103 protein-coding genes (1 of these 103 running past the window's edge) are annotated in these 115,343 nt (G+C 39.7%); 47 read left to right on the forward strand and 56 right to left on the reverse strand.

The features are described 5' to 3' along the window. The 12 genes from G7B20_RS05580 to G7B20_RS05635 form a co-directional block, all read right to left on the reverse strand. A partial coding sequence (locus G7B20_RS05580) for a DUF11 domain-containing protein (protein ID WP_164109125.1) occupies positions 1-4,573 on the reverse strand: 4,573 nt, incomplete at its 3' end. A gap of 21 nt (positions 4,574-4,594) precedes the next feature. Continuing rightward, complete coding sequence (locus G7B20_RS05585; protein ID WP_164109127.1) at positions 4,595-5,188, reverse strand: hypothetical protein; 594 nt, start codon at positions 5,186-5,188, stop codon at positions 4,595-4,597. 651 nt (positions 5,189-5,839) lie between these two features. Continuing rightward, on the reverse strand, positions 5,840-6,424 hold the full coding sequence (hisIE, locus tag G7B20_RS05590) for a bifunctional phosphoribosyl-AMP cyclohydrolase/phosphoribosyl-ATP diphosphatase HisIE (RefSeq protein WP_164109129.1): 585 nt from the start codon (positions 6,422-6,424) through the stop codon (positions 5,840-5,842). A 21-nt stretch (positions 6,425-6,445) separates the two neighbouring features. Next, a complete protein-coding gene (hisF, locus tag G7B20_RS05595; protein ID WP_164109131.1) occupies positions 6,446-7,198 on the reverse strand; it encodes an imidazole glycerol phosphate synthase subunit HisF in 753 nt (250 codons plus the stop codon). A gap of 1 nt (position 7,199) precedes the next feature. After that, positions 7,200-7,952, reverse strand: a complete 753-nt coding sequence (locus tag G7B20_RS05600) for a HisA/HisF-related TIM barrel protein (RefSeq protein ID WP_164109133.1) — start codon at positions 7,950-7,952, stop codon at positions 7,200-7,202. Positions 7,953-8,050: 98 nt separating this feature from the next. Continuing rightward, entirely contained in the window at positions 8,051-8,641 is a 591-nt protein-coding gene (hisH, locus tag G7B20_RS05605) for an imidazole glycerol phosphate synthase subunit HisH (RefSeq protein ID WP_164109135.1), read from the reverse strand. 154 nt (positions 8,642-8,795) lie between these two features. Then, entirely contained in the window at positions 8,796-9,935 is a 1,140-nt protein-coding gene (gene hisB / locus G7B20_RS05610) for a bifunctional histidinol-phosphatase/imidazoleglycerol-phosphate dehydratase HisB (protein WP_164109137.1), read from the reverse strand. A 5-nt stretch (positions 9,936-9,940) separates the two neighbouring features. Then, complete coding sequence (hisC, locus tag G7B20_RS05615; RefSeq protein ID WP_164109139.1) at positions 9,941-10,993, reverse strand: histidinol-phosphate transaminase; 1,053 nt, start codon at positions 10,991-10,993, stop codon at positions 9,941-9,943. Positions 10,994-11,047: 54 nt separating this feature from the next. Next, positions 11,048-11,959 carry a ribonuclease Z gene (locus G7B20_RS05620; protein ID WP_164109141.1) on the reverse strand — a complete coding sequence of 304 codons (912 nt, stop codon included), beginning with the start codon at positions 11,957-11,959 and terminating at the stop codon, positions 11,048-11,050. A gap of 3 nt (positions 11,960-11,962) precedes the next feature. Beyond that, a complete protein-coding gene (locus tag G7B20_RS05625; protein WP_164109143.1) occupies positions 11,963-12,337 on the reverse strand; it encodes an STAS domain-containing protein in 375 nt (124 codons plus the stop codon). A 133-nt stretch (positions 12,338-12,470) separates the two neighbouring features. Beyond that, on the reverse strand, positions 12,471-13,415 hold the full coding sequence (locus G7B20_RS05630) for a phosphoribosylaminoimidazolesuccinocarboxamide synthase (protein WP_164109145.1): 945 nt from the start codon (positions 13,413-13,415) through the stop codon (positions 12,471-12,473). Between the two features lie 36 nt (positions 13,416-13,451). After that, positions 13,452-14,432 carry a PhoH family protein gene (locus G7B20_RS05635; RefSeq protein ID WP_164109147.1) on the reverse strand — a complete coding sequence of 327 codons (981 nt, stop codon included), beginning with the start codon at positions 14,430-14,432 and terminating at the stop codon, positions 13,452-13,454. Positions 14,433-14,690: 258 nt separating this feature from the next. On the opposite strand from G7B20_RS05635, the gene G7B20_RS05640 reads away from it, so the two are divergent. Next, the gene (locus tag G7B20_RS05640) at positions 14,691-15,473 is read left to right on the forward strand and encodes an S-adenosyl-l-methionine hydroxide adenosyltransferase family protein (RefSeq protein WP_164109149.1); all 783 of its coding nucleotides are present in this window, start codon (positions 14,691-14,693) and stop codon (positions 15,471-15,473) included. Here G7B20_RS05640 and G7B20_RS05645 read toward each other — a convergent pair. Continuing rightward, the gene (locus G7B20_RS05645; RefSeq protein ID WP_164109151.1) at positions 15,470-16,081 is read right to left on the reverse strand and encodes a hypothetical protein; all 612 of its coding nucleotides are present in this window, start codon (positions 16,079-16,081) and stop codon (positions 15,470-15,472) included. The genes G7B20_RS05640 and G7B20_RS05645 overlap by 4 nt on opposite strands. 4 nt (positions 16,082-16,085) lie before the next feature. Then, on the reverse strand, positions 16,086-17,336 hold the full coding sequence (locus tag G7B20_RS05650) for an LVIVD repeat-containing protein (RefSeq protein ID WP_164109153.1): 1,251 nt from the start codon (positions 17,334-17,336) through the stop codon (positions 16,086-16,088). A gap of 131 nt (positions 17,337-17,467) precedes the next feature. Here G7B20_RS05650 and G7B20_RS05655 point away from each other — a divergent pair, with 131 nt between their 5' ends. From G7B20_RS05655 to G7B20_RS05725, 15 genes are all read left to right on the forward strand, one after another. After that, a complete protein-coding gene (locus tag G7B20_RS05655) occupies positions 17,468-18,016 on the forward strand; it encodes a hypothetical protein (RefSeq protein ID WP_164109155.1) in 549 nt (182 codons plus the stop codon). 67 nt (positions 18,017-18,083) lie between these two features. Continuing rightward, a complete protein-coding gene (locus G7B20_RS05660) occupies positions 18,084-19,922 on the forward strand; it encodes an ABC transporter ATP-binding protein (protein ID WP_164109157.1) in 1,839 nt (612 codons plus the stop codon). 268 nt (positions 19,923-20,190) lie between these two features. Beyond that, positions 20,191-20,565, forward strand: a complete 375-nt coding sequence (locus G7B20_RS05665) for a YtxH domain-containing protein (RefSeq protein WP_164109159.1) — start codon at positions 20,191-20,193, stop codon at positions 20,563-20,565. Positions 20,566-20,614: 49 nt separating this feature from the next. After that, a complete protein-coding gene (locus G7B20_RS05670; RefSeq protein ID WP_164109162.1) occupies positions 20,615-21,274 on the forward strand; it encodes a heme exporter protein CcmB in 660 nt (219 codons plus the stop codon). 15 nt (positions 21,275-21,289) lie between these two features. Beyond that, positions 21,290-21,955 (forward strand): cytochrome c biogenesis protein, encoded by a 666-nt coding sequence (ccsA, locus tag G7B20_RS05675; protein ID WP_164109172.1) that lies wholly within the window; start codon positions 21,290-21,292, stop codon positions 21,953-21,955. Between the two features lie 79 nt (positions 21,956-22,034). Next, complete coding sequence (locus G7B20_RS05680; protein ID WP_164109174.1) at positions 22,035-22,241, forward strand: CcmD family protein; 207 nt, start codon at positions 22,035-22,037, stop codon at positions 22,239-22,241. Between the two features lie 29 nt (positions 22,242-22,270). Continuing rightward, on the forward strand, positions 22,271-23,254 hold the full coding sequence (locus G7B20_RS05685) for a DUF6427 family protein (protein ID WP_164109176.1): 984 nt from the start codon (positions 22,271-22,273) through the stop codon (positions 23,252-23,254). Between the two features lie 190 nt (positions 23,255-23,444). After that, positions 23,445-24,773 carry a hypothetical protein gene (locus G7B20_RS05690; RefSeq protein WP_164109178.1) on the forward strand — a complete coding sequence of 443 codons (1,329 nt, stop codon included), beginning with the start codon at positions 23,445-23,447 and terminating at the stop codon, positions 24,771-24,773. After that, entirely contained in the window at positions 24,766-25,389 is a 624-nt protein-coding gene (locus tag G7B20_RS05695; RefSeq protein ID WP_240452812.1) for an LPS export ABC transporter periplasmic protein LptC, read from the forward strand. Before G7B20_RS05690 ends, G7B20_RS05695 begins: the two co-directional genes overlap by 8 nt. A gap of 144 nt (positions 25,390-25,533) precedes the next feature. Then, positions 25,534-27,639: a SurA N-terminal domain-containing protein gene (locus tag G7B20_RS05700; protein WP_164109180.1), complete on the forward strand. Its 2,106-nt coding sequence runs from the start codon at positions 25,534-25,536 to the stop codon at positions 27,637-27,639. 62 nt (positions 27,640-27,701) lie between these two features. Next, positions 27,702-28,220, forward strand: coding sequence for a DUF2480 family protein (locus G7B20_RS05705; RefSeq protein ID WP_164109182.1), 519 nt, complete (start codon positions 27,702-27,704; stop codon positions 28,218-28,220). A gap of 70 nt (positions 28,221-28,290) precedes the next feature. Continuing rightward, positions 28,291-29,043, forward strand: coding sequence for a DUF3108 domain-containing protein (locus G7B20_RS05710; protein WP_317166220.1), 753 nt, complete (start codon positions 28,291-28,293; stop codon positions 29,041-29,043). 8 nt (positions 29,044-29,051) lie between these two features. Next, on the forward strand, positions 29,052-29,615 hold the full coding sequence (locus G7B20_RS05715; RefSeq protein ID WP_164109186.1) for a DUF3109 family protein: 564 nt from the start codon (positions 29,052-29,054) through the stop codon (positions 29,613-29,615). A 59-nt stretch (positions 29,616-29,674) separates the two neighbouring features. Continuing rightward, positions 29,675-30,646 carry a polyprenyl synthetase family protein gene (locus G7B20_RS05720; RefSeq protein WP_164109188.1) on the forward strand — a complete coding sequence of 324 codons (972 nt, stop codon included), beginning with the start codon at positions 29,675-29,677 and terminating at the stop codon, positions 30,644-30,646. Positions 30,647-30,648: 2 nt separating this feature from the next. Continuing rightward, a complete protein-coding gene (locus G7B20_RS05725) occupies positions 30,649-31,701 on the forward strand; it encodes a TerC/Alx family metal homeostasis membrane protein (protein ID WP_164109195.1) in 1,053 nt (350 codons plus the stop codon). Positions 31,702-32,126: 425 nt separating this feature from the next. Here the strand turns inward: G7B20_RS05725 and G7B20_RS05730 are convergent, their stop codons facing one another. The 3 genes from G7B20_RS05730 to tpx all read right to left on the reverse strand — a co-directional run bounded on the left by G7B20_RS05730 (position 32,127) and on the right by tpx (position 34,983). Further along, complete coding sequence (locus G7B20_RS05730) at positions 32,127-33,056, reverse strand: hypothetical protein (RefSeq protein WP_164109198.1); 930 nt, start codon at positions 33,054-33,056, stop codon at positions 32,127-32,129. Between the two features lie 90 nt (positions 33,057-33,146). Then, positions 33,147-34,301 (reverse strand): GDP-mannose 4,6-dehydratase, encoded by a 1,155-nt coding sequence (gmd, locus tag G7B20_RS05735; RefSeq protein WP_164109200.1) that lies wholly within the window; start codon positions 34,299-34,301, stop codon positions 33,147-33,149. Between the two features lie 184 nt (positions 34,302-34,485). Beyond that, a complete protein-coding gene (tpx, locus tag G7B20_RS05740; RefSeq protein WP_164109203.1) occupies positions 34,486-34,983 on the reverse strand; it encodes a thiol peroxidase in 498 nt (165 codons plus the stop codon). A 137-nt stretch (positions 34,984-35,120) separates the two neighbouring features. On the opposite strand from tpx, the gene G7B20_RS05745 reads away from it, so the two are divergent. The 3 genes from G7B20_RS05745 (at position 35,121) to G7B20_RS05755 (ending at position 38,277) form a co-directional block, all read left to right on the forward strand. Further along, on the forward strand, positions 35,121-36,341 hold the full coding sequence (locus G7B20_RS05745) for an OmpP1/FadL family transporter (protein ID WP_164109204.1): 1,221 nt from the start codon (positions 35,121-35,123) through the stop codon (positions 36,339-36,341). Between the two features lie 5 nt (positions 36,342-36,346). Further along, the gene (locus tag G7B20_RS05750; protein ID WP_240465985.1) at positions 36,347-37,681 is read left to right on the forward strand and encodes an SGNH/GDSL hydrolase family protein; all 1,335 of its coding nucleotides are present in this window, start codon (positions 36,347-36,349) and stop codon (positions 37,679-37,681) included. 170 nt (positions 37,682-37,851) lie between these two features. Further along, a complete protein-coding gene (locus G7B20_RS05755) occupies positions 37,852-38,277 on the forward strand; it encodes an OsmC family protein (RefSeq protein ID WP_164109208.1) in 426 nt (141 codons plus the stop codon). A 262-nt stretch (positions 38,278-38,539) separates the two neighbouring features. Here G7B20_RS05755 and G7B20_RS05760 read toward each other — a convergent pair whose 3' ends face one another. Continuing rightward, a complete protein-coding gene (locus tag G7B20_RS05760; RefSeq protein ID WP_164109210.1) occupies positions 38,540-39,586 on the reverse strand; it encodes a DUF2157 domain-containing protein in 1,047 nt (348 codons plus the stop codon). Between the two features lie 130 nt (positions 39,587-39,716). Here G7B20_RS05760 and uvrA point away from each other — a divergent pair, with 130 nt between their 5' ends. Continuing rightward, positions 39,717-42,560, forward strand: a complete 2,844-nt coding sequence (gene uvrA / locus G7B20_RS05765; RefSeq protein ID WP_164109212.1) for an excinuclease ABC subunit UvrA — start codon at positions 39,717-39,719, stop codon at positions 42,558-42,560. A gap of 57 nt (positions 42,561-42,617) precedes the next feature. Here the strand turns inward: uvrA and G7B20_RS05770 are convergent, their stop codons facing one another. The 10 genes from G7B20_RS05770 to G7B20_RS05815 all read right to left on the reverse strand — a co-directional run bounded on the left by G7B20_RS05770 (position 42,618) and on the right by G7B20_RS05815 (position 57,172). Next, entirely contained in the window at positions 42,618-43,913 is a 1,296-nt protein-coding gene (locus G7B20_RS05770; RefSeq protein ID WP_164109214.1) for a bifunctional folylpolyglutamate synthase/dihydrofolate synthase, read from the reverse strand. 9 nt (positions 43,914-43,922) lie between these two features. Then, on the reverse strand, positions 43,923-44,747 hold the full coding sequence (locus G7B20_RS05775; protein ID WP_164109216.1) for an energy transducer TonB: 825 nt from the start codon (positions 44,745-44,747) through the stop codon (positions 43,923-43,925). A 71-nt stretch (positions 44,748-44,818) separates the two neighbouring features. Then, a complete protein-coding gene (locus G7B20_RS05780; protein WP_164109218.1) occupies positions 44,819-45,226 on the reverse strand; it encodes an ExbD/TolR family protein in 408 nt (135 codons plus the stop codon). 10 nt (positions 45,227-45,236) lie between these two features. Further along, positions 45,237-45,938 carry a MotA/TolQ/ExbB proton channel family protein gene (locus tag G7B20_RS05785; RefSeq protein ID WP_164109220.1) on the reverse strand — a complete coding sequence of 234 codons (702 nt, stop codon included), beginning with the start codon at positions 45,936-45,938 and terminating at the stop codon, positions 45,237-45,239. A gap of 37 nt (positions 45,939-45,975) precedes the next feature. Beyond that, the gene (locus G7B20_RS05790; protein ID WP_164109222.1) at positions 45,976-47,106 is read right to left on the reverse strand and encodes a hypothetical protein; all 1,131 of its coding nucleotides are present in this window, start codon (positions 47,104-47,106) and stop codon (positions 45,976-45,978) included. Between the two features lie 45 nt (positions 47,107-47,151). Beyond that, complete coding sequence (locus G7B20_RS05795; protein ID WP_164109224.1) at positions 47,152-48,870, reverse strand: TonB-dependent receptor; 1,719 nt, start codon at positions 48,868-48,870, stop codon at positions 47,152-47,154. Between the two features lie 78 nt (positions 48,871-48,948). Further along, positions 48,949-51,978, reverse strand: coding sequence for a tetratricopeptide repeat protein (locus G7B20_RS05800; RefSeq protein WP_164109226.1), 3,030 nt, complete (start codon positions 51,976-51,978; stop codon positions 48,949-48,951). 281 nt (positions 51,979-52,259) lie between these two features. Continuing rightward, positions 52,260-53,198, reverse strand: a complete 939-nt coding sequence (locus G7B20_RS05805; protein WP_164109228.1) for an aspartate carbamoyltransferase catalytic subunit — start codon at positions 53,196-53,198, stop codon at positions 52,260-52,262. Positions 53,199-53,286: 88 nt separating this feature from the next. Continuing rightward, positions 53,287-53,832, reverse strand: coding sequence for a bifunctional pyr operon transcriptional regulator/uracil phosphoribosyltransferase PyrR (gene pyrR / locus G7B20_RS05810; protein ID WP_164109230.1), 546 nt, complete (start codon positions 53,830-53,832; stop codon positions 53,287-53,289). 304 nt (positions 53,833-54,136) lie between these two features. Continuing rightward, positions 54,137-57,172 carry a DUF2723 domain-containing protein gene (locus tag G7B20_RS05815; RefSeq protein WP_240465986.1) on the reverse strand — a complete coding sequence of 1,012 codons (3,036 nt, stop codon included), beginning with the start codon at positions 57,170-57,172 and terminating at the stop codon, positions 54,137-54,139. 729 nt (positions 57,173-57,901) lie between these two features. Between G7B20_RS05815 and G7B20_RS05820 the strand changes: the two genes are divergently transcribed. After that, on the forward strand, positions 57,902-58,858 hold the full coding sequence (locus G7B20_RS05820) for a ribose-phosphate pyrophosphokinase (RefSeq protein WP_164109233.1): 957 nt from the start codon (positions 57,902-57,904) through the stop codon (positions 58,856-58,858). A 198-nt stretch (positions 58,859-59,056) separates the two neighbouring features. Here the strand turns inward: G7B20_RS05820 and G7B20_RS05825 are convergent, their stop codons facing one another. Together G7B20_RS05825 and G7B20_RS05830 are read right to left on the reverse strand one after the other, a co-directional pair. Continuing rightward, positions 59,057-62,452, reverse strand: coding sequence for a family 16 glycoside hydrolase (locus G7B20_RS05825; protein WP_164109235.1), 3,396 nt, complete (start codon positions 62,450-62,452; stop codon positions 59,057-59,059). Between the two features lie 14 nt (positions 62,453-62,466). Beyond that, on the reverse strand, positions 62,467-63,732 hold the full coding sequence (locus tag G7B20_RS05830; protein WP_164109237.1) for a Gfo/Idh/MocA family oxidoreductase: 1,266 nt from the start codon (positions 63,730-63,732) through the stop codon (positions 62,467-62,469). 195 nt (positions 63,733-63,927) lie between these two features. Here G7B20_RS05830 and G7B20_RS05835 point away from each other — a divergent pair, with 195 nt between their 5' ends. Next, a complete protein-coding gene (locus tag G7B20_RS05835) occupies positions 63,928-64,527 on the forward strand; it encodes a 50S ribosomal protein L25/general stress protein Ctc (protein ID WP_164109239.1) in 600 nt (199 codons plus the stop codon). Between the two features lie 97 nt (positions 64,528-64,624). After that, positions 64,625-65,188, forward strand: coding sequence for an aminoacyl-tRNA hydrolase (gene pth, locus G7B20_RS05840; RefSeq protein ID WP_164109241.1), 564 nt, complete (start codon positions 64,625-64,627; stop codon positions 65,186-65,188). 32 nt (positions 65,189-65,220) lie between these two features. On the opposite strand, the gene G7B20_RS05845 is transcribed toward pth, so the two are convergent. Genes G7B20_RS05845 through G7B20_RS05865 form a run of 5 tightly spaced genes read right to left on the reverse strand, consistent with a single transcriptional unit; the run spans position 65,221 to position 68,275 of the window. Continuing rightward, a complete protein-coding gene (locus tag G7B20_RS05845) occupies positions 65,221-65,493 on the reverse strand; it encodes an energy transducer TonB (protein ID WP_164110113.1) in 273 nt (90 codons plus the stop codon). Then, entirely contained in the window at positions 65,494-67,245 is a 1,752-nt protein-coding gene (locus G7B20_RS05850) for a TonB-dependent receptor plug domain-containing protein (RefSeq protein WP_164109243.1), read from the reverse strand. Between the two features lie 2 nt (positions 67,246-67,247). Next, the gene (locus G7B20_RS05855) at positions 67,248-67,757 is read right to left on the reverse strand and encodes a hypothetical protein (protein ID WP_164109245.1); all 510 of its coding nucleotides are present in this window, start codon (positions 67,755-67,757) and stop codon (positions 67,248-67,250) included. Further along, positions 67,735-67,902 carry a hypothetical protein gene (locus G7B20_RS05860; protein WP_164109247.1) on the reverse strand — a complete coding sequence of 56 codons (168 nt, stop codon included), beginning with the start codon at positions 67,900-67,902 and terminating at the stop codon, positions 67,735-67,737. The genes G7B20_RS05855 and G7B20_RS05860 overlap by 23 nt, the downstream gene beginning before the upstream one ends. Positions 67,903-67,906: 4 nt before the next feature. Further along, complete coding sequence (locus G7B20_RS05865) at positions 67,907-68,275, reverse strand: BlaI/MecI/CopY family transcriptional regulator (RefSeq protein ID WP_240452816.1); 369 nt, start codon at positions 68,273-68,275, stop codon at positions 67,907-67,909. 257 nt (positions 68,276-68,532) lie between these two features. On the opposite strand from G7B20_RS05865, the gene G7B20_RS05870 reads away from it, so the two are divergent. Further along, a complete protein-coding gene (locus tag G7B20_RS05870) occupies positions 68,533-69,819 on the forward strand; it encodes a citrate synthase (protein ID WP_164109249.1) in 1,287 nt (428 codons plus the stop codon). 37 nt (positions 69,820-69,856) lie between these two features. Here G7B20_RS05870 and G7B20_RS05875 read toward each other — a convergent pair whose 3' ends face one another. Then, the gene (locus G7B20_RS05875; protein WP_164110117.1) at positions 69,857-70,270 is read right to left on the reverse strand and encodes an RNA-binding S4 domain-containing protein; all 414 of its coding nucleotides are present in this window, start codon (positions 70,268-70,270) and stop codon (positions 69,857-69,859) included. Positions 70,271-70,498: 228 nt separating this feature from the next. On the opposite strand from G7B20_RS05875, the gene G7B20_RS05880 reads away from it, so the two are divergent. The 5 genes from G7B20_RS05880 to brnQ all read left to right on the forward strand — a co-directional run bounded on the left by G7B20_RS05880 (position 70,499) and on the right by brnQ (position 74,606). Then, positions 70,499-71,314 carry a 2,3,4,5-tetrahydropyridine-2,6-dicarboxylate N-succinyltransferase gene (locus tag G7B20_RS05880; RefSeq protein WP_164109251.1) on the forward strand — a complete coding sequence of 272 codons (816 nt, stop codon included), beginning with the start codon at positions 70,499-70,501 and terminating at the stop codon, positions 71,312-71,314. 3 nt (positions 71,315-71,317) lie between these two features. Next, positions 71,318-71,899 carry an L-threonylcarbamoyladenylate synthase gene (locus tag G7B20_RS05885; protein ID WP_164109254.1) on the forward strand — a complete coding sequence of 194 codons (582 nt, stop codon included), beginning with the start codon at positions 71,318-71,320 and terminating at the stop codon, positions 71,897-71,899. A 75-nt stretch (positions 71,900-71,974) separates the two neighbouring features. Beyond that, positions 71,975-72,376 carry a DUF4920 domain-containing protein gene (locus G7B20_RS05890; RefSeq protein ID WP_164109256.1) on the forward strand — a complete coding sequence of 134 codons (402 nt, stop codon included), beginning with the start codon at positions 71,975-71,977 and terminating at the stop codon, positions 72,374-72,376. 74 nt (positions 72,377-72,450) lie between these two features. Continuing rightward, the gene (gene folP / locus G7B20_RS05895) at positions 72,451-73,296 is read left to right on the forward strand and encodes a dihydropteroate synthase (RefSeq protein ID WP_164109258.1); all 846 of its coding nucleotides are present in this window, start codon (positions 72,451-72,453) and stop codon (positions 73,294-73,296) included. 2 nt (positions 73,297-73,298) lie between these two features. Continuing rightward, positions 73,299-74,606: a branched-chain amino acid transport system II carrier protein gene (brnQ, locus tag G7B20_RS05900; RefSeq protein WP_164109261.1), complete on the forward strand. Its 1,308-nt coding sequence runs from the start codon at positions 73,299-73,301 to the stop codon at positions 74,604-74,606. A gap of 31 nt (positions 74,607-74,637) precedes the next feature. Here brnQ and metG read toward each other — a convergent pair whose 3' ends face one another. Then, positions 74,638-76,707: a methionine--tRNA ligase gene (gene metG / locus G7B20_RS05905; protein WP_164109263.1), complete on the reverse strand. Its 2,070-nt coding sequence runs from the start codon at positions 76,705-76,707 to the stop codon at positions 74,638-74,640. Between the two features lie 167 nt (positions 76,708-76,874). Between metG and G7B20_RS05910 the strand changes: the two genes are divergently transcribed. The 3 genes from G7B20_RS05910 (at position 76,875) to pckA (ending at position 80,035) form a co-directional block, all read left to right on the forward strand. Then, positions 76,875-77,783, forward strand: coding sequence for an LD-carboxypeptidase (locus G7B20_RS05910; RefSeq protein ID WP_164109265.1), 909 nt, complete (start codon positions 76,875-76,877; stop codon positions 77,781-77,783). Beyond that, a complete protein-coding gene (locus tag G7B20_RS05915) occupies positions 77,780-78,181 on the forward strand; it encodes a DoxX family protein (RefSeq protein ID WP_164109267.1) in 402 nt (133 codons plus the stop codon). Before G7B20_RS05910 ends, G7B20_RS05915 begins: the two co-directional genes overlap by 4 nt. A 240-nt stretch (positions 78,182-78,421) precedes the next feature. After that, positions 78,422-80,035, forward strand: coding sequence for a phosphoenolpyruvate carboxykinase (ATP) (gene pckA / locus G7B20_RS05920; protein ID WP_164109269.1), 1,614 nt, complete (start codon positions 78,422-78,424; stop codon positions 80,033-80,035). Positions 80,036-80,071: 36 nt separating this feature from the next. On the opposite strand, the gene G7B20_RS05925 is transcribed toward pckA, so the two are convergent. From G7B20_RS05925 to G7B20_RS06005, 17 genes are all read right to left on the reverse strand, one after another. After that, a complete protein-coding gene (locus G7B20_RS05925; RefSeq protein WP_164109271.1) occupies positions 80,072-80,527 on the reverse strand; it encodes an ABC transporter ATPase in 456 nt (151 codons plus the stop codon). Positions 80,528-80,594: 67 nt separating this feature from the next. Further along, complete coding sequence (locus G7B20_RS05930) at positions 80,595-81,137, reverse strand: DUF420 domain-containing protein (protein WP_164109273.1); 543 nt, start codon at positions 81,135-81,137, stop codon at positions 80,595-80,597. 2 nt (positions 81,138-81,139) lie between these two features. Next, positions 81,140-81,859: an SCO family protein gene (locus G7B20_RS05935; RefSeq protein WP_164109275.1), complete on the reverse strand. Its 720-nt coding sequence runs from the start codon at positions 81,857-81,859 to the stop codon at positions 81,140-81,142. Positions 81,860-81,861: 2 nt separating this feature from the next. Continuing rightward, positions 81,862-82,239 carry a cytochrome C oxidase subunit IV family protein gene (locus G7B20_RS05940; RefSeq protein ID WP_164109276.1) on the reverse strand — a complete coding sequence of 126 codons (378 nt, stop codon included), beginning with the start codon at positions 82,237-82,239 and terminating at the stop codon, positions 81,862-81,864. A gap of 28 nt (positions 82,240-82,267) precedes the next feature. Then, positions 82,268-83,005 carry a cytochrome c oxidase subunit 3 gene (locus G7B20_RS05945; protein ID WP_164109278.1) on the reverse strand — a complete coding sequence of 246 codons (738 nt, stop codon included), beginning with the start codon at positions 83,003-83,005 and terminating at the stop codon, positions 82,268-82,270. A 9-nt stretch (positions 83,006-83,014) separates the two neighbouring features. After that, positions 83,015-83,599: a heme-copper oxidase subunit III gene (locus G7B20_RS05950; protein WP_164109280.1), complete on the reverse strand. Its 585-nt coding sequence runs from the start codon at positions 83,597-83,599 to the stop codon at positions 83,015-83,017. Between the two features lie 2 nt (positions 83,600-83,601). Continuing rightward, on the reverse strand, positions 83,602-84,510 hold the full coding sequence (gene cyoE, locus G7B20_RS05955) for a heme o synthase (protein WP_164109282.1): 909 nt from the start codon (positions 84,508-84,510) through the stop codon (positions 83,602-83,604). Positions 84,511-84,566: 56 nt separating this feature from the next. Beyond that, positions 84,567-85,610 (reverse strand): COX15/CtaA family protein, encoded by a 1,044-nt coding sequence (locus tag G7B20_RS05960; RefSeq protein ID WP_164109284.1) that lies wholly within the window; start codon positions 85,608-85,610, stop codon positions 84,567-84,569. Positions 85,611-85,656: 46 nt separating this feature from the next. Continuing rightward, a complete protein-coding gene (locus G7B20_RS05965) occupies positions 85,657-87,531 on the reverse strand; it encodes a cbb3-type cytochrome c oxidase subunit I (protein ID WP_205600180.1) in 1,875 nt (624 codons plus the stop codon). Between the two features lie 25 nt (positions 87,532-87,556). Beyond that, positions 87,557-88,876, reverse strand: coding sequence for a cytochrome c oxidase subunit II (locus G7B20_RS05970; protein ID WP_164109286.1), 1,320 nt, complete (start codon positions 88,874-88,876; stop codon positions 87,557-87,559). A 40-nt stretch (positions 88,877-88,916) separates the two neighbouring features. After that, positions 88,917-90,152, reverse strand: coding sequence for a quinol:cytochrome C oxidoreductase (locus tag G7B20_RS05975; protein WP_164109288.1), 1,236 nt, complete (start codon positions 90,150-90,152; stop codon positions 88,917-88,919). A 19-nt stretch (positions 90,153-90,171) separates the two neighbouring features. Beyond that, positions 90,172-90,807: a c-type cytochrome gene (locus G7B20_RS05980; RefSeq protein WP_317166221.1), complete on the reverse strand. Its 636-nt coding sequence runs from the start codon at positions 90,805-90,807 to the stop codon at positions 90,172-90,174. Further along, complete coding sequence (locus G7B20_RS05985; RefSeq protein ID WP_079643333.1) at positions 90,800-91,336, reverse strand: DUF3341 domain-containing protein; 537 nt, start codon at positions 91,334-91,336, stop codon at positions 90,800-90,802. The genes G7B20_RS05980 and G7B20_RS05985 overlap by 8 nt, the downstream gene beginning before the upstream one ends. 5 nt (positions 91,337-91,341) lie before the next feature. Beyond that, the gene (nrfD, locus tag G7B20_RS05990) at positions 91,342-92,823 is read right to left on the reverse strand and encodes an NrfD/PsrC family molybdoenzyme membrane anchor subunit (RefSeq protein WP_164109292.1); all 1,482 of its coding nucleotides are present in this window, start codon (positions 92,821-92,823) and stop codon (positions 91,342-91,344) included. Positions 92,824-92,852: 29 nt separating this feature from the next. Beyond that, a complete protein-coding gene (locus G7B20_RS05995; RefSeq protein WP_164109294.1) occupies positions 92,853-95,858 on the reverse strand; it encodes a TAT-variant-translocated molybdopterin oxidoreductase in 3,006 nt (1,001 codons plus the stop codon). A 38-nt stretch (positions 95,859-95,896) separates the two neighbouring features. Next, on the reverse strand, positions 95,897-97,183 hold the full coding sequence (locus G7B20_RS06000; protein WP_164109296.1) for a cytochrome c3 family protein: 1,287 nt from the start codon (positions 97,181-97,183) through the stop codon (positions 95,897-95,899). 465 nt (positions 97,184-97,648) lie between these two features. Continuing rightward, entirely contained in the window at positions 97,649-98,635 is a 987-nt protein-coding gene (locus G7B20_RS06005) for a LacI family DNA-binding transcriptional regulator (protein WP_164109298.1), read from the reverse strand. A 107-nt stretch (positions 98,636-98,742) separates the two neighbouring features. Here G7B20_RS06005 and G7B20_RS06010 point away from each other — a divergent pair, with 107 nt between their 5' ends. Both G7B20_RS06010 and G7B20_RS06015 read left to right on the forward strand, forming a co-directional pair. Next, a complete protein-coding gene (locus tag G7B20_RS06010; RefSeq protein ID WP_164109300.1) occupies positions 98,743-101,004 on the forward strand; it encodes a GH92 family glycosyl hydrolase in 2,262 nt (753 codons plus the stop codon). A 131-nt stretch (positions 101,005-101,135) separates the two neighbouring features. Continuing rightward, complete coding sequence (locus tag G7B20_RS06015) at positions 101,136-101,456, forward strand: DUF493 domain-containing protein (protein ID WP_164109302.1); 321 nt, start codon at positions 101,136-101,138, stop codon at positions 101,454-101,456. A gap of 41 nt (positions 101,457-101,497) precedes the next feature. On the opposite strand, the gene G7B20_RS06020 is transcribed toward G7B20_RS06015, so the two are convergent. Beyond that, positions 101,498-102,328, reverse strand: a complete 831-nt coding sequence (locus tag G7B20_RS06020) for a glycogen/starch synthase (protein WP_164109304.1) — start codon at positions 102,326-102,328, stop codon at positions 101,498-101,500. Between the two features lie 147 nt (positions 102,329-102,475). On the opposite strand from G7B20_RS06020, the gene panC reads away from it, so the two are divergent. The 8 genes from panC (at position 102,476) to G7B20_RS06060 (ending at position 109,774) form a co-directional block, all read left to right on the forward strand. Next, positions 102,476-103,321: a pantoate--beta-alanine ligase gene (panC, locus tag G7B20_RS06025; RefSeq protein ID WP_164109306.1), complete on the forward strand. Its 846-nt coding sequence runs from the start codon at positions 102,476-102,478 to the stop codon at positions 103,319-103,321. 60 nt (positions 103,322-103,381) lie between these two features. Then, positions 103,382-103,732, forward strand: a complete 351-nt coding sequence (gene panD / locus G7B20_RS06030; RefSeq protein WP_164109308.1) for an aspartate 1-decarboxylase — start codon at positions 103,382-103,384, stop codon at positions 103,730-103,732. A 6-nt stretch (positions 103,733-103,738) separates the two neighbouring features. Further along, the gene (locus G7B20_RS06035) at positions 103,739-104,104 is read left to right on the forward strand and encodes a hypothetical protein (RefSeq protein ID WP_240452817.1); all 366 of its coding nucleotides are present in this window, start codon (positions 103,739-103,741) and stop codon (positions 104,102-104,104) included. 361 nt (positions 104,105-104,465) lie between these two features. Then, the gene (locus tag G7B20_RS06040) at positions 104,466-106,706 is read left to right on the forward strand and encodes a TonB-dependent receptor (protein WP_164109310.1); all 2,241 of its coding nucleotides are present in this window, start codon (positions 104,466-104,468) and stop codon (positions 106,704-106,706) included. A gap of 20 nt (positions 106,707-106,726) precedes the next feature. Next, positions 106,727-107,212, forward strand: coding sequence for a TlpA family protein disulfide reductase (locus tag G7B20_RS19585; protein ID WP_164124244.1), 486 nt, complete (start codon positions 106,727-106,729; stop codon positions 107,210-107,212). A 216-nt stretch (positions 107,213-107,428) separates the two neighbouring features. Next, entirely contained in the window at positions 107,429-108,112 is a 684-nt protein-coding gene (locus G7B20_RS06050; protein ID WP_164109314.1) for an FKBP-type peptidyl-prolyl cis-trans isomerase, read from the forward strand. Between the two features lie 82 nt (positions 108,113-108,194). Continuing rightward, a complete protein-coding gene (locus G7B20_RS06055) occupies positions 108,195-108,794 on the forward strand; it encodes an FKBP-type peptidyl-prolyl cis-trans isomerase (RefSeq protein WP_164109316.1) in 600 nt (199 codons plus the stop codon). 332 nt (positions 108,795-109,126) lie between these two features. Then, positions 109,127-109,774: a DUF6266 family protein gene (locus tag G7B20_RS06060; RefSeq protein WP_164109319.1), complete on the forward strand. Its 648-nt coding sequence runs from the start codon at positions 109,127-109,129 to the stop codon at positions 109,772-109,774. A gap of 20 nt (positions 109,775-109,794) precedes the next feature. On the opposite strand, the gene G7B20_RS06065 is transcribed toward G7B20_RS06060, so the two are convergent. After that, positions 109,795-110,847: a gliding motility lipoprotein GldB gene (locus tag G7B20_RS06065; protein WP_240452819.1), complete on the reverse strand. Its 1,053-nt coding sequence runs from the start codon at positions 110,845-110,847 to the stop codon at positions 109,795-109,797. Between the two features lie 50 nt (positions 110,848-110,897). Between G7B20_RS06065 and G7B20_RS06070 the strand changes: the two genes are divergently transcribed. From G7B20_RS06070 to atpD, 5 genes are all read left to right on the forward strand, one after another. Next, on the forward strand, positions 110,898-111,560 hold the full coding sequence (locus G7B20_RS06070; RefSeq protein ID WP_164109321.1) for a porin family protein: 663 nt from the start codon (positions 110,898-110,900) through the stop codon (positions 111,558-111,560). Positions 111,561-111,601: 41 nt separating this feature from the next. Continuing rightward, positions 111,602-113,242 carry an NAD+ synthase gene (locus tag G7B20_RS06075; RefSeq protein ID WP_164109323.1) on the forward strand — a complete coding sequence of 547 codons (1,641 nt, stop codon included), beginning with the start codon at positions 111,602-111,604 and terminating at the stop codon, positions 113,240-113,242. A gap of 144 nt (positions 113,243-113,386) precedes the next feature. Then, a complete protein-coding gene (locus G7B20_RS06080; protein WP_164109325.1) occupies positions 113,387-113,965 on the forward strand; it encodes a DUF4136 domain-containing protein in 579 nt (192 codons plus the stop codon). A gap of 226 nt (positions 113,966-114,191) precedes the next feature. Further along, entirely contained in the window at positions 114,192-114,785 is a 594-nt protein-coding gene (locus G7B20_RS06085; protein ID WP_164109328.1) for a hypothetical protein, read from the forward strand. Positions 114,786-114,921: 136 nt separating this feature from the next. After that, a protein-coding gene (atpD, locus tag G7B20_RS06090; RefSeq protein ID WP_079643312.1) for a F0F1 ATP synthase subunit beta crosses the window boundary here: on the forward strand, positions 114,922-115,343 show its 5' portion. Its footprint extends 1,081 nt past the window's final position; only the first 422 of its 1,503 coding nucleotides appear in the window; its start codon is at positions 114,922-114,924; the stop codon falls past the right edge of the window.

Here is a 115,343-nt window from a genome sequence, read left to right on the forward strand (position 1 = left end):
CAACGTCTCCTGTGTTCTTAACAGTGATCGTATACGTCAGTTCCTCACCCGACTGTGCCTTGTTATCGCCGCTCGCATCAACAACCGTTTTAACTGAACTGTGTGATGGGCTGTTCTCCGTAGGGATATCTACTGGTGGGGTATCTTCGTCACCCACTGTAGCGATGTTACGGATATTTGTCACTCCTGTAAGATCGGCAGTTACAGTAACCTGGAAAGTAACTGATTTAGAACCGCCGAACGGTACATCAATACTCCAGTTGATATCGCTGCCGGTCTGTGTTCCGCCCGCAGTAATACTACCAGCAACCAATGTGGTATTCGCTGGAATAACATCCTTGATAGAACCGTTCATCAGGTCAACATCTCCTGTATTGTTAACTGTAATTGTATAAGTTAAAACTTCGCCAGACTGTGCTTTTCCATCACCACTAGCATCAGCAACTGTTTTATCAAAAGTAAAATCTGGGTTCGAATTCGTTGGGATCTCCACCTCCGGTCTTTGCGGTTCTGGCAATTCATTACCGCTAACCGTAGCCACATTATAGATGTTAGTGATACCAGTTAAGTTTGCAACAACCTTGACAACAAATGTAACCGTAGCATTTGAGTTCGCTGGAATGGTTAGATTATTCCAAGCAATTGTATTATTACTGGATGTGTACACCCCAGCACTTGTATTATTTAGATAAGCTGTGTTGGCTGGTATAATATCGGATATATTTACTGTGATATCTCTATCATAGTTATTAGTAACCTTAATTGAATAAGTTAATTCTTCATTGGACTCAGCCTTACCATTGTTGCTGTTGTCACTTACTGATTTCTCCGTAATCACATTACAATTATTCGTTACAGTGATCACCACTTCGTTTGAATAAACGGTGCAGACACTGTTATTTAGTGTCGAAGTAGATACTCGACGGTAAGAAGTTGTTACAGTCATAGCACCGGGAGTGTATGTAGCTGCTGTAGCCCCATTAATTGGACCCCAACTAGCACCATTGTCAACACTAAGCTCCCATTGATAAGCAAGGGTGCCTGTAGCTGAACCAGTTGTTGCCGAAGTGATGGTTACCGGTACTGTACCATTACATACTGTTTGAGAACCTGCGATTGTTCCTGCTTGAACAATATTAATGGCAACCGTAACCTCTAAACGCTGAACACTCTCACAGCCTCCAACGGTCTGTGATGCATAATATTTCTGACCATCAACCAATATAGTTGTAGGCGAAAGTAGATTACCTCCTGTAGCGGCATCGTACCACTGAAGACCTGTCCCTACTGCCTGTAGGTTCGCTACTGTATGTGGCGCGATCTCACAGAAGGTCTGCGTAGACTGTGTCGTTGTTGGAGCAGCGACTACCGTAATGGCAACCGTAACCTCTAAACGCTGTACGCTCTCACAGCCTCCAACAGTCTGCGATGCATAATATTTCTGGCCGTCAACCAAGGTGGTTGTAGGCGAAAGTAGATTACCTCCTGTAGCGGCATCGTACCACTGAAGACCTGTCCCTACTGCCTGTAGGTTCGCTACTGTATGTGGCGCGATCTCACAGAAGGTCTGCGTAGACTGTGTCGTTGTTGGAGCTGCTACACTCGTAACAGTTATAGTCGACTCACTTGAAACAACCGTACAATTGCCATTGGATACCGTAACACGCACCTTACCTCCGTTATATGCTAAGGAAGATCCGGTAAGTGTTAGCGTATTTCCACTAATAGTAATCTTATCCTGTGTTGTATTTGGTAATGCTACCCATCCTGAGCCAGAGTTATATTCCCAAGCATAAGTAAGATTGGAACCAGTTGCTGTTACTGAAATGGAACCAGCACTTCCTTCACAAAGTATTAAATCTTGAGGTTGTGATGAAATCTCTGGTCCCTCTACGACATTCACTGTAAAAGAAACTCGTTCACCAATACAGGTCGTCGTACCTTGTGCTACCCAATAAGTAATACTTTGAGCAGTTGCTGTCGAAGGATGCAAACTTGATACATCTAGTGGGGTCGTAGCTGTTGCAGATTCATAGAAAAACAATTGGTAACCTGGTATAGAAACAGTAGCCAAAGTACTCAACAAAGGAGCTTCTTCACCAATACAATACGTAGGGTTTGTGACATTAGGTGTCCCTTCTATAGAAGTGACCTTAATCTTGAACATAAAGGAACAGGTACTACCTTCTCCCCTCGGTGGAATACCATAATAAGTAATCTCCGATCCAGGAGTTCCAGGGAAAGGGGTATCGTTGTTATACTCCGTTCCAGTTCCTTGGAAAGTTCCTGGATTTATACCCGAATAAAAACGAGTCCCTGCAGGAAACTGATTACGAATTACAGAAACCGGAATCTTATTGTCTACAACATCACTTTCACAAAACAGAATGGTCTTATTCTGGAATTCTGTCCCACTACAATTGCTACCTGGATTCACCTTTATTCCAGTCGGGGAAGTTATCACAGAGTTTTCACAAACGGCTCCACCACTGTTCCTACCAAAAATAAAGTTTCCAGCGTCACCCAAACTTGCTTGTGAATTAGCGCCTGTACCAGATACACCTCCATCTACAATCATGTAAGCCGGGCATTCGTTATTAGTTAAAACATAGCAATCATCAGTAACTCGAAACTTGTAAGTCATTGTTGCCAAAACCGGATCACCCGCAATTTTAGGTAATGTTCCTAGGTTCCAGGTCAGCATTCCAGTAACAGGATTAAACACAGGCTGATTAGCCGGAATAAAACCTGAACTTCCTACGCCTGAACTAGAAACATAGATCCCAGTATAAGGCATTGGAATATTCACAACCGCATTATTAATGGCTTCTGCCCCCGTATTTTTGATAGTCAATGTGTATATCAACTCTTGGCCTGGACTGAGAGTTAAAGTAGGATCATGTTGATTCCCGACGGGAGTTCCATTAATGGATACCAGCTTATTTTCAGGTTCTACTTCAGGGATATAAGCATCAACAGCAAATGTAATGTTATAAATAATATAAGTATCCTGTTCAGTTCCATACTTAAACTTTGTCCCTGTCTGATTATTAGCTATAATAGAATTTCCCGCATTAGGGATATCAAATATTGCAATATCCACTCCTGTATTATTTGTTAACAGTGGATTTCTCGGCGTTGGGGTAGTCCCTGTATAGATAGATGAATTAAAAAAGTTACCAGGAAGGTTTCCACCATGTTGCAAGCGATTCCAAGTCGGGGCTATATCCGTATAAGTCCCGGCAGTAGCAATCTCAAAATAGTCAGGTTTACGGTTATCTGAAGAGCTCGCTCCTTCACCAATATTTTTATCCCCTTCACCCGCCATAATTCCCATCGTAACATTTACATCACCATGCTGAGCGGCTTGAAATCCGGAGAGAGCGATCTGTTCACTGTTATTACCACTTGCGACATAAGCAAATCCATCAAAAACCGTCACGTCCCGCCATTTCATTGTTTGGTTTTCATAAATAACCACCATTCCCCAACCGCCATAATAACCGGTATTGCCACCATTTCCTTCTGAAAGAGCAAGGTCAGCAATAGTATATTCACCAAATCTATTCGTTTTTACATAATCGGTTATTTCAACATATCCCGCATACATTTGGTTATTATCTTCACTCGAAATATTATTATACCGAATATCATTTGCATTAGCTTCCAGCTCCGTATATGTACTTGAGCCTGGCCCTTTGATTTGAACTTTTCGCTTATTCAACAAAACTGGAACTTGGTTCTCAACTTGATATTGCCCTGTAACCGATATACGCACAAATGATCCATTATTGTTAGTATAACCAATTTGATCGAGTGTAAACTTCACTCCATTAACACCTTCATCAAAAATTACAAACGGAGAACTAAGTGTTCTTGTATTTCCACCTCCGGTTTGATTACCTGTCGGATTCAACCAATTTCCACTGGTACCCATGCGATAAGTAATTGCGCTTCCATTTGAAGTTCTTCTTTTAAACTGCACAATAGGTTGACCAGATACGGAGGAAGAGAAAGTAAATATGCGATCGTCACCATCGATATCAATAGACATATTGTAACTCGTATAATCAATAGAAGAAGTATTACTATAAATCGTCCTGTTAGTCTGATTGGATGGCACATTTGCATACGAATACTCCGTTCGACTACCAGACTCAACATCCATATTGTTCGTATTTGCACGACCACTCCAATAAAGCCCCGCAAAGACAATGTTTGTACAAGCTGGATCTAACCCTGCTGGAACCTGCAGAGTAGCAGATGAAGAATTGATCCTACTATTATCAACATTGACAAACTTCATCGATTGACTACTGTTATCGCCGCTACTTTCATCAGTCCTTCGCATGTTGGTATTCCCAATCATAGTAAAATCACCTTTCACGTTGTAGATCTTCTTAATGGGTTGACCATTCACCAAGTTGTCCGGATGTGTAGATGACCGTTGCGTAAAGCCCTTTCTGACCTGAGCCTCGACATTCCCCATAAAACCAAATAAACAGCATAATAGCACAATAAAGCTAAAGATAGCCTTGCTCTGCTTTTTTTCTTTGATATTTAGATTTTTCATAACTGTAATTTTGAAAGAGACTTAGTTGACTTCTGCTGATGATTTATAAAGAATAGAGAAACTTACATCTCCATCAGCCGTCGAGAATATTGATTGTACCGCAGAATTGCTCATAGATCGCTCCGATGACACAATCACGTATTTCAATACAGGAAAAGCAGTAAGCAGGTCCGACTGTTTGAACTGTATTCCACCAACTTGCATATTTCCAAAATTGATAACCAACAGCTCAACAGCCGAAAAATCTACTATGTTATTGGATCTGATTAATCCATTAAGTTTTGTTACGGCTATATCAGCAACCTTTGCTTTCCCTTTTCCTACAATTACAGGATTAATGTTATCCGATTTAATAAAAACAGAAGGATTTAAATCATAATACAGGTGGTGCAACCGCTCTGCTTCTGTTCTATTTCCCTCTTTCTTCAGCAAATCAATTTTAGCATCTAATGATACCGGATTAGCTTGTTGCCCTTTAACGTCTATTGTGATAAGACATAGGAATAAAAAAGACATAAGAAAGAGTAAAGTATTATGCTCCGTCCTTAGTCGAAAAACTTCCTTGGTAGTCAATCGAAGTCCAATGCTTCGAAATTCTGTAAAATAACTTTTCATAACCTTCATATTTTAACGATGCCTGCGCGACATCCGATTTGTTTGGCAATTGAAGTGATCAATAGAGTGTGAGCACCTCGCTTGTTTATTTCTTAGTTAACTCGTTTGTTTGGGGAATAAGAAACTTCATAGTCGGCACTAATCCATCATCACTTTGGGTCTTATTTCCTGAACGAAGTTTGCAATAAAAAAGAAAGATAATAGTGAATCTAAGTAGACACCTATGGGGACAAAATGCATCTATGGTGGACAACACCTAGGAAACTAACACAAATAACAAGTGGACAAATCCAAAATAAACCACTAAAAAACAACACATTAACAAATATCACTCGAGGACAGAGTGGGGGGGACAGAAAAAAAGCAGAATAAATCTCGGGAAAATAGTAAAGGACAAATTAGGACAACAAAACAGGACATACTGTCCATCCAAATTGATTAATTTATACACTTTATGTGAAAAAACTTCACGTACAAATTGACAAGTTCACAACTTATAGCATGCTTTGCCAACCTGCTAGATTCTGTTGGTGAGGCGCTGGATCGTCATAGAAAAGCAGCAGAGCATAATAGAAAAGCGCTAACAAAAAATGCCCCCAGTCAACGTATTTTGACTAAGGGCATTTAAAAAAATGCTATTTAACAACTTTATTATTTATGTCGTTCTTCCAGGTTCTTGGCTATGGTCTCTAAGGCAAATCCTTTTTCCCGTAGTAAAACCAGTAGGTGAAAAACCAAATCGGAAGTCTCATCGATAAATTCTCTTTCTGTCTGTGCTAAGGCAGCGATTACTGTTTCAACAGCTTCTTCACCGACCTTCTGAGCGATCTTATTTAATCCTTTGCTTCTTAAGTGATTTACGTAAGACTCTTCAGAAGGAAACTCATAGCGTTGTGCTATAATACGTTCCAATTCCGCGATAAAATTATTCCCGTAAGCGGTACCAAAACAGCTTCTACTTCCCGTATGGCAGGTCGGTCCTGCCGGTTGTACCTTTATAAGGATGGTATCTTGATCACAATCGATATGAAAACTCTTCATCCATAAAAAATTACCACTTTCTTCGCCCTTGGTCCAAAGTCTATTCTTTGACCGCGAGAAAAAGGTTACTTTTTGGTCTTTTTGTGTCTTTTCCCAGGCTTCACCGTTCATATAACCCAACATCAGAACCTCTAGTGTCTGAACATCCTGAATGACTACAGGAACGAGGCCGTCACCCTTTTCAAAATCTATCATTTGTTTGTTAGTATTGCGTAGTTATCGTACCGATATGCCTTCGGTTCGTAATCTTTCTTTTAATTCTGGTATCCGTATTTCTCCGTAATGAAATACGGAAGCTGCTAACGCAGCATCAACGTTGGCTTCTTGAAATACGTCAACAAAATGCTGCTCATTGCCTGCTCCGCCCGATGCTATCAAAGGAATATTAATCTGTTTATTAATAGTCCCCAACAGACCATTATCAAATCCATTCTTTGTCCCGTCATGATCCATAGACGTGAGCAAGATCTCCCCTGCTCCGCGGCTTTCAGCTTCTTTTATCCATTCTTCGGTAAGGATATCCGTCTTTTCTCTGCCCCCACTCAAATGCACATAGTTCTTTCCATCGATAAATCGGGTATCTACCGCCACAACAACAAACTGTGCTCCAAATGCTTTTGCCAGATCATCAATCAACTGTCGATTGCGAACCGCAGCCGAGTTGATGGATATTTTATCGGCTCCGCTATGGAGAAGAATCTCGGCATCACGCATCTCATTGATACCGCCACCGATTGTGAATGGGATATTAACCTGTCTAGCAACGGCCTTTACCAAGTCAATCGTGGTCTTACGCCCTTCATGCGTAGCGGCGATATCTAAAAAGACCAGTTCATCCGCGCCCTGCTGAGAATACTGCCAAGCAAGTTCGACCGGATCACCGGCATCACGAAGATCGACAAAGTTGACCCCCTTGACGGTGCGTCCATCCTTAACATCCAAACATGGAATAATACGCTTAGCCAGCATATTAGAATCTAATTAATGTTTTTAAGTTCCAGTCTTTAATTTCGTCGATAGAAATTTTATTCTCATAGATCGCTTTACCTACGACACAAGATTCTAATCGCCCTAATTCATTTAAATTTTCAATATCCTTCATGGAAGATATTCCGCCGGATCCAATTAATTTGATAATGGGTGAATGATCCAATAGTTTCTTATATAGATCGAGACCAGCACCACCTAATTTGCCATCTTTTGAAATGTCGGTACATAAGAAGCGGAAAAAGCCTAAAGCAAGGCATCTATCGATATATTCCATCAGCTTGATTGGCGAACTCTCCAACCACCCTGAATACTTAATAACCTCATCCAAGACATCAATAGCAATCACGATATGGTTTGCATATTTGACACGACCTTCATTCAATTGTGCAAGGTCTTCTAAAAATGTCGGATTAGTAATAGCCTGTGTACCTACGATAACACGATACACACCGGCATCAATCAGCTCCTTTACCTTTTCAATGCTACGCACACCTCCACCATACTGAACCTTCATATCTGTACGGCGTACAATATCAAAAAGATATTCTTGATTAGAGAAATCGCCTTTAGCACCATTCAAATCAATAATATGTACCATCTCAGTACCATTAGCATGGTACTTTTTCATCTGATCTTCTAAAGAAATATCATAGGTAGTAACATCTTCGTAAGAACCTTCTCTTAGCCGAACTACCTTCTTGTCTAAAACATCTATCGCTGGAATGATATACATAATAAAGTAAAAATTAAAAAGTTAAAAGTTTAAAAGCCTATTCTCTCCTCTTACCTTATAACAGGCCCAGGGTTGCAAAAGTAGTCTTTAATTTTTAATTATATTTTAGAAAAATTCAATAATAAACGCTCACCGTACACACCTGACTTTTCAGGATGAAACTGTACCCCATAGAAATTATCCTTTTGAATCGCAGCTGAATACGTTATTCCATATATACAGCTCGCAGCTGTAAATTCCGAACTATGTTCTATAAAGTATGAGTGTACGAAATAAAAATAAGTATTATCTGGTATTCCAGTAAACAAAGCACAATTGATTTCAGGAATAACGCTATTCCATCCCATATGAGGGACTTTTAGCGCCACCCGATTTGCAAAATGTAACGTATTTAACGGGAATACAGACAATAGATCTACTTTTCCTTCCTCCGAAAAAGCGGTTAACAACTGCATACCTACGCAGATACCCAGCACCGGCTTTTTTAAGGAAAGAATAGTATCCACCAAACCAGTCTCTCTAAGTTTTGTCATAGCAGTCCCCGCATGTCCAACTCCAGGAATAATCACACGATCATAAAGATCAAAATCTTCCTTATTGTTGATCATCCCATATCCTACCTGGATTCGATCTAATGCTGCCGTTAACGAAAAAATATTGCCCGCACCATAATTAACTATACCTATCATTGTTAGTATTTAGTAGTTAGATATTAGTAGTTAGATATTAGTAGTTAGATATTAGTAGTTAGATATTAGTAGTTAGATATTAGTAGTTAGATATTAGTAGTTAGATATTAGTAGCTATACAGTCTAAATACTAAGTACTAAAAACTTAATACTGTTATAATACCCCTTTTGTACTTGGCAACTGCATATTCTCTGCATCACGTCGTACAGCCTTTTTTATCGATTTTGCAAAAGCTTTGAAAATGGCTTCGATTTTGTGGTGCTCATTTTCGCCTTCTGCTTTAATATTCAAATTAGCTTTTGCAGCGTCCGAAAATGATTTGAAAAAGTGGAAAAACATCTCCGTAGGCATATCTCCTATTTTCTCGCGCTTAAATTCAGCCTGCCACACAATCCAGTTTCGACCGCCAAAATCCAAAGCAACTTGTGCCAAACAGTCATCCATTGGCAAGGTAAACGCATACCGTTCAATACCACGTTTGTCACCAAGCACCTTCAAAAACGCCTCTCCCAGAGCTATCCCCGTATCTTCGATCGTATGATGTTCATCGATATGAAGATCTCCTTTTGCATGCACTGTCAAATCAATCGCGCCATGACGAGCGATCTGATCCAACATGTGATCAAAAAATGGAAGTCCAGTATGGATATCAGCATTGCCAGATCCATCCAGATTGACCTTGATATAAATATCCGTTTCATTCGTTCTACGGTGATGTTCGGCTGTACGGGTACTCAGTTTTAAAAACTCATAAACAGCTTTCCAATCGGATGTCTGCAAGGCAACACCATCATCCGTAATGGCTACCTGTTCAGCCTTTCCAAGTTCATCATTATTGCGTAACCATATCGCCTTAGCACCAAGATTTTGGGCTAATTTAACATCGTTGACACGATCTCCAATCACAAATGAATCCGTCAGGTTATATTTTGTTTTATCAAAATACTCAGTCAGCATACCTATACCAGGCTTACGTGTTGCCGCATTTTCGTGTGGAAAAGTCTTGTCAATATGCTCTTCAGCGAAGAAGACGCCTTCTGCTTTAAATGTATCAATCACAAAATTATGTACAGGCCAGAAATTTTCCTCTGGATGTGATGCAGTACCTAACCCATCTTGATTGGACACCAAAATCAATTCAAAATCCAACTCACGAGCAATACGGGGAAGATACTGTAATGCTCCTGGATAGAATTTTAGCTTAGCAAAAGAATCAATTTGTTCATCTTCCGGCTCCAGGATGAGCGTTCCGTCTCGATCGATAAATAAAACTCTTTTTATAGGATTTTCCATAATAATTAGCTGTAAAATTGTCTAATAGCACGGATCAACTTACTGTTCTCTTCGCTTGTACCTATGGTCATCCTTAAACAACCGTCGCATAATTCTACTTTGGAGCGGTCACGAACAATAATACCCTGATTCACCAAGAAGTTATATAATTCACGAGGTTCCATCAAGTTGACCAAGATAAAATTGGCATCAGATGGTGTAATGCGTACAACCTGGTCTATCGTAGACAACGCGGCTACCAGCAACTCTCTTTCAGCAACCGTCTGTTGAATCCAATTATTAACCATGTCCACATTTTCCAGAGCTTTCAACACCAGATCCTGCGTAGCCTGATTGATGTTATAAGGTGGCTTAATTTTGTTAAAAACCTGAATAATCTCTTTGCTTGCGAATGCCATCCCTAATCGTAACGCGGCCAATCCCCAAGCCTTGGATAGTGTCTGAAGAATGACAAGATTGGGGTACTCGGCAAGCTCCTGCGTGAAAGAACGTTGCTTAGAGAAATTAATGTATGCCTCGTCGATCACGACCAAACCCTTGAAATGCGTCAGAATAGTCTCCATGTCTTTTCGGTTGATGCTATTACCCGTCGGATTATTGGGCGAACAGATAAAAATCATCTTGGTATGCATATCAAGGGCTTCGGCAATACCATTCAAATCCAACTGATATTCCTCCGTGAGGTTAACCTTACGGATCTGTACATCATTGATATTAGCCGATACCTCATACATCCCATAAGTGGGGGGCACCAAAATTACATTGTCTACTCCAGGCTTACAGAATGCACGATATAGAATATCGATGGCTTCGTCACTCCCATTTCCCAAAAAGATATGATCTACCGGTACTCCTTTAATCTGGGCTAGTCTTTCTTTAACCTGATGCTGCAATGGATCTGGATAGCGGTTGTAATGATGATCCAACGGTGAACCAAAAGCATTTTCATTCGCATCTAGCAATACAGACGCTTCTCCTTTAAATTCATCTCTCGCGGAGGAATAAGGGACCAGTTTTTTGATATTGTCCCTTAGTAGGTTATCTAAGTTGAAAGACATATTTTTTGTCCATTAAAATTGAGGTATAAAGATGGTTAAAAAATCACAGATTCACTAAACTTTATACCAATTGCCCTCTAAAGACAGTACACTTTGTTCAAACATAGTCTTAGCCTCTTTGAGCAAAGGTTCTAAATCTTTATACCTTGCTGAATAATGGCCCATTAACAAGCATTTTGCGCCCACCAGCGCTGCCACCTGGGCTGCTTCAAGGCCGGTGCTATGTAGCGTTTCCATTGCCCGTTCCAACAAATCTTGTTCAAAGGTCGTCTCGTGATACAAAAGATCCACCCCTGTTATTGCCTGCATATACCCGGCGAAGGCTCGTGTATCTGAACAATAAGCATAGCTCCTGGAGGGGGGCGCAGGGCGCGTCAGCTCGGAAGCCAGGTATTTAATCCCGTCGGGGCCTTCACAATCTATGCCTTTCTTCAACTGCTGCAAAAACACCGTGGGAATATTTAATCCCGTGATTTTTTCAGGGATTAAAGAAGCAGATCTTTTTCCTTCATCAAATCGAAAACCTGTAGTCGGCACCCTATGGGCAAGGGGAAATGATCGCACCGTAAGCATCGGGGATTTCATAATTACCTCTTCGATATCTGGATTGGTAGGATAAAATTGTAGGTTATAGCGCAGAGTGGTATCCGAATGTTTAAACTGAAGAGTCAATATTTCCATAAGCGCAGCAGGGCCATGCAAGTGTAGCTCTGATTTACGGCCATTTAAATTCATAGATGACAGTAGACCGACAAGACCCAAATAATGATCTCCATGAAGATGACTGATGAAAATACGGGAGATTTTATTACTTTTAATACTGTAACGGTGCAATTGCATCTGTGTCCCTTCACCACAATCGATAAGAAACAACTGCTCATTAAAATTTAAAACCTGCGCCGTAGGGTGACGATCATAAATAGGAGTTGCAGAGCTGTTTCCTAAGATCAAGACCTCAAACTTCATCTCCTAGACACCCCCTATCAAGTCCCGCTGAATCTCATTACTAAAAATAAGATCTTCGGCTTCCGTAATCGATTTGACTATCGTAAAAAATTTATCCAAATGAGCTACCTTCAAAATATGTCGGACGCCGGGTGTTAATCCTGTAATGATGAACATTCCGCCCGCGCCCTGGCATAGTCGATCGGCCAATAATCCCATACGGACTCCCTCCTCGCAGATATCTTCAACCTGAGACAGGTCTAATACAATATTACGCTGACCCGAAGTATTCCGAAGCATAAACTCTCCCTTCAAAAAAGCCGCTGCAGCTGCATCTAATACAGAAGCAAGTGGTTCAATAACCACGTACCTCTCGTGTTTGTCAATAGTGTATCGCATCTTTAATTTTATTTTAAAGTTATGAGGTTAAATTTAAGTTATGTAGTTATAAAGGCGTTTTTATAACCTCGTAACCTTTATAACTTCGTAACCGTTATAACCTCATAACCCTTGTGACCTTCATAACTTTAATTTATAGTGCTGCTAATGCCTTACTGACATTACGCTCTACACGGCTCAACACATCGCCTTCCTCTGGATATTCAAAACGCTGTCCCGTAATATGCTCATAAAGCTCAATGTATCGTTCTGAAATAGAACCCACTATTTCATCCGTCATTTCCGGCACTTGTTGTCCCTCTTTTCCTTGAAAACCATTCTCGATCAACCATTGACGAACAAACTCTTTAGACAATTGCTTTTGCGCTTCACCTATAGCCTGACGCTCTTCATACCCTTCGGCATAAAAATAACGCGAAGAGTCGGGGGTATGAATTTCATCAATAAGGTATATCTTTCCATCCTTCTTCCCGAATTCATACTTCGTATCGACCAAAATAAGGCCTCGCTCTTTTGCTATCTCCACCCCACGTTGATAAAGTGCGTGTGTGTAAGCTTCCAATTGCTCATAGTCTTCTACACTCACAATCCCTTGTCTCAAGATCTCTGCCTTAGAAATATCCATATCATGTCCTACAGCAGCCTTAGTGGTAGGGGTTATGATAGGCTTCGCTAATTTATCATTTTCTTTTAACCCTTCCGGCAGAACTTCACCACAAAGTTCACGTCCGCCATCGCGATAAGTACGCCAAGCATGACCTGATAAATAGCCACGAATCACCATTTCGACTTTAAAAGGATCACACATCTGTCCAATCGTAACCGAAGGATCCGGAACAGTGAGCACCCAATTAGGGATAATGTCTGCTGTAGCTTTCAAAAACTTGGCAGCGATCTGATTTAACACCTGTCCTTTAAAAGGAATGGCTCGAGGGAGGACCACATCAAATGCTGAAATACGGTCTGATGCAACCATTACTAAGTATTTGTTATCAATGGTATAAACATCGCGTACCTTACCCCTGTAAAAACCTGTCTGCTTATTAAAATTAAATTGGGTTTCTTTTATTGCACTCATCGTATTGTATCGCCCCTATTTGTAATATATAAAGTATTAATTATCTGAATTTAAGTCGCCGTAAGCCTCTAAGATACGTCTTACCAGTTTATGCCGCACGACATCACTTCCTGTAAGATACACAATATCTATTCCGTTGATATTATCCAATATCTTAATTGCTGTAGCTAAACCCGACTGAGACTTTTTAGGAAGATCAATCTGAGTCAAGTCGCCCGTAACAATAAATTTGGCAGTAGGTCCCATTCGGGTCAGAAACATCTTCAACTGCATATCGGTCGCATTCTGCGCCTCATCCAAAATCACAAAACAATTGTCGAGCGTACGTCCCCGCATAAATGCCAAAGGAGCAACCTCAATCGTTCTATTTTCCAGATACCCCTTCAGCTTTTCGACAGGAATCATATCATCCAATGCGTCGTACAAAGGTCTTAAATAAGGATCTACTTTTTCCTTAAGATCCCCTGGGAGGAAGCCTAGATTTTCTCCGGCCTCTACGGCAGGTCGCGTCAGGATAATCCGTTTAATCTCCTTATTTCGCAATGCTCTAACAGCAAGAGCTACGGCAGTATAGGTCTTTCCCGTACCGGCAGGACCTACTGCAAATAAGATGTCATTTTTAGTGATACTGTCCACCATCTTACGCTGATTGGGTGTTCGCGCCCTAACGATAAGTCCATTTGGCCCGTAGACAATAGGCTCTCCTTTAATCCCGCCCTGTCCTTCTTCCGGTCTACCTTTCTCTACGCTCCCTTTCTCTCGAGGGGGAAGTCCTAATAATCCTTCCAGTTCTAAAGACTCCAAAGCATTGTACTTTAGTACATGATCCGTAATGGAGGAAAATATAGAGTCAAAAACGAGCTGTTCGGTTTCTTCACCTAACACCTTTAATTCTGTCCCTCTAGCTATCAGGCGTAACTTAGGGAACCTGCTTTTGATAGATTCAAAGTTTTCATTTTGAGCCCCCCACAAAGAGACCAAATTTACGTTATCCAAATTGATGACTAATTCACTCAAAGTATATGGTTTTTAGTATAAATTTCTGTAGATAAAGATAGATAAGATTTTCTATTTGTAGAATGAAAAAACATTCTTATCTAAGTAAATTATATCCAAAAATACAAACTAATATTTTCACATCTCATGAATCTGAAAAATATTCACTATTTTAAATGCGAAAGTCCATTATGAGGACTAGTTTTGCTAACTTTGTCTTTGCTTTTTTGTACAAAATGATAGTTTTAGAGCCCATATTTAGGATAACGGGCTGTTAGTATGGGAGTAATAACATTAACAACAGATTTAGGTTACCGCGATTTTTATCAGGCGGCATTAAAAGGTAGTATCATATCTTTGCTACCTGATGTCCGGTTAATAGACATCACACATGAGATACCGTCATTTAATATACAGCATGCTGCATTTATCCTTCAAAACGCCTATCATTATTTCCCCAAAGGAACGGTCCATCTTATTGGTATAGATACCGTATTCCAAGAAGGGTGTCGCTATATAGCTATGAAGTTTGACGGCCACTACTTCGTAGGTGCCGACAACGGTATATTTAGTATTATCTTGGGGGATAAAAAAGCCGAACAGCTTTTCGAAATAGAAATGATGCAAGACCTTCGTTTCCTACACTTCCCTTTAGCTGACATCCTCGTTAAGGCCACCTGCCATATTGCCAAAGGCAATCCAATAGAAGACCTCGGCTTACCGATCGACACGCCGTTGCAAAAAGTAACGTTACTACCTATCATTGAAAACAATTTCATAAAGGGACACGCTTCGTATATTGATTCTTTTGGTAATGTGATCTCCAACATAAGCAAAGACCTGTTCAATCAGGTCCAAAAAGGACGAGACTTTATATTACATTTCAAACGAAATGAAACTATAAACAAGATGAGCTGGCATTACAACGAAGTATCCGAAGGAGAAAAACTCTGTTTATTTGGAATCTCGGATTATTTGGAAATCGCCATTAATAAAGGACATGCCAGCAATCTACTAGGGCTTTACCCCGATGAAACGATTATGGTAGAATTTATCGGTTAAAAACCAATTCCGACCATTAGTGATAAGCGGTGCAGATTATAGTTCTGTTCCCGATTGACTTGATACCCCCGTAAATCCTGTGTCAAGGATGGCCTTTCCGTACTGCCTCCAAAATTATAATATCGTTTTACGCCGAAGGCAGTATACTTATAACCTACGCTAAAAGAGAAGAACCTCTTTTTACCCTCGGAGTTGATCCGTATTCCTACCTGTGGGTTCAACATCGTACCACCATCGTACGTATCGAGGCTATTTTCTGTACGATTATCCTTATTTAATATCTGCAGTCCGTAGCCTATATCCACACTCCCGTAGAAAGCGGTCTTTCGCTCGGGATTCAACGTATATCGACCGCGTACAGCGATCGGAAACGACCAAAATGTAAACTCATCTTCAACCCGCAGTCTATCGACACCCAAGGTAAGCCCTACGGCATAATTGCGATGAAACTCCACACCATGAAACGTACTGGCGGAAAAACTTGCTTGTCCGGGATAAAATCCATAACTCAACGTACCGATCTCGGTGTGATTTACATATATCTTTTCTTGTCCCAAAACAGGAGATAGACCACACAAAAAACCTAAGAAAATGCAAAAATATTTCATACACCTACCGCTCGATATTTCTGGAAATACAGCTCAGCAGCTTCAAATTAGATTTGTTGCTATAATCATATTGACATACGCCATCTTCACCTATAACGATCAACGATTTAGGGCCTGGGATCACATCTGTGCTGTTCAAGTTCGGTAGATGTTCCAATCGATTGCTGCCGATCTGAAACACATCGGCAGCATTAAAGCTCTTGAAACCGTACTTACCTTCACAGAGATAGAGTACATTTCCGGCAAGAGCCAAGCCGTGTGGATTTTGCATCTGGTAAGATTTGACCAATATGGGATTCTTTAGGTCTTTGATATCCAAAACCTCCAATACATTTTCTGTCCCCGCACAGATTGCTCCCGTACGCAGGGTAACATAGGCATTCGTATCATTGACCACCACTGGATCACAGGCGCGCACATGGTTATATCGCGCCAACTGAACCGGATTGGACGCATTGGCAATATCGTAAATAAACATCCCCGTATTCGACCCTATAAATAGCTTATCTTTATGGGGAAAAATCGTCTCTATGCCCCAGCCTAAAGAAATGTTTTTCACAAATCGGGGATTTGCGGTCTCACGAACATCAAAAAGATGAAGCGTAGATGCATCGACAGCATACAGATGCTCCTGCGCTAGCGTAAAACGTGCCATGGAGCCCCCTTGACCGTAGGTACTCCCGGCTTCAGAAGATGAAAGATTCAGGTTAACCATATCTTTTCCCGAGTAAAATGGATTATACGTATTGACCTGGTCGTAACGCATCAAGGTATCCTTGTAACCGACCACAATACGATCATCGTCTCTTCCGAGCTGAAATCCATAGATATACAAAGACTGGAAAACATCCTTTTCTCTATCCATCAAGTTCGGCTTTGACGGGTTGGAAAGATCGAAGGTCAATAGATCAACATAACTATCAGCATATAGCGTGTTATCTTTTATTGCCATATCCACATTCCCCGGTATTTTGACAAATGAAACAGCTTTTGGATTCGCGGGATTACTGTTATTAAAAATATGAATCCCTTCTAAAGGCTCATTAATGAACAGGTAGTCTCCATAAATATAGATCTTGCCCGATGTGTGCAATGATTTTGCGGGCAACACAGAGATCTCATCTGCACGGATAGAGGCCATCTTTTCAAAGATAGGGACACGCGTGTGAACAAAATCTTTTTCATTGACTTTGTCGCAAGCCGCAAAAAGTACAATCGGCGTAATAAAGAAAAGGAGTTTAAGCAATTTATTCATAACTGGTTTCGTTTATTATCATAAGACGGAAAGTTCTTCATTAACGCTACAATTAAAAAATAATATCTTCTTTTTTAAACAATAGGGCAAAATCACAGTCATACAACGATAAAAACGCAGTAACATAAAACATGAAGTCTATAATTAACTACCTTTTCATTCTGATTCCCTTATATTTAATAGCATTCGATAGCCATGCACAGACAACGGTCGATAGCCTATCCTTTGAGTCGCAGCGCAAACGTGTCAATGACCTCTTGGACCAACGAAGTAAACGATTTGGGGACTACACTTCTTCTTTAGAGAAAAAAACAGGCATTTTTGGACTATTTAAGTCAAAAAGCGACATGCAACAATCAATTGACATCTTAAAATCTGTAGTCATTAATGATAATTTGATTTTTATAGAAACCCGCAAATTGCTCGACCTAAAAGACAGTGAAGCGCAACGTTTTCAGTCCTTGGCAACAGAGTACGACCAGCAGGTCACGGCTTATATGAAAACAATCTCCAAACTACAAATGGAGAATGAGCGGTTAAGATTACAAATCGCAAATTTAGAAATGAAAGACCAGAAAGACATTAAATACATCTTTGGTAGCTTAATCTTCCTCTTAATAATAGGAGTAGCAATTCGCTTTTATAAAAGCCGGAAATCACAAAATGTGACGAAAGTTTGATAAGGCTACTACATTATATCATTACATTTGTCGGCTGGAACAAAATGCTTTTTAAGATTACAAAATAATGGCTAGACCAAGACTGAATAGTGGCGACTCGCATTCCGATGATTTACCTAAGCCCAAACTAAGCAAAGAATTACTGAAGAAAGCGCTTCAAATTTTATCTTATCTGAAGCCTTATAAAGGTAAATTTATTCTGGGGATGATCTTTTTGATCTTGTCCAGTCTAACGATGTTAACTTTCCCGGCGCTATTAGGTGCGATGGTTGATGCCGCACAAGGAAAACAAACTTACCCATGGCTACAGTCCGATGTTGTATTCATCGGCGCGTTAGCACTCAGCATCCTGTTATTTCAATCAATTATGTCCTTTTTCCGAATTCGCTTATTCGTAGAAATTTCAGAAAAGGCATTAGCGAGTATCCGTCGAGAATCGTATCTGAAACTAATCACACTTCCTGTTGACTTCTTTGCCAATCGTAGGGTGGGCGAGCTAAACAGCAGGCTGTCTTCAGATTTGTCGCAAATACAAGACACGATGACAACCACACTCGCGGAAGTAATACGCCAAAGCATTAGTCTCGTGGTCAGTGCGTTTCTTTTGATTGTTGTATCACCGAAGCTGGCTTTGATGAATCTCAGTATACTGCCTATTTTGGTGGTTACGGCTATTTTCTTTGGCAGGTTTATCCGTAATCTATCCCGACAAACCCAAGATCAACTGGCCGACTCCAATAGCATCGTACAGGAAACATTACTTGGCATATCTAATGTTAAAGCCTTCGTTAACGAGTATTACGAATCCCAGCGATACAATAGAAAGCTTGACAATGCAGTAAACCTTGCTGTCAGAGCAGCAACCTATAGAGGGCTATTTGCCTCGTTCATCATCTTCTGTATATTCGGAGCAGTAATAGCTGTAATTTGGTACGGTGCATCACTGGTATCGGCCGGAGAAATCTCCGTTGGTGACCTCACTACCTATATATTATACTCTATGTTTGTTGCTGGATCCATGGGAAGCTCTCCTGAGCTTTATGCAGGACTACAACGCGCTTTGGGGGCAAGTGAGCGTGTCATCGAAATTCTGAATGAAAAAACAGAGAACATTGAGGTCTCCGAAGAAGATAAAAACATAAAACATCATATCATGGGCAAGCTAACCTTTGATAATGTAGAATTTGCTTACCCTTCCAGGCCTGAATGTAAAACACTGAAAAACATCACTTTTACAGCAAATCCCGGTCAAAAGATAGCTATTGTAGGGCCTAGCGGAGCAGGAAAATCAACAATAGCCTCTCTAATTCTTCAATTCTACCAACCCTCCTCCGGAGAAATACGATATGACGAAACACCTTCCAGCAGTTTTGCTATTACCGACATCCGCAACCAAGTAGGTATAGTACCTCAGGATGTCTTACTTTTTGGAGGAACCATACGCGAAAACATCAACTACGGCAAGCTCGATGCCAACGCTGAAAGTATAATTGAAGCGGCAAAAAGGGCTAATGCCCATGAGTTCATCATGGGATTTCCTAATGGTTATGACACGTTAGTGGGCGAAAGAGGTGTAAAACTTTCTGGAGGGCAGCGTCAACGTATCGCTATCGCTAGAGCCTTATTAAAAGACCCGGCTATTTTGATCTTGGATGAAGCAACCTCATCTTTGGATTCCGAGTCTGAAAGATTGGTTCAGGAGGCCCTTGAAGAGCTCATGAAGAACAGAACATCAATCATTATAGCCCACCGTCTTTCGACCATCAAGAACGCAGATGCCATACTCGTAATTGATGATGGAAGCGTTGCAGATTTTGGCAATCATATCGAGCTTCTGTCTAAAGGATCCGGTCTATATCACCATCTATATACCCTTCAGTCCAGTCAGAAGACATTGGAGGGTTAGAGAAGTGAAAGCGTAAAGAAATTAAAAATCCACCTTAATCCCTAGTACCCCTAACTTCTTACTTTTCTAAAGCAGAAAAGGGTCGTTAAAAATTTGTTAATCCGTCGTTTCAAAAAACTTTTTGGAACGATGGTTGTTTATTGAGTATAAATTGAATAGATAATAAAACAAATATTAAGTCATGAAACCATCCTGATTATTCAAACCACCCCGTGGCGTGAAATAAATCTGATAGCTTCATCACCATTAAAAAACAAATTTTATAAAGATGAAAAATAGGAATGGATTAGTTGCATTTGCATTATTAGGATTGGCTGTCGGAACAGCTGCGTATTACTTATTAGCGACAGAAGACGGCAAGAAAACGTTGAATAAAGCTAACGACGGCATTAAAGATTTGACGAAGTCGCTTAAAGATCTATCGAAAAGAGAGGCAAAACGAGCATCTCGGTTGGCTCAGGAAGCTAAAGAAGATTTGCGTGAATGGAAGTCAAAAGCAAAAGATGCAGGTAAAGATGTCCTAAACAAAGTATCGGAAAAAGCTTCCGACTGGGCAGGAAGGGCATCGGATACGAGTCAAAAACTTGCTGACAAGACAGAAAATCTGACAGAAAAACTAAAATCAGACATTTCGAAAGCCTAATTTTGAAAAGTAAATACCGAAGACCACAAAATATGTATCTTTGTAGTACATGAGTTTCTTGCAGCAGGTAAAAACATTAGTCTATAAAGATCTTACTTTAGAATGGCGTTCCAAATATGCTATAAACAGCATTTTATTATATGTAGTATCTACTGTATTTGTGTGCTATCAAGCATTTAAATCAGTAGATACTCAAATTTGGAATGCCTTATTTTGGATTATCTTACTGTTTGCTTCCATAAATGCAATAAGCCGATCATTCGTGCAGGAAAGCCAGTATAGACAACTGTACTACTACGCTATAGCGAGCCCAAAATCAATCATCATATCCAAAGTAATCTACAATGTAGTGTTGATGACAGTTCTCTCTGTTATTACTTACATTATCTACTCCCTAATTTTCAAGAATCCCGTAGGGGACCCTCTTTTTTATTACATAGCCGTCCTATTAGGAGCAATAAGCTTTGCTACAGTATTCACCATGGTATCAGGCATCAGTGCTAAAACAGGTAACAATAGTACGATAATGGCGATTTTAGCATTTCCGGTAATCATCCCTTTATTAATTGTTCTGATTACGCTTTCTCAAAATGCTTTACAAGGGATGGATAGAGCCGAAAGTTACAACGAAATAGGTGTTCTGCTCGCAATTAATGTCATAACTATTACTATTTCTTTATTGTTATTTCCTTACCTTTGGAGGGATTAAAATAACAAGTAGAAAATGAGAAAAAACTGGTGGAAAATACTAGCCGCTTTTTTAGTTAGTGCATCTGTAATTGCCGGATTTATGGGACCGGTACCTCAATTATTCCTCCTTCACGAGACCATAAGAAATGTTTATTTTCACGTACCTATGTGGTTTGCTATGTTTACTTTATATGGCATTTCTGTGGTCTACAGTGTCAAATATCTCAACAATGGAAACCCCAAACACGACCTTATTGCCGTTGAGGCCGTAAATACCGGCATAATCTTCTGCTTTTTAGGTCTTTTAACAGGTATGCAATGGGCAAACATCACTTGGGGCGAAGCTTGGCCTAGCGACCCAAAAACTAATGGATCTGCAATTGCCACTTTAATGTATCTTGCATATTTAGTCCTTCGTAATGCATTGGACGAAGAGCAAAAGCGAGCTAAAATTTCTGCTGTTTATAATATTTTTGCCTTCCCGATAATGATTGTACTGCTGTATATATTGCCTAAAATGACAGACTCTCTACATCCTGGAAGTGGCGGAAACTCTACGTTTGGGGATTTGGATATGGATAACAACATGCGTCCAATATTTTATTCGGCCGTTATTGGCTGGATACTTACAGGAGTATGGATCTGCACCTTGCGTTACAGATTAAGACTCTTAGAACGCAAAGGGAATCATATCGACTAAAACACGGATGCTCAAGAAGCAAAAACACCTATTATTCCGCAAACTGGCGGATAACAGATAAAAGAATAGTAATACACATATGAAAAAAATCAGCTTATTTTCCATCTTCACCTTCGCGACAATACTGTCTTCTTATGCGCAGTCTTCCGAAATAGAAATGGCCACAGCCCTTAGAAGTTCAGGGAAGATATGGGTTGTAGTAATGGTACTTTTGACCATTGTTATTGGCCTTTATGTTTACCTTTTTACAATCGATAAAAAAGTAAAGAAATTAGAAAATAAATAGATACTAATTTCCGATCATCAAATCTATCCATGTTAATAAATCAACACAGAAAATTCACTCCAGTTAATATCCTATCGGTATCAATCATTGGTGCATTTTTGTGTTTAGGGGCCTTTCTGCATCTCCCTGAAGAATTGCATCCGGTCTTTCTGGAGCCGGCAGCCAATAATCTTTTTGGGATTGAGATTGGGCTAGGATTAGTTCCAGTATCCAATGTCTTGTTGACTCTGGCATTAACGCTGCTGCAGGCTTTCTTACTCAACAGAGTTGTTAATCATTTTAATTTTCTTGGAAAACCAAATTTTCTGACTGCACTTCTATTCATGACTTTGGTCAGTTTGTTCCTACCCTTTTTGGTGCTATCCCCTACGTTGATCTGTAATTTTATCACGATATGGATGATGAGTAAACTTTTCAACATTTATAAACAGGCTGATGTAAAAGGATTGATGTTCGATTTGGGAATGATTGTAGGATTGGGAAGTCTAATATACTTTCCGTTTATAGTTATGTTTCTTTTACTATGGATCGCTTTAATTATCTTCAGACCGTTTATTTGGAGAGAATGGGTCACACCGCTTTTGGGATTTTCCATTATATATTTTTTATTGGGTGTGATATATTACTTATTCGATCGATTCGACGAATTTAAAGCGATATTCTCCCCGTTTACAAATCCACTACCCAGCACGTTACACGTCGATTATCACGACTATTTAGTAGTGGCTCCAATAATTATCGGTTTAATTTTCTTCCTATTCGTACTACGTGACCAGTACTTTAAAAGCATCGTACATATAAGAAAGTCATTTCAACTTCTTTTCTATATGCTTTTGTTGATCGTAGGTTCATTTTACTTAAACGAAAAGATTAATATTAATCATTTTTTACTATGTGCACCTCCATTGGCAATCTACTTGGCATACTATTTTTCTTTTGCTAAGAATAAATGGATTTATGAAAGTCTGTACCTCATAATTATAGCGACTATATTATACTTTCAGTTTATGTAAAAAACTGAAAAACAGCCGTTTAACCTTTTTTAACAAAATGAGCTAAAGGATTCATTAAAATTTAAATAGTTTTGTATCGAAATAAATCCATTACAAGGTGCCTCAACAGGCAATTTCAAAATGCCAGTTCGTTATTGGCCTATCAAGATAACACGAAAAAGACATCCGAAGTGCGGAGACGATAAAATATATGCATAAACTATCCAATGTTTTGAGTGCCCGAAAGGCTTTAAAGCTCGTAATTGCTGCAGGCTTAATCCTGGTCAATATTCAGGTAGACGCCCAGACCACCACGTCACATTCTCCCTATTCCAAATTTGGCCTTGGGCAGATGCGAGAAGATCTCCTTCCCCAGACCCGTTCCATGGGAGGAATATCTACGGCTATACGCTATCAATCTGGGCTACCAATTCTAAATATAGCCAATCCAGCAAGTTATTCTGCGTTCTCTAGAACAATATTAGAAGCAGGCCTTTACGGAAATTCAACGGAGCTCGCCAAAGGAAACGCGAAGGATAACACCTCTGATTTCGCCTTTTCTCATCTTGCTATCGGTGTCCCATTATCCCAAAGGTTCGGCGGTTTAGCATTTGGATTGATGCCCTATTCGGATGTTGGATACAATGCAACAGCAGTTAAAAGTAATGCCAACCTGCTTTCTCTAGAAACCAGCAGCGGTGAAGGAGGAATTAACAAAGCTTTCTTCGGGTATGGTGTATCGCCTATAAAAGGCGTGAGTATTGGTGCTAACGTTGGTTTTTTATTCGGAGAACTGAACGATATCAAGTTGGTCAGCTTCCCACAAGATCCAAACATGCTTAATGCACGGTATAATGAAACACGTCTGATAAGAGGAGCAACCGTAGATTACGGTATCCAGTACTCTAAAGCTATCAGCAAGAAACTGAATCTTACCTTAGGCTACTCAGGATCTCTTAATAATACCGTAAAAAGTAAAACAACGTTATTGGCAACGAGAACGGAGCCATCATCCGATCCAGATTTTCAAAATATAGCGTTAGATACTGTTTCATTTAAACAAGGATTAGCACGTAAAATAAACCTTCCATTAAAACACGCAGTTGGTTTCACCCTTTCCAAAGGTTATAACTGGATGATAGGTGCCGATTTCAAATATGCAGATTGGAGTGATTTTCAAACTCGTGTAGGCGAACCTTCACTGGGCAAAAACTACGGTTTTGCTGTAGGGGGCCAGATAAAACCAGACCCAACATCGGTAAGATACTGGAATATTGTCGATTATAGACTTGGCTTTAGGTACAACCAAACTCAAGTAAAATATAACGACAGAAATATTAACGATATGGCTGTTACGGTGGGAATTGGCTTACCACTACCTGAAACAAATTTCGGGATGACCTTTTCAAGAATCAATATCTCTGCAGAATTCGGTCAACAGGGCTCTCTTTCAAACAACTTGGTGCGAGAGCGTTACATCAACTTAAATCTTGGCTTTACATTAAATGACACTTGGTTCAGAAGAAGGAGCTATGACTAAGATCACTATCATCTCCAAAAATATTTTATCATTTATTCCCCTATTGTCTTTAAGCGCAATAGGGGTTTTCTTGCTTAGCGCTTGTGAAAATGATCTACGTGAGGTAAATAAAATTGAAAATATTCAAAAAGAAGAAGCAGTTGATATCTCTAAAGATGTAAAAATAATCGTCAGTGATTCCGCTGTCGTCAAAGCACAATTAACTGGTCCTGAAATGCGTGTGTATCATGATACCACGGGCAATAAAAATAGCAACTATGAATTTCAGAAAGGAGTACAGATTATATTTTATGATGCTATGGGGCGAGAAAGTCAACGCATTCGCTCAGACTATGGCAAACAACGTATACTTGACGGTATTACGGAATTCAAAAAGAATGTGGTTGTAAATATGTCCGATGGTTCTATTATAAAAACCGAAGAACTTTTCTACGACGAAAAACAAAAAACGTACTACAATAGCGTGCCTATAACTTTTGAGTTCAAAGATGCAAGAGGTAATCTACAGGCCACATCATTTACCTCCGATACAGAGTTTAGGAATATTAATGGCCAAAACATGACGGGTTTCTATATCCCCTCTAGTACAAGTCAACTTCCAACATTCGGCAATTAATTCAAACGCATACTCTAAAGCTTTAAATAAGTTTCATTTACATCATAAAAATTTACTATTTTTTTTATAAAAGTTGTATCTTGCGCCTTGTTTTAACAAAACACAATTAAATAACTAAAGAACACATAAATACAATACGAGAATATGGGATTAATGGGTAATTTGCGTAACCGTGCTGGATTGGTAATATTCGTAATCGGTTTAGCAATTGTTGCATTTTTATTAGGGGACATCATTCAGTCCGGAATGCCTTTTTGGGCTAAAAAGCAAAATGAAGTCGGTAACATTAATGGCAATTCAATTGACTATCAAGACTTCAATGCTCAAGTAGAACAAACTTCAGCAATGTATCAGCAACAAATGGGTGGTGCAGAAACACCACAAATCAAAAATTTTGCTGTACAACAAGTTTGGAATCAATTTGTATCTAAAGAATTGATCGCTAAGGAAATTGAAAAACTAGGACTAGTGGTCGGTAAGAAAGAATTTAATGATCTCATTACGGGGCCGAATCCTTCTCCACAGATTATGCAAACTTTCACCAATCCTCAAACGGGACAATTTGATCGTAATTACCTAACTCAAGTTATTAATGAGGCTAAAGGTGGTAATGCTCAAGTAGCCCAACAGTGGGAATTGCTCCTCGAAAATATCCGTACACAAAGGTTGACTGAAAAATATTCAAATTTAGTAAGTAACACCGTATACGTTACAGCTTTGGAAGCACAAGATGAATACACCGCTAAAAACAAATTGGCCAACTTCAAGTACGTCTTACTAGACTATTCTTCGGTCAATGAAGCAGACATCAAGCTAACAGACGCTGATTACAAAGAATATTACGATAAGCATAAAAATGCTTTTAAAAACCCAGAAGAAACTCGTGCAGTTGAATACGTATTATTTGATGCTAGCGCTACAGCGAAGGATTCAGCAAATACTTTAGCTGCAATCCAAACTTTAAAAGGCGAACTAGCAGCTTCCACAAACGATTCATTATTTGTAGTAGGAAGTTCTGACAACAAATACCCTGTGACTTATTACAGAAAAGGCCAAGTGAGCCCTGCATTAGATTCTGTTATATTCAATGCTGCTAAAGGTACTACAGTAGGGCCTTTCTTATCCAACGGAGCTTACGAAATTGCTAAAATAATTGACTCCAAATTTAGTCCAGATTCCGTAAAAGCGAGTCACATTCTTTTAAATGCAACCGCTGAAGGAGGAATTGATAAAGCAAAAGCAAAAGCAGATTCAATAAAAGGCCTTATTACAAAAGGAGAAAGTTTCTCGGCTTTGGCCGTGGAATTCAGTCAAGATCCAGGCAGCAAGGCTAATGGAGGAGATTTGGGAACTTTCCCCAGAGGTCAAATGGTCGGACCTTTCGAAGAAGCAGCATTCAATGGTAAATCCGGAGATGTAGTTGTTGTTGAATCCCAGTTCGGCATTCACATTTTAAAAATCGAAAAGCAAATTGGAAACTCTAAAATTGTAAAAGCTGCAATTTTAGATAAAGTAATTTCTGCAGGAAAAGAAACAACCGATGCCGTTTATGCTAAAGCCAATGCATTCTTCACTGCAGCAAAGTCAGCTAACTTCGAAGAGATAGCAAAACAACAAAATCTAAATGTACAAAAAGCTGCACGTGTGCAACCAATGGATAACTCACTAAATGGAGCTGAAGCTTCAAGAGAACTAATCCGCTGGATTTTTGATGCAAAGAAAGATGAGGTCTCTGACAAAGTATACGAAACAGAAAACAATTTTATCGTAGCTAAAGTTAATGCGATCAACCCTAAAGGTATCCAGTCGCTTGAGGCAATAAAAGGTGATATCGAGCTAGGGGTTAAAAACCTTGTAAAAGCGCGCATGTTAAAGGAAAAAATGAACAATGCACTAAATGGTGTTAGTTCTATTGACCAAGTAGCGCAAAAAATTGGCAAATCTGCTATAGCAGTAGAAAACATTGTATTGGCCAACCCTGTTATTCCTGGTGTTTCTTTAGAAAGTGCAGTAATAGGTACTGTATTCGGATTACAACCTAACAAACCATCAAAAGCAATTGAAGGTACACAAGGTATATATGCTGTTCAGGTAAATAGCTTTGTAAATCCTAAAGAAATGGTAGACACAGAGCGTAAAAATCAACAAAAACAAATGTTAGCATCCAAGCAGCAACGTTCTTGGGGCTCAATCTTTAAAGCCCTTCAAGACAATGCGAAGATTGATGACAATCGCATTAGGTTTTATTAAGATATTATAACTAATTTTATAGCCGAACATGAGATCATGTTCGGCTATTTTATTTCTAGTATATGGATATCCAAGAAAATATTGTTAATAAAGTCGCTCAAAGTGGATTGATAACCATAGATTTAGCGCAGTATGCTCCTCCAAAGGAGAGTATTTTTGTCTATGATATAAAGGACAACCTTTTCCATGGTTTAATATTGAAAGAAAAGGATTTTAGAGCGTTTGTAAAGGAACATGATTGGAGCCAATACGCAGGCAAACACATAGGAATCACCTGTTCTACAGATGCAATCGTTCCTACTTGGGCCTATATGATTCTATCAAATAAATTAAGTCCATTTGCTAAATCCTTACATTTCGGATCCCAAGAAGAGGTTCTACGCGATGTTATTTCGGAGGCTATACAATCAATAGACTACGCACGCTATCAAGATCAACGCATTGTAGTCAAAGGATGTGGCGATGTATTTATCCCTGAAAGTGCCTTCGTATTATTCACCCACAAACTTACACAGGTTGCGAAGAGTATCATGTATGGAGAACCCTGTTCCACAGTTCCGGTCTTCAAACGTAAAAGTTAAACCTTATGCTATTTCCACCTGTCATATATCTATGAGAAAATTCTACAGCTTATTACTTATCCTATGTGTTATGATGTCATTGAGCTCAGCACAAACACTCCCCTACCTTAATGAACCTACTTTTAAAGAAGGTGAAAAGTTATCTTACAAACTAAGATACGGTGTAATCTCTGCAGCACATGGGGTATTATCAGTCAATAAATCAAAACTGCAATTTAGCAATAAGAATACATTTCATCTCAATGCCTTTGGGCAGACTGCCGCTGCATTCTCCCTATTTTACACGGTAAGAAACAAATATGACTCCTATATAGACGGCAATACTTACCAGCCGTATCTCTATACGGAGGATATCCACGAAAATAGCTATACACGAAAGGAATATGCGACCTTTGACCATAGAAATGGAACTGTCAAAGGTGCAAAAGGCACTTTTAAAGGAAGAACATCCCAAATCTTCGATCTTTTATCCGCCTACTACTTTTCACGCAATCTAGACCTTTCTTCCCTTAAAAGCGGAGACTCCTTTAAAATCCCCTATTTTCTAAACGATGAGGTCGCCGAACTAAAAGTCTTTTATGTAGGTACTGAGCAAATAAAAACAAGTTTAGGCACTTTAGACTGTATTAAATTGAGTCCAGAAATCAAACCCGGACGTATCTTTAAAAAAGACAGTAAATTATACCTATGGGTAACCAACGATGGCAATCGCATTCCTGTAAAAGCTCAGGTAGAAATCTTGATCGGATCAGTTACAATGGATTTGACCAAGGCCGAAGGGTTAAAATATGAGCTGGGAAAAAAAGCAAGTTATTCAAAATAGTTAAGATTATGATTGAGGTTGATAATGTATTGGTCCACGAGGACTTGATAGGTAATGATTTTGTTTGCAATCTTTCCAAATGCAAAGGTATTTGCTGTGTAGAAGGCGATGCAGGAGCTCCTTTACGTGAATCAGAAAAAGCGATATTAAAAGAAATCTATCCAAAAATAAAAGCTTACATGACTCCAGAAGGTATTAAAGCTGTAGAAGAACAAGGCACACATGTCATCGATGGAGATGGAGACTTAACAACTCCCTGCGTAGATGGCAACAAAGAATGTGCTTATGTGACCTGGGAAAACGGAATAACAAAATGTGCTATTGAAAAGGCGTATGAACTGGGCGAAGTGGAATGGAAAAAACCTATTTCCTGTCACTTGTACCCTATCCGTACAACACACTATCCACAATTTGACGTATTGCATTACGACAGGTGGCATATTTGTAAAGATGCCTGTAGTTTTGGAAAAGAACTACAAGTGCCCGTTTACAAGTTCTTAAAGGATCCACTTATCCGAGAGTATGGAGCAGCATGGTATGCTAAATTAGAAGAATCCGTAGATTCTATCTAATGTATTTTTGTTATCTTTATTGCGTATAAATAGACGCTAATTGGTATTTACCATCATTCATGCTTAGTTTAAAGGAGATACAACGCCCCATAGCAACAGAGCTTTCGATTTTCGAAACAAAGTTTAAGCAGTCGATGCAAAGCTCTGTTCCACTTTTAGATATTATAACCCAGTATTTGTACAAACAGAAAGGAAAGCAAATGCGTCCTATGTTTGTATTTTTTACTGCGGGACTTTGTGGAGAGATAACAGAATCAACCTACAGAGGAGCATCCTTAGTCGAGCTTCTTCATACCGCTTCGCTGGTACATGATGATGTGGTAGACAATGCAAATGAACGTAGAGGTTTTTTTTCTATAAATGCACTATGGAAAAATAAAGTCGCAGTCTTAGTAGGTGATTTCCTGCTTTCTAAAGGATTACTGCTCTCCGTAAATTACGAAGAACATGCGCTGTTGAAGATTGTTTCAGAGGCCGTCGAACAAATGAGTGAAGGCGAACTCTTGCAAATCGAAAAAGCTCGGAAACTTGATATCAAAGAAGAAATTTATTACGAGATTATCCGTAAAAAAACGGCATCTCTTATCGCTTCATGCTGTGCATCCGGTGCATCTTCAGCAAAAGCAGATACAGATACTGTAGAGTTAATGCGTCTATTTGGTGAGAAAATTGGTTTAGCATTCCAGATTAAAGATGATCTATTTGATTTCGGACTGGATGATATCGGCAAACCTGTAGGTAACGACATCAAAGAAAAGAAGATGACATTACCATTGATATATGCGCTAGCAAATACTTCGACCGCTGAAAAGCGCAGAATTATCAATCTCGTGAAAAATCATAACGAAGACTCCGAAAAAGTAGAAGAGGTAATTCAATTTGTACGCGCTAGCGGAGGTTTAGACTACGCGACGCAAAAGATGCTACAGTTTCAACAGGAGGCCTTCGACATTTTAGCCGCATTCCCAGATAACCCTTATAAAGAAGGATTAAAACAACTAGTAAAATTTACGACAGAAAGAAATAAATAAAAATGAGCAATGAAGTAATGTTTTTTGGAGGATTTATCATATTCATAATCCTCATGTTGGCAATAGATCTTGGGCTGTTTAGCAAAAGTGACAAACCTGTGAGCTTAAAAGCCGCCGCAATCATGTCCGTGATATGGATTTTATTTGCCTTAGGTTTTGGTATGGTGTTGTATTATTGGGGCAACGAATTGCACGATGTCCACGATTTAGCACGTTTAAAAGAAGTTATCGCCAAGCATTATCATGATATCAAGATCATAGAGAATGATCTCGCAGCAAGTATACATATTTATAACAAGAACCTTACACTAGAGTATTTGACAGGCTATGTTGTTGAGTACGCCCTTTCTGTAGACAATATATTTGTTATGGTGTTATTATTTTCTTCGTTTGGTATCCCAGAACGTTATTACCACAAAGTATTGGTGTGGGGTATCCTTGGAGCCATTATATTACGCTGCATATTCATTTTCGTTGGCGCTGCGTTAATAGCCAAGTTCGGGTGGATACTCTATGTATTTGGCGCTTTTTTGGTCTATACAGGGTTTATGATGTATATCAACAGAAATCAAGAAGAAGAGGTCGATCCACAAAACCATGCTGTGGTTAAGTTTGCATCTAGATACTTCAAAGTAACACCAAAAATGGATGGAGGACATTTCTTTCATATTGAAAACGGTGTACGCTACATGACACCACTATTTCTTGTCCTTTTAGTCATTGAATTTACAGATCTGATTTTTGCTGTAGACTCTATTCCTGCGATTTTCTCCGTAACCAAAGATCCTTATATCGTATTCTTTTCCAACATTTTTGCTATATTGGGACTAAGATCTATGTTCTTCCTATTGGTAAATATCATTCATAAATTCCATTACCTCAAAGTAGGGTTAGCATTTCTTTTAATATTTATCGGCGCGAAAATGTTACTTCACGACTGGTTAAAAGGTTGGGGATTTACGACAACACATTCGTTGATCATTATATTGAGCATTTTGGCAATTAGTGTCATTGTATCACTCGTCTTCCCGAAGAAAGCGAATTACGACAAGTAGTAAACTCTATAAATAAGTTTCATAAAAAGCGGCCTACACTTTAAAACAAAATGTAGGCCGCTTTTGCTTTATATAAAGCTTAGGCTTTGTTACTGAAGATTAACAAGAAGGTATTACCAACTATTGCTGTTAAAGCATACCATTAAAAGTTCAAAAGCAGCACTTTTATGATCCCACACCGTTGGCAGATCACCAACAGCGACGAACCAATCCCGATATTATCTGGAGAGCTCTAGTATGCTTACCCTAAAGAATAACGTCATAAAACCAAATTATATACAGATGAAAAAAATTCTTGTTTCCATTTGAACCGAACCAAATGAGCTCATTGATTTCTCACGAAGTATAAACGGATCTACGAAATACGACCTAACAAAAAAGCGAGATTAAATCTCGCTTCAAATATTTAATAAAAGAATATTTCGTTATTTTAAAACAACACTAGAACGTCCCATTATAGCATTATCAGCATATAACAAGACCGTATAAGCCCCCTTTTTGAAGCGGTCTGCATCGCGCCATAAAAATTGATATTCCTCGCCCTTATTCGTGAAGTTGATTACTTCCTTAAACGTATATTGCAACTTATCTCCATTTACGTAAAACACATCCCCTGTCCTAGCAATAAGATTCCCTTGAGGATCAATGACACGGACAAAAACTTCTTTACGGCCTTCTTTAGCCAATGGGTTATCAGCAATGCTAAATCTTATCTGTAGATCATCAACACGCTTTGCTTTAGTTTCTATTTCCAAAGCACCTTTTCGTGTTTTCTCAACACCATTAACCAACACATTCGAGACCTTTATGGAAGAGGCTACGCTTACTTTTTCATTTAGGCGGTCGTTTCGTTCCCTCAGGCTTTCGACTTGGTCCATCTTCTCCTTTACGGTCGAACTCAGCTCTTTGTTCTGTTTTAGAAGTACATCATTCTGAAGCTTCAATTCTCCAACCTCATCTTTCAACGAAGAAACATTTTTCTTTAACTTTTGAATCTGATCTTTGGCTGCCTGAATCTGTGCATCAGAAATATGGGAAGTTTCCAGCTCGGCACGTAAATCATCTATGATCTTACGAGCAAATTGTTCTTCTTGAATTAAACTCTCGGGTAACCCCTCAACATTTTGATTCTTTATATTATCTAATTCAGCTTCTATTCTATCAATTTCGATTTGCAGGTTTTCTTTCTGTAAGGCTACGGTGTAAAGCTTCTCTCCCGAAGATTTGAACTTCACATAAAAATAAATATTTGTTGCCAGAAGCGAAGCAATAGCAATCATAAAAAAATAAATCTTCGAATTATCCTTCTTATTGTTCGGAACCTCACTTTCGACAGATGTATTTCTTACTTCCATTTCATACCTCCCATTATTACCAAAATCGCGTTTAAACTTCTATTTTCCATAGCTGAAAAATACTTATCAAAAACTATTCCAAAAAACACCTTATTCAAAATAGTTAAGTGTCTCGAAACCACCTTCTTTTAAGTATTGTTCCTTGCGCATCAATCGGAGATCCGACTGAACCATTTCAGAAACCAGCATTTGCAAGTTATATTTAGGCTTCCAGTTTAACTTAGTCTGTGCTTTTGTAGGGTCTCCAATGAGTAAATCAACCTCCGTTGGCCTATAATATCTCGGATCGACTTTCACCACTGTTTGTCCCAGTTTTACACCTTCAGGATCTATTCCCAATTCATTTAACCGACTATCATCTCGATCTATGATAACCCCTTTCTCTGATTCGTCCTTACCACTAAACTCCACCGTTATACCAAGTTCTGCAAAACTCATCTGCACAAAATCTCTAACTGTAGTCGTAACGCCTGTCGCTATAACAAAGTCTTCAGCAACATCCTGCTGTAAGATAAGCCACATAGCCTCTACATAATCCTTAGCATGCCCCCAATCCCGCTGCGCAGAAAGATTTCCCAAAAACAACTTATTTTGCAATCCCAAGGCAATCTTAGCCACAGCTCTTGATATTTTCCGGGTGACAAATGTTTCTCCTCGGACAGGGCTTTCATGATTGAATAAAATTCCATTACAAGCGTACATATTATACGCTTCCCGATAGTTGACTGTAATCCAGTAACCGTACATCTTTGCTACTGCATAGGGGCTTCTTGGATAAAATGGAGTTGTCTCACTTTGTGGTACTGCTTGTACCAAACCATATAATTCAGATGTCGAAGCTTGGTATATTTTGGTCTTTTCAATCAAGCCCAAAAGCCGAACCGCTTCCAGTATACGTAATGTCCCTATCCCGTCCGCATTAGCTGTATATTCAGGTGTGTCAAAGCTAACCTTAACGTGTGACTGTGCGGCGAGATTGTAGATCTCATCGGGCTGCGTCTCCTGAATAATCCGAATGAGATTAGTTGAATCTGTAAGATCTCCGTAATGTAAAACAAAATTTCTGTTGTCCAAATGCGGATCTTGGTATAAATGGTCGATACGATCCGTATTAAAAAGAGAACTTCTTCTTTTCAATCCGTGGACCAAATACCCTTTTTTTAATAAAAACTCCGCCAGATAAGCTCCGTCTTGTCCTGTAACACCTGTAATAAGGGCTACCTTTTGAATAGTGGATTCCTTCATAATGAAAAATTAGCCAAACTTAGATAAAATGCATTGGATTACGAATACCAGGTCGAAAAAAACAATTATTTGCATTAACTTTTTAGCCGTCAACAATAGATATACTGTATAAAAGCAAAAACATCTCTTCTGTCCAAACTCAGCAGACAAAAGAGATGCTTACATATGAATAATTTATGCCAGGCTACAAAGATGCTAGAGCAGCTTCATAATTCGGTTCATCGGTAGTCTCCTCAACTTGCTCGGTATACCGCACGCTCCCTGTCTCATCGATAACAACAACGGCACGGCTTAATAGGCCTTGTAAAGGTCCATCTGAAAAACGAACACCGTAAACTTCTGAAAAATTATTGTCTTTATATTCTGATAATGTAACAACATTTTCAATACCTTCTGCTGCACAGAATCGTCCCTGTGCGAAAGGCAAGTCTTTAGAAATACATAATACAACCGTGTTCTCTAAAGACGAAACTTTTTCATTGAATTTACGTACAGACATAGCACATGTACCAGTGTCAATACTCGGAAAAATATTTAATACAATTCTCTTACCTGAAAAATCCGATAATGACTTCTGAGAGAGATCGGCCGCGGTTAACGAAAATTCCGGCGCTTTAGTTCCAACAGCAGGCAAACTTCCTGTCGTGTTGACTGTTATACCTTTAAACAAAACTTGACTCATGATAATAATTTTTAATGCTTCAATATAGCAATTTTAGAGGAATACAGCTATTTAAAAAAGACAATAAATTATTTTATCTGCAAAAAAAATGCTATGTTAGCATTGTATTTTAAAGACTCTGGTAACCGAATAAGCTTATGAAAAAATTACTTTTATCCTTTTTATTAGCTAGCCCTACTCTCTTATTTGCGCAAGGCTCTCAAGTGAACACCCAAGGAATAAAGGCCTTGGGGATGGCTGGTTCTGGCTCGGCATTATTTGTCGATGAATCCAGTATATTCTACAATCCAGGAGCTCTGGCCAAAATGAACCATAACGCCGTTTCTGCGGGTGCAACGACCATTATGTACAGGTCTGCTTTTAAGGAAGTCAATGCTACACAACAGTATGACACCAAATTCCAAATCACCCCTCCCTTTTCAGTTTTTGCAACATTTGGCCCCAGAAACACCTGGTGGAAAGCTGGACTTGGTATTTACACCCCATTCGGAGGCGCTGTTGATTGGGGACAGGATTGGCCCGGCAGATTTGAACTAAACCATCTACAGATGCGCGCTATATATATACAACCGACTTTGAGTTTCAAAATCACAGATGCATTTAGTATCGGTGGGGGATTTGTATACAATCTAGGCTTCGTTGACCTATCGAGATCGATTCCTGTTTTTGATGCCAATGGCCAGCCCGGTCGAGCAGAGCTGTCCGGTATGGGGACAGGAACAGGCTATAATGTAGGGGTTCATTACAATTTAGAAGATGAGTTTGCTATATCATTAAGTTATCGCTCTAAAGTAATCACCAAGTTAAAGGATGGTGATGCAAAATTCACCGTACCGGATGTTCTCTCATCTTCTTTTCCAACCACTACTTTTGATGCTGAATTGCCATTACCTGCATCCTTTAATGTAGGGATTACTTTTCCTGTGACTGAAAAACTGGACTTTGCCGGCGATGCAACATTTATAGGCTACGACATCTACAAATCCTTAACATTTGATTATAAAGACAATACAGCAGCCTTAGAAGACACTTATCAGCCTAAAAACTATCAAAAAGCCTTTTCTGGAAAAGTCGGCTTAAATTATAAAGCTACGGATAAATTAGATCTCCGTACAGGTGCTGGCTATGTCTACACGCCGGTACGACCGCAGTATGTATATGCAGAGACTCCCGACAATAACCGTGTCATGGGATCACTGGGTTTTACTTATATGCTTTCCGAAAAGTTCGACTTGACAGGAGCATATACATTCCAACGAATTTTGGAACGTACAGTGACAAATACGGTAACAGGCTTGAACGGGACATTCAAGACCAATATTCATGCGCCAGCAATTTCATTCACCTATAAATGGTAATAATTATGAAATATTCACTTCACAACAACATTAAACTTTATATAGGCCTTGCTGCCTGCGCTATAGCCACATCGTGTGCACCGGAGATCGACAACGCAAAACCAGATCAAAATACAGGAAGTGCAAAAGCAGACTTCTCGAAATACATAGCTATTGGAAACTCACTAACTGCGGGTTTTGCAGATGGCGGATTGTATCTAGAGGGACAGCAACAAGCATTCCCTTTACTTATTGCCGAAAAGATGAAGGCTCATGGAGGAGGTGATTTCAAATCACCTTTCTTTACCGAAAGTCAATCCAATGGTTCGGGCTATATCCGATTAAAAGATCTAGTAAACGGTCAACCGGTAACCGAAGCCGTAACGGACAAGTTAGCGATACGCGGACTTTCGCCGACCGGAAAACCTCTATACACTAAATATACGGAGGAGATCAATAACCTAGGTGTTCCTGGAATGCGACTAGATATGATCGATAAACCGGGGGTCGGAACAGTACAGGGTAACCCCTATTTCGAAAGATTATTACCCGATGGGGCAAGTCCTTTAACCAATTATTTGGGATATGCTACCTCGAAAAATCACACTTTTTTTTCTTTTAGTTTAGGTAACAATGATGCTTTGGGCTATGCCACAAACGGAGCAGTGGCTACAGACGCAACCAATATACTTACCGACACAGCTACTTTTGGCAAAAACCTAAGAACAATTATTACGAAACTAACGGAAAACAACCAAAAAGGAGTAATAGCTACCATTCCAGACGTATCGGCTGTTCCTTTTCTAACTACAGTGACCAGACAGGCCTTATTACAAGCAGCGAGTGCTGCCTCCCAAGCGCAAGGCGGTCCGGCTGTTACTGCCCTCTTTATTGAAACGAAAACCGGGACAAGACCTGCTACCGACAAAGATATGTTTGTACTGCCTTTTGCTTCTTCGGGTTTATTAGGAAAGCCTAATGCACTAAAAATCCCTTATGGTCTTCATCCCAATAATCCCATTGAAAGTAAATATGTATTGGACGAGGCAGAGGTTGTAGAAGTACAAACACGTATTACGCAATATAATGAGAAGATTCAAGAAGTCGCTAAAAACCGAAATCTTGCACTAGCAGATATACATTCGTTCTTGAACAAAGTCAAGAATGGCTATGTTTACAACGGAGTCGTTATTAGTAATAAATACATCACTGGCAACGTATTTTCATTAGACGGGATTCACCTTACCCCGATGGGATATGCAATCATGGCAAACATCTTTATTGAAGCCACCAATGCAAAATATGGCAGTCAACTCGACAAAGTAGATGCTACAAAATGCCGTGGAGTCAAAATGCCTTAAGATCACCTAACTATTAAAAGAGCCATTGTGATTACAAAGGCTCTTTTTTTGCAGACTGGACGCTGCATCCATCCGATAAGAAAACGATATGCCCATATACCTTTTTTTCTCAACTATTCTTTTATTATAGTCCTTTTCTATAATTTTGATAGACAATAAATCCAAAGACGATGAAAACAACATTACAAAGAATCAATAAAGCAGTACATTTCGAAGCATCTAGTGACTCCTCAACAGTCAAAGTTAACATTGATGGCCCCGATTCAATAGGCGGAGAAGGGAAAGGTGTACGCCCGGTGGAACTCGTATTAATGGCGTTAGGATCTTGTAGCGTATTCGACTTAACGACTATTTTACAGAAACAAAAACAGGATATCCAAGACATTCAGGTGGAGGTAGAAGGTCAAAGAAGAGACGAAATCCCTAACATTTTCACCAAGATTCACATCAGTTTCTTGCTGAAAGGAAATATCGACGAGGTCAAGGCGCAAAAAGCCGCAGAGCTAGCTGTGAAAAAATATTGCTCTGTGCATGATATGTTAGCAGCAGGAGGCGTAGACATTACCTACAGCATCAAGATTAATGCCGCTCCATAGCCGAGACAGGACCCGTTCCTTTTCTCTGGACAGAAAAGAAGCCAAAAGGTTAAGGCTTGGTTGCTCGGCTAGCGCTAGTAGCACCTTACAAGCTAAATAAGTATTGCCTGTGAAGCAACAGCTTTAGGAACGAACTAATAGCATATGGAGGTCAAGACGTGAAGCTACCGACTGCAATTCCTTAGATTTTGCTGTGGGTAAGAATTTCCCGTCGGTGGGAAGGCCAGAAGTAGGGGGACCTTGGAAACCGCCTTAAGACTTTCTAGACACTTCTTTTCTTCCATATCTTTTCAGACCATCGTCCAACAAGCCAAAATGAAATTGCTAAAAGCAGAAAAAAGATAGTACGATTAATATTATCCCAAAGGTACTCAACGAAACGCGTGTAAAGGTTCAATAGGAAGAATACAAATCCTATATCACGTATTACCGTATCCTTCTTTTTCAAGCCATATATGGCAAGCCCCAAAGACACCGTAATAGCCAGTATACCCCAATATAGAATCTCGTACTGACGTATAGCAGTCCAAGCTTCAAAATCACTATAGTTACCGAAAATTGAAAGACACCATAGTGCAATCATGGTATACAAAAGACCAATAACAAAACTAGTAGATTGAAAATAAGCCAAAGTGCTCCATCTCGGTTGAATCCAAATCGAAAAGGCAGTAAGCAAACCTCCAAAAATAGTAAAACGTAAAGGGAAATTCATTCCCCAAAACTTCCATCCCCACTCGCTATGAAGTGCTGTTTCTGTAGCAAACCAAATCCCCAATGCCACAAGTGTAAACACCCAAATCAGTTTAGATTTTAACTTTACGGCCAAAATTGCATAAATCAAAATCGAAAGAAAAAATAGAATGGTGAAGTAGTGCGTATTACGATCTAAAACCTGTCCTAAAAAGCCAATACTTGCAGCGGTAGAAAAAGAACCAGCCAACATGAGGGTCTCATTGGAAAACGTTTTATCTGGATATAGCTTTTTGTTCCGAAATCCTAAAAAATAGAAAAGTGCTGCCAGAGCGGCAAAGAAAAAACAAAACACAATATTCGGCGTTTCATAAAACCGTTCTACAAAACGGACCAACATATCATCCGCGAATAAGGAAACTACTGAAAAAATCAAAGAAGCCAACGCTACCCAAAATGCATATCGCGCCAAGACTTTCCATTCAAAACTACGTTCATCTATGCTCTCCTGTAGTTCTAAAACCTTATTTTCTTCCAGTAAACCCTGTTTTTGCCAATGCATTAATGCTTGGTCTATGATTTCCTTTTCCTGCTTACTTAAATCTAGTTTCTTCGTCATACCTGGTTTAACAGGTCCAATTTACAAATAAAACCCCTAGGATTCCAAAAAACAAAACCATAACATTGCCCTTCCTATAAAGTCCGATTAATATTCAGTAACTTTGCAAGTTGCAAAAATTTAACGTTCCATGTCAAAAACAAAAGCAGTAGATTTAGGAGATCAAAACGAAGTTGAAGTATTCGGGGCTCGGGTACATAACCTCAAAAACATTGATATTTCCTTCCCAAGAAACGAACTAGTCGTCATTACAGGATTAAGTGGCTCTGGCAAATCATCTTTAGCTTTTGACACCATATATGCCGAGGGACAACGTCGATATATGGAAACCTTTTCCGCCTATAGTCGGCAATTTTTGGGAGGTATGGAGCGTCCCGATGTAGACAAAATATCGGGCTTAAGTCCTGTAATATCGATCGAACAAAAGACGACCAGTAAAAATCCCAGATCGACTGTCGGAACCATCACTGAGATATATGATTTTCTACGTCTTTTATATGCAAGAGCCAGTGAAGCTTTTTCTTATGTCAGCGGCAAACGTATGCAACGTATGTCTGAAGATCAAATTGTCGATCGTATTTTAGAAGACTTTAAAAATGAAGCTATTTTTATCCTTGCACCAATTGTCAAAGGTCGTAAAGGACATTATCGGGAGCTATTTGAACAAATACGTAAACAAGGATACACCAAGGTGCGTGTAGACGGAGAGTTACTGGATCTGGCGCCCAAAATGCAGGTCGACCGTTATAAAATCCACGACATTGAGATCGTTGTAGATCGACTGATTGTAGATCATGATGACCGAAAAAGACTGTATACATCTGTACTGCAGGCTATGAAATCGGCCAAAGGAATTATTAAGATAGCAAATAAAGAAAATACAAAAGAGCAGTTTTTCAGCCGCTATTTAATGGATGCCGAATCTGGAATTTCATACGATGAACCGCAGCCCAATACGTTCTCATTCAATTCGCCATACGGTGCCTGTCCAAAATGTGATGGTTTAGGCTATATATTCGAAATTGATAAAAAAACAGTTATTCCGGATCGTAAGTTAAGTATACAAAAAGGAGCAATTGTACCTTTAGGACCTTTTAGAGACTCTTGGAATTTTGCAGTCCTGAAAGCAGTCGCTCAAAAATTTGAATTTACACTCACTACTCCTGTCGAAAAACTCACAGAAGAACAGATTGACACCTTACTTTTCGGTGCAGACGAACCAATTTCTTTGACCGTATCTTACGGTTCCTACGGAGCAAGAGAATATAAAGTCAGTTTTTCCGGTGTTTTTAAGATGTTAGAAGAATACTCCGGTAAAACCAATGACGACGCTCCCGCATTGGAAGATTTTAGAACAAAAGTGTGCTGCCCTAGCTGTCATGGCGCTCGGTTAAAGCAAGAGTCCCTACACTTCAAAATAGACAATAAAAATATCAGTGAACTTGCTGCAATGGATATATCTTCATTGATGGCTTGGTTAGATAATATCGAAGACCGTATAGACGAGCGACAAAAGGTAATTGCAGTCGAAATACTAAAGGAGATCCGTACACGTCTAGGATTTCTTTTGGATGTAGGTCTAAACTACCTTACCTTGGATCGATCCTCCAAAACACTTTCTGGTGGAGAGGCACAGCGGATCCGTCTAGCGACTCAAATCGGATCCCAATTGGTCAATGTATTATACATCCTTGACGAACCTAGTATAGGTCTTCATCAACGAGACAATGAGCGCCTCATTAATTCCTTAAAAAACCTTCGCGATATCGGCAATTCTATCCTTGTTGTCGAACACGACAAAGATATGATCTTGCATGCGGACTATGTCATTGATATGGGGCCTGCTGCGGGCATCCATGGTGGACAGGTCGTCGCACAAGGTAAGCCTAAACAAATACTCCAAGCAGACTCTTTGACGGCAGATTATTTGAACGGCAAGAAGGAAGTTCAACTACCAAAAGAACGTCGCTCAGGAAATGGGCACACCTTATCACTACAAGGTAGCACTGGAAATAATCTAAAAAATGTGTCAGTGGATTTTCCTTTGGGAAAACTCATACTTGTCACAGGAGTTTCTGGTTCCGGAAAATCGAGCTTGATCACAGGTACCTTATACCCTATTCTGAATAAGCATTTCTTCCGGGCAAAAGCCACCCCTATGCCTTACAAAAGTATAGCGGGGCTTGAACATATTGATAAGGTTATTGAAATAGACCAAAGTCCCATCGGACGTACGCCGCGTTCAAATCCTTCTACATATACGGGAGTCTTCTCCGATATTAGAACATTATTCGTACAATTACCTGAAGCTAAGATTAGAGGATACAAGCCTGGTCAATTTTCATTCAATGTCAAAGGAGGAAGATGTGAAACCTGTCAAGGGGCGGGTATGAAAATCATTGAGATGAATTTCTTACCGGATGTGCAAGTACCCTGCGAAACCTGTCATGGCAAACGTTACAACCGGGAAACCCTCGAAGTCAGGTATAAAGGCAAGTCCATATCTGATGTGTTAGACATGAGTATCCATGATGCGGTAGCTTTCTTCGAACATATACCATCCATACACCGTAAAATCAAGACCCTCGAGGATGTAGGTCTAGGCTACATTACCTTAGGCCAATCTTCGACAACTTTATCGGGAGGAGAGGCTCAGCGCGTAAAACTAGCTACAGAACTATCCAAAAAGGATACCGGAAATACCTTCTATATCCTAGACGAACCCACCACCGGTTTACACTTTGAAGATGTAAATATATTATTAGGTGTTATCAATAGATTAGTGAATAGAGGAAATACCGTATTGATTATCGAACATAACCTCGACGTAATAAAGACAGCAGACTGGGTTATCGATATGGGTCCCGAAGGCGGTAAAGAAGGTGGTCAGTTAATGTTTGCCGGTTTACCTGAGGATCTGATCAAACAGAAAAAAAGTGAGACCGGACGCTTCTTAAAAGAAGAAATGAAATAGGGAGACAAAATGATGGAGTAACGAGTGGCAAGTACATAACTGATCACTCGTTACTCGTCACTGATTACTCGCAAGTACCTCAGCAACTACAAAATTAGAACCACCTACAAAAATTAAATCACCTTGGCGATAGGCGACTTTCGCTGTGTTCAAGGCATTTTCCACTGTACCACAGACATTACCTTTCAAACCGTAGGAAAGTGCTTTTTCGGCTAACTCTTCAGCAACCATAGCACGAGGCATATCTGGATTAGAAAAGTAATAATGAGCATCCTTGGGAAGGTATGGCAACATGTGATCCAAGTCCTTATCTTTCATCGCTCCGATAACAACATGCAGTTGCTCAAAATGTAGTTCTTCCAGATTTTTTATCACCTCCTTGATACCATCTTCATTATGTCCGGTATCACAAATGATTAAAGGTTCTGTAGATATGGTTTGCCAACGCCCTTGTAATCCTGTTCGACGTTGAACTCCTGCAAGCCCCAATCGTACTTGCTCTGTCGAAATGGTATAACCTAATTTTCGTAATTGCTCAACAACGCCAAGAACTCCTAAAACGTTTTTCAATTGATACGACCCCGTCAGATCCAATTCAAATTCTTCCGTAGAATCTGCTGAAACAATTTCCATTTTTTGATAAGTAGAGGTCTTTTCAATACACCGGGCTTTAATAAATTGATCCGCAAAAAACAAGTCTGCATTCAATTCAGCTGCCCGATTTATAAAAATTGGAGCTGTTATAGAGTTACTTTCAGAGATAACTACTGGCGTATTTGCTTTAATAATTCCGGCCTTCTCAACAGTAATCTCTTCCAGGCTATTGCCCAGGAGATTCATATGATCCATGCCGATATTAGTAATCAAGGCTACATCTGGATGAATAATGTTGGTGCTATCTAATCGCCCTCCCAATCCGACTTCAATAATGGCTACATCCACTTGTTCGCGCGCGAAGTAATCAAAAGCCATAGCCACTGTTGCTTCAAAAAAAGAGGGCTGCACCTCCTCAATCAATCCCTTCTGATTACTCACATGATCAACGACAAATTGTGCATCGATAAACTGCCCATTGACACGAATACGCTCTCTAAAATCAACCAAATGAGGTGAGGTATACAATCCCGTCTTATATCCCGCTGTAGCTAGAATAGAAGCCAGCATATGCGAAGAGGAGCCCTTACCATTGGTCCCTCCGACGTGAATAGTTTTGTAATTATTTTGCGGATTTCCTAATGCATCGCAGAGCGCTATAGTACGATCTAAGTCCTTTTTATAGGCCGAAGCCCCATCCCTTGTAAACATAGGCAATCGACTGTATAGATAGTCGATTGCCTCTGTATAAGTGTACATAAATGATTTTTATCTTAATTTGAAATTGAACTTGATAATACCAGTTTGGCTATCAGGTGCATTGGCGATCTGATTTAATCGGGCTCCTCTTACCGCTCGTTCACATTTTGACCAAAGTGCACCGTCCGAAATAGTAGTTCCTTTAGCTCCAGCACGTGCATAAGTAATCACTCCATTCTTATCTACCTTAAACTCCACCGCTACGATCCCGGCTTGTTGTCCATTATCATCAATTTTTGGTGCGACTGTGAATTTTCTATTGGCCAAAGAAATCATCGCATTACCAAATCCGGAACCACCCTCACCATAATTTGAGGCTAAAGGGTCACCCAATTCAGAACCCTGATTTCCAGGAGTAGACCCCGTCCCGTCCCCAGCACCTGTACCGTTATTTTTCTTTCCTTTATACAAGGCGTTTGTATTTACTGCAGGCGTACTTTTCTTCGTTTCTTTAGTAGTCTCCGCAGCCGGAGTTTTCACCGCCTTTTCTGCTTTTGCTACAGCAGGCGCATCTTCCATATCTTGTGTTGCCACAACCTTATCCGCTACCTGTTGGGTCGGTGTTGGTGTAGGTGTTTCTGTAGGGACGATCCGATCCGGTCTTACATCGTTTGCATTCTCATCCATGGATGGCTCCTCTACACTCATATAATCATCGCCCATTCCCTCATCAGATGTCCCATAGTTCACTATTATCCCCCCCATGCCAATTTCAGGAATTTCAGGTTGTCCAAATACGATAAAGAAGCTTATTACACCCAATATAGCCATTACTAGTGCCGAATATCCCAGCGCTTTTGGCATATTGTTCTCTTCCTTGAGATGATAATACATAGTACTTAATATTTTAAAAGCTTAGACTGCATTCATTATCAAATGTTTAATACAATCGATGCATTGCTTTATTAATCCTTTTTAGGTTCAGTCGCTAAAACCAGTTTTATCTTCAATCTATTTGCAACATCCATCACAGCGATTACATTCTGAATCGGCACCGTACTATCTGCATACAACATAATAGTCACCTCCTCTCCGGTATTGATCTGTGCCTGTAAAGTCTGTTCCAAAGCTTCATACGGAACGATTTGCTTATCGATATGATAAGCTAAATCACTGGTAATAGATACCGTGATCGTTTTCTTGGCAACAGACTGCTCTCCTGCGCTTGATTTCGGAAGCAATAATTTTACAACCTGCGGATTAGCCACGGCAGAAGCCAATAGAAAGAACAACATCAGGAAAAACATGATGTCATTCAGTGCCGCTGTATGCACTTCTGCTGTAGGTCTATTTCTTCTATTCCTTAAATTCATCTTTGAAAATTTAAACCCCAGGTTCGTCCAATAAATCGATAAATTCTACCGCTTCAGTTTCCATCTTTAAAATAAGACGTTCGACCATCATATTTAAAATATGATAACCGATATAGGCCAAAATACCAATCGTAAGACCAGAAGCCGATGCAATCATTTTGACGTACAAACCGCCAGAAACAGAACCGATATCTATGCCCCCTGCAATCTCTACATCACGAAAGATCTGAATAACTCCAAAAATAGTTCCAACGAAACCAAGCATCGGAGCAATACCTGCAATAATTCCTAAGATATTTATGTTCTTCTCCAAACGGGCTACTTCCAGTTTACCAGCATTCTCAATAGCACCTTCAATATCCTTAATGGGACGACCAACACGGGTTAATCCTTTTTGCAACATACGAGCCAAAGCTGAGTTGCTGGATCGGCACACCGCAATCGCTGAATCCAATTTACCGGAAAGCACATTGCTTTTAATCTGTGCCATCAGACTACCATCTGTCTTCGATGCATTTCGAATCGTAATATAGCGTTCGATAAAAATTACGAGTCCCAAGAAAAACAATAAAAGAATCGGGATCATAATCCAGCCCCCCTTCATCATCAGCTGAAGTAAATTCAGGTTTTCTTGTTGCGTAGCAAGTTGTACCGATTGTTGTTGTACTTGGTTTAATGTATCTACGGGTAGATTGCCTTGTAATAATGACATAGCGTTAAAAAAATATTTGTTTACAGGTTTATGTTCTCTATTTAATCACATCCGGCCAAGCGTCTGTCTTGATATGTTTCTTCACATATAGCAAAGCCGAATCTCTTTCTTCTTTGCTCGCATAAGTGTCCCACACGACCCGCTTCAAATTCTTAGCCAAGTTGGGAGTAATCACGCGAACGGATTTATGTCCATCTTTATTAAATGCTTCAGCTTCTTCATAAGCCTGTGCAAGTGTTCGGTGTGTACCGATCACGATAGTATATCTATGGTTGACAGGAGGAGAAGTGATTTCTTCGCTTTTCTCCTGATCAGGCTGTAAATCGGATGATGAAGCCACAGAATCTTGCGTAATCAAAGTCGAATCAACAGATAGATCTGCCACTAATGTGTCGGTCAACGTGCTGTCCAACGGTACCATAACTTGCTCCTCAGTCTCCACAACAGGACCTTGTTGCATATATGTACTGTAATAGTACAAGCCTCCTAACAATACTACAGCTATAATTCCGACTAAAGCATATACGTAAGCACTTGTTGATTTGCGTTCATTAGACGGCAACAAATCATTTTGTGCATCCGATTCTGTAAGGATATTCGTCTCTGCTTCAACAGAATCCGGCATATTTTCCAGCGCAACACCGGGCTCGGATTTAACCACATCATCCGAAATTTCCTCACTCAAAAGCTCACTTGTTTTCGAATCATCCGTTACTGCTGTTGCTGGTTGTGTCTCAACCGCTACATCCTCCTTGGCTATGGAGCTATCGTCAGCAGAGAAATTGTCCTCTACTGCGGTATAATTAAAACCTGAGAGATCGAGTGGTTTAAACACGTACGAATTGCCGTAACTGATCAATTGTCCGAGATTGTCAAGGCTAACCTGACCCGACTGATTCAATTTATCTAATACAGTAGCAACAGACTGTTCAACCAGTAATTCGGCTTCATGACGGTCAAGCTGATTGGCCTGTTGTACATAGGTTACGAAATCATAGCCATCGGTTGCAACACTATCGAACTCGATAAAAGTAATAGGAGGCAAAAAGACATGCCGTTTAGCATCAAAAGTAGCCGGTGTGTGCACACGCTTAAACACCCCCAATCTATTCACATAGACGGACGTCTGTCGCTTAAGTAATGTATGTATTTGCCTTCCTAAATTCATCTTTTTCTAGAGCACCGTGAGGTGCAAAGTTATAATCTATTTTTATTAAAATGAAAAATTAACGCCACCGATCACATTAAATCCCAACTTAGGATAGTACATGTACCTTTGATACTCTTTGTTCAGAATATTATTGGCTTTTACAAAAATCCCTAAATTGGACAATGCCTTATACTCCGCACCAGCACTCAAATCAAAAAACTCAGGAACAGTTTCTTTTTTATAAGGCGACACAGCTAAACCATTAGCATCATATTCATAAGTCTTCGCATAAGACATTCCGTGAAATAAAGCCTCTGCATCGATATACAGCTTTTCAGAGATATTAAAGCGAGCATTAGCTGCCAAACGAAGTTTTGGTGTAAACCAAGCTTCCTCTTCATTAGCCATCGTATAATTTTCAATATTCAATCTACCGCCTAAATTGACCAATTCAGACAAGCGTACATTAATCTCTCCCTCAACGCCAAGATACTTCACTTTGTCATCGCCGTTACCATCATAAACCAAATCAAATTGGAATGGACGCTCTTGATTGTTCACAAAAAGCGGCATACCTTCCAACGACTTGTACATAACTTTCGCTTTGTAGCCAAATGTTGCACCGGCATTTCCCTTGATACCCCCAAAGAAATTCAGACGCTCAACCATATTCTGATAAGCTAAGTCTGGCCCCAAGTAAGGGTTTGTTTGGGAGAAAGTCTTAAATGAAGCCTTTTGTACGCCACCATTTATACCTCCAAAAAGGTGAATATATCCCGGTACAAGAGAAAAATCGACTTCTGCAGATGGAAACACATTAAAACGTGTACTATCCCCAAATTCAGAAACAATATTGGCCCCTAGTGTCAACGTATAGTTTGTTCCTTTCAGACTGATGTAAGGATTAATATTCGCAAGAGAATTCTTAAACTTCGTATCCTTCGCTACATTTGAGCTTCCTCCTATCGAGTTTACATCCACGGCCATATTAGCACCTATATTAAAAGTCCTCAACCGTTTATTCAGATATCCGGACAATGCTACAGAATTCTCGATGGCCTCAAATTTATCTTTATACGTATAGGCATCTACCTTAGCCGAATAAGAAAGTGCTTCTTCATTATTTGGATCAAAATTACTGGTCAACTCGCCCGTAAAATAAATATCATTAAAACGTTGCGCTTCCCGCGAAGGGTTCAGCGTCAAACCATTTACGTCAACCGGGATTCCGTAAAAACGGGTACCATATCTATTATACCCCAAAACTCCATCTACGGTAAAAGCCGATAAAACACGACGGCCAAAAACGCCGACTTCCTGTCTGGAGAATTTCTGATCATCCAACGAGCCCTTTTGGTTAAGATGCTTGACAAATCCACCAAAGCGCATATCCTGGTAATCTTCCACTGCGATGTACGCCTCTCCTAATATCGTACCTAGATTACCAACACCCAATTTCACATAATTACTCGTAATATCCTGTGTCTTCGTAAAAGGCAGTTGCTGTACATTAAGCTCTTTAAGTCCGGTATTGATATCCAACTTTTTATCAGGCACACTCCCGTAACTCAATTTGGGCATATAACTACGCTTATTACTCATATCAGGACTACGGCGTATTTTTACCGCGTCCGCAAGAATAGGCTTATAATCACGTACGACATCAAAAGAATCTATCGTTACTGGCTTAGTTGGATCTTGCTGAGCATAGCCTTGATATCCGGCCCCCAATAGCAATGCAACTATTGCGTAATTTTTAAAAACTGTTTTATGCAACTTCATCTAATTATACTTCTTTATGGCCGATGAGAGCTCGTCCGACCGCATCGGACTCGGTTTCATCTTATTTCCTATTTCTTCTTATTTAAGCTTTTGTAAACGTTCTTTGGCAGCTTTCAAGATGCCATCTTCTTTATTCTCGTAATTATCAATCACACTCTCTAAAGTAGCTTTAGCTTGAAACTTATCACCCTTTCCAACGTAAGCATCTGCCATCAGGATAAACCCTTTTGCGACCCAGTAATCATACGACGAAAATGTGTTCGAAATATCAAAAGCTGATTCAATAGCTTTATCATACTGCTTTGCCTTTACTTGTTGCTCGGTCACTAAATAGCGCGCCTCTGCGCCCGTCTCCGTCTTCGACTTCAAGGCCGCCAAATTCAACTCCTTAGTAGCATCTGCCCATTTCGTCGTCGCTAGATAGGCCTTTGCAGCATACAGATGTGCCAAAGCAATATCCTCTTCCGAAGACTTCTCATATCCTTTCAACAAGTTTGCATAATTCAACGTCTCGATATAGTCACCTATATTAAAATAGCTCACCAATAAATTTTTAATGGCAAAACCGTAGTTCTCTTTATATTCCGACGTTAATTCCAGTTTCTTCAAGACCTGTACAGCCTCATTATAAGCTTTATTACGGAGATGCAGCTTAGAAACACTGAGCAAAGTTTTCTCTGTATAAGCAGAAGTCCAATCATTCATAATAATATTGAAATCATGTAATGCCTCTTTATCCTTTCCTAGATTAGCATAACTTTCGCCACGGATAAAACGAGCAAACTTCTCTTGGATAGGTTTAGGAAATTTGTCAAAGTAAGCGTTTGTTGCTTCGACAGCTCCCTGCCAATTTTGTCTATCAAAGAGGTTTTTTGCTACAGCGAAAGTATGTGCATCCTGTTCAGAGGTAGATAAATTCCCTATGTTTGTCGATGTAGCATACTTAATATATCCAGTAGCATCATTTTTGTCCAAATAGATGTTTTCAATCGAACGTATAGCCTGTTTTGCTTCGTCGGTTGTAGCATATTGATTCACAACACGCTGGAAAGTAGCCAATGCGGCGTCATTATTGTCCTGATTATATTGCACCAGTCCGATAGTCAATAGCGCACGTGGCACATACGAACTACGCGGGTATTTTTCTACCATAGACTGTAATCCCGAAATAGCCTTATCATACTGGCCCATTAAGAAATAGGTATATGGCACTTCAAAAGCAACATCATCCGCATAGTTCGATTTGGGGAACTTCGCAATAACAGAATTTAATGTGGCTAGCTTCGCATCACTATTACCTTGAAGTCCTTGGATAATCCCGCGCTGGAACAGCGCATAATCCTGACTCTGCGCATTCGAACTTATTAGGCGATCGTAATAAGACATAGCCTTAGCATAATTTTTGGTCGCAAAATAAGAATCCGCCAGACGGGCGATTGCATCATTACGGGTATTTAGCTCAATTCCATCCTTCCCTCCACCTGCTAAGAAGCGCTCAAAATAATTGGCAGAAGTATTAAAATTATCGTTCCGGAATGCCGCATAAGCTAATGCATAATTTGCGTAATGATAAACATCCGTATTGCGTGCAGCAGGAAGCTGCAAAAACTTATTAAAACTTGCTACAGCCTCTTTATATTTACGCACTTCGTACATAGCTTCCGATTTCCAGTAGTTGGACAAAGCATAGATGTCTTCGTCATAACGATTCGCTTCAGAACGCATAAACATGGAGATCGCATTTTCAAATGCACGCTCATTGTAAAACTCCAAACCACGGTAATATGTTACTTTCTGATACGCACTCTTTGTCTCTTTGGAGGTACGATCGATAGACTCCAGAACGTCAACTGCCGCACGATAACTCTTCGTACTCAAAAGAATTTCTGCTAACAATGTATTCGCTTCCTCTTTGCGCTTCGTTTGCTTATAGGTATCCAGGTACTCCTGTATCGCATCCAAGGCCACTTGATGAAAGTCCAGTTCATAGGAGAGCTTCGCATAATTAAACAATCCCTCCTCCTTCAATTGCGGGTCAAAATCCAATTTAGAGGCTCTAAAAAAAGCATTACGAGCACTCTGCTTATTATCGGTTTTTAGGAAAGCATCACCCAAAGTCACCATAGCACTTTGGTAATATGCATCCGGTTCAGTCAGCTTCTCCAACTCCGAAATTGCTTTTGGATAATCCTTCAATTTGTAAGCAATATATCCGATTTGATAGCTATCTTGATTATTTTGTGTCTTCCCTTGATCCTGAGCCTGAAACTTATCGTAAAACTCTTTAGATTTTGCTAAATCACCTTTTATAAAGTAGGTAGCTCCGATTACCCTGAACATTTCAGTTTCGTGCTCCTGTTTGGTCGTCTGCAAGATTGGCAATGCATAGCTCAATACATCGTCATAGCGCTTATCCAGGAAATACAATGCCGTAATATAATAAGGGTAGCTATTCGCAAAGGTCTTCGAGCCATTCAAACGCTCGAACTCATTCAGCGCAGTCTTATATTCTGCGTCCAAATAGCACAAATAGGCATAATAATAAATTGATGCTTCTTGAAACTGGCTACGTTCATCCTTAAGCTTCTCAAACAACGGCTTTGCCGACTTATAGTCGTTGGTCATGAAACGGGCATATCCCAATTTAAACCGATATTCCGTATTTTCCGCTCCAGCCAAATTTTTGGAATCAATTTTTGTAAACCACTCAATCGCCTTTATGTAATCCCTTTTGGCGTAATACGAACGTCCAATCTGAAAAAAAGCAGCTTTAGAATTTGCACTGGAAGGGTAGTCCTTGATATATTTTAAAAACTGTACCTCTGCGTCAGAATCTCCCAATTCTAAAGCACATACTGCCTGGTAAAAACGTACGCCTTCTTTTATTAGTGTCAACTCTTCGGTTTCATCCAATTGAAGGGTAGATTTGGTACGCAACTGCTCGACTTTATCAAATTGCTTCGTCGCAGAGCTATATTTACCTCTCTCAAACAATTCCAATCCCGTCTTATAAGCCTTATTAATGTCCTGCCAAGCCGTTTGCTGACCAAATGTAGGCAAAGTCATTAAGCTCAATGCGACCCCTAATCCGTAAATCTTTTTGTACATATCGGTGCTTAAATCTTTATGTGTGTTATAAAATTCAAAATAGTCTGATTCTACCACTTATTATGCCAGAATCCGCTTTTAAGTTGATACTTTTTATTCAGTATACTAAATTAAGGCATCAATATCAAGTTTTGCCCAAAAGTTGTTAACACCTGTTAATAACTCTCACGGGACGTCGCTACTCGCCTATAGCACACAACGCGTCATCCAACAGGAAAGGTAAAAATAAAGCCATCAATATTTTGATGGCTTATCAATATTTAACAAAGGTTTAACAACCTTTACCCTCTTTTTCCTGCCAATAGATAAAGCACTGCCATACGTACAGCGACACCATTTTCGACCTGGTCTAATATAATCGAATGTTTACTATCCGCAACATCCGATGTAATTTCCACCCCCCTGTTAATAGGCCCAGGATGCATAATGGTTATTTCTTTATTTAAAGAATCTAGTATTTCTTTGTTCAAACCATACAGCATAGAATACTCGCGCAAGGAAGGGAAATAAGCTATATCTTGTCGCTCTAACTGAATACGCAACATATTAGCTACATCACACCAGTTAAGTGCCTTCATTAAATCATGCTCTACACGCACCCCCAATGAAGTAATATATTTAGGAATCAAAGTAGTGGGTCCACAGACCATCACCTCAGCCCCTTGCTTTTGAAGACATAGAATATTAGATAGCGCTACACGCGAGTGTAGAATATCACCGATGATAGCAACTTTACGGCCAGCCACATCTCCGTAACGCTCCCTTATAGAAAAGGAGTCTAATAAAGCTTGCGTAGGGTGCTCATGAGCCCCATCTCCGGCATTAACGATCTGTGCATCGACATGTCTACTCAGAAAAACACCAGCCCCTGCATAAGGATGCCGCATCACGATCATGTCAACTTTCATCGCCAAAATATTATTGACCGTATCGATCAACGTCTCTCCCTTACTGACAGATGAAGACGATGCAGCAAAATTGATCGTATCTGCAGACAAGCGCTTCTCCGCTAACTCAAATGATAAACGCGTTCGTGTCGAGTTTTCAAAAAAAACATTCGCAATAGTGATATCACGCAAAGAGGGTACTTTTTTTATAGGTCTATTCAATACATCCTTAAAATTAGCTGCTGTATCTAAGATAAGTTGAATATCACTTTCAGTCAGGCCCTTGATACCAAGTAGATGTCGTGTACTTAACTGTTCTGCTGTTGTTGACATTTTTTCAAAGTAAAAATTAAAAAACCGAGCCCGCGAGCTCATCAAAGATAATTAAAAATAAAAACGCACTAACAATGCTAGTTCGTTCTTATTTTTTCTCCGTAATTAACACTATACTATCCTCTTTATCCACTTCTTCCCAACTCACGATTACCTTTTGAGAATCAATAGAATCCACTTGAATTCCAATATAATCGGGTTGAATTGGAATTTGTCTTGAAAACCGACGATCGACAAGCACCAATAACTCAATGACCTCTGACCGTCCAAAAGCTTGAATAGCATCCATCGCCGACCGGATAGTACGCCCTGTCCATAAAACATCATCGATAAAAATGATATTTTTACCTTCAACAATAAAATCGATCTGCGTACTATTTGCCAAAAGTGGTGTGGCACCTTTCATCCGAAAATCATCTCTGAAAAAAGTGATATCTAAGATTCCAGTATCGACATCCCTTCCTATCATTTCTTTCAACTCTTTAGCAATTCTATTGGCCAGATAAGTACCCCTAGGTTGGATTCCTATTAAAGCTGCATTACTAAAATCACCATGATTTTCAATCAATTGCTGACACAATCTCTTGATTGTTATTTGAAACTTGGGACCGTCTAATAAAATAGATTGTTTCATCTGTAATAACTTGTCTTTTAAAGGTCATATGGAATATCCACATTATTTTCCTTCTTGCCTGTGCCGCTTTTGATAAATGGATATTTCATTACGGGAATATTTAGCCAAAAATAGGCTTTTTTTTTCGTTCATATGTGTATAATTTTGTTTTTTATCTGTCATCCGACAGCTGGCGGACTAATGATTGTTTGTGCTTCGCTAAATAGGTGTATTTTATATAATACATTTTGAAAGTAAAAAACCATAAAAACAAGAACAGCCACTTAAAATATAGTGGCTGTCCTGTTTTTTATAAGATTAAATATTATTTTTCACCAAAGAAGTAACCGAACTCTTTTAGCAGTCCATCCACGGACTTTTGAACATCAGCATCTTTACTCTCGTCTGCTATCATTTTATAGCGCTGAAGCCCCATTAAACCTAAACGCACATTTCGTTCTGATCCCAAATTCGTCAACAATTTATTCGAAGTATAATAGCGCATGTTATCTCCTATAAAAGCTAAATGTCGTAATGCAACTTCTTTTGCTTTGGCCGACTCCCCTGTCTTATACATAGCATCTACCAACAGCACATAACTCATTGGCTCACTCATCTGATAGGTTTTCTTAGGCATATTGTCGTATGCATTTAACACCACTTTACGAGCTTCTTCCTTCTTACCTTCGTGCAATAAATTCTGAGCTGTCTCACCAAAGATTGAACTGACATACAAACTGATATAACGGTAAGAATCGGGGTCTAGATAAGACGACTTTCCTATATTCCCCCACTTATATTTATTCATGATGTTGCTGTACAGACCATCGACATCTGTCACCGGAGCAAAACCCTCCTCCGAAGCACTATCCGCCATACTAACAGGCATCAAGCGCATCGAGAACCCTTCGGAAACCAAATATTTATCCAGACCGATATAATTGACCTCAGGCGTAGTAGAAGTAAAGTAAATAGGACGCTTCCAATTATTATTCGCCAGTATAGCCATTAAAGACAACTCTGCACGACTCACATAGTTCATGGAATAAGTCCATTGCATCGTATCTACAATCGCATCTTCCCAACCCTTTGGCACTACTTTATTAGCCAGCACTACATTTTTATCAACAGTGAGTTTCATATTTTTGGTTGGCAACAGATTCACCCAGTCACCACTCTGCAATTGTACCTTATTCTGTGCGTTATCAGACAACATGATATCCAGCAAATTCTTCACTTCAATATGTCCCGGAATCTGAAAATCCTGATAGTAAATAACGTCACGTACGCCGTCCTTAAATTTCTCCGGGTCAATATTAATAGGGAGTGCATCTGCGTCATTTACCTTTTCCAACATCTGACGCATATACCAGTCGGAAGACAAAAGACTGAGGTTAACAACCCGCACGTCCGTCCTGAATCCCTCAACCTCCTGTACATACCACAGTGGATAGGTATCATTGTCTCCATAACTGAATAAAATGGCGTTAGGAGCACAAGATTCCAAATAATTCTTCGCCATATCTCTGGCCAAAAACTTATGTGACCGATCGTGATCATCCCAGTTTTGAGACGCTAATAACACCGGCGCTGCAAATAGACCGACCACAGAAGCAACTATTCCAGCAGTTTTGGCAGATACTTTTTTACTCAAGAAATCTGCAAGCGCAAGAACTCCAAGTCCAATCCAAATTGAAAACGCATAAAAAGAGCCCGCATAGGCATAATCACGCTCTCTCGGCTGTAACGGGGTTTGGTTTAAGTATAATACAATCGCTAACCCCGTAAAGAAAAACAATAACATCACGACACCCGCATCCCGTTGATTCTTTCCAAAATGCCAATATGCGCCGATCAAGCCCAACAGCAACGGCAAAAAGAAATAGGTATTGCGCGACGGATTCTCTTTTTCCGAATCAGGCAAATCATACTGCCCTCCCACAAACACGTTATCGATAGGTTTAATTCCAGAAATCCAATTACCTTCCAAAACAGAACCATGCCCTTGCACATCATTCTGCCTACCGACAAAGTTCCACATAAAGTAACGGCCATACATATGTCCGATCTGATACCCAAAAAAGAACTTTAAATTATCAGCAAAGGTAGGCTGCTCATCAGGTCCCAGCCCGAGGTACTGTCTATAAAATGTTGGATGATCACTCTTTTCACTATAAATACGTGGAAACAGAGTTTCTCTATCGTATTTATAATCCGTCTTCTTTTTCGCGACTACATATTTATCCTTATCCTTACGGTATATCTGACCCGATTCGAATATATCAATAGGCTTTGCATCAAAAAAACGTCCTTTAAATAAGGGCTCATCACCATATTGCTCACGGTTCAAATAACTCAAGAAACTAAATGCATTATCAGGATCAGAGTTGTTCAACGTAGGATTCGCTTTTGCACGAATCAATATCATCGTAAAAGAACTGTAGCCTAAAATCACAAAGCCCAATGAGATCAATGCGATATTAAGAATAGGCTTTACCTTTTTGATAGAATACCAGATTCCGTACACCATACCCCCAGCGATCAGCAGTACAAAGGCAGTGACCCCAGTACCAAAGCCCATTCCTAGTGTATTTACAAAGAACAAATCCGTGAAAGCAGCAAATTTAATCAAGTACTGTATCACTCCCCACAATATCAAAGCCAACACAATGACACCAATCAAAAGCGATTTTATAACCCCCTTAGTCGTAATTTCCTTACTTCTTCTGAAATAAACCACCAATGCAATTGCTGGAATAACCAATAAATTCAGCAAGTGAACGCCGATAGAAAGCCCCATTACATAGGCAATAAGGATCAACCATCTATCTGCGCCAGCCTCATCCGCTCTGACTTCCCATTTCAATATAGCCCAGAATACAATCGCTGTACATAGTGAAGACATCGCATACACCTCAGATTCTACCGCAGAGAACCAGAATGTATCGGTAAAAGCATAGGCCAAAGCACCGACAAGACCTGCTCCCATTATACGTAAGACATCATTCTCCGCCAAAGGAACTGTAATATCTGCTTTACCAAGGATCAACTTGCGACCTAACGCAGTAATAGACCAAAACAAGAATAAAATCGTCAAACCTGAAGAAACAGCCGAACCAATATTCATCCAATAGGCAATCTGTGTTTTATCTCCCATAGCTAAGTTTGAAAACACATTCTGCACCATCAAAAACAAAGGCGCCCCAGGCTGGTGCACGATCTGCATCTTATATGCCGACGCGATAAACTCACCACAATCCCACCAACTCGTTGTACGCTCAGCGGTGATAACATACACCAATGTAGCGACAATGGCACAAAACCATCCTAAAAGATTATTAATCTTGTTATAATTCATCATACTATAAATTGCTTTTCAAAAGACTTTCGGGTTTTAATTGAACAGAAACAACTTTAAGTCGTATGAGGTCAAACCCTAAACTTCGCTTCGAAAATAAGGATTACATCGTTACAAAAGAATAACAAATTAATATTTAACAAAGATTATCCTTAAAAACTTTCATGATCTGCCGGGTTGCGGATCATCACCAGAGATGAACCGATCCCGATGTTATCCGGAAAGCTCTCGAATGCCATTAGTAAAGAATAACTCCATGAAAAAAGTTTTTGATGTCCATTGAACGTCCCGAAGTAAGCATATTGACATCATAAAGAGTTAAAACGAATCAACAATACGGAAACTTTCTAAAAAAAAAGAAGCTTTTTAGAAAAGCTCAAATAAAGACAAAAAATATAACTCTGAAAATCAAGCTAAAACAAAATTAATGAAAATAAGTTTTGCACTTATAAAAAACAGGTGTATATTTGCATCATCAAACACGGAAACAACGACACAAAATGCTTGATAAATGAATGATTGTCCGATAGTATAAGGGTAGTACGACAGTTTTTGGTACTGTTTGTCTTGGTTCGAATCCAGGTCGGACAACAAAAGAGAGTTACAGATTGTAACTCTCTTTTTTTTTATACATTATCTACAAGGCAATCGAAGCGCTATCTTTAGCTTTTTATTTCAATATCATTTCTCTAACTTTGCCCAAACATTTTAAATACATAATATATTTAAACCATGCCTTCGCAATTCAATACGGTTAAATTATTTGCCGGTTCTGGCACACAAGAACTTGCTGAAAAGATCTCTTCCGCATATGGAAAACCTCTAGGAGACAAAACACTCGCCAAATTCAGTGACGGAGAGATTCAACCCTTCTACAACGAGTCTGTGCGCGGAGCCGACTTATTCTTGATTCAGTCCACCAGCCAACCCACAGACAATCTTTTTGAATTATTATTGATGATTGATGCAGCAAAGCGCGCTTCTGCACACTACATCACAGCCGTGGTCCCTTACTTCGGTTATGCACGTCAAGACCGTAAGGACAAACCCCGTGTAGCTATAGGCGCTAAGATGATTGCCAATCTTATCACAGCAGCCGGAGCCCACCGCATTATGACAATGGATCTTCACGCCGCTCAGATACAAGGTTTTTTTGACATTCCAGTAGACCACCTAGATGGATCTGTGATTTTTGTCCCTTACATCAAGTCGCTGAACCTACCCAATCTAACAATCGCTTCGCCAGACATGGGTGGCTCTTACCGCGCACGTACTTTCGCTAAGTTTTTTAATGCAGAAGTAATCATCTGCGACAAGCGACGCAAACGTGCCAATGAAATTGAATCGATGTCAATCATCGGTGATGTTACAGGGCAAGATGTTGTACTGATGGATGACATATGCGACACTGCAGGAACGCTTTCAAAGGCAGCCGCCTTAATTATGGAAAATGGAGCAAACTCCGTTAGAGCGGTATGTACACACGCGGTATTATCAGGCAAGGCATACGAAACTATTGAAAACTCGGTATTAACAGAGATGATTGTTACCGACACCATACAGTTGGATCCCGAAAGATCAAAAGTCTGTTCAAAGATAAAAGTCCTATCTACGGCAGAACTATTTGCCAAAGCTATTAAAAATGTAAATGAACACGCTTCTATTGCAGAACTTTTCGTCGTCGAATAATAGCAATACACCTTATTTTAGAATCCAAGAAGGCCATCTGCAAATTTACAGATGGCCTTTTTCACATATAGTTAGTGCGTTAATAAGGCTTTCAAACTAAAAGTTTACAAAAAACATACCATAATGTGAGATCGAGTAAAAACAAAAAAAGTCGCCCCGAATCTACCTCGGGGCGACTTCAAACAATCACATAAGTTTTTATAGTTTTTTGACCCGGATATTTCTTAAGAACACTTCTGTACCATGTCCTAAAAATCCAATATGGCCCGTATTGGTTTTTAACCCTGGATGATTCTTTCCATCTGCGGCACCGCTTTTTGCTGCCGCCTTAATATCACCATCCACAATCACCTGACCGTTTACAGTTACTTTAATTTTATCGCCCTGTATACGGATTTCCTCCTGATTCCATTCGCCCATTGGCTTCAAAGAACCTCTTTTGGCAGCAATGATACCGTATACAGATCCATGATATTGATAAGGCTTCAATTTACTGTAGACCTCTGCATTATCATCTAGGATCTGAATTTCATAGCCCAGATAAGCTGCATCTCCCTCCAAAGGAGCACGTATCCCAACACCATTGTTAGCTCCTGGAGTCAATTTAAACTCAAATCGGTACACAAAATCCCCATACTGCTCTTTGGTATAAATATTTTTACCAAATTTTGCTGTAGGGTTCGAGCGCAGGACACCTTCTTCATTGATTTCATACGCAGGAGACGATGTCCACTTATCCAAATTTGTACCATCAAAAAGCATTTCAAATCCTTCTGATTTCTCTTGGTCACTTAGCGTATAAACAACTTTCCGCGGCAATTCTTTCAAATACACATCTCTATACCAAACCCGGGATCCGTGAGCCTGTAATTCAATTTGTTCTGTTGGAAATATGGACTGATTTCTATCCCAGTAATTCTCCAAAGGCACATTATCCACAACCAACTCACCATTGAGCCACACCCATACATTCTCACCGACCATGCGGATTTTAAAGTTATTCCACTCACCCAGCGGATTGTCTGCAACTTTTAGCGGCTTCGAATTAGATTTATTATTGTACAAACCTCCAGATCCGACTTCAGCACCTACATTCGTCCTCGAAATATCCCAGATCTGTACCTGCGGAGTTCCTCTTAAATAAACACCAGCATCCGGCTCCTTGCCGTTTTTATCCAACTTCCAGTCCAATAGCAACTCAAAGTCTCCATACTGCTTTACCGTCGCAATATTATCGCCATGACCCGCAAATACCAGATCTCCATTGATCGCAGACCAGCTTTCTCGCATTTTTTTATCCGCTTCTATTTGCTTCTGCTCGAGTTCCTTGGGAGTCATTTTAGCGCGCTTAATGGGATTTTCTACCAACCCTTTCCAACCGGTGAGATCTTTCCCATTAAACAAAGCAATATAACCTTCTCTGGCAGGCATTTCCGTTAAATGTCGCACAATAGCTTCTTTCAAATAAGAACTTTCGCTTCCAGACAGATTGCCTTCAGCCATCTGCAACCAGTTACGGACATCCGTTCCTACAAAAGCTTTATTATCCATTATAATATTCATCACGACATCAGTAGCCACCCCCTTAAGCTCTGCATCATTCAAGTACTTACTTGCAAAAACAAGCGCAGGATAAGTACCCGTCGCTTTCATAGCCGAAAGCGCCGAACTACGTTGCTCTTTGGTCTGTGCATATTCAAATGCATCTCTTAACAACAACGTCTTTTGTTCATTCTTAATCCCACTTGCGTTCAACTGCTTTATAAAACCAGAAAAAACAGTTTTAAACAGGGCAGCGTCTTTTTCTGTGCGAAGCAACGTCGTTAATTCATCTAATGAAGAAGTATTAGACCAACTCGCTAACGCTTGTACCGCATCATTTTTAAGTGGATTTCCCGTTCCCACATACCCTTTTACCGTCTTTAAAGACTCTTCTCCACCTTCTCCGGCAAAAACAGGAAACAATCGAGCGGCAGAAGGTGCCTGAGATCTAGAAATGGTAGCAGAGAGGCGTTGAATAATAGCAGCCTTGTTACCATTATTTCTTAACGCGACTATAGCAGCTTGTTGTGCTGATTTCACATCGTCCCCCTCGGCTTTCCCCAACACATTAACGACAGCTTCAAAATCAGCATCGTTAACAACATTAGGCAATGCTTTATATGCTGCTGATCGGACAGCAGGACTACCCTGTTCAATTAACGCAAACACTTCCTTCGCAGAATTTTTATCGGAACGCTTAGATAACACATCCAACAAGGCCAATTTTGTCTTTTCATCAGCGCCAGAAATCGCTTTATTGATTTCGGAAACTGTATTCGCTCCCTTAGCCGTTAACAAAAGTGTTTTTAAGGTATTAACCTCCGCTTCATTTGCTGTTGCAAGCTGTTTAATAACAAAAGAAGTATTTGTACCCTTACTCAAAGCAGATAATGTATTGTAAGCAGCGATGCGAGATTCTGGATCTTTAACAGCTTTTAGGCTCTTTTCGATCACAGGAATAGCTGCTGTTGCATCTTTTTTAGTTAAAAAATTCAATACACTTTCTTGAGCCTCGGGTGACAATTTAGTCAGCGATGACGCAATCTTCTTAATATCCGATGCCGTAGCATCTGATCCCAGAAGACCCAATGCTACATTTCGCAAAATAGCATTCTCACCCGTAGACAACTTCAACAGATTTTTTTTCTGCTTACCCGGCTCTAGACGGCTCATTAGCTCCAAAGCTGCAACACGTGCACCAATAGCTTTAGGATCTTGCGCTTCAGCAAATACAGCAGAAGCCAACTTATACGCTAAATCTTTCTTACCATTATACGCCAACACATTCGCATATTCCAGTGTCAATGCAGCAACATTGGACTTATCAAAAGTATAATTTGTTGATTTAGCTTTTCCATAGAAGGTATCGTAAGACTTTTCCCCACCGATTTTACTCAATGTTGTCAACGCATTTCGTTGAAAATTCTCCGATTGATACTGACCGATCAATGCAATAACTCGCTCTTCAGCATCTTTAGACCGCAATTCACCAAGCGCACCTATTATAGCCGTAGCCGTTTGTTCGGTAACACTACCCGCCAAAGCTTTATTCAAAGCCACAGCAGCTTCTGGTGTATGTATGGCGCTAAGCACACGCGCTGCTTTTTCAGCAAAATAAGCATCATTCAGATAAGTGGCTACCTTGTCTACAGACTCATTTTTTCCACAAAACTTAAGCAACTCAAATACAAAAGCTTTGTTATTTTGATCCTTCAAATTGTCCAACGCCCCCAACAAACCTTTCGCATACTTCTCCCGCAGGGCATCCTTACCGGGTTGCATGACGTAGAAAGCGTAAGAGTTTGTAGCGTATTCGATAGATGCATTATTCCCGCCTTGAGGCTTCAAACCTTGCAACAAAGCAACAACATCATCCGAGTTAAACCCTTCCAATTCTTTCATCGCTGCCAAAAACTTAGATTGTTCTGCGGCAGGTTGCTGTGCCAGGACATCTGCAATCTTGGTAGCAGTTGTACGGTTAGCAGGCTGTTGTGCATAGGATGCTGTCTGCAACAACAACAATATAGATATAGTATTAAAAATCTTTTTCATGTGTTTATTTCAGGTTAAAAAGTCCAAGGACCTCTCATAGGTTGATTGATCAAACGGTTAGCAGCTTCGTCATTTACAAACTCTTGCTTAGCTGAATCATAATGCAACGTTCTATTAAGGCGCAAAGCAGCCAAGCCTAGATTTACCAACGTACAAGAATAGTAACCATTCTCTTCGTTAAGGGCAAATTTTTGTCTTGTACGTACGGCTTCGACAAAATCTGTCATTTGCGGGGCTGGATCCGGGTATTGAGCCAATTTGCGTTCCAAATCAGGAATATCAGAAACAAAACCTCTATACAACTTACCTTTAGGTCCTTCTATATAAGCCTTACCTACTTCTGTTCCTTCTCCATCCAATATAATCTGACAGCCATCCGCATACGTATAAGTGATCTTACGCCAAGTACCCACTGCATCAGCATGTTGCTGAGGCGCGTCCACTTCTATTTTAACAGGGCTTTCATTATCCTTACCTAAGAAATACTGTACAGGATCCAAATAGTGCTGTCCCATATCACCTAATCCCCCTCCATCATAATCCCAGTAGCCCCGGAAAGTCGTATGTACCCGATGTGTGCTATAAGGCTTATATGGAGCTGGTCCTAACCACATCTCATAATCCAACTCTTTGGGAGCCTGTTCAACCGGTAGGTTTTCTTTACCCACCCAGTAAAACTTCCAATCAAAACCTGTATGCTTACTTATAGTAACCTTCAAAGGCCATCCCAACATACCTGTATCAACAACTTTCTTGATCTTTTTAACAGGTACATTCATACCGTAAAAATTAGCATCAAAACGGAACCATGTATTCAAACGGAATATATTACCGTGTTGAGCAATGGCCTCTTTAACCTTTTTACCCTCACCTATGGTTCTTGTCATCGGCTTCTCACACCAAATATCCTTACCCGATCGGGCAGCTTCCAACGCCATTAAACCATGCCAATGCGGAGGAGTTGCGATATGTACAATATCTACCTCTGGATTGGCAATCAAATCGCGAAAATCGTGATGTTCTTTTACGCCTCCACCCAATGCTTTCTGCGCTAGAGCCAAGTGTCTCGTATCTACATCACATATGGCGACTGTTTTTGTGCCTGCGTAACCGAAATGTCCACGCCCCATCGACCCAACACCAATCACACCTTTAGTCAGATGATCACTCGGAGCCAAATACCCCTTACCCAATACAAACCGTGGCACAATAGTGAATGCTGCGGCTCCAATCAATGACTTTTTAATAAAATCACGTCTTGAAGTATGTTGTTTTTCCATGTTTATTATGATTATTTTAGGTTCCCAAGATTTAAAGTTAATTGTTTTTTTTAAACAACTCAAATATAAATACATAAAATTTTTAATAAAGAAAAAACAGCTAATGTATTACGGTTTTTACAAAAAGTCAAAAAGGATTGCGTTCTCATAATTTTTCATTACTTTTGCACCTCATATTTTAATATTTTAAACAACATGAAATCAATTGCTATTAGCGGTTCTCTTAGAGAGAGCGTAGGGAAAAGAGATGCAAAAGGATTGCGTTACGAAGGACAGGTTCCTGCAGTTCTTTATGGAGGAAAAGAACAAACTCACCTTTCTGTATCCGCAGCTGATTTGAAACCAGTTCTTTACACTGCTGATGTTATTTTCGTTGAATTGAACATCGACGGTAAAAAAGTAAGAGCTATCGTTCAAGAAGCACAATTCCACCCATTAACAGATCAAGTTACGCACGTTGACTTTTTAGAGTTATTCGATGACAAAGAAGTATCTGTAAACATCCCAATCAAATTAACAGGAACTTCTCCTGGTGTTAAAATGGGGGGTAAATTAGTTCAAAAATTACGTAACCTTCGTGTTAAAGCATTACCTAACAATCTTCCACAAGAGATCGAGGTTCCTATGGAGTCTCTAGAAGTTGGTAAATCTTTCCGCGTGCGCCAAGTAACATTAGAGAACGCTAAAGTATTAAACAACTCAGACGATACAATCGTTTCAGTAATCATGTCTCGTGCTTTACGTCAAGCAGAGCAAGAAGCAGCGAAAGCAGCTCAAGGAGGCAAAAAGAAATAATTTCGGTATTTAGTACTGAGTATTTATTATAAAGAGCATCGGAGATTCCGGTGCTCTTTTTTTTACTTTTCACTTTTTACTTTTTACTTTTACAGCCATGAACTATTTGATTGTTGGTCTAGGAAACATCGGACGGGAATATGCAGATACCCGACACAATATTGGTTTTATGGTAGCAGACGAGTTGGCTAACCAAGCAGGCTCGTCCTGGTCTACGTTAAAACACGCTTACTACACGGAGTTTAAGCAGCGAGGACACAATGTCTATTTGATCAAACCGACTACCTATATGAATCTCAGCGGTAAAGCCGTCAATTATTGGATGCAACAACTTAAAGTACCTATACAGAATGTCTTGGTAATCGTCGATGACCTAGCTATCCCTTTTGGTTCACTACGTATAAAACCAAAAGGCTCGGCCGCCGGACATAACGGACTAAAGTCCATTGAAGCCCTATGCGGAGGACAAGCCTACCCCAGGTTACGTTTTGGCATAGGAGACAACTACCCAAAAGGTAGACAGGTTGATTACGTCTTGGGGCCTTTTGACAAAGAAGAACAAAAAGAGCTGCCCGCATTGATTGAGCACGCAGTCAAGATGGTCCACAGTTTTGTCCATATCGGGATAGAGTTAACAATGACAAATCTCAATACTAAATGACAAAGAGAAGCCTGTTAACAGGCTTCTCTTTGTCATTTAGTCAGATCCAACCGGATAGGGAAAGAATATTCTACTCTTACAGGCACACCATCCTTAAGCCCAGGCTTCCACTTTGGAGCCCTTTTTATCAGATTGACCGCATTTTCACCTGTACCATATCCCAAGTCCCGAGACACATTGATATTGCTTAATGAACCGTCGCTCTCAACGACAAAAACCACATAAATTGTCCCCTTTACGCGTGCATCTATTGCTGCTTGAGGATAGGTAAAATTATTACCGACCCATTTTCTAAAAGCATCTATTCAACCTTCTGGTTCTGGTTGCGTATCCAATTTCTCAACCGGTTTACCTTTAGCATCCTTTGAAGCAAAACCAATTACAGTAACTTCTTTAATATCATCTTTGTATACCTTTTGTTGCTGACCGTAGAATACCCCCCGTTCGTCTTTAGTCGCATTCCGAGACAAGGTCCATGTTCTATTTAACGCCCCTTCTTTTTGTGGAGATAATTCATTCGCAATTTTAGTGGTGATAATTACCACACCTTCCTTACCCTTTGTACCGTAAATACTTTCAGCGGATTTATCTTTCAGCACAGAGATACTGTGAATGCTGCTAGCCTCTAAAGTTGATAAGTCAAAATCCACAGGCATTTCTCTACCATCAATAACAAATAACGGATTAGCTTTATTCATCTCCCCAACACCACGGATAACAACTCGTCCGAGCCCAGACTTTGTGGTGTCAACGGCTCCCAACCTAACTCCACTGACTTTCCCCTGCATTGTTTTCGCCGCCTTACCCGATTTGCTGACAATTAAGAGAACCCCGTTCTTTCCCTTATCCCCGTACAAAGCCATTGCAGATTTATCCTTCAACACGGTAACACTCTCTATATCATCGGGAGCTAAATTCTTCATCTCTTCACTCTTCACAGGTACTCCATCCAATACAGTCAATACATCTCCAAATCTCACATCACCCTGTATAAACAGTTGATCCCCATTAGTTCCTCCTATAGGAAATCCCTTTTCATTAGCTGCCACCTGTAGGGTATCAGCCTTATAAGAGATCCCAACAATTTCATCTTTCAAGGTATCCTGAGCAGAGACAAGCTGTTCTGTTTTAGATATCGGCAGTACCGCATCCACCGGAATAGCTTGCACTGTTTCCACCAATTCTTCAATTTTTCCTTCAGCATTGCTCACCGTAAAACTAGCTCCAGCTAAAATCACAATTGGCAATAGAAAAGCATACTTGCTCAACTCAATCTTGGCGGAGCGTCTTTTGTTCATCATCATAATACGCTTTTTTAAGGTTTTAAAATTAAACTGATTACCGATAGCCACAGTAGCTCCCTGCTTAGTCACCGTCAGCAATGAATATTGATAGGTCTGTCGATCCACTCCTTTATCCAGCACCTGTTGATCAGTCAGGAATTCCAGATTTTGACGTACAGCTTTGCGCATAAGCCATACGAAGGGGTTATACCAACATCCTATCAATAGTATTTCAAACAAAAGAATATCCACCGTGTGAAGGCCTTTCACATGAATATCTTCATGCTTGAAAATATCAAACAGCTCAGGATCCTGATGTTGATCCTGATGGATATATATTTTATTGAAAAAAGAAAAGGGAACAATTGGAAACAACACATTCCTAAAAAAATAATGCTGCCACTTTGAGGGCTTAGAATAAACATGTATACGTAATAAGCTGATGAGTTGCATGCTCAACTTCAACAGCAAGATACCAGCTCCTACTGCCAGAGCAGCCAAGAATAAATGTCCAACTGTTAAAATCGAAACATCCTGCTCCGGTAGATAGTACTCTACATAATCCAACATCAAAGGAAGATGTATAGCAACATCTTCTTTAAACCAACTATGAATAGCCAAAAATGGATAAAATAAAGAATAGCCTCCTCCCACAAAAAGATATACTCTATTCAGTCTGTAAAACGTCAGTTTCCTCAATAGCAAGACGTAGCCTAAAAACACGATAGCCAACAAGAGGTTGACCTGCAGAATATATGTCAATATACTTTCCATAATTAATTTATCACAGTTATCCCTTCAAATGTCGTTCTGATTTCTGAATCCCCGTAACGCTGCACAATGCGATAAGGGATCATCGATGCCTTATCCACGTAAACACGATATACAAAGTCATATTCCGTCGTCATTTTATCAAATGCAGCACCCAAGTTTTGGATTCTCCTTTTACCTATGTTGCACACGAATACGTATGCATCTTTTTCCTCTCTAACTTCCCGGATTATATCATCTGTCTCCAAAAGTAAGGGTATTACATTGCGTAAGGTTACTAATGAATTATAAAGTGAACTCAATCGCTGTAACTCTAATATGGCCTCGCTCCCACTTCGCTCCTCTACCATTACCCCAGCCAAGTTTTTCTCCTGGTACTCCTCGTCGGCAAAACAAAATATTCGGTCCCCATCTAAGATTTCGAAGTTAAAACCAAACAGATCCTTATTGAAAAAAACAAGCTTTGTCTGCCATTGCTGTTTTGTATAATCTCTAGTACCTGCTCCCATATCCATAATCCAACTCTCTCACCATTTTATATTGAAACTTCCCCACTACTATCCGTTCATAAACACGACTTAACAAAGAGTCTACTTCGACAGCGATGGCAGAATTTACACCTAAAAAGACAATTATCACCAACAACTTAACTGGGGCCATAACATTACGATTTGCCGCTTTTAATCATATCCATGATCTCCTTTAACTCTACTTCCGACAATTTTTCTTCTTTAACAAAGAAAGACACCATTTCTTTATAGGAATTACGAAAATAATCGCCAACAAAAGAACTCATATACTTCCCTTTATACTCCTCTTCCAAAATTACCGGTTCATACCGTTTCGCATTTGCATAACGCACGGGCTTTACATACCCCTTTCTTTCCAGATTTTTTATTGTTGATGCCAAGGTCGTATAGGGCACAGGCTCCCCTTTCATATTATCCAATATCTCCTTAATAAAGCCCCCTTTTAGTTGCCACACTGACAACATAGCCTGTTCTTCCTGAATGGTTAACTTCTCTATTTCCATATTACTAAATACTATTACTACGCAATTCTACGAAACAATCGTAGCAACTACAATGTTTTTTTGTTTTTTTTATAAAGCGTAGGCCCTGCAGCTTATTAATAATAAAAAATAAATAAATGACTGAATTGGATATGTAACAAAAGCCGGATCAGTGAAAATTTTGCAATTTTTACCAATAAATGTCATTTAAAAATTAAACTATGGATTATTTTGTCATTCATTTTTATATTTTTGTGAATACACATAAAATTTTGATTATGTCTGAAACAGCATCCTTTACTTTAAATGGCAAAACACTTGAATTTCCTGTTATCACAGGAACTGAAAATGAAAAAGCTATTGATATTTCAAAACTAAGAGATCAATCAGGATATATTACCATAGATCCTGGATTCAAAAATACAGGCGCAGCTAAAAGTGCAATTACCTTTTTAGATGGTGAAAAAGGGATATTAAAGTACCGCGGTTACAAAATTGAAGATTTAGCAGAAAAATCCACCTTTTTAGAGGTTGCTTATTTATTAATTTTCGGAAACCTTCCTTCTAAAGAGGTACTGGAGCAATTCAGGACAGATATCAAACAACAGATGATGGTACACGAAGACATGAAAATGTTTTTCGCTGGATTTCCGTCAAAATCACACCCTATGGGACAGCTATCCTGTCTAGTAGGTGCACTATCCGCTTTTTATCCAGAATCTCTAAACCCGAATCAATCGGAAGAGGAAGAATACAAGACGATCATCAACTTACTGGGCAAAATGCCAACTATCGTATCTTGGATTCAAAAGAAATCACTAGGCCATCCTGTAGTATACCCAAAGAAAGATCTAGGATACATCGACAACTTCATGAATATGATTTTTGGCGAGGTAAATTGCGATAAAATATTTGACGAGGCGGTATTAGACGCCATGCGAGTTTTGTTGATCCTTCATGCTGACCACGAACAAAACTGTTCAACATCCACTGTCCGTATCGTGGGATCATCCAACGCGAACTTATACGCGTCAGTGTCTGCAGGTATCAATGCTTTATGGGGTCCCCTTCACGGTGGTGCTAACCAAGCGGTGATCGAGATGTTAGAGGACATCAAAAATGATGGCGGTGATGTAGAAAAATACCTAGCAAAAGCAAAAGATAAAAACGACCCTTTCCGTCTAATGGGCTTTGGCCACCGGGTGTACAAAAACTTTGACCCACGTGCCAAAATTATTAAAAAGGCTGCCGATGATGTGCTAGAGAAGCTAGGCGTAAAAGATCCAGTCTTAGATATTGCTAAAGGACTGGAAGCGGCGGCACTAAGCGATCAGTACTTTATTGACAGAAAATTATATCCAAACGTTGACTTTTATTCCGGTATCATTTATCGCGCGTTAGGATTTAAATCAGATATGTTTACGGTATTATTTGCTTTAGGCCGTCTTCCGGGATGGATCGCACAATGGAAAGAAATGCGTGATAATAAAGAACCTATTGGACGTCCAAGACAAGTTTATACAGGCGAGACAGACCGTCAGTATATAGACCTCGACAAACGATAACAATTAAAAAAGGCAGAAATTCAAGTTTCTGCCTTTTTTAATTGTTATCAGCCTCTTCCCACCATTCGCTACTTTGAAGCCCATCAATCTCTCGACGATCACGCTTTGTTGGTCTTCCAGCACCGCGATCACGCTTCAAGACTGGTGCATGAAAGGTGGATTTAAATCCATAGGTATCCTCAAGAGGTGTCTGATCGGAATAATGAGCAGCTGCAATTTTAGCATCACCCCTTCGTTCCAGCAATCCTGTAACCAAAATCACCTTACGCTCAATCCCCTTCTGAATGCTATAGGTTTCCCCAACTTTGACAATATAAGAAGCCTTAACATTGGCGCCATTCAATTTAACACGCCCAGCCTTACAAGCCTCAGTTGCTAGGCTACGCGTCTTAAATAGACGAATAGCCCATAAATATTTATCAATACGTAGTTTTTCATTTTCACCTGCCATAAAACAAAAATACCGCTTTTCTAACAAAAAAGAAATCTCCCTCGAACTGCTGTAAAGCCAGTAAGCAACATCGTACACCAAATTGATAGATTGCAAATTAAAAAAAACCTACAATCCGGACTCAATCCCATCATTCCTAGCGAATAATTACGCTAGTCATTGGGTGAATACAAAGCATTTTTTCTAAGTTTGTAACTGAAAAAATAGTCATAACTAACACCGTAAAAAATGCAAAACTTGCAAAAACTAGTCGAAGAAGCTTGGGAAGAAAGACACCTTTTAGAATTTAAAGAATATTTTGAAGCCATACAAACTGTCATCATGAAGCTGGATAACGGCGAACTACGTGTCGCCGAACCTGTAGGTGACCGTTGGCACGTAAATGACTGGATTAAAAAAGCAGTTATCCTATATTTCCCTATACGTGAGATGAAAGAGATCGAAAACAAACCTTTCGTCTATCACGACAAGATGAAGTTAAAAACAAACTACAAAGAATTAGGCGTACGTGTTGTACCTGGAGCATCAGCACGTTATGGGGCCTATTTAGCTAAAGGAGTTATTATGATGCCTTCCTATGTTAACATAGGCGCTTATGTAGGCGAGGGCACTATGGTAGACACTTGGGCTACCGTTGGTTCTTGTGCGCAGATAGGAAAGCATGTTCATCTATCCGGAGGAGTCGGTATCGGTGGGGTACTAGAACCCGTACAGGCTGCACCTGTCATTATAGAAGACAATGTATTCGTTGGTTCTCGTGTTATTGTGGTAGAAGGTGTTCATGTAGAGTCCGAAGCTGTTCTAGGAGCCAATGTTGTATTAACAGCATCAACCAAAATCATAGATGTATCCGGTCCTGAACCGATAGAGTATAAAGGTCGAGTACCAGCGCGGTCGGTAGTAATCCCTGGATCCTACACCAAAAAATTCCCTGCAGGAGACTATCAAGTTCCTTGTGCGTTGATTATTGGTAAACGCAAAGAGTCTACAGACAAAAAGACATCTCTAAACGATGCATTACGTGATCACAACGTAGCTGTTTAAGATATGAACAGACCTTTTGTTGACAAAGAAGACATAAATCAAGCCTTAGAAACCTTAAAAAAAGGAGGATTGATTTTGTATCCCACAGACACGATCTGGGGTATAGGCTGTGATGCGACCAATCCAGATGCTGTTGAAAAAGTATTTGCTTTAAAAGGCAGAGATTTGAGCAAAAGTATGTTGATTCTATTACATAACGATAACCAATTAGCAAGCTACGTCCGCGAAATTCCAGAAGTAGCCTACGAGCTAATGGACACCTTCGATAAACCGCTCACAATCATCTATTCAGGAGCCAAAAACCTTGCTCCAAATGCCATCGCGCAAGATGGTACAATAGGAATTCGTATCGTAGCGCATCCCTTCTGTCAACAACTTTTACAACGTTTCAAAAAACCCATTATTTCAACATCAGCAAATATCAGTGGACAACCTTCTGCAACCACCTTTGACCAAATAGATAACTTGATCAAGGAAAATGTAGATTATATCGTTAAATTTGGACAAGAAGATAATACCCCTGGTCAACCCTCTGTTATTATGAAGCTAGATCCCAGTGGCAAATTCGAATTCCTACGTAAATAAGAAAATATGAAATATCCATTTATCCATTGCTACATGGATATTCCATATGACACTTAAAGAACAAATTTTATACATATGAACAAGTTAGCATCAATTTTTATCTTTCTATTCGCAATGACGACTATGGTATCAGCGCAACAGTCAATCCAACCTGCTAAAGCCGGTGTAAACTATGGAAAGGCTATTGAAAAGAAAAATGCAATATCTGTCAAAGCTTTAGAAACGACATTAAAAGAAAAAGGCAACTATACCGGAAAAGTGGAAGCACAGGTTGTAGAAGTATGCAAATCAAAAGGCTGCTACATGACTTTAAAACGCGAAGGGGCCGAACCTATCACTGTTCGGTTTACAGATTATGGCTACTTTGTGCCACAAGATCTTATCGGTAAAACCGTAGTGGTTGAAGGCAAGGCAAAAATCAAAGAGCCTAAACAGGACATTAGCTTTATTGCCGATGGCGTACTCGTTATCAAGTAAATCATCCATTTTTCCATCATTAAAGAAGGCGCTTTTTCAGAAGCACCTTCTTTTTTTGGAATCTTCTCAACCTTATGCAAACATTCCATACCGCTCCATGCTCTTCTATTAACGCCAATGGCACTTTGGTAACGTTCGAAAGTCCCCTAATCATGGGAATTCTAAATGTTACACCAGATTCTTTTTTTGACGGCGGTCAACACAACACGCTAGAGGCTGCATCAAAGAAAGCAGAGCAATTGATAAGTCAGGGGGCCGACCTACTTGATATAGGAGCCTACTCTTCTAGACCGGGGGCCTCGCTCATCTCTATCCAAGAAGAGATAGACCGTGCCTTACCGATCATTGAATATATTGCAACCAATTTCCCGGACACCATTTTATCCATAGATACGTTTCGTGCTGAGGTAGCTCGGGCTGCTATTCAAGCCGGCGCACACATTATCAATGATATATCGGGTGGAAATTTGGATGATGATATGTTTAATACTGTAGCCAAGCTCCAGGTTCCTTACATCCTTATGCACATGCGGGGTACTCCAGAAACCATGCAACAACTCACGGACTATGGAGACATCGTTGAAGATATTGCCGTCTATTTTGGCGAACGTATTGCCCAATTGAGATCACTGGGCGTCAGAGACCTTATCCTAGACCCTGGCTTTGGCTTTTCAAAGACTATAGCTCAAAATTACGAACTATTGCATCGCATCGATGAATTACACTACATGGGGCTTCCACTACTTGGTGGAATTTCAAGAAAATCAATGATATATAAAAAGCTAGAAATAACTCCCCAAGAATCACTCTCAGCGACAACTGCACTGAATACAGTTTTACTCCGAAATGGAGTACAACTATTACGGGTACACGATGTTCTTGAAGCAAAACAACTCATCCAATTATTTTACAACCAATAGACTTGAAGAGATATAAAGATATACTTACGATTGGCTTCGCGTTATTTGCTATGTTCTTCGGGGCGGGCAATTTGCTACTTCCACCCTTTATCGGTCTACAAATAGGCCCACACATCTGGATTACAATCATAGCCTTCGGGCTCACGGGGATTTTGCTTCCCTTTCTTGGGGTTTTATCTATTGTACAATCTGGAAATTCAATTCAGGATTTAGGGAATAAGGTACATCCACTATTAGCCCCGATCTTGGGGGCTGTGATTATGCTATGTATCGGGCCACTTATTGCCATACCAAGGACTGCGGCTACCACTTTTGAAGTTGGTCTCTTACCGCTATTTCCAACACTGAATCCGATTTGGTCTGCTGTTCTCTTTTTTTCCATCACTTGGGCCCTAACAATTGTTCCTTCCAAAGTTGTTGATATTATAGGCAACTTCCTGACACCGGTACTACTGCTGTTATTATTGTTACTGATAGGTGTAGGCATTAGTAATCCACTCGGCCCCTATTCTGCAACAACACTTTCATCTTCTGAAGCCTTTGCCTTAGGCTTCACCGAAGGATATCAGACACTCGATGTACTGGCATCAGTCATATTTGCTGGTATCATCATTACTGCCGCTCAAACAAAAGGATATCATCAGACCTCCGAAAAAAGTAAGGTCGTGATTGCATCAGGAGCCCTTTCTGCCATCTGTTTGTTCCTTATTTATGGAGGCTTACTGTATCTAGGTTCGACCTCCAATATTTCGAATACAAGCATTAGCAGATCTGCTCTATTAATACATATTGCAAAAAGCAATCTAGGCGATTATGGAATGATTGCAATAGCTTTTAGCATTGCGCTTGCCTGCCTGACTACTGCAATTGCGTTAACATCTGCCGTAGGTTCATTTTTCTCGCAACTGACAAATGGAAAATTAAGCTACAAAAACTTAGTTACAACTTGCTGTCTGGTATCCGCAGCATTATCCATCACAGGTGTAGATAATATCATACGGTTTGCATACCCCCCATTGGCATTTGTCTATCCTATCGTTATCACGCTCGTTCTCTACATCGTTATTTTCGGGAGATTCGTAAAGTCTAAACTGCCTTACATTGGCGCCTTGAGTGCCTCTGCGATAATTGCATTTCTGAATCTGTTTAACGTATTGGGCATTTGGTCAAAAGAACAGCTTACCTTTTTTAATAACATTCCTTTTTTCGAAATGGATTTAGGTTGGGTATTACCTTCAATTATCGGATTTGGAATAGGTTACCTAACTAGTTTATTCTATTCAAAAAAAGACACCCCTAGCAAAGGCTAAGAGTGTCTTTATGATTGAAAAATTCGAGTTCTTAACGCACCACACTTCCGTTTGTAATGGTCGTTTGTGGATTGACAAAATCCAATCTTCCATCTGCATCTTCCGCCATTAATATCATTCCTTGAGACTGGATTCCTTTAATCTCCCGAGGCTCTAGATTTACCAGAATTGAAACCTGTCTACCGACAATATCTTCAGGTGCGAAAAATTCAGCTATCCCCGATACAACCGTACGTTGATCGATTCCTGTATCAATCTTAAGTTTCAATAATTTCTTTGTTTTAGCGACTTTCTCCGCTTCCAATATCGTTCCCACACGGATATCCAATTTCATAAAATCATCGAAATTTATATTCGTTTTTGCAGGAGCTACACTGACGGCCGCTTTCGCATTATTTGCTTTAGCAGCAGCCAACTTCTCTAATTGAAATGCGACCTGTTCGTCCGTTATTTTATCAAACAACAATTGTACTTCACCTAAAACATGACCCTCAGTGATAAGATCTGAAGTCCCTGCTTTATCCCATTCCCGCGTAGAAAGCTGTAACATATCAAAAAGTTGAGTAGCTGTCTTCGGTAGAAAAGGCTGTGCCAAGATCGCTAAATTTGCCACGATCTGCGTAGCCACATTAAGTACGGTTTTCACCCTTTCTTCGTCTATCTTGATCACTTTCCAAGGCTCCTCATCTGCCAAATACTTATTCCCTAAACGGGCTGCATTCATGAAATGACTTAATGCCTCTCTAAATCTATAGCTTGACAAAGATTGTTCTATCAACGCCGGATATTTCGACAACTCATCAAAGACAGCGTTATCCACTCCATTGTAAGCACTTCCTTTCAACACTTTTCCGTCAAAATATTTGTGCGACAACACCATAACCCGATTGACAAAATTACCAAAGATAGCAACAAGCTCATTGTTCACACGTGCTTGAAAATCCTTCCACGTAAATTCGCTATCCGAAGTCTCCGGCAATATAGAGGTCAGTACATAACGTAATTCATCCTGTTTCCCTGGAAATTCTTCCAAATATTCATGCAACCATACGGCATGATTACGAGATGTCGATAACTTATCGCCTTCTAGATTCAAGAATTCATTTGCAGGCACATTATCTGGCAAAATATACTCTCCGTGCGCATGCAATATGGCCGGAAAAATAATACAGTGAAATACGATATTATCCTTACCTATGAAGTGAATCAATGTCGCGTCGTCCTCTGGATTCGATTGCTTTTTCCAATAGCTCTCCCAATCTTTTCCATTATCTATAGCCCATTGCTTTGTAGCCGAAATATAGCCTATCGGGGCATCCAACCATACGTACAATTTCTTTCCTGTAGCCTCTTCCAAGGGTACATCGACTCCCCAATCTAAGTCACGTGTCATAGATCGAGGCTGCAGGCCTGATTTCAACCAAGATTGACATTGACCAAAGACATTCGACTTTAGTACATCTTTCTTACCGTCGATTAACCATTTTTCCAACCAAGGCTGATATTTATCCAATGGTAAATACCAATGCTTTGTCTCCTTTAAAATTGGTGTTTTACCACTCAAAGTAGATTTCGGATTAATCAGATCTGTAGGACTTAAAGAAGTTCCACACTTCTCGCATTGATCCCCATAGGCACCTTCATTCTGACAATGCGGGCAGGTACCTGTAATATAGCGATCCGCTAGAAACTGATGAAATTCTTCATCGTAATACTGCTCCGAAAACTTCTCAATAAATTCGCCCTTTTCATAAAGGTTCAGGAAAAACTCCTGCGATAATTCATGATGAATAGGTTCCGATGTACGGTGATAAATATCAAAAGAAATTCCAAAATCTTCGAAAGACTCTTTTATCTGTTGATTATACTTATCAATTATCTCACGAGGAGTAACCCCCTCCTTTTTAGCTTTAATGGTGATCGCAGCCCCGTGTTCGTCCGAACCACAGACATAAACCACATCCTTATTATTCAATCGTAAGAAGCGCACAAAAATATCCCCAGGAATATACGCTCCAGCCAAATGTCCTATGTGCAAAGGACCATTGGCATACGGTAACGCTGAGGTGATGGTATAACGTTTTTTAGATAAATTGCTCAAGATATTGTACTTTTAATGGTAATACTAAAAATTAAATGGTAACATTGTTTACAAAGATAACTCAATTTGCGCTTAATAAATAAGAGCCCGTTTAGATTTATCCCATAAAAATACTTATCTTTTATGATATAGGATTAAACACGACTCTAAAAGCTTTTAAAACAAAGATGAATACGCCTGCATATCTAAAAAAAGGAGATAAAATCGCCATATTATGTCCAGCAAGTTATATCTCCGGAGACCTAACACCAGCCTATAATATACTCCTCGACTGGGGACTTCAACTTGAAATTGCCCCCTCCACCGAAGCGCAGTTCCATCAATTCGCTGGCAACGACGAACTACGAGCACAGGATTTACAACAGGCTCTGGATAATCCAGATATCAAAGCCATTATTGCCGGACGAGGTGGGTATGGCTCCGTCCGTTTGATTGATAAATTAGACTTTTCAGCGTTCAAGAAAAAACCCAAATGGATCATTGGCTTTAGCGACATTACCGTAATTCACAGTCATATCCAACGACAATTCCAGCTGCCCACAATTCATGGTCAGATGGTGAAATCGTTCTTAGAAGCCAGTACCGAATCGCTACAGACTTTAAAAAACACACTCTTTGGAAAAAATCCAGATCTTCACTACAATACACCAAATCCGAATAATCGCGACGGACGCAGTCGAGGCATATTAACAGGAGGAAATTTAGCTATTTTACAAAGCATACTAGCCTCTGCTTCCGATGTCGATTACAAAGACAAAATTCTATTCCTAGAAGACGTTGGTGAATCCTATTACAATATCGATCGTATGCTATGGACACTGAAAAGGGCAGGAAAACTGGACAAACTGAAAGGACTTATTATAGGAAGCTTCACTTCACTCAAGGACGCTGATCCTCCTTTTGGACAGACTATAGAAGAGATTATTATAGATAAGGTTAAAGAATTTCATTATCCGGTTGCTTTCGACTGCCCTGCAGGACATATAGACGACAACAGGGCACTAATTTTTGGCGAGGAAGTAGAACTAACAGTAACAGGAGAAAAAATAGCAATTACCTATCCAAATAGAAAATGAGCACAGTCAGCACAAAAAAAGATATTGCCCTCCTGCTAATACGTGTCACGATAGGTCTCACGATGTTGATCTTTCATGGATTACCCAAATTAATGGGTGGGGCAGAAAAATGGGAAAAGATAGGGTTATCTATGGGCAATTTAGGTATAGACTTCTTTCCCGCTATTTGGGGATTCTGCGCTGCTATTGTTGAGAGTTTAGGCGCTTTATTCATTGCCCTCGGATTATGGACTAGGCCCAATAGCATCTTATTAGCTTTTACGATGTTAATTGCTACGATTTCGCATTTAACCGTTGGTGATGGATTTAATGTCGCCTCGCATGCTATCGAGCTTATGGCTGTATTCATTGCACTATTTCTTATGGGACCAGGGAAATATAGTGTTGACAAAAGGTAACAACAATTAACATATTTTGTCCAAACTAAGCCATCTATTCATTAGAATAGACACTTCCAAATTTAAAAAATTTCAAAAGTTAGGTTTATTCATCACTAAATAAATAAGATTTATTGAAAAATTAGTAAAATAAACGATAGATATCGGTCATTATAAGCATTTTTTACAAAAATAAACTTTGTTTATTTTCATTTTGCTATTGTACCTACCTTAGCTTCGTAAAACAAAATTATGGTAATAATGGAGCTACGTGAATTTGGGACAAAGAGTTCTTCATTCGATTTGAATTCAATTGGGTTAAATGCAGGAACAATACACTGGAACTTAAGCAACGAAAAGCTTACTGCTCAAACCCTAGAGCTAGGACAGGGCACATTAAATGACAAAGGAGCTCTTTGCGTAAATACCGGCAAATTTACCGGCAGATCACCTAAAGACAAATTTGTTGTAAAGGACAGCCTTACCGAAAACAGTGTGGACTGGGGCGACATTAATATCGCAATTTCAAAAGAAATTTTTGATAATCTATATCAAAAGATGCGTTCGTTTCTAGCAGGAAAAGAGGTTTGGATAAGACATTGTTATGCTGGAGCAGACCCGACATATAGATTAAATGTAACAGTGGTAAATACGATGCCTTGGGCGAATCTGTTCTGTAATAATCTTTTCATCAGACCTACAGAAACAGAATTAACGACTTTTGAAAAAGAATGGGTTATTCTTCAAATACCGGAGTTTGAAGCAGATCCAGCAGTAGACGGCACAAGATCAGCAAACTTTACAATTGTAAATTTTAGCGAAAAAGTTATTTTAATAGGTGGCACAGCGTATACAGGGGAAATGAAAAAAGGAATTTTCTCAGCTCTTAATTTCATCTTACCACACCAATATAATGTATTACCGATGCACTGTTCGGCCAATGAAGGAAAAGACGGTGATGTGTCCTTATTTTTTGGGTTAAGTGGCACAGGTAAAACTACGCTATCAGCGGATGCAAATAGATCTCTTATTGGTGATGACGAACATGGATGGGCAGAAAGCTCTGTTTTCAATTTTGAAGGTGGATGCTATGCAAAATGTATCGATTTGAGTCCAGAAAAAGAACCGGAAATTTATGCCGCAATTAAACCAGGTACATTGTTGGAAAATATTTCCTTTTTCAAAGATAGTAACATCGTAGACTTTGCTGACGCAAGTGTCACCGAAAATACCCGTGCAGCATACCCGATAGATTATATTCCTAATGCGAAAGAACCTTCTTTAGGTGGAAAACCTAAAAATATATTCTTTTTGACATGCGATGCTTTCGGTATACTTCCTCCGATATCGAAGTTAACGAAAGCACAAGCTATGTATCATTTTATATCAGGATACACCGCGAAAGTAGCTGGTACTGAAGTAGGTATAACCGAACCGCAAACAACATTTTCTGCTTGTTTCGGACGTGTATTTTTACCTCTTCATCCTACAAAATATGCAGAGCTTTTAGGCGAAAAATTAGAAAAAAACCCAGATGTTAATGTGTGGCTTATCAATACGGGATGGACAGGTGGAAAATATGGAGTAGGCAAGCGTATGAACCTTAAATATACACGTTCAATGATTAACGCTGCAATGCGTGGTGATCTGGACGACGTTGAATACGTACCGCATGTAGTTTTTGGTCTACTTAAACCACAGTCATGCCCTGGTGTTCCTCCAGAAGTGTTAAATCCTAGGACGACGTGGACAGATACAGATGCTTACGACAAACAGGCCCTAGCACTTGCACAGCTTTTCGTCAACAACTTCAAACAATATGAAGATGAAGCTAGTGAAGAAATCCGTTCCGCTTCGCCCAGAACATCTTTATAATCTTTTAAAAAAAAGCGCCCCAAGGGGCGCTTTTTTTTAAAAGACTTTGCTATGCCAACTTTCTTTAAATGGAATCTCCCATTGCGTAGCGAGCTCAAATGAATCTTTTATCAGATTATTAAACACAATAGTATCGGCAGTCACAGCCCCCTTTTTAATCAAGGACTCAAATTCTTCTCGATCTGTCAACATCACCTCACCGTTATTTCCTCTAAAAGAAACCTTCATGCGATCAAAAAAATCCACACTGATATCCTGACCAAGTTTCTTCAAGAAATGTACAGACTTGTCGATCGAACAGCCCGTAACTCCTGCCAGTTGCTCATTAACCTCCAGTACTAAAAAAAGATTATACCGGAGACTACCTGTACCAGCCAATGCCGATCCATGTGCAGTCCAAGATGAAACAAAATCAGCCAAGGCTGTTTCGACAAACCGAACTTCTTCATCCGTTAGAAACCTATTCGCCTGATATATCCAAACTCTATTCATTCTTTTAGTACTAATCACCCTCTAACCTTATAACTCTGTAACTTTATAACCTTATAACCTCTTAGCCCTAATGCACATAATACGGAGATATCATCAAATATACCACCACACCGGTTACCGCAACGTACAACCACATTGGATAGGTAATACGTGCTAATCGTTTGTGTCGCTCATATGCGCCGGCAATTCCTCGTACAAACGTGAACAACACGAATGGAATGATCACCACAGAGAGAACAATATGGGAGATTAAAATAAAAAAGTAAAGATACCGGATAGCTCCTTCACCACCAAAGGAAGTCGATACAGAAGTCATATGATAAGCTACGTACATCAACAAAAATAGAGACGAACATAGCATACAGATTTTTATCAAATTCTCGTGTAGTTTTAACTGACGTCGCTTAACAGCCGATACCGCCCAAACCAACAATACCGCCGTAAGGCCATTGATAGTCGCATAAATAGGTGGCAAAAATGATAATGGTTTTACATCATATCCCAACTTAGGCAAATTTACGCCAAATAAAGCCGCCACAGCTAAAGGAATAACTATGGACAATGTCCAAATCCATCCCTTGTATTTTTTTTCTTCTTCTGTCATTGCCATACTTATTTCTTTTCTACTTTTAAGGGATTATTCCGAGCTTCCTCCACCAATTGTACTTTTATTTCATCTTCTAAACGCTCGATATTAGATTTCAGGTTAATATCGTAAAATCCACGTATCCTACGTTGAGAATCTATTAATATATACTGATTACTAATCGTAAACTTTCGCGCTTCGTTGGCCTTCTGCAAAGCATCGCTTAACAACTCTCCCCGTACATACCCCAAGATATCACCACTTCCCCGAAGTACGAACCAATTCGCTTCGAGACCAGACCTGAACTGAGCCAATGTCTTCTCCAAATCTACGGAACTGTCTGCGGTATCCACAGAGATCGAATAAAACTTTACCTTATGATTATTTTTAAAGCGCTCGGCGACGCTACGTAAGTTCTGTAACATCGCTACAGACAACCCTTTGTCTGTAGCATAAAAAGTGTGGACGACAGCTATGGAAGAATCGGGGGCTAAAAAGTGAACCGAATCTCCTTTGATATCCAACAAAGAAATGGGCTTAATTTGATGAAAAACCGTATCCGGAATCTCTCGGCCCATCTTCCGGTTCATCTTACCAGACAAATGCTTCTCACCGTACACGGGCAGTTTCAAATAGGTATTTGATCCTATTTTATTCAGCGCTATATACAAAAATCCTGGCACTAGGAGTACTATTGCCAGGATTATGAAAGTCGAAATATTCTTTCTTCTCGTTTTATTTTGCATTACTACTTATTTGGAAAAAGCGCATGCTCTTGAAGATGATGTAACAGATAATCTCCTTCTACTAAAAGCAAGATAATAAAATAAATAATAAAAAGGAATACGATAGAACAGGTTACAATAAAACCAGACTTCTCAAACTTCAAGTGCATAAAGAATGCTACAATATAATAAGCCTTTACAAGTGTTAAGACGATATAAATTGTATTAACTAAAGCTCCCTTTTGCATGATCTGCCAATGATGAACAAAGCCCAATGCAATTAAGAACTCTAAACATGTAAGCGCTAATAAGACAAAAAATACAGACCAAATACGCTTCTTATCCATGCCTTCCCCATGCTCGTGTGCATTATGTCCAGCTATATGTTCGTTATGTGCCATTTCTTTAGATAAATTTCTTAGTTAAAAATTAGATTAAGTAGAAGAATGTAAATACGAATACCCACACTAAATCTACAAAGTGCCAATAAAGACCTACTTTTTCTACCATCAGGTAAGTTCCTCTTCTTTCAAAGGTATTATTCAATGTCATACACAGAATAATAATATTCAAAAGGATACCTATAGATACGTGAAAACCGTGAAAACCAGTAATCGTAAAGAATAAGTTTGCAAACTGCAATGCCGCGGTATAGGAAATATCATTCGTAAAATAAGGTCGTAACGTCTCGGCAATCAACGCAGGGTCCGTCATACCTGTAGCAGGGTTTCTTCCAAACCAAAATCCTTGGTGATGTAAGTGAGACCATTCCAAAGCTTGACAGCCGACGAACATCAGACCTCCCAAAATAGTCCACAACATCCATTTCACGACCTCTTGCTTAGCGTTCCGATGACCTGCCTCTACAGCTAACACCATAGTAACAGATGACATAATCAAAATAAAAGTCATGATACCTACGAAAACCAATGGTTGGCCAGAATCAGCTATTCCTGGGATAGATTGAAATACCTTATCGGCATCAATCCAAGTAGGCTGCGCGAATTTCTGAGCTCCATAATAAATTAGGAATGCTGAAAATGTAAAGGCATCCGACACCAAGAAAAACCACATCATGATCTTTCCATACTCTAAGTTCCAAGGTGACTTACCACCATTCCATGGTCCGTCTTTAACCTTATCCAATTGCGATACAGTTGTACTCATTGTTTACTATTATTGATTCAAAAGTAAGAAAACATATATATAAATCCATAAAAGATCTAGAAAATGCCAAAAAACAGCAGCTAGATCCATTCGAAACACATTATCCCCTTGAGGAATACCGCGAATCGCACCTAATAAAGCACGAAGCAAAACGAAAATTCCTGCGACAATATGTAAAAGGTGTAATCCGGTAAAGATGTAGATGAAGGATTGTGATGCGTTATTGTTAATAAAATACACACCCTGCGACGTCAATACCTTCCAAGCTTGTACCTGCAATACAAAAAATACGATACCGAGAATAACTGTAAACAGCAACAACAGTTTCTGTTTACCGATATTCCCAACTTTAGCAGCAGCATACGCTAAATGCAACGTTATACTACTGACGATAATAGTTAATGTACTATAAATAAAAGCCTGTGGTAAAATAGTTTTAATTCCCTTATCTACGCCACTAGCGGTATAAACTATAAATCCGCTAGAAAGGGCCGCGAACATCATAAACATACCAATAATTCCCAACCAAAGGTTAAACTTCTTGGCTTTTCGCGATTGTTCTAAGTCTTCTAAGTCCATTGCTATATTTCCCATCTTTAATTAAAAGGAATAAAATCAAATAAAAGCACCAGCTGCGTCAGCGGTAAATACAAAAAGGAAACATACATCACCTTCTTGGCCGAAGCATCCGTACGTAACATATAATGTTGATAACCGTACCAAGTAAAGGCCAATCCTCCTATCAGTGAGACTGCCGTAAAAGCAAGGCCTCCAAATCCGTAATACATCGGCAGAAAGCCAACAGGAATCATCAATAAAGCCGAAATCATAATCATCGCAGCTGACGTTGAGTCCTTTTTTGTGGTCGGTAGCAATCGAATACCAGCCTTCTTATAGTCTTCGTCTGCAACCCAAGCAATGGCCCAAAAATGTGGGTACTGCCATACAAACTGAATCGCAAACAAAACCAAAGGCGTTATTACAACCGCCGCCTCGCTAACCGATGCATATGCCAAACCAAATCCTGCGGATTTAAAAGCCGCATAATAGCCGATTAAGGGTGGTAGCGCTCCCGGTATAGCACCGACAAAAACTGCTATTGGCGATTTTTGTTTCAACGGTGTATATACAAAAGCATATAGGAATATGGAAAAAACAGATAGTAGCCCAGCGATAAAATTCAACTGCACCAATACCATCGTACCCAATATCCCCATAAAAACGCTCAATACCAATGCCTGGCCTGTAGTCATCCTACCCGAAGGCAAAGGGCGATCCATTGTGCGTTTCATCAACTTATCGATATCCTTCTCAATGATTTCGTTAAATCCATTAGCTGCTCCCGTAACCAAGAAGCCACCAATAGTTAACATCAACCAATTGAACCACATTACTTCACCCTGCTGTTTCGCTCCAATTAAAAACGAAATAGATGCGGAAAAAACAACAGTTAACGTTAATCTTAATTTGACTAATTTGTTAAAATCAGAAATAAAAGTACTCATTTAATTCATCACCTCCCAGTGCACTAAATATAATAATCTAACCGAAAAGACTTTCACTATCTTTTTAACTTAGTCATCAAAAGCATCAAATAATATTGCGCTCCAAAAAACAAACTAGCAATTACTAAGTGCGTAGTTTGTGCAAAAGCAGGTACCGCAAAACGTGCTAAAGTGATACCTGACGCCATCTGAATCAATACGAGAATCAAAACAATCCATGCGTATCGACTTTGTATGGAGAGCTTGCTAAACCTATTTTTCACCAAAAAGAAAAAAAGAACGGTAATACCCAAAGTCACGTAAGCCAAAATCCGATGAACATCATATAGACCGCCAATAGATTCAATCCAGGTAGATCTTTCCTTACCCAGGTAATTCAAATGATCTATCGCCTCCCGAACTTCCGTTCCGTATACCACCTGAACCAAAGTAATGACTAAAGAAAATATCGCCAATGCTTTAAGGCCAGATGATGGATAATTGATCAAAATAGTCTTATCTCTAAAAGTTGTAGCCATATAATACGTATATATGCTAATTGCTACAATAATAAGAGCAAGCAACATATGTACTGTAATAATCCATGGCATCAAATTCGTCGAAACCACTATAGAGCCCAACCAAGCTTGTAATACTACTGCAATAAGATTAAGAACGCTCCATACAAAAATGGAAGGCTTGGACTTGATGTAAGTAAAAGCGGCAACAGCAGAAAAAAGAAGTGCAAAACCAGCAATCACCCCAGCCAGTCGATTCAAATACTCTGTCCAAGTCTTCACCGCATTGAATTCCTCATGCTTCAAGATGGAATCATCGTGCCTAATCTTATCAGCTAACTCTTTAAAGCCGAAAGCTTCAACAAGCTTTGCAAACCTAACATTCTTTTTAGCTCTTCCTTCTATATAATGCTCCTCATAGCCTGCTGGCAACTGAGAAACATGCGTAGGTGGGATAATCCGATTAAAACACTTCGGCCAATCAGGGCATCCCATTCCGGAACCGGTACTTCGTACTATCCCACCAGCTGTAATAACGACAAATAAAATAAATATCGTGAATCTATTAATTTTAACAAATCGCTTCTCTCCAGCTGGATACATGTAGCTACACTTTATCTAATGAAAAGTAGTGGAAGGAAGGATATACCTATCCTTCTACTACTCTATTATTCTCCTTATTCCACTGCTCTTGAATACGAACAGCATTTTCATCTCCTTCAAAATCATGCATCATGTTAGAGCTCATAGTCTCTGAAAAAGGCACATTTTGAGGTATAAAATCTTGATCATGACCTGGTTTCGAATAGTCATAAGGCCAACGGTATACGGTAGGAATATCTCCCGGCCAGTTACCGTGGATATGTTCAACAGGCGTCGTCCACTCCAATGTATTTGAGTTCCAAGGGTTCTGCGTAGCCTTCTTACCGTTCCAAATAGATCCGAAGAAATTAATTAAGAATGCAAGCTGACCTAAACCAGCAACAATAGCTGCCCAAGTAACCAATACGTTTACAGAAACCCATTTCTCCATGAAAGGAAACTCTGTAAATGCATAATAACGACGAGGCACACCATCTATCCCCATGAAATGCATCGGGAAGAATACCAAGTAAGCACCGATAAATGTCAACCAGAAGTGGAAGTATCCCAATTTCTCGTTCATCATTCGTCCAAACATCTTAGGATACCAGTGATAAACCCCACATAACATCCCGAAGATAGACGCAGATCCCATTACCAAGTGGAAGTGAGCCACTACAAAATATGTATCGTGTAAGTTGATGTCCAACGTTGCATTACCCAAGAAAATACCTGTCAAACCTCCAGAGATGAAGAAAGATACCATACCTATCGCAAACATCATCGCAGGAGTAAAGCGAATATTGCCTCGCCATAATGTAGCCATGTAATTAAAGGCTTTGACCGCTGACGGGACCGCAATAATCAATGTCGTGATCATGAACACACCTCCTAAGAACGGATTCATACCCGTTACAAACATATGGTGTCCCCAAACGATGAACGACAATACTGTAATACCTACTAGAGAGTATACCATCGCGTGGTAACCAAAGATTGGCTTACGCGAGTTTGTTGAAATAACCTCCGAAGTCAATCCCAATGCAGGCATGACAACGATATATACCTCAGGGTGACCTAAGAACCAAAACAAGTGTTGAAACAAAATCGGTGAACCACCCTCGTTTGGTAAGATCTGACCTCCTACTACTAAGTCTGATAAATAGAAAGATGTTCCAGCAGAACGGTCGAAAATTAACAATACAACCGCAGAAACCAACACAGGGAATGAAAGTAAACCAACAATCGCTGTTAAGAAGAAAGACCAAATAGTCAATGGCATTCTCCATAGGTCCATACCTTTTGTACGCATATTCAAAACAGTACTGATATAGTTAACACCACCCATTACCTGAGACGCGATAAACAATACCATACTAGCTAACCATAATGTCATACCTAGTCCAGATCCAGAAATTGAAGTAGGCAGAGCGGATAGTGGGGGATAAATTGTCCAACCAGCCGATGCGGGACCACTTTCTACGAAGAAAGATCCGATCATAATCACACAGGCTACAAAAAAGAACCAATATGACAACATATTCATAAATGGAGACGCCATATCGCGAGCTCCCAATTGATAAGGTATCAAAAGGTTACTAAACGTACCAGACAGACCTGCTGTCAATACGAAAAACACCATCATTGTACCATGAATAGTAACCAATGACAAAAAGAACTCCGGCTTAATACGACCACCTTCAGCCCATTTACCCAAAAATACTTCTAAGATCGGAAAATCCTTATCCGGCCATGCTAATTGAATCCGAAACAAAAGTGACAATAACATGGCAAAAACTGCCATAATGATACCCGTGATCAAGAATTGCTTCGCAATCATCTTATGATCCTGACTAAATATATATTTAGTTAAGAAAGTCTCATGGTGATGACCATGTGCCTCATGATGACCTGCGTCGTGTGATATAACTGTACTTGACATATTCTATTATAAATTCTTTTTACAATTAATTTACAGAAGCTGTTGTAACCCCTTCTACTTGGCTGTTGTTAGCAAACTCTTTTTGAAGATCCTCCGTAAAGTACTTCTCTTGCTTGCTCAACCATTCTTTATATTCAGCTTCAGTAACTACTATTACTTTCTTAGCCATATTCCAGTGACCAGAACCACAGATCTTATTACACAGCATAATAAAATCGTACTTTGGATCATTCATGCGGTCACGCATCTCCTCCGTAGTCACAGTAGGCGTAAACTGGAAATAATTCGTCATACCCGGTACAGCATTTATCTGAACACGGAAGTCAGGAATAAAGAAGGAGTGAATAATATCTTTCGAAATAATATGGAAACGAACTGACTTATTAACAGGAATAACAATGTCTCCACCACGAATATCGTCCCAAGAGTTCTTATCGTTAAAATCGATACCGTAACCGTTAGTAGCTGTGGTAAGCTTGTAGTTACGTTTTCCTATCTTACCGTCGGTTCCTGGGTAACGTACATGCCACTGGAACTGCTCACCTAAAACCTCAACTTGCAAAGCTGATTTCTGAAGCTCTTCCGGAACATTAGTGATAGATCTCCACGTGAAGAAACCAAACAAGACCAAAACAGTCAAAACGATAGCTGGAACAATCGTCCAAATACGCTCGATAGCGTCATTGTGTGGATAGTAATAAGCCATACGCTTAGCTCTCATTCTATACACATAGGTAAATGTCAACAAAATGATATGTGTCACTACCAAAACGAAAGTCGTAATGGCTAAAGTGATAATGAACATCTTGTCGATCTCTTTACCGTGTTCAGTAACAGCATCTCTCCAAGCCCAGCTCCCCCATACAGCATACGAGTAGTAAACACCTGCCAGGAAAACAATCAAAAACAAAAACAACAATGCAGCTTGCCAGTTGTTGTTGCTCAACGGATTGTGTTTACCATTCATTTTACGTGTCAGTACATAAACCGAATGAATCTTTCCAATCACAGCGATGATCGTGCATGCTACAAAAAATAGCAACAAATAATAGAAAAAATTCTTATAGACCTGAGGGTCGATCTTTTTAACTTCTGCTACTTTAGCAGCCGCAGCACCATCAGCAACTGTCGCAGACACCGTAGTTGCGTTAGCATCGGCAACAACAGCTCCCGCAGTAGAATCTACAGTTGCAGAGTCAGTCGTCGCAGTTGTAGCAACAGCCGCCACAGTATCCACTACAGTAGAATCACTTTGTGCTGCCGTAACCGGAGCCACAAAATACAAGCTGATCAATAGTAGTAAACCCAATATGGATTTGAACCTGTTATTTATTTTTAAATTCATTTCTTATAATAAACGTTTGAACGTGATCTCGTTAGTCCTATTAAATCTGATGATGTAAACTTTCGTCTAAGAACGGATGATGCTTAGGAGCCAAAGCATGTTTGCTTATCTTATTAAGCACTAAGAAAGTAAACAATCCAAAGAAACCGATAGCAGTACCTATCTCAATGATACCAAATCCTCTTTGTGTCTCCACTGTACCTGGCATAATCATGATATAATAATCCAACCAGTGACCACATAACAGCAATATAGCTACAAATAACATCATGTTTTGCTTACGTTTTACATCTCTATCTACCAATAACAATAAAGGTGCAACAAAGTTAATGATAATACTTAACCAAAACCATGGTTTATATTCCGGTTCAAAACGCTTGTAGAAATAAACCGTTTCCTCAGGGATATTCGAATACCAGATCAACATAAACTGTGCAAACCAAACATAAGTCCAAAAGATAGAGAAACCAAACATCAGTTTACCCAAATCATGTAAATGATTTTCGTTAACCCAAGACATATATCCACCCTTTTTCAAGAGAATCAATATTACAGTGATAACAGATATACCAGATACCCACATCGCTGCAAAGTTATACCAACCGAACATCGTAGAAAACCAGTGTGCTTCTAAAGACATGATCGTATCAAAAGACCAAATTGGTGTTGTAAATCCGAAAACAACTAAGAAAATCGCTGAAAGCTTAAAGCCTTTCTTGTAGGATGTCAATCCTCCCTGCAAGTCTTCGTTGTAAGATAACTTAGCAAGAATGAACGCAAAGATACTATAGCTACCCATAAACAAGATCTGACGGATCAAAAAGCCTGGTACATTTAAGAAAGCAGCCTTACCAGCTACCAACGCATCGTAATTCGGGCTATTCGGATCCATAAGACCGTCGGCATGCCAGTGATGGTAAAGATTGTGCGTATATAAACCTAAAGCAACAATTACTAGAAGTAGTAAGGATGCGATTGGAAGAATACTAGCCATTGCCTGAGGGATACGGATTAATCCTGCAGACCAAGCAGATTGTGTTACTAATTGAAGAGCGACGAAAAACGCACCCGCTGCACATACACAAGTGAAGTAATACCCCATCAACAATAGGTTAGCATATGTACGCTCAACAATAATATGTTCACTTGATAACATACCGAATGCGATGGCAGCTATACCCAATACGATAGCAACTAAGCTAACTACCTTAGCCGTGCCAGCAAAAGTATACTGCTCGCTGAAATTATAATCGTGATGATGATTGTGAGTTCCCATTTATAAAATTGATGTTAGGTTATTTCTTTTGTAATTCTTGTACGTACATAACTACTTTCCAACGTTCTTCTGGATTCAATTGAGAAGCATGAGATCCCATTGTATTCAAACCGTAGTAAATAGTATGATAAATTTTTCCTGCCGAAAGATCTGACATCAAACCTCCTCTAGAAGAGTTTGCACCAGAAGACTTCGCGTATGATGGCGGAGGAGGAAAATTCTCCAATTTTCTAGTACCTCTAGAATCTGTAACTTGCCGATCCTTGGTGATAGCACCATCTCCTTTTCCTTCCTTACCATGACATACTGCACAGTTGGCTATAAACAAATGCTCACCTGCTGCGATATTTTCACTGGTCACGGCCAAAGGATTAGTTACTTCAAGACCAGCTTTGGTATAATCCTCAATTGTATTCTTGTAGTCAGCACCAAATCTTTCAAATCCGATAGGATCAGTTCCTGCAGGAGGAGTTTGAGCTGTCTGTTTATTTTCAAAATTATTATTAGGCTGATCCGGATTATAAGCGATCGGATCATACATATTACGCGAAAATTCCATACCGGTGCTACGCGTTGTACCGTCGCCACAAGCAGTAGTTACTGCTGCAAAAGCAAACGCTACACATACAGCGCTAAGAAAATTCTTCTTATTCATAACTAACATATTTTCTTTCATTGTATTTAACTTCAACTGCTCCAGCTTCTTTCAACAAACTATCTATTAAAGCGTGATCTGCATTATCTCTAGCATCTATGGCAATGATAAAACGATCATCTGTAGCTCTCAAATCCATAACTCGAGGTGCGCGACCCGGAAATAAATGATTACGGAAAAAGAAAGTAGCAACCATACCCAAAGCACATAATAAAATCGTTACCTCAAAAGTGACCGGCACGAAGTTAGGTAATGGCATGGAAGGCTTTCCTCCGATATTCATCGGCCAATCGTAAGACATGGTGTAATACAATAAGCTAAAACCTAATATCGTACCCAAACATCCGAAGCAAAATGCAGCTATTGGTAATCTTGAAGGCTTCACTCCCAGCTTGGCTTCAATACCGTGAATAGGCATAGGTGTAAAACAATCGTATATGCTGACATTATTTGCTTGCAATTTATCAATCCCGTGCATCATATCATCAGGATCCGCAAAACTTCCTACTATATATTTTGTATTGCTCATTGCTATTATTTTTTACGTAATGCGTTAATTTCTTCTTCTGTAACAGAATCGTATTTTCTCAAAGAATCCTTAAAGAATTCAACCTGATCGTCAGGGAAAGCGCCTTCTTGAACAAGCTTAGTTTTATGTTGTAAACTGGAGCTTTTCAACAATAACTTCACTTCGGCAATCGCAATACCTGGTAAAAATCTTAAGAATAATAAGAACAAGGTAAAGAATAAACCAATTGACCCTACAAAGATACCCACATCGACCCATGTAGGATAGAACATCGCCCATGAAGATGGTAGATAGTCACGGTGCAATGATGTAACGATAATTACAAAACGCTCAAACCACATACCAATATTTACGATAATAGATAGTACCCAAGAAATTGGAATACTTGTACGGATCTTCTTGAACCAAAACAATTGCGGAGAAATAACATTACAAGTCATCATCGCCCAATATGCCCAAGCATAAGGCCCTGCCACACGGTTTGCAAAAGCATACATCTCATATTCCGAACCAGAATACCAAGCGATAAATAGCTCTGTAAGATAAGCAATCCCAACAATTGAACCTGTAACCATGATAATCTTATTCATCGCTTCGATATGGAACATTGTGATATAATGCTCAAAGTTCATTACCTTACGAAGAATAAGTAATAAAGTCTGTACCATCGCAAACCCCGAGAAAATCGCTCCCGCCACAAAATAAGGAGGAAAGATGGTCGTATGCCATCCTGGAATTACTGATGTTGCAAAGTCCATGGATACGATCGTGTGTACAGATAATACCAGCGGTGTAGAGATACCCGCTAAGATTAGCGATACAATCTCAAATCTTTGCCAAGACTTTACCGATCCATTCCACCCAAACGATAGAATAGAATATACTTTCTTTCTTACACCTTGCGCACGGTCACGTACCGATGCGATATCAGGTAATAGTCCACAGTACCAAAACACTAATGATACCGTAAAGTATGTTGAAATCGCGAAGGCATCCCATACAAGCGGCGAGTTGAAGTTAACCCATAATGACCCAAACTGATTTGGAAGTGGGAAAATCCAGTACGCCAACCAAGGACGTCCCATGTGAGCTACGACATACGTTGCAGCACAGATTACGGCGAAAATCGTCATGGCCTCTGCTGAACGGTTGATAGAGTTACGCCAGTTTTGGCGGAAAATTAATAATACCGCTGAAATTAGCGTTCCGGCGTGACCAATACCTACCCACCATACAAAGTCGGTGATATCCCAAGCCCAACCTACTGTTTTGTTTAGACCCCAAGCACCGATACCCGTCCAAAACGTGTATCCAACACTCACAACCCATAACATAGCTCCCAAAGCCGCTACGATAAATCCAATCCACCAAGCTTTGTTTGGTTTATTCTCAACCGGCAATAGGATATCATCAGTTACTTGTGCGTAAGTGATGCCCTTACCGGTCATTAATGGTTCTCTTAATATTGATTCGTTATGCGATGACATAGTTGTTTTATTTCAGATATAGAATAAAATTATGCTTCAAATGTATTTCTTACCTTAGTCATATAACCGATGTTCGGCTGAACATTGATCTCCTCTAATACGTAGTAAACACGCTCGTTACGTAATGCTTTTGAAACTTCAGACTCTGGATCATTAGCATCTCCAAAGATGATAGCGTTAGCAGAACATGCCGCCTGACAAGCCATTTTAACATCCCCATCTTTCAACTTGCGGTTCTCCATCTTAGCCTGCAACTTACCAGCCTGAATACGTTGAATACACATGGAACATTTCTCCATTACCCCACGTGAACGTGTCGTAACGTCTGGATTCAACACCAGCTGCGTAAACTCATTGTTCAAATAATTGTCAAAACGTGAATCATTCCAGTAATTAAACCAGTTAAAACGACGCACTTTATATGGACAGTTATTTGCACAGTAACGTGTTCCAAAACAACGGTTGTAAGCCATATGGTTAAGCCCTTCCGAAGAGTGGACAGTCGCCAATACCGGACATACCGTTTCACATGGAGCATGCTCACAGTGTTGACACAACATTGGTTGGTGTACTACCGTTACATTTTCGAAATCTTCTATGTGTGCAATTTCTTTCTCTTTTGTATACTTCGTACCGTTATCTTCGATCGTGTAGTAACGGTCGATGCGTAACCAGTGCATTTCACGACGACGGCGAACCTCATCACGTCCTACTACAGGGATATTGTTTTCTACGTTACAAGCTACAATACATGAACCACAACCTGTACAAGCGTTCAAATCGATAGCCATCACCCATTTGTGACCTGGCTGCTCAAATTTGTTCCACAAATCGTATGTCTTGTGCGAATCTGAAAAACGTCCGGACTCCGAATTTGGATCTTTTAAGTATTTAGCAAATGTAGTTTCGCGAACGATATTACGTCCTTCAATAGTATGGTGTGTTTGCGTTTGAGCTAATTCGTACGTACCAGAAGCTTTAGTAACTGTAGCTTTAGCGGCTAACTGTACTGTACCATTTACTAAAGAAGCAAAAGGATATGCATTCTGTCCAACATTATTACCTGCTTTACCAACTTGTGTACGACCATAACCTAATGCTACAGACACCGTACCCATTGCTTGACCAGGTTGCAACACTACTGGTAACTCTATGCTGTAACCGTTTGCTTCAACTTTCACCTTACCGTTTTCGCCCAAGCCCAATTGCTCAGCAAACTTTGGATTAAGAGCAGCGTAGTTGTCCCAAGTAACTTTAGAAACTGGATCAGGCAACTCTTGCAAGTAAGCGTTGTTTGCATAACGACCGTCGCGCATTACTGTCGACTCGTACAACTTCAATTCTACATCTCCAACAATCTTCTTCGCGTCAGCAACGATAGCAGAAGCAACCGCATTAACATCTACATTAGCTGAATAAGCCGACCCTTGATTAGATCCTTTATAGATATATCCCGTTTGCAAAACATCCTTCCAAGATTTACCCGTACCGGCTAAAATACTAGCATCCCAAGTTTGCTTTACGAAGTCATATACACTAATCGTCTCTCCAGCCCAAACTAACAAACTCTGTTCGGCCTGTCTTGTGTTGAAAACTGGATTAATGGTAGGTTGTATCACTGTAAATAATCCTTCTTTACTAGAAGCATCACCCCATGACTCTAAATAAGTAGGAATCGGAGCGATAGCTTTCAATGTAGAAGCAGTCTCATCAGAACGATCCGCAAATGATAATGTAAAGTCGATCTTAGCGATAGCAGCTTTAACATCATCCGCTTTGAAATAATCGTAAACAGGGTTACTGTTCAAGAAGAATGCGACACCGACCTGTCCAGCTTTAGCAGCTGTCAAGAACTGCTGGAAAGAAGCATCAGAGCCTTGGTGTTGTTTCGAGTAATTATCTAAATCGATAATAGCGCCATAAGCGCCCAATTGCGTATTGATTGCATTCACCAACTGCTGTACATTTACATCGTTAGATCCTGCGACAACAACTGCTGATCCTTTAGCATTTACTAATTCTTTAGCAGCTAACTTGATAGCAGTCTGTGCTTTTGCATTCGCAGTTCCACCCGCTAAAGACTGACCAGTAATCGCATTGAACAACGCGATTAACACAGCTCCCTCTTCCGATGGCTTAATAGCGATACGCACATCCGCATTTGAACCTGTCATAGAAAGACCAGATTCAAATTGAATATGACGCGACATCTTACCGTTTTTCAACGATTTGTAGTCACGATTTTTAATATAATCTTGGGTATGTTCTTCTCCAGCCAACCAAGATCCTAAGAAATCAGCAGCCACAGAAACTACCACTTGTGCATTCCCAAAGTTGTAGCTCGGAACTACCGCTTTGCCAAATGAACTTTTGTTTGCTTCAACGATACCACTGTAAGAAATAGCGTCTACCTGAACGTGATTTGTCGTAGGGTATTTCGCTGTCAACTTAGCGATAGACGCTAATGTTGAAGGCGAATTAACTGTATTTGAAACGATCGTAATTTGTTTTCCAGCTGCAGCGGCTTTAGTTAATGCCGCTATAACAGTACTATCTAATTTAGACCATTCTACATCTTTACCTCCTAGCTGAGGGTTCTGTAATTTGGACATATCGTACAAATCAAGAACAGATGCTACCGTGTTTGCATCAGTACCTTGATTCAAACCAACCGCGTTTGGATTTGCCTCTACTGAAATAGGACGTCCCTCACGTGTTCTAACCAAAATACTTTGTCCATTAAAAGAAGAAGCATAATAGTTTGGAATACCTGGAGTAATTTCCTCTGGTTTGATTACATAAGGAACAGCCTTGTGAACCGGAGTACGGTTACACGCTGCCAACGTAACAGCTCCTAAACCAAAACCTAAAGCCTTCAAGAAATCACGACGTGGAGTTCTTGTACTTAAGCCTGCTTCATTTAATACATCTTCTACAGGAATAGGTTCAGCAAACTCCGCTCTGTTATTTTCAACGAAAGCTGGTGTCTGATTCAACTCTTCTAAACCTTTCCAATATTTTTTATTGCTATCCATTTAAGCTGTATATAAGATTGCGTTTCCCTAATTAATTATTAATAGTGACACTTACCACACTCTAGACCACCGATCATCGCTGCAGTCATTTTTTCACCTTTCTTCAACTTCTCGTGTGCCTCGATCAACTGATCATAGTATTTATTATCAGCATTAACTTCTGTCGTTTTATGACAGTCCACACACCACTTCATCGTTAATGGTGAGTACTGATAAACCTCCTCCATAGTCTCTATAGGACCATGACAAGTCTGACATTCCAAACCAGCTACAGTAACGTGCTGCGAGTGGTTAAAATAAGCAAAATCAGGCAAGTTATGAATTCTAACCCATTCTATAGGACGTGGATTATCACCATACGTACGTGTATCTGGATCCCAATCTACAGCACGGTAAAGTTTCAATATCTCCGGAGAGGTCTCTCCATTGTAATGATCTGACGCTGTAATTGTGTTATGACAGTTCATACACACATTTGCAGAAGGAATAGAGGCATTCTTTGATTTATAAGCACCGCCATGACAGTATTGACACTCAATCTGATTCACCCCAGCATGTATTTGGTGGGAGAATTTTATCGGTTGAACAGGCTTATACCCCGTATGCACACCCACATTCCACATTGCCTGCCATCCTAAAACAGACAATAAACCAACAAACATCAGTACGGCAAAACCAACTAGCTTCTTGTTCTTAAGAAATTTTTGAGCAAATTTAACCCGGCCACTCTCTTCAACAGACTCATTACGTACACGAGCCGCCTCTACAGCCGCCTGGTTGTTTGCAATCACCTTCTCCAGTGTCTTCGTAACACGACTTAAGATAACAATCACGCCGATAGCCAACAAGAAAATAGCAGCCATACCAATAATCATAAAATTATTAGCATCAGAACTCGCAGCAGCACCACCGGTAGCAGCACCACCAGCAGCAGGTCCGGCAGCTAAACGAGCTTCCTCCTCTTTAACAAAGGCAATAATACCTTTAATTTGATCATCAGAAAACTGCGTAAACGCAGGCATAGGCACCTTGTTAAACTCTTCAAAGATCTGCTTAGCCATTGGATCTCCAGCAGCGATCATCGCTCCAGAGTTTTTAATCCATTTTACCAACCACTCTTCATCATGCCGTTCAGACATACCCGCCAATGCAGGTCCTGTAAATTTCTTATCAATTTTGTGACAAGAACTACAGTTAGCCTTAAATAACGCAGCTCCTTCTTTTGCATCCTGCGCGTTGGATGTCATTGTAACGGCAAACAACAATACCAAACTGATCGATATTGACTTCGCAAGTCTTCCCAATACGGATGAGATATTTCTCATATTTAGCACTTTATACTATTTATTTATGAATATAAAAATTACTTTACTCTATTGCCGGAGCACATAGTCCTACCAAACAATGCACAAAAGTATGACTTTATAAACAATCCCTGACAATTTAATGACGCAAAATATCAATTTAAAACCATTCTAAATAATTACATCTGCAATAAGAAAACTTAGCTCACGATACTAAAAACAAAGCTATGCTTCCAACAAAAAGACTTGCAAACGGATCATCTATAAAATAAGTGACAGGACCAACAATTTAACGTAGCGAAAATCATTTATTGATAAAATTAAAACAACTACCTTGATATCTGTGCCTAAAGAAAAACCTATGTAAGCTATAAAAAACAAAAAAAGGTCATATCCTAAAGATCGCTTCTACAATCTACAAAAAAAAAGACCCCTAACACTGTAGAGATCCCTTACCAGAAATTGCCCGCAAAGAGAGAACAACTATTAACGCGCAATAATTTCGCAAGGGACAACCACCTGCACAAGCCCCTGATTTTTACCGTTAATTTCATTAATCAAGATATCAACTACTTTTCTAGCGATTTCGTGAATATTTTGGGAAATCGCCGATACAGCAGGTTCAACCAAGGAGAAAACAGCATTTTCGTCAAACGATACGACCTTTGTAATATCAAGGTCATATCGCTTTATAGCTTTCAACCCTGAAAGCGCTAAATAATTTGTAGCAAACAAAACCCCATCCAGTCTATTATCCTGTATAAAGTCCCTTATTTGTAGAATTGTATCTTCATCGACCTGCGACCGCACTATTTTCTTGATCAGCATGTCTTTGCCCATCGCATCCACCGCTTCCATATAGCCTTCCATACGGCCACGCATTTGCAACTGATTGGAATTTATAGTCACCAAACCAACTCTGGAAGCTCTCTTTTCTTCTAATAAAAAACGCGTACCCAAATATGCTCCATTATGATTCTCCGAAATAACAAAGTTCGTTTCTAAATCTTCCAAATGCCGATCGAATAAAACAACAGGAACATTATTTTTTAGTAATTTCTGAATCACCTCGGTCAACCCTTCCGTAGGAGCAATGATAAAACCATCGATCTGCCTATCGTAAAACAACTGTATTAACTCCTTTGCCCTATTCACATCATTATTCATACTACAATACACAATATGATAACCAAAGTCGTAAGCTAACTTTTCGATTTGGTCCGCGATATTAGCAAAAAAAGAATTCGAAATATCTTCTACAAGAAGGCCCAAGGTCTTAGACTTTCCTGTTCTCAAACTTTTGGCCAACTGATTTGGCTTATACCCTACTTTATTCACGTAATCCAAAACCCTTTTGGTCAATGCTTCGCTTATACGCTTTTCTTTAGCTTTATCATTCAAGATAAACGAAACAGTAGTTACAGAAACACCTAGGTTCTTGGCAATATCGGAAATAGATAAACGCTTCTTCATTTCCCTAAACTACTAAAATATTACAAAATTTTAGCAAGCAAATAACCAATTATTTGCTAAAAGGTTTTATCTTCACAAAAATAAGATCATATTCATAAACTAAACTCATGACGTACAAATCAAACAAAATCCGGTTTGCTGTCGCCATTGTATTCTTATGCTTGGGACAAGGTAAAGCACAACAAACAGATTACACACAATACGTGAATCCTTATATCGGATCTGCAGATCACGGACACGTGTTTGTCGGTGCTAACGTCCCATCTGGAGCCGTTCAACTCGGCCCCAGTCAGATTGCTCAGACCTGGGACAAATTCAACGGTTGGGATTGGTGTAGCGGTTATAACTATAAAAGCGAAGAAGTTTTAGGCTTTACACACACACACCTCAGCGGCACTGGAATAGGAGATCTCAACGATATCTTGATCCTTCCAGCGACAGGCAAGAAACACCTGTCGCCCGCCCCCTTCGGTAAAATGGATCAAGGTTACGGATCCAAGATCAGCAAAGCAAACGAAGCTGTAAGCCCGGGCTACTACCGTGTCCTCCTAGAAGACTACAACATACTGGCCGAAATGACCAGCTCCGAACGTGTCGGTTATCACCGATACACATTCCAAAACAAAGACAATGCACATTTATTGATAGACCTCAGCTTTCGTATGGGCTGGGATACACCCACCGATACCTATTTAAAACTCGTCAATGACAGCACAATCGTTGGCTATCGCTTTTCAAGAGGTTGGGCAAATGATCAAAAAGTATATTTTGCCATAAAAGCTTCCACTTCACTAAAAAACATCACGTTTTACAATGTCAACACCCCGATCAATGGATCACTAGTTGTAAAAGGAGAAAACATCAAAGCCTTGATAGACATCGACCCCAGCCGTCCGGTCGAGCTAAAAGTAGGCCTTTCCCCTGTAAGTTTCAACAATGCATTAGACAATATTCAACAAGAGATTCCATTCTGGAACTTTGAACAGGCAAAAAAGAACGCAAAAAAGAAGTGGAATGAGGTATTATCCAAGATTGATTATCAAGCGGATGAAAAACTGAAAACAGTATTTTACACCGCGTTGTACCACTCCTATTTCGCTCCAACCCTATTTAATGATGCCAATGGCGATTACATGGGCACAGACAAACAGATCCATGGTCGTGAAAACTTCAACAATTATACCTTATTTTCACTTTGGGACACCTATCGCGGACTACACCCACTGATGACCATCCTTGAAGACAAAAAGAATAAGGATTACATCAAAACCATGCTCAAGATTTATCAGCAACAGGGTAAGCTTCCTGTATGGCATCTTTGGGCAAACGAGACAAACACCATGGTCGGACTACCTGCAATACCCGTCGTAGCAGACGCGCTATTGAAAGGTCTCATTGACAAGGAGGATCAGGAATTAGCTTTCGAAGCGGTAAAAACCACAGCTATGGGGTATGACAACGGTTTAAAATTCGTCAGAGATCTCAACTACATCCCAATGGACAGCATGGATCACGAATCTGTCGCATGGGCATTAGAATACGCTATCGCTGATTTCGGAGCCTATCAAATGGCAAAATTCTTAAATAAAAAAGATGAAGCCACCTATTTTGAGAAACGCTATAAACTTTACGAAAAGTACTTTGACAAAGAAGTGGGGCACTTTGTAGGAAGGCATGCTGACGGAAAATTCCGTAGACCATTTGATCCACTCATGGCCAAACATAGAGAAAATGACTATTGCGAAGGAAATGCATGGCAATACACCTGGCTAGTCCCCCAGGATGCGCATGGCCTAATCAATCTATTCGGTGGTGATCAAAAATTCATCAACAAATTGGATGAGTTCGTTCAGCTACCAGAAGTACTAGACGATGCTTCCCCAGACATATCGGGAATGATCGGTCAATATGCACAAGGCAACGAACCCAACCATCATGTACCTTATTTGTACGCCTATGCCGGTCAACAATGGAAAGGCGCAGAATTGGTCCGTAAAGCTATGACTAAATACTATACAGAATTACCCAATGGCCTATGTGGGAATGATGATGCCGGACAGATGAGCGCTTGGTATGTATTTTCAGCTGTAGGTATCTATCCCGCAAATCCTATGGACGGCAAATATGTTTTTGGTTCACCCCTGATGGAATCTGCGAAAATAAATCTACCAAATGGCAAGCAGTTTGAAATTAACGTAACAAATGCAGGAATCGACAATGCCTATATACAAAAAGTAACATGGAACGGTAATCCTTACGAGAAAAGCTATATCCTGCATACCGATTTAATTAAAGGAGGCAAGCTTGTCTTTGAAATGGGATCAAAACCGAATAAAAAATTCGGAAAAGCAAAAGAAACAAGACCATAGTTATTGGCCGATAGCAGATGGCTGATGGCTATAAGCTATCGGCCATAGTCTGTAAGCTATAAGCCCTAATCTGTCAAAATAACATAGGCATAGTAATTGCAATTACCATTCGAAAGAAAGGAAATTATTACATGAAAGATTTGGGAAACATAAACATTAAGGACATCAATGAAAATGATGGAAAAGACTTCTACACCAGTTTCAGAGAAAAATTGGTTGATGTCGAGCAATTCCCCACATTATATACCTTTAAATTTATTGTACCTGCCACAGAAGAGAACAAACTAGCAATAGAAAAACTCTTTGAACACCCTAGTACAAAAATACAGGTAAAAGATTCAAAGACGGGAAAATACAACTCGTTGACGATTGAGACTTTTGTAAACAGTGCCGATGATGTTATTGATTATTACAAAAAAGTATCGTCCATTGAAAAAGTGATTATGTTATAATACAAAAAAGGCTGTCAATATGACAGCCTTTTTTATATCCTTTAAGCTTCTACTTCTTCCGAAGCAAATTCTTCGTACAGTGTTGCAAAGTTTTCGTAATCCTCAGCAGATTCTGGCTTAAACACCCTGATTTTTTGATCCTCAACAAATTGAAGAACATCATTATTCAGATTATCATCTGCCATCACCACGACATCTGTGTAACTTAACGCTCCTTTATGAACATCCGCATAACTTCCAGAACCGTATACTCCGGCATCTGCTTCCGAAACATCTTCCTGCGCAGCCATCCCGGCATACTTAGCACCTAGACTATCCGTAGCTGCAAAATCCTTATCCTCGTTAAACAACGAATAGAAAACCTTTGCATCTTTAAACGTAGGATCATCATGGTACACCTTTTTAAGATACATTGGTATCATAGCTGTAAACCATCCGTGACAGTGTACTACATCTGGGGACCATCCCAATTTCTTGACTGTCTCCAGAGCACCTTTGCAGAAAAACAATGACCTTTCATTGTTATCATCAAAGAACTTTCCACTCTCATCCCTAAAAATCTTCTTTCTTTGGAAGTATTCCTCATTATCCAAGAAATACACCTGCATACGTGCCGCAGGCAAAGAAGCCACTTTAATGATTAATGGATTATCGTTATTATCCACCACTATATTCATTCCCGACAACCTTATCACCTCGTGAAGACGATTTCTGCGCTCGTTAATATTACCAAATCGCGGCATTAGGATGCGTATTTCGAATCCTTTTTCCTGCATAGCTTGTGGTAATTGACGAGTTATTTCAGAAATTTTACTTATTTCAAGGAAAGGCGACATCTCGTGGGTAACAAACAATATTTTCGTTTTTGCCATCTCCAATTGCTTTTTTTATTTATTTGAACAGTAAAATCGGTCTACAAAGATACGAATAATATCCAAATTTTACAATTCATTAAAAAAGACACCTTTCTAATTACAAATATATTATGCAATTTTGTCCCCTATTTTGCTCAAGCAGCTATGGAAATATATAGTACAAAAAGCGAACTTCAGCACCAGCTACAGCTTTTACGAGAGGCTGGTAAAAAGATTGCATTGGTACCCACAATGGGTGCCCTTCACGAAGGCCATATTTCACTGATACAGGAAGCTCAAAAAGCTGCTGATGTAGTGGTATGTAGTATCTTTGTGAATCCCACGCAGTTTAACGACCCACAGGATCTGGAGAAATATCCCCGTCCGATTGCAAATGATATTCAATTGTTGGAAAGGCAGCAATGTGACATCCTTTTCTTACCCCCCGTCGAAGAAATGTATCCCTCAGCTAATGAAAGTTGGGAAATAAATCTGGGAGACCTGGACAAAATATGGGAAGGCGCGCAAAGACCTGGACATTTCCAAGGTGTCACACAGATTGTACACAAGCTATTTAACCTCGTGTCACCAGATGTGGCATGCTTTGGACAAAAGGACTTTCAACAGGTGATGGTCATACAGCACATGATTGATCTCAAAAAGCTTCCTATTTCACTTATTATATGCCCGACCATACGCAGTAGTGATGGACTGGCCCTGAGCTCCAGGAATGCACGTCTCTCCGATAAAGGTCTACAGGAGGCTTTAATTCTTTACAAAACCTTAGCACAGACTAAAGTCGATTTTGAAAGCAAGACACTAACCGCCTTGAAACAGGAAGCCGAAGATAGGTTGACCACAGACGAACACGTCAAATTGGAGTATTTTGCCATATGTGAGACCCGAACTTTGAAAGAAGCCACCACCAAAGACCAATCTAAAAAATATGTTGCCTTAGTCGTCGCCTGGGTAGAAGGTGTACGCCTTATAGACAACATGCTATTAAACTAGTAACAATTAAATAACAATTTAAAGGACAACTTTTAATAAGATAAAAGCTAATTTTGTATTATGATGATTGAAGTAATGAAGTCGAAGATTCATAGGGCACGTGTCACACAAGCCGAACTGAATTATGTGGGGAGCATCACCATCGACGAGGACTTGATGGATGCAGCAGATATAATTGCCAACGAGAAGGTACAGATAGTCAACAATAATAATGGTGCTCGCTTAGAAACTTATGTCATCCCCGGTCAAAGAGGATCTGGGACCATATGCCTTAATGGCGCCGCTGCCAGACTGGTTCAAGTGGGCGATATCGTCATCATTGTTTCCTACGCGACAATGGAAAGAGAAGAAGCAAAAAAACACGAACCAAGATTGATATTTCCAGACGACCACAATCGCCTGATAAAATAAAGTAATTTGATACACACTATTTCCAGATATCGCAGACTATTCGCCTACCTTCTTGCAGGGTGGATGTCTGTCATTATCGTCAGCGGAATAGTGTTTATGCACAAAGAGGTAACTTCTAAGGGTGAAATTATCACACACATTCACCCTTATAACTTTACCAAGAAAAAAGACAAACACCACCATAAGAACGATGCGGAGATCCAATATCTTAACGTCGTTTTTCAAGGGACATTTATTGAGACGGTATTTACGGTATTCGAAGCGCCCTACTTTCAGGAATTCGACTATATAGCTTACCCGTCTTACACAAAAACCTATCATTTTACCGAACACCTCGACACCTACCTCCGAGGTCCGCCCGCACTTGTTTAGTTATTAATATTACTTGCAAATATGTCGATTCGCAAATTTGCGGATTCGCAGATCTGTATTTTTCAATTTATTAAATTACTAATCAAAGGTTACACGGCAAATTTCTGTTTTTACTAGAAACATGTCATTGCAGAGGTGAGTTTTTGAAACAAACACATCGAAGGCTAATGACAGTAAACGTCACCTTGAGCGGAATGCAGTGGAGTCGAACGGGTCTAAAGATATAGCTTGTAGATCCTCCGATGTTCCGAGTAGGCTCTCCGATTCGATTCACGAATAAATTCGGAACACAGCGGAATGACGGTATAGTTTATAAATCGAGTTTTTGTCGTGCACCCAATATCAAGCACAAGATATTATTATGTCTAAATTTTACTATGGCCTTGTCACGGCCATATTTATACTATGCCACACACTCAGTGTATATGCACAACAAATAGCCGGTTACGTCCACGATGCAGACGGCAATCCGCTAGAAAATGCTACAGTGCGCTTTGAAGGAAGCAGCACTGGAACAAAAACTGCATCTGATGGTAAATTCGAGCTACCATTACCAACTTCAAAAACAAAAATCTCCATTCGTGCAATAGGATATGTGACTGTACAGCAGACTGTTGAAAAATCAACATACAAAAACGGAAACATCTTTATCTTGGAAAAAGACAACCGCAACCTGGATGAGGTCGTTGTATCCGGTACCTTGAAAGAAGTATCCCGCTTAGACAGCCCGATCCCGGTAGAGGTGTATACCGCCAAGTTCTTCCGGGCCAATCCAGCTCCGACCATCTTCGAATCACTTCAAAATATCAACGGTGTACGTCCGCAGATCAACTGTAGCATATGTAACACCGGAGATATCCACATCAATGGCCTAGAAGGACCTTATACCATGGTACTTATCGATGGTATGCCTATCGTATCGGGTCTATCAACGGTGTACGGATTAAATGGTATTCCACAAGCACTGATCGAACGCGTTGAAGTTGTCAAGGGACCGGCGTCCACGCTATACGGCAGTGAAGCTGTTGGAGGTCTAATTAACGTTATCACAAAAGCTCCATCCAACGCCCCCCTATTTAGCTTGGAAACATTTGGAACCACCTGGCAGGAATACAACCTTGACCTTGGTGGTAAGTTTAAAGTCGGCTCTGCCCAATCACTATTGGGAGTAAACTACTTTAACTATTCCAACCCGATCGACAAAAACAATGATAACTTCACGGATGTAACCCTACAAGATCGAATCTCCATATTCAACAAATGGAATTTCGCACGCAAAGACAATAAAACATTCTCCGTAGCGGGTCGCTACGTGTATGAAGACCGTTGGGGCGGTGAGATGCAGTGGAACAAAAAATACCGTGGAGGTAATGAAGTCTATGCCGAAAGTATCTACACCAAACGATGGGAACTAATGGGGATTTATGACTTGCCAGGCAGTGAAAACTTTTCACTCTCCATAAGTGCCAATGGTCACAATCAAAACAGCTACTATGGCACCACACCATACATGGCGGATCAACGGATTTTCTTCGGTCAACTGACCTGGAATAAAACCCTAAAGAATCATGATTTATTAACAGGGCTTGCCTATCGGTACACATACTATGACGACAATACGCCTGCTACAGCCGAGGTATCACATACGCACTTACCGGGTTTATTTTTACAGGACGAAATCACACTACACCCGCAACACAAATTGCTAATCGGAGCACGCTACGACTATAACTCGCTACATGGAAGCATTGTGTCTCCACGGATCAATTACAAATGGAATTCCAAAGACAAAAGTCAGGTATTGCGTATTGGCGGTGGTAATGGATATCGAGTAGCCAATGTATTTACAGAAGATCATGCTGCCCTGACTGGCGCACGCGATGTGGTCTTCGATGGTGACCTAAAGCCGGAAACGTCATGGAATGCAAATGTCAACTATGTAAAGAAGTTCTATGCCGATAACGGATCAGTCTTCGCTATTGATGCGACAGGCTTCTACACGTACTTTACCAATAAAATTATCCCAGACTACGACACGAACGTAAAACAGATTATCTATTCCAATTTAGATGGCCACGCTATCTCCAAAGGAATATCTCTGAACCTGGATTGGGCACATCACAGCGGACTGAAAGCCATGATCGGCGGTACGATAATGGATGTATACAGCGAAGAGAACGGCATACGTGAAGTACAGAAACTCACCGAAAAGTATATGGGAACATGGACTATTGGCTACAACATTAAACAGATTGGATTAAATATTGATTATACAGGAAACATAATAGGCCCTATGCACTTACCCGTATTAGTAGGCATACCAGATTATACCGACCCACGCCCAGAACAGTCTAAAGCTTTCAGTATACAGAACATACAGCTAACAAAGCACTTCAAACATGGTATCGAAGTATTTGGTGGCGTAAAAAATCTATTGAACTGGACACCAACAAAAGGCCTACCATTCTTAATCGCCCGGGCACATGATCCATTTGAGGACATTCAAGACTCTAGCCTCCCTCCATTTGACCCGAACTACGTATACGGGCCTAATCAGGGAATTCGCGGCTTCCTCGGCGTAAGGTATAATGTATTTAAATAATGGTTGATGGTAAATTGTTAATGGAGAAATATCTATCCCACATACGAGCTTTACTTTTAATATCGGTTTTATTTGTGACAGGCACTAGCCTGTCACAAATAAAACCGATATCCATTGCATATGTCGACAGTCTATTAACGCATGATGCTAAACCAGTCCTGGTCTTACTTTCTACGGAATGGTGTCAATATTGCCAGATGCAAAAACTACAAATCCGCAAAAACAAAAAGTTCCTTCAAATGGAACATCTATTCTACTATGTAGAATTTGACGCGGAAAGTAAAGATCCTATCCAATTTCAAGGAAAGGAATACGTCTTCAAACCTACCGGTGCCCATGTCGGTACCCATGAGCTAGCAGTAACGTTAAATGGCCCCAATAAACTGGCATTTCCAACGTGGGTACTATTGGACAAAAACTACCAGGTACGTTTTCGACATGGCGGAGTACTACGCCCACAACAGATAAACGAGTTATTATATACCCTAGAAAAAGAACTGCTCTAAAGTGGAATAGTAAATAGATTTAAGGGATATAAGACGAAAACAAAGTGCCTAGTTTTAAAGCAGTTGTTAAAATTTTACTAATTTTAACAAAATTATGTAGCGCTTCATTTAATTTTAGCGTTTTAACCGTTAAATAACAATTAAATTTATAAACGTATATATCCCTAGGCTAAAACCAGGTGTATATTATTGCCACTAAAAAACAATTTATATACAATGAAAAATCTATTTAAGACCGTATTGTTCGCTGCAGTTGGTACTGTGATGTTTGCCTCTTGTAACAGTAAAGACGATTATGACTATGATGCAGATAATTTAAAACAAGAAAAAGCTATAGATTCTATTTTCACCAAAGATAGAGCGATAATTGAGAATTACATAGATGAAACTTTTCAAGAGGATAGTTTGAAGATTACTTACAACTATTTAGGCAAAACCATTAAAAGAGGATTGTGGTATAAAGTAATCACAGCTGTAAGCGATGAGAACGAGCAGGCATATAAATACCAAATTAACACCTCTGGCTACGGTTTACCAGTTGTTGCTCCAAAAGTAACCTTGAAATATACAGCAAGATTATTAGATGGTACAACTTTAGAAAATGGAACTCTTGTTGAAAACGAAGGTGGTGGAGAGTATGATTTTAGCACTAATGCTTCGAAAGTAATCAATACCGCATGGTATTTATCATTCTTCCCATATAATATCAGAGTAAACGAGCAGGATACTAGAGTTATTGGTGGGCTAACTAAAAATGGTTTGAAAAAAGGAAGTAGAATTATTGTAGTAACACCTTCATATTGGGCGTACGGAGCAAGAGGCAATGGTCAAACTGGAGATAAAGCAATCCCAGCAAATTCGCCACTTGTTTATGACTTTGAAGTATTAAGTATTCAATAAGTAAAAAAAGACTTATATTTAAAGGAGAAGACAATTGTCTTCTCTTTTTTATATCACAAAACCAAAACACGTAAATATATAAATGAAAAAAATATTAACGAACATAGTCTCTGCTTTCGGCTTGATCCTACTTATCAGCTCTTGTAGTAAAAATGAAGACACTTTTGATGCTGCCACTAGATTTGAAGAAGAAAAGGGTATAATAGCAACATATGCTAAAAGTAAATATCCCAACATGAACATTTCTAGTGACACCACAGGAATTTGGTTTGAAGTAATTAACCCTGGGGAAGAAGGGAGCTACGAATACAAGGTTATTGACACTGTCTATAACGGATATAACACGAAAATGGTTCGTCCTGCGGATATTACGGTTCGATATACAGGCAAGTTAATATCCAATGAAACTGTTTTTGATAGTAATACTTCTGAAGCCGGAATGTCAGGAAAAACAACGGACTATATCTCTGCTTGGTACTATGCATTTATGCCAAAAAGCATAGGCGAACATAAAATTGGTGGCCTTACTTTAAAGGGACTACAGAAAGGGAGTAAAATAAGAATAATAACCCCTTCTTATTTTGCCTATGGTAATAGCTCCGTGGGTACAATACCCGCAAATTCACCCTTATATTTTGAAATTGAAGTGGTCAGCATAAAAGATCATAACCCCAATAAATAAAGGCATTTAAAATAATAATAAAAACACAGTGTCCCAAAAATTGGGCACTGTGTTTTTATTTTGTATACCTTTTCACCATCCTCCTCCCTACCTCCCCCTACAGCCCTCTAGGGATTAACTAGGTATCAACTCGAGTACAAGTTATTATATAATAGGTATTTTATTCGGACATTATACGGAGATTATACGGACTTCATTCGGATAGAAACGAATAATCTCCTTGTTACATACATGTAGTATCCTGATTTATTTTGTTTTAAAATATAAGTAGATATTAACTTGTCCCCTATTATTTAGTATATTTAGTATCAACTAAATAAACTTAAAGTAAGATGGGAAAAACTGAAAATGGACCTATGGGATCTGCTAGAGGGAAAGTTGGGCCTCTCGTATATTATAAATGGAAAGATAAAGATTGTGTCCGTAGCAGACCTCGAGTCAATAAAAAACGTAAACTCTCAACAGATGAGAAAAAAAATCGAGGCAAATTTGGCTACACGCAAAAGTTTTTAAGTATCCTTACGGAGGTATTAAGACTTGGATTTCACAATTATAGCAAGAACCAGACTGCCTTCAACTCGGCAATGTCCTACACTCTAAACAATGCCGTAAAGTCTGACGACAATGGTTTTTACATCGACCATTCCTTATTCCACATCAGTAAAGGAATTGGATCCCCATTGACAGGAGCGACAATAACCTATGAAGATGGCATACTAAGTTGCCATTGGGATTACGATCCAAAGACAGTTAACGGTGATGGCTTCTTTCGTACGCTTTTCATAGCTATACCCGAAGATCCAAATCTTGATGTCTGCGGCGATATTTTGAATAAAGATCTAACACATAGACAAGAAGATATGATTATTCCAGCCTCTCCTGACAAGGATAAGCTCTATCATATCCACCTTGGCTTTGTCGCAACAGATCATAGCAATCAAAGAATAGACAGTATTTATGTCGGTACAGTTACAGCTTAACGGCTGAGAATGTCCTCTTATTATTTACCTTTAAACTTAGACTGCTCCAATATCTTTTGTGCGTCTTTCTCCTTGAAAAGCGCTGCAAGGTCGATTTCGGGATGATGCTCCATATATTTGCGTACCATCATCCAGCCTATATAAGAACCTAACTTGGGTGCTGATTCATTATTCTCGCCCAGCTCTGGAGTGAAAGGTGCGTCCGTAAAGTATTTTTGCGTCTTTAGGTAATCCGTATCGTACAAAAGCCCCTCTTGGAGAAACCAGGCCCAGATATCTTGCTGATATTTCTTTGTCCATGCAAGCTGCTCCGGCGTATAGCCTATTTTTGTCTCATCGGAAGTCTCCTCCAACAACACATCCATCGCATACAATATCTTCCCGTTGTACAGCATGTGCTGCAACGTATTCTGATTGACATTATCTTGCTGAAGGATTTCTTCACGCAGTACGGTCTCTACCACACGTGGTGTTATGTTTTCGGGGGTAAACCGTCGCGACATATACAGTGGAATAGAACGCACCAACGCTGGATAAAATTTGGAATCGGCACCTAAAAACATATCCAATCCTATTCCAACATAATCTTCTCCAATCGGAGTCTGAAAGGAGAAACCTCCCATAAAAGCGATAAACCGAGGTATCTTATATGCGGGGAAATAATACTTAATATACTTGAATGCCTTCGTCAATTCTTTTTCCTGCTTATCCAAATTCGGGAATTTGTGCGCAACTTCATAAGCCAGATCTATAAAATCTTTTTTCTTCAGGATTTCGCGTAAATGATCCGCCAGTATCAAACTATCTTTCGGATCGCCTACTTCTAGCATTTGATTCAGGTAGTCCGAATAGAAATAAGGATATTCTTGCTGCCATTCCTTATTTTTAAGCATGATATCCGGGTCTTTCAATGTATTAAACCGCTGATCGAAGCGCTCGATCTTAACAGCGAGATCTATCTTGGAGACGTCCGGCCTTTTTATGGCGTCTTCCTGACTACAGGAACTTATTGTGACGTGGAAAAGAGTAATAATTAAAAAAAAGGAATATTTTTGCAATAGTTTCAGATACATAGCTATCAACTTAAAACACAAAAATATAATTTATATAACAATTAAAAACTATGGTCCATATTACAAAGGCTTTCTTTTCTTTCATTTTTATATGTAGCATCTTTATTTCAGCACAGAAAGCTTACGCACAGAGCTACTACAGCGGTAGAGAAAAAAATATACGTTTAGGTCTTAGTGTAAATCCGAATCTTGGCTGGTTGCGTTACGAGAACGATCAGGAGTCTAGTCCTAAACTCGGTTTTTCTTACGGTCTAATTGCCGACCTTGGTTTCGCAAAAAATTACTATTTCTCTACGGGGCTATTAATCAACTCCATTAACAGCCGCACAGAGCCTGTATTCCTAAATATTGATCAAAATGACTTTGCTATCCCTGACTATAAAGACATTTCGCTGAAATACGTAGAAGTACCGTTGACAATCAAACTAAAAAGCACAGAAAATGAGCTCGGCAGATTCTATGGACAGTTTGGTTTTACGGCGGGTGTAAAAGTATCGGCGAAAGAAAAGTATGAGGGTGATGACAAACGGTCTATGAGCGGCGCAGATTTATTCCGCCTAGGTCTTCAGATTGGTGGCGGTGCGGAATGGAGACTGGGCAATGATATGGGATTTATGACCGGTTTGACATTCAATAATGGCTTTACGAGAGCTATAAAAGACGGCAAGCCAAGATCATCTTATGCAGCAGTAAATATAGGCTTGCTTTTTTAAACAAAAGAATCTAACAAAGCGGAAAACAAGTTAAAACAGGTATGAAGATAGCATTAGCCCAGCTTAATTATCATATTGGTAATTTTGAACAAAACGAAGAAAAAATACTTAAAGCCATTGACCTGGCCAAGCAAGCAAACGCAAATCTTATCGTATTTGCTGAGCTGGCAATAGGGGGCTATCCGGCAAAAGATCTTCTGCGTAACGCTGTTTTCCTGGATCAATGTCAACAGTCCTTATCCCGGATCGCAACGCGCTGTGATACTATCGACTGTATTATAGGTGCTCCTATACGTAATGGCAGGGAAGAAGGAAAAGCCTTGTCCAATGCAGCGGTAGTTCTGTCTAAAGGTAAAGTACAAAATAGCTACAAAAAATCCTTACTCCCGGACTACGATGTATTTGATGAATACCGGTATTTTGAACCAAACCGCGATCTACACTGTATTGAACTATCTGACCTCAAAATCGCACTCACTGTTTGTGAAGATTTATGGGACAATGACCTAGACAATTCTTATAAAGGCGATCTGATGCTGGAATTGGCCCAGGAAAAGCCGGATCTCATCATTAATATTGCAGCGTCTCCATTTTCATACGTACATTACGAAAAACGCATAGCAGTACTGAGCGCAAATGCTTTGAAGGCTAATGCGCCTTTAATATATGTCAATCAAGTTGGTGCTCACACGGATATCATTTTCGACGGCCGTTCACTCGCTATGACTAAAAGTGCATCCATCATTGCTGAACTCCAGGCCTTCGAAGAGGATCTGCAATATGTTACCTTAGAAAGGGGCGATCTACAGCCTAATATTGATTTTAGACCCGAAGAGCTAACAGAAACTGCCCGTATACATCAAGCTTTGATCTTGGGTCTGAAGGACTATTTCTCCAAATCGGGGTTTAAAAAAGCCGTATTAGGTCTATCGGGCGGATTAGACTCTGCTATCGTAGCAGCTCTAGCCGTCGAAGCCTTAGGTGCAGATAATGTATTGGCCGTATTAATGCCTTCGGTCTATTCTACCGAGCATTCTCTTAAAGATGCATTGGATCTGGTAAACAATACAAGTTGTCAACACCTCGTGTTACCCATAAAAGAGATCGCTCAATCTTTTGAAGAAACTTTAAGTGATGCCTTCAAGGGCTTATCGGCAGACACGACAGAAGAGAATATACAAGCCCGCACCCGGGGCACCTTATTAATGGCTATTTCCAACAAGTTTGGTCACATCCTTCTTAATACCTCCAACAAAAGCGAAGCAGCTGTTGGTTATGGCACCCTATATGGTGACATGGCGGGGTCATTAAGTGTAATTGGCGATGTGTATAAAACTCAAGCTTATGAATTGGCTAAATATATCAACAGAGAGCGGGAAATCATCCCTATCAATACGATCGTAAAACCTCCCTCTGCCGAACTGAGGCCTGATCAAAAAGATTCGGATTCACTGCCGGATTACGCCATACTAGACGCTATCCTCTACCAATTGATTGAACTGGAAAAATCCGGGTCTGAAATCATACACTTAGGTTTTGAAGAGCAGCTAGTCAGGCGAGTTACGAAATTGGTAAATAACGCTGAGTTCAAACGATTTCAGGCCCCCCCCATATTGAGAGTAAGCCCAAAAGCTTTTGGTTCAGGGAGACAAATGCCGTTAGTTGCAAAATTTTCTTTCTAAACGTTAAACCTTTTGAATTCCAAGCAGTCATACCGTATATAATTAGGTTTGGTTATGAAATATCCATGTAGCACGGTCCGTCATATCACGAATAAACTTCGTTGGGATATTCCATATTGCAGGTTAAAATCAAATTAAGCAAATATGAAAAATTTAGCACTATTTATAACAGCATTTGTACTTTTAGCGTTTGCATCTTGTTCTTCGCACAAATACCATACAACGCGTGTTCAAAATCTCGACTTCAGTCAATTCAAGACTTATGGCTGGTTACCGCCTTTGGATTCCCTATCCAAAGACTATTACAACAATGATATTGCAAAGGGTAATATTATGACTACAGCCAACAAAGAAATTGAAGCTCGTGGTCTAACCTATTCGAAAGATAACCCGGATATTTTGTTCCGCTATATTGCCATTGTCAACAATAAAAGCAGAATGATATACAGCACCCCTTATTATGGAGGCTGGGGATGGGGTGGCCCTTGGGGATGGGGTGGATACTGGGGCTGGGGCGGCTATTATGGTGGTTCTTATCCGGTTGCTAAAGAAAGAGTGAGATACGGTCACATTATCTTTGAGGCCATCGATCGCAAAACAAATAATGTTATCTGGCAAGCTAGAGGTACGTCAGAGGTTAATGAACCGGAAAAAGCAATAAACGAACTACCTAAAGTAGTCTCCGGCATCATGAAAGAATACCCTTTGCCGATACTAAAATAATAATATCAGAATAATAGTTAAATCAAAAAACCGTTAGATCGTTACTTTATTTTACGATCTAACGGTTTTATTCATTTATTGTTTTTTTTCTGAAAGTGACCGTATTTAATGGCCATCAAGAACTTTCATGATTCAATTGAATCATGAAAGTTTAATTTTTCTTGTATTCCTTCATTATATTTAGGACATTTATGATGTATTTAACATCATTTATCTATTTCTAACTATGCATAAGTCTATTTTATCTTTAGTTTTTCTATTCTTAGTATCCCACAGCTTCGCACAATTGACCTTACAGCAAAAATTACAGTCTAACTTAAACCTAACCACACAATTTCAAGTTCTGTTGGCTCAGTCCAGATCTCAAGATGCTGATTTTAAAATAATAAGAAAATCTAATATAGAAATCATACAGAAAAATGTAAGTGACTCCATCTCTAAATACACAAAAGAAATCGCGTCTCTTAAAAACAACTCTTCTTCGTCAGTCGCTACGGTAAAAGGCTTAAGAGACTCGTTGGGTTCAGTCCAAACCGAACTACAAACCGAAAAACAAAAAACAGATAGCATCTCTTTTCTCGGAATAGATTTCGCCAAAGGCGCATACCACACTTTAGTATGGGTAATCATTGCCGTATTGGGTATTGGCTTCTTTACGATGCTTATTTCTTTCCGTAAAGCCAAAGTAGACACCGTAGAACATAAAAAAACGGCTGAAGAGGCTCAAAATGAGTTTGCACAGTACAAAAAGAAGGCTATGGAAAAAGAGCAATTATTAAAAAGACAACTACTGGACGAGCAGTTAAAAAGGGATTCGTAAATAGCTTCAAAAAAACTTCCTATTTATTTTTTTATATGTTTTGCTTTTAAATAGATATACCTTATTTTTGCATTCCAAAATACAGCTATGAAAATAGCTGTTTATAAATAGATTAATAAATTTTAGTCCCTATAATATGCCCAATATTGGTAAAATAGCGCAGATTATCGGCCCAGTGGTTGACGTCAACTTTGCCGACAATGAAAATCTTCCTAAGATTTACGATGCATTGTACATTGAAAAAGAAAATGGACAACGTGTCGTTTTAGAAGTTCAACAACACCTTGGTGAAGAGCGTGTTCGTACGATTGCGATGGATGCAACAGAAGGTTTGGTACGTGGCATGAAAGTAGTTGATACGGGTGCTCCGATCAAAATGCCTATTGGTGAAGAGATCAAAGGTCGTGTATTTAACGTAGTCGGTTCGCCGATTGACGGCCTTCCTGAATTGGACAAAACAAACGGACGGTCTATACACAACACTCCTCCTAAATTTGACGATCTTTCTACAGAGTCAGAAGTTCTTTTCACAGGTATCAAAGTAATTGACCTTTTAGA

It is taken from the genome of Sphingobacterium sp. xlx-96 (genome assembly GCF_011007365.1).
Lineage (GTDB): Bacteria > Bacteroidota > Bacteroidia > Sphingobacteriales > Sphingobacteriaceae > Sphingobacterium > Sphingobacterium luzhongxinii.

What these genes read in the sequence shown, in the direction of transcription:
- G7B20_RS05585 (WP_164109127.1), bottom strand. Translation starts at nt 5,188, where the DNA reads ATGAAAAGTTATTTTACAGAATTTCGAAGCATTGGACTTCGATTGACT.
- hisIE (WP_164109129.1), bottom strand. Translation starts at nt 6,424, where the DNA reads ATGATAGATTTTGAAAAGGGTGACGGCCTCGTTCCTGTAGTCATTCAG.
- hisF (WP_164109131.1), bottom strand. Translation starts at nt 7,198, where the DNA reads ATGCTGGCTAAGCGTATTATTCCATGTTTGGATGTTAAGGATGGACGC.
- G7B20_RS05600 (WP_164109133.1), bottom strand. Translation starts at nt 7,952, where the DNA reads ATGTATATCATTCCAGCGATAGATGTTTTAGACAAGAAGGTAGTTCGG.
- hisH (WP_164109135.1), bottom strand. Translation starts at nt 8,641, where the DNA reads ATGATAGGTATAGTTAATTATGGTGCGGGCAATATTTTTTCGTTAACG.
- hisB (WP_164109137.1), bottom strand. Translation starts at nt 9,935, where the DNA reads ATGGAAAATCCTATAAAAAGAGTTTTATTTATCGATCGAGACGGAACG.
- hisC (WP_164109139.1), bottom strand. Translation starts at nt 10,993, where the DNA reads ATGTCTTTCAACTTAGATAACCTACTAAGGGACAATATCAAAAAACTG.
- G7B20_RS05620 (WP_164109141.1), bottom strand. Translation starts at nt 11,959, where the DNA reads ATGAAGTTTGAGGTCTTGATCTTAGGAAACAGCTCTGCAACTCCTATT.
- G7B20_RS05625 (WP_164109143.1), bottom strand. Translation starts at nt 12,337, where the DNA reads ATGCGATACACTATTGACAAACACGAGAGGTACGTGGTTATTGAACCA.
- G7B20_RS05630 (WP_164109145.1), bottom strand. Translation starts at nt 13,415, where the DNA reads ATGAGTGCAATAAAAGAAACCCAATTTAATTTTAATAAGCAGACAGGT.
- G7B20_RS05640 (WP_164109149.1), top strand. Translation starts at nt 14,691, where the DNA reads ATGGGAGTAATAACATTAACAACAGATTTAGGTTACCGCGATTTTTAT.
- G7B20_RS05645 (WP_164109151.1), bottom strand. Translation starts at nt 16,081, where the DNA reads ATGAAATATTTTTGCATTTTCTTAGGTTTTTTGTGTGGTCTATCTCCT.
- G7B20_RS05650 (WP_164109153.1), bottom strand. Translation starts at nt 17,336, where the DNA reads ATGAATAAATTGCTTAAACTCCTTTTCTTTATTACGCCGATTGTACTT.
- G7B20_RS05655 (WP_164109155.1), top strand. Translation starts at nt 17,468, where the DNA reads ATGAAGTCTATAATTAACTACCTTTTCATTCTGATTCCCTTATATTTA.
- G7B20_RS05660 (WP_164109157.1), top strand. Translation starts at nt 18,084, where the DNA reads ATGGCTAGACCAAGACTGAATAGTGGCGACTCGCATTCCGATGATTTA.
- G7B20_RS05665 (WP_164109159.1), top strand. Translation starts at nt 20,191, where the DNA reads ATGAAAAATAGGAATGGATTAGTTGCATTTGCATTATTAGGATTGGCT.
- G7B20_RS05670 (WP_164109162.1), top strand. Translation starts at nt 20,615, where the DNA reads ATGAGTTTCTTGCAGCAGGTAAAAACATTAGTCTATAAAGATCTTACT.
- ccsA (WP_164109172.1), top strand. Translation starts at nt 21,290, where the DNA reads ATGAGAAAAAACTGGTGGAAAATACTAGCCGCTTTTTTAGTTAGTGCA.
- G7B20_RS05680 (WP_164109174.1), top strand. Translation starts at nt 22,035, where the DNA reads ATGAAAAAAATCAGCTTATTTTCCATCTTCACCTTCGCGACAATACTG.
- G7B20_RS05685 (WP_164109176.1), top strand. Translation starts at nt 22,271, where the DNA reads ATGTTAATAAATCAACACAGAAAATTCACTCCAGTTAATATCCTATCG.
- G7B20_RS05690 (WP_164109178.1), top strand. Translation starts at nt 23,445, where the DNA reads ATGCATAAACTATCCAATGTTTTGAGTGCCCGAAAGGCTTTAAAGCTC.
- G7B20_RS05695 (WP_240452812.1), top strand. Translation starts at nt 24,766, where the DNA reads ATGACTAAGATCACTATCATCTCCAAAAATATTTTATCATTTATTCCC.
- G7B20_RS05700 (WP_164109180.1), top strand. Translation starts at nt 25,534, where the DNA reads ATGGGATTAATGGGTAATTTGCGTAACCGTGCTGGATTGGTAATATTC.
- G7B20_RS05705 (WP_164109182.1), top strand. Translation starts at nt 27,702, where the DNA reads ATGGATATCCAAGAAAATATTGTTAATAAAGTCGCTCAAAGTGGATTG.
- G7B20_RS05710 (WP_317166220.1), top strand. Translation starts at nt 28,291, where the DNA reads ATGATGTCATTGAGCTCAGCACAAACACTCCCCTACCTTAATGAACCT.
- G7B20_RS05715 (WP_164109186.1), top strand. Translation starts at nt 29,052, where the DNA reads ATGATTGAGGTTGATAATGTATTGGTCCACGAGGACTTGATAGGTAAT.
- G7B20_RS05720 (WP_164109188.1), top strand. Translation starts at nt 29,675, where the DNA reads ATGCTTAGTTTAAAGGAGATACAACGCCCCATAGCAACAGAGCTTTCG.
- G7B20_RS05725 (WP_164109195.1), top strand. Translation starts at nt 30,649, where the DNA reads ATGAGCAATGAAGTAATGTTTTTTGGAGGATTTATCATATTCATAATC.
- G7B20_RS05730 (WP_164109198.1), bottom strand. Translation starts at nt 33,056, where the DNA reads ATGGAAGTAAGAAATACATCTGTCGAAAGTGAGGTTCCGAACAATAAG.
- gmd (WP_164109200.1), bottom strand. Translation starts at nt 34,301, where the DNA reads ATGAAGGAATCCACTATTCAAAAGGTAGCCCTTATTACAGGTGTTACA.
- tpx (WP_164109203.1), bottom strand. Translation starts at nt 34,983, where the DNA reads ATGAGTCAAGTTTTGTTTAAAGGTATAACAGTCAACACGACAGGAAGT.
- G7B20_RS05745 (WP_164109204.1), top strand. Translation starts at nt 35,121, where the DNA reads ATGAAAAAATTACTTTTATCCTTTTTATTAGCTAGCCCTACTCTCTTA.
- G7B20_RS05750 (WP_240465985.1), top strand. Translation starts at nt 36,347, where the DNA reads ATGAAATATTCACTTCACAACAACATTAAACTTTATATAGGCCTTGCT.
- G7B20_RS05755 (WP_164109208.1), top strand. Translation starts at nt 37,852, where the DNA reads ATGAAAACAACATTACAAAGAATCAATAAAGCAGTACATTTCGAAGCA.
- G7B20_RS05760 (WP_164109210.1), bottom strand. Translation starts at nt 39,586, where the DNA reads ATGACGAAGAAACTAGATTTAAGTAAGCAGGAAAAGGAAATCATAGAC.
- uvrA (WP_164109212.1), top strand. Translation starts at nt 39,717, where the DNA reads ATGTCAAAAACAAAAGCAGTAGATTTAGGAGATCAAAACGAAGTTGAA.
- G7B20_RS05770 (WP_164109214.1), bottom strand. Translation starts at nt 43,913, where the DNA reads ATGTACACTTATACAGAGGCAATCGACTATCTATACAGTCGATTGCCT.
- G7B20_RS05775 (WP_164109216.1), bottom strand. Translation starts at nt 44,747, where the DNA reads ATGTATTATCATCTCAAGGAAGAGAACAATATGCCAAAAGCGCTGGGA.
- G7B20_RS05780 (WP_164109218.1), bottom strand. Translation starts at nt 45,226, where the DNA reads ATGAATTTAAGGAATAGAAGAAATAGACCTACAGCAGAAGTGCATACA.
- G7B20_RS05785 (WP_164109220.1), bottom strand. Translation starts at nt 45,938, where the DNA reads ATGTCATTATTACAAGGCAATCTACCCGTAGATACATTAAACCAAGTA.
- G7B20_RS05790 (WP_164109222.1), bottom strand. Translation starts at nt 47,106, where the DNA reads ATGAATTTAGGAAGGCAAATACATACATTACTTAAGCGACAGACGTCC.
- G7B20_RS05795 (WP_164109224.1), bottom strand. Translation starts at nt 48,870, where the DNA reads ATGAAGTTGCATAAAACAGTTTTTAAAAATTACGCAATAGTTGCATTG.
- G7B20_RS05800 (WP_164109226.1), bottom strand. Translation starts at nt 51,978, where the DNA reads ATGTACAAAAAGATTTACGGATTAGGGGTCGCATTGAGCTTAATGACT.
- G7B20_RS05805 (WP_164109228.1), bottom strand. Translation starts at nt 53,198, where the DNA reads ATGTCAACAACAGCAGAACAGTTAAGTACACGACATCTACTTGGTATC.
- pyrR (WP_164109230.1), bottom strand. Translation starts at nt 53,832, where the DNA reads ATGAAACAATCTATTTTATTAGACGGTCCCAAGTTTCAAATAACAATC.
- G7B20_RS05815 (WP_240465986.1), bottom strand. Translation starts at nt 57,172, where the DNA reads ATGATGAATTATAACAAGATTAATAATCTTTTAGGATGGTTTTGTGCC.
- G7B20_RS05820 (WP_164109233.1), top strand. Translation starts at nt 57,902, where the DNA reads ATGCCTTCGCAATTCAATACGGTTAAATTATTTGCCGGTTCTGGCACA.
- G7B20_RS05825 (WP_164109235.1), bottom strand. Translation starts at nt 62,452, where the DNA reads ATGAAAAAGATTTTTAATACTATATCTATATTGTTGTTGTTGCAGACA.
- G7B20_RS05830 (WP_164109237.1), bottom strand. Translation starts at nt 63,732, where the DNA reads ATGGAAAAACAACATACTTCAAGACGTGATTTTATTAAAAAGTCATTG.
- G7B20_RS05835 (WP_164109239.1), top strand. Translation starts at nt 63,928, where the DNA reads ATGAAATCAATTGCTATTAGCGGTTCTCTTAGAGAGAGCGTAGGGAAA.
- pth (WP_164109241.1), top strand. Translation starts at nt 64,625, where the DNA reads ATGAACTATTTGATTGTTGGTCTAGGAAACATCGGACGGGAATATGCA.
- G7B20_RS05850 (WP_164109243.1), bottom strand. Translation starts at nt 67,245, where the DNA reads ATGGAAAGTATATTGACATATATTCTGCAGGTCAACCTCTTGTTGGCT.
- G7B20_RS05855 (WP_164109245.1), bottom strand. Translation starts at nt 67,757, where the DNA reads ATGGATATGGGAGCAGGTACTAGAGATTATACAAAACAGCAATGGCAG.
- G7B20_RS05860 (WP_164109247.1), bottom strand. Translation starts at nt 67,902, where the DNA reads ATGGCCCCAGTTAAGTTGTTGGTGATAATTGTCTTTTTAGGTGTAAAT.
- G7B20_RS05865 (WP_240452816.1), bottom strand. Translation starts at nt 68,275, where the DNA reads ATGGAAATAGAGAAGTTAACCATTCAGGAAGAACAGGCTATGTTGTCA.
- G7B20_RS05870 (WP_164109249.1), top strand. Translation starts at nt 68,533, where the DNA reads ATGTCTGAAACAGCATCCTTTACTTTAAATGGCAAAACACTTGAATTT.
- G7B20_RS05875 (WP_164110117.1), bottom strand. Translation starts at nt 70,270, where the DNA reads ATGGCAGGTGAAAATGAAAAACTACGTATTGATAAATATTTATGGGCT.
- G7B20_RS05880 (WP_164109251.1), top strand. Translation starts at nt 70,499, where the DNA reads ATGCAAAACTTGCAAAAACTAGTCGAAGAAGCTTGGGAAGAAAGACAC.
- G7B20_RS05885 (WP_164109254.1), top strand. Translation starts at nt 71,318, where the DNA reads ATGAACAGACCTTTTGTTGACAAAGAAGACATAAATCAAGCCTTAGAA.
- G7B20_RS05890 (WP_164109256.1), top strand. Translation starts at nt 71,975, where the DNA reads ATGAACAAGTTAGCATCAATTTTTATCTTTCTATTCGCAATGACGACT.
- folP (WP_164109258.1), top strand. Translation starts at nt 72,451, where the DNA reads ATGCAAACATTCCATACCGCTCCATGCTCTTCTATTAACGCCAATGGC.
- G7B20_RS05910 (WP_164109265.1), top strand. Translation starts at nt 76,875, where the DNA reads ATGAATACGCCTGCATATCTAAAAAAAGGAGATAAAATCGCCATATTA.
- G7B20_RS05915 (WP_164109267.1), top strand. Translation starts at nt 77,780, where the DNA reads ATGAGCACAGTCAGCACAAAAAAAGATATTGCCCTCCTGCTAATACGT.
- pckA (WP_164109269.1), top strand. Translation starts at nt 78,422, where the DNA reads ATGGAGCTACGTGAATTTGGGACAAAGAGTTCTTCATTCGATTTGAAT.
- G7B20_RS05925 (WP_164109271.1), bottom strand. Translation starts at nt 80,527, where the DNA reads ATGAATAGAGTTTGGATATATCAGGCGAATAGGTTTCTAACGGATGAA.
- G7B20_RS05930 (WP_164109273.1), bottom strand. Translation starts at nt 81,137, where the DNA reads ATGGCAATGACAGAAGAAGAAAAAAAATACAAGGGATGGATTTGGACA.
- G7B20_RS05935 (WP_164109275.1), bottom strand. Translation starts at nt 81,859, where the DNA reads ATGCAAAATAAAACGAGAAGAAAGAATATTTCGACTTTCATAATCCTG.
- G7B20_RS05940 (WP_164109276.1), bottom strand. Translation starts at nt 82,239, where the DNA reads ATGGCACATAACGAACATATAGCTGGACATAATGCACACGAGCATGGG.
- G7B20_RS05945 (WP_164109278.1), bottom strand. Translation starts at nt 83,005, where the DNA reads ATGAGTACAACTGTATCGCAATTGGATAAGGTTAAAGACGGACCATGG.
- G7B20_RS05950 (WP_164109280.1), bottom strand. Translation starts at nt 83,599, where the DNA reads ATGGGAAATATAGCAATGGACTTAGAAGACTTAGAACAATCGCGAAAA.
- cyoE (WP_164109282.1), bottom strand. Translation starts at nt 84,510, where the DNA reads ATGAGTACTTTTATTTCTGATTTTAACAAATTAGTCAAATTAAGATTA.
- G7B20_RS05960 (WP_164109284.1), bottom strand. Translation starts at nt 85,610, where the DNA reads ATGTATCCAGCTGGAGAGAAGCGATTTGTTAAAATTAATAGATTCACG.
- G7B20_RS05965 (WP_205600180.1), bottom strand. Translation starts at nt 87,531, where the DNA reads ATGTCAAGTACAGTTATATCACACGACGCAGGTCATCATGAGGCACAT.
- G7B20_RS05970 (WP_164109286.1), bottom strand. Translation starts at nt 88,876, where the DNA reads ATGAATTTAAAAATAAATAACAGGTTCAAATCCATATTGGGTTTACTA.
- G7B20_RS05975 (WP_164109288.1), bottom strand. Translation starts at nt 90,152, where the DNA reads ATGGGAACTCACAATCATCATCACGATTATAATTTCAGCGAGCAGTAT.
- G7B20_RS05980 (WP_317166221.1), bottom strand. Translation starts at nt 90,807, where the DNA reads ATGAATAAGAAGAATTTTCTTAGCGCTGTATGTGTAGCGTTTGCTTTT.
- G7B20_RS05985 (WP_079643333.1), bottom strand. Translation starts at nt 91,336, where the DNA reads ATGAGCAATACAAAATATATAGTAGGAAGTTTTGCGGATCCTGATGAT.
- nrfD (WP_164109292.1), bottom strand. Translation starts at nt 92,823, where the DNA reads ATGTCATCGCATAACGAATCAATATTAAGAGAACCATTAATGACCGGT.
- G7B20_RS05995 (WP_164109294.1), bottom strand. Translation starts at nt 95,858, where the DNA reads ATGGATAGCAATAAAAAATATTGGAAAGGTTTAGAAGAGTTGAATCAG.
- G7B20_RS06000 (WP_164109296.1), bottom strand. Translation starts at nt 97,183, where the DNA reads ATGAGAAATATCTCATCCGTATTGGGAAGACTTGCGAAGTCAATATCG.
- G7B20_RS06005 (WP_164109298.1), bottom strand. Translation starts at nt 98,635, where the DNA reads ATGAAGAAGCGTTTATCTATTTCCGATATTGCCAAGAACCTAGGTGTT.
- G7B20_RS06010 (WP_164109300.1), top strand. Translation starts at nt 98,743, where the DNA reads ATGACGTACAAATCAAACAAAATCCGGTTTGCTGTCGCCATTGTATTC.
- G7B20_RS06015 (WP_164109302.1), top strand. Translation starts at nt 101,136, where the DNA reads ATGAAAGATTTGGGAAACATAAACATTAAGGACATCAATGAAAATGAT.
- G7B20_RS06020 (WP_164109304.1), bottom strand. Translation starts at nt 102,328, where the DNA reads ATGGCAAAAACGAAAATATTGTTTGTTACCCACGAGATGTCGCCTTTC.
- panC (WP_164109306.1), top strand. Translation starts at nt 102,476, where the DNA reads ATGGAAATATATAGTACAAAAAGCGAACTTCAGCACCAGCTACAGCTT.
- panD (WP_164109308.1), top strand. Translation starts at nt 103,382, where the DNA reads ATGATGATTGAAGTAATGAAGTCGAAGATTCATAGGGCACGTGTCACA.
- G7B20_RS06040 (WP_164109310.1), top strand. Translation starts at nt 104,466, where the DNA reads ATGTCTAAATTTTACTATGGCCTTGTCACGGCCATATTTATACTATGC.
- G7B20_RS19585 (WP_164124244.1), top strand. Translation starts at nt 106,727, where the DNA reads ATGGAGAAATATCTATCCCACATACGAGCTTTACTTTTAATATCGGTT.
- G7B20_RS06050 (WP_164109314.1), top strand. Translation starts at nt 107,429, where the DNA reads ATGAAAAATCTATTTAAGACCGTATTGTTCGCTGCAGTTGGTACTGTG.
- G7B20_RS06055 (WP_164109316.1), top strand. Translation starts at nt 108,195, where the DNA reads ATGAAAAAAATATTAACGAACATAGTCTCTGCTTTCGGCTTGATCCTA.
- G7B20_RS06060 (WP_164109319.1), top strand. Translation starts at nt 109,127, where the DNA reads ATGGGAAAAACTGAAAATGGACCTATGGGATCTGCTAGAGGGAAAGTT.
- G7B20_RS06065 (WP_240452819.1), bottom strand. Translation starts at nt 110,847, where the DNA reads ATGTATCTGAAACTATTGCAAAAATATTCCTTTTTTTTAATTATTACT.
- G7B20_RS06070 (WP_164109321.1), top strand. Translation starts at nt 110,898, where the DNA reads ATGGTCCATATTACAAAGGCTTTCTTTTCTTTCATTTTTATATGTAGC.
- G7B20_RS06075 (WP_164109323.1), top strand. Translation starts at nt 111,602, where the DNA reads ATGAAGATAGCATTAGCCCAGCTTAATTATCATATTGGTAATTTTGAA.
- G7B20_RS06080 (WP_164109325.1), top strand. Translation starts at nt 113,387, where the DNA reads ATGAAAAATTTAGCACTATTTATAACAGCATTTGTACTTTTAGCGTTT.
- G7B20_RS06085 (WP_164109328.1), top strand. Translation starts at nt 114,192, where the DNA reads ATGCATAAGTCTATTTTATCTTTAGTTTTTCTATTCTTAGTATCCCAC.